This is a genomic window from Nannocystis punicea (assembly GCF_026965555.1).
GTDB lineage: Bacteria > Myxococcota_A > Polyangia > Nannocystales > Nannocystaceae > Nannocystis > Nannocystis punicea.
Map to the genome: position 1 here is coordinate 1,037,422 of NZ_CP114040.1, position 114,236 is coordinate 1,151,657.

Below are 114,236 nucleotides of genomic sequence, written 5' to 3' on the forward strand. Positions count from 1 at the left end.
CATCGACGTGGTCGCCCCGGTGGCCCGGGCGATCCGCGGCGAGCTGTACGTGCGCCCCGTCGACGTCGTCGGCGCCGGGCCCGGCGAGGCCAGGTTCTGGGACCCACTGTTCGCGGCCGACGCCGGCGGCTGGGAGCTCGGGCGGGCCGCGCCACCGCTGGTCTCCTGGTTCTCGGAACATGTCCCGAAGGGCATGCAGGCGCTGGTCCCCGGCTGCGGCCGCGGCCACGAGGCGCGGCTGCTGGCGGCCCTCGAGGCGACGGTGACTGCCATCGACCTGGCGCCGACGGCGATCGCGCAGGCGCAGGCGATGACGCCGCCGGGCCTGGCGATCACGTTCGCGGTCCAGGACCTGTTCGCACGCATTGGTCAAAAGCCCGCGTTCGACCTGGTGGTCGAGCACACCTGCTTCTGCGCGATCGACCCGGCCCGCCGCGACGACTACGTGACCGCGGTGGCCGACTCGCTGCACCCCGGCGGGATGCTGGTGGGCCTGTTCTACGCCCACGGCCGCCCAGGCGGCCCGCCGTTCACGACCGACCGCGCCGAGGTCGAGCGCCGCTTCTCGCCGCGCTTCGCCATCGAGCAGCTCGAGGTGGCGCAGGGGTCGACGCTGATCCGCCACCGCCAGGAGCTGTTCGCGGTGATGCGCCGGCGGTGAGGCTCACTGCGTTTCACAAGGGGAGCGAGTCAACGATATTCCTCGCCCTTCCGTGCGTATACGGCTTCGGCCTTGGACTTGAGGAGTTGAGCCTTGGCGCGTGATGTTTTCTCGTCTAGATGGCGGAAATCGACGACAGTGTGCGCTGGATCGGGAACCGGAGTCTCAACCGGGTCTTCAAAAACATTAAGAGCTGCTTCGGTGCAGTCCGAGACCGAGAACGCCCAAACTCCGACCGATGCCAGGCCCTTCTGCTGCGTGTGCAACTCAAAAGAGGCCGCCGCGGTGGTCTTGGCGGCGCGAGAAACCGATAATAAACCTGCATCCTTCGGGGTGGGCTTGAAAGCTTGGCTGGTGGGGCGCCCTTGCTGTATCCAGCTTGGATGCACCTGGCGAAACACTTGCTCTGTAGGATCCGTGAGTTGAGCACCTGGAATCTTATTCATGGCGTGAATCGACCGACGAACGAAATGAGTCTCTCAATACCGCTGGTGTCGAGAAGGGAAATGTCCTCATCGCGGTGTGCCCCACTCTTCGTATGTACTCCCACACAAGAGACGCTGTTTGAATCAGCATCGAAGAGCGCGGAAACCTCTGCACCCGGAAATGACCATTCTGCTTGCACCATCCCTTCAGGAGTCGGGTAGAGGTACGGGCGCTGGAGTCCCCCGGCCTCTGCGCGTTTCAGGGAAGAAGCGAGCCATTCCAGCGAGCGAGGGGGGATTGGAGCGCCAGAGCCGTCGAACCAGCCTTCGCCAAGATCGGCGAGCTCGGCCAGACGCTTGTCGACATCAAGCTCTTCTCGCAAGTTTTCATCTTCTGCGAATGTCAGGTCTTTGATGGTGACGAGTCGAACGAGCCGATCCAACGAGTCGAAAGCCCCCGTGCCGGATGCGCGGACGGATAGAACTTCGGTATGTACTGCTGCCGTCCGGATTGTCCGGAGCTGTTCTTCGCTCAGTCCATCCAGAGAGCCCGTGATAGTTTGCTCGCCGTCGAGAAGTCCGAAGGTTCGTTTTTGCGTGTCGAAATGTACGATATGGCCCGTGATCTCTACTGCGTCCTCATATGTGGATTCGCGAAGAAGCACTAACCGCTTCCGAACCTTCTTTGTATAAATGGCGGTATTGCTCTTGTCCGGACCCAGGATCTCGATGGATTCATCGTCGCGCAATGTTCGGCCGAAACTGTTGAAATATCGAACCGCCTCGAGAGGAAAGTTTGCGGGTGCCGGCGTATTTGTGCGCATCGCCTCGATCGTCTTGTTCGCCACGTCGCGGGCTTGCTCGAAGTAATCTGGAGCGCGCGCGTTCAGCAGAGGAAGCTGCGATGGAACGACCGACAGATTCGGCCTTATGCGGCGCTCCAGGGGAGCAACTGCACTACCCTCACCGATGCTGCGTAGCACGAGATCGAAGCTCTCTTCGAACCCCTTCGGTACACGCTGTCGTTCAGGGTGGTCGCGGAAGAACAACGCTCGCGCGATCTCCAGCACGAGGTCTCTGTAGGCCGTGAAATCGGGCAACACAGACAGAGGGACCGAATGACCCTCAAACCTCGCGCCTTTAAGGACGTGAGTGACAAAGGTCTGCAGATCGGTCTTCGGATCGGCCATGTGTCGGGAAGCCTGACGATAGCTAACACACAGTTCGAAGGAAAGATTTCTCCTGGAAGGCCGTGAATTAGGCCTCTGCAGCGAACAGATCCGCGATGGGGGACAGGCCCCAGAGCTGGCGGCGGCTGGCGCGCATGAGTTGCGTGATTTTTGTCATTAAACTCTGATTTCGGTGCCGAAGGGGCCGCCGGTCACCAACAGCCGCGACCACTTCAGGTCGCGCGTTGTCGTCGAGCATCGCGGGGTCGAGCTAGCGGCCCGCGGCCATGTCGCCGCGCAGGATCATGCAGGTGCTGGCGAGGCGGGCGACGAGGCTCTGCTTGTCGTCGACGACGTCGCACTCGATGTAGCAGATCGTGCGGGTGCGCTTGACGATCCGCGCGTTGGCGGTGAGCAGCTGATTCCAAACCGGTTTGAAATAGTTGGCCTTGAGCTCGAGGGTGGTGAACGATTCGCCGCGCTCGAGGATCGAGCCGACGGCGGTGCCCATGGCGAGGTCGGCGAGGTCGCAGAGGACGCCGCCGTGGAGGGTGCCCATGGGGTTGGCGTGGCGCTCGGGGTCGGCCTGCAATTCGGCGACCGCGGCGCCGTCCTCGGCGCGGATCATGCGAATGCCGACGAGGCGGGCGATGGGCGGGTGGGGGAGCTCCCCGGCCATCACCCGCGCGAACCAGTCGCGCGGGTGAATGACCGGGGCGTCGCTCTTCGGCGGTGGATTGGTGGCAGTCGAAGACATGACTGGAGCTCCTGCGGTTTTAGACGCGCTCGACGATGACGGCGATGCCCTGGCCGCCGCCGATGCACATGGTGACGAGGCCGGTGGCGAGGTCGCGGCGCTCGAGCTCGTCGACGACGGTGCCGAGCAGCATGGCCCCAGTGGCGCCGAGCGGGTGGCCGAGGGCGATCGCGCCGCCGTTGACGTTGACGCGCTCGGGGTCGACGCCGAGGCTGCGCGTGGTCTCGAGCACGACCGCGGCGAAGGCCTCGTTGATCTCCCACAGGTCGATGTCGCCGACCTGCATGCCGGCCTGCTTCAGGGCCTTGCGCGACACCGGGGCCGGCGCGGTGAGCATGAGCACCGGGTCGCTGCCGATCGTGGCGATGCTCTTGACGATCGCCCGCGGCCTCAGGCCGTGCGCCCGCGCGAACTCCTCCGAGCCGATCAGCACGGCGGCGGCGCCGTCGGTCAGCGGGCTCGAATTGCCGGCGGTGTGCAGGTGCTCGATGCGCGGCGTGTCGGGGAATTGGGCCAGGGCGATCTGGTCGAGGGTGCGGCCGTCGGGGGTGACGGTCAGCTTGCCCACTTCGACGAACGACAGCGCGAGCTTGGCCAGGCCGGCGAGGCTGGTGTCGGGGCGCACCAGCTCGTCGCGGGCGAGCGCGACCTGGCCGGTGGCGGGGTCGACGACCGGGACGAGCGCGCGGGTGAAGCGGCCCTGCTCGACGGCGATGGTCGCCTTGCGGTGCGAGTCGGCGGCGAAGGCGTCGAGCTGCTGGCGGCTGAAGCCCTCGCGGGTGGCGATGAGGTCGGCGCTGATGCCCTGGGGGATCTGGAACACGCGCTCGCGTAGGCGGGCGTTGTTGCCGTCCTGGCCGGCGCCGTCGCTGCCCATCGGGACGCGCGACATGCTCTCGACGCCGCCGGCGACGATCAATTGTTGAAAGCCCGAGGCGGCGCCGTAGGCCGCCATGGCGACGGCCTGCAGGCCCGAGCCGCAGAAGCGGTTGAGCGAGACGCCGCTGACCTCTTGCGGCCAGCCGGCGGCCAGCACCGCGTTGCGGGCGATGTTGGCGCCCTGCTCGCCGACCTGCGACACGCTGCCGACGACCACGTCGTCGACGTCGGCGGCGGCGATGCCGGTATGCTGGACCAGGCCGTTCAGGGCCTGCGCCAGGAGCTCTTGCGGGTGAATGGCGCTGAGGCTGCCCTTGCCGGCCTTGCCGCGACCGCGGGGGGTGCGAACAGCGTCGAGGATGAGTGCCTTGCCCATGATTCATGTCCTCCGGGACTAATCGTTGGTGAACGCCTGGCGCGCGAAGTCGCGGCAGGCCTTGAGGATCTCGTCGGAAGTGGGAGTGCCCTTGAGGGCGCGCGCGAGGCTGAGGCCGCCGACCATCAGGGCGAGCAATGCGAGCGCGCGCTGGCGATTGGGGGCGGTGTCGTCGGCGATGCATTCGGCGAGGGCGTCGGCGTAGTCGCCGAGCTCGTGGGCCAGGGCCTCGCGCACCGGTTCGCCGGCCTGCGCCACGTCGGCGACCACGGCCGGGAGCGGGCAGCCCTCGCAGGGGTTGTCTCGGTGGCTGCGCGAGAGGTAGCGGCGGACCACGAAGGAGACCGCCTCGACGCCGCGCAGCTTGCCGGCGCCGGCGACCATGCCGCCCCACAGCTCGCGCAGCGACTGCCGCAGCGAGGCGGACACCAGCGCCTCCTTGGATTCGAAGTGAGCGTAGAAGCCGCCGACCGTGAGGCCGGCGCCCTTCATCACCTCGGCCACGCTGGCGCCGCCGATGCCGCGCTCGCGCAGCAGGCGGGTCGCCGAGGCGAGGATGTCTTGCCGGGTGCGCTCTTTCTGTTCGGTTCGGACGGTCACGGCGGGCCTCCTCGCGGACGGTTGGGATGACGCCTGTAATATGATGAGTGTCATTCGAGATGTCAAGCGGGGGCAGCGCCAGGGCCGCCTGCGCGGGGATGCGCATGTAGGCGCGGGGTGTACTCGGAGGGACCCCCACGGCGTGCGGGGTGGTGACGGATCACGGGGGCGCGAGGCGGTTTCGTCACGAAGTGGGGGTGATGCGATTGGCTTGCCGCGTGGGTCTCATCGCATAGAACCTGCGAGGTCCGCTCGTCATGCGCGTCGCGTCCGGGATGTTCTGCGTGCTCTTGTCGCTGTCGGCGTGCGGTCGGCTGGCGCCGCCGAAGGGCAGCGCCGGGGTCGAGGAGGGCGCGGCGAGCGCTGCCGATCCGGAGTCCTTCTATCGCGTCACGCGTCGTGACGAGCGGGAGTGCGAGGGGCTCGTGTGCGGCGGCTTCTCCGCCCGGCGCGTCGATCATGACACTGCAATATGTGGGGACGGATCGCGGCGGCGGGAGTGCCCGGTCGGCGTGATCGATCTGTCGGCGCTCGGCCTGGATGTCGGGCGCGAGCAGGAGCTGCGCGATGCAGTGGAGGACGGGCGGGCGCTGGTCCGCGGCACGCTGTCGCGGCCCGGCGCGCTGCTCGTCAGCGAGGGGTGGCTCGGTCGCACGGGGGCCGAGCCGAACGGCGCTTTCTATCGCCTCAACGGGATCTACGCCGGCTGCGAGGGCGAGCCGTGCCCGCTGGCGCACGCGTATCGGCTCAATGCCGGGTGGGACATGGTGATCGCGGGGCTCGACCTCGCGGGCACGGGGGTTTCGCCGGCCCTCGAGGAGCTGACCCGGCGGGCGATGCACGGCACGCCCGACGGGGTATTGGTGGCAGGGACGACGCGGTTCGTCCGCGGGCCCAACGGCAGCATGCAGGAATTGGTGGCCAGCGAGATCTACGCGCGGGCGATCCCCGCGGGCGGAGTCGCGTGCGCGGGGGGCATGTGCGCGCCGGGAGAGTTTTGTCAGACGCCGCCCGGGCAGTGCGACGCGATCGACCGCGGCACCTGCAGCGGTGCGAGCGGCCTGCACACCGTGGAGTTCGCGCCGGTGTGCGGCTGCGACGGCAAGACCTACTCGAACGACGGGGCGCGCTGGCTCGGACGCACGGGGCGGGCCCACGAGGGCGCGTGCAAGGCTCCGCCGCCGGCGAAGCCCATCACGCGGCGCGGGTCGAGCGCATCGTGATGCCCTGAGTTGATGGGACATGTTCTATGGGACATGTCCTTGGGAGTCGAAGCGAGGCCGGCGGCGGGCGCGGGCTCGGACGTCCCGAGCGGCCTCGTGGGACATTCGCGTGACATGTTTGTGAGGACATGTCGCCGCGGTCACGCGTCCGGGGGCGGCGATGTGGGGGCCGCGGCGCCGCGGGTGGGGGGGGTGCGTCGGGCAGCGGGGCGACGGATCGCGCCGCCGATGGGTTGTTTCGTCACGGACGGGCGGCGCGCCGGGGCTATTGCATCACGGGACTCATGGCATAGAACTCCCGCGCCTCGGACCGGGGCCATTCATCACCATGCGCATTTCATCGTTTGTCTTGTTCGCCTGTGCTTCTGTTTTGTCGCTCTCGCCGGCTTGCGACAGCCCCCCGCCGAAGAATCCCGAGCCGGAAGAGGACCACGATCAGAGCGGGCCCAGCGCCGCCGATCAGGAGACGTTCTACGTGGTGACCCGTCGTGACGTCCGCAAGTGCGCGGCGCCGGCCTGCGGCGGCTTCTACGTCCAGCGCGTCAATCAGGACAGCACCACCTGCGCGGATGGCAAGTCGGACAAGGAGTGCTATGTCGGCACCGTCGATCTGGCGGCGCTGAAGCTCGACGCGAACGGCCAGAACGCGTTCCTCGCGGCGTTCGCCGACGGGCACGCGCTCGTCCGCGGGACGATCGGGCGCGAGGCAGATCCGAATTTCGCCGATGTCGGGGTGCTTCAGGCCAGCGAGGGCTGGACGGGGCGCGCGGGGACGCAGCCGAAGGGGCACTTTTATCGCCTGCGCGGCATTCATGCCAAGTGCTCCGGCCTGCCGTGCCCGTCGGCGCACGCGCTCCGGCTCAACACCGGGTGGGACGCGCTGGTCGCAAGCGTCGACCTCGCGGCCAGCGGGGCGCCGCAGGAGGCCCAGGACGCCGCCAGCCAGGCGATGTACGAGACGCCCGAGGGCATCCTCGCCGCGGCCACGCCGTCGGAGGTGAGCGGGCCCAACGGGACGATGAAGGCGCTGGTGAGCAGTGAGTTCTACACCCGCGCGGGCGCGGCGGCCCCGGCTCCGAACCCCGAGTGCGGGGGGATCCGCGGGCTCTCGTGCGGCGAGGGCCAGTTCTGCGACCCCAGCCAGTGCGGCGGCGCGGACATCGGCGGGACCTGCCGGCAAAAGCCGGAGGCGTGCACGTTCGAGTACAGCCCGGTGTGCGGCTGCGACGGCAAGACCTACGGCAACGACTGCGCGCGCCTGTCGGCCGGGGTCGGCCTCGCGCACCCGGGCGAGTGCGAGAAGAAGTGAGCTGTCCGAACGGACAGGCGATCTCGCGGGCGCTCGCGCACGGCGGTGAGGTGGCCGAATCGGCGGCGCGGCGCTCGGGAGAGATGTCCGAAAGGACAGGAACTCACGAGCGCTCGCGCACGGCGGTGAGGTGGGCGAATCGGCGGGGCGGCGCTCGGGAGAGATGTCCGAAGGGACAGGAACTCACGAGCGCTCGCGCACGGCGGTGAGGTGGGCGAATCGGTGGGGCGGCGCTCGGGAGAGATGTCCGAAAGGATAGGTATTCGCGGGCGTTTGTGCACAGCGATGAGGTGGGCGAATCGGCGGCACGGCGCTCGGAGAAGATGTCCGAAGGGACAGGCTCTCGCGGGCCGCGAACGGCGGTGAGTCGGCGTGCGTCCGAATCAGCGGGGGTGCGCGCAATCGCGTTCGTGCTCGCCCAGGTCCATCGAGCATGCCCTTCGAGACATGCTGACGCCGAGGCGCGGAGCTGCGCGCGAGGATGCCCGTGATGACATGTCGGAAGGGACATGTCCTCAAGAGCTGACGCGGAGGACGGTGCCGAAGCGCTCGCGGCCGAGCTCGGGGGCGAGCGCGCCGGCGTGCCAGGCGGTGCGGCCGGCGACGAGGACGCGGCGGACGGCGGCGTCGTTGCGGCGCACCAGGCGGCGCAGCTCGCTGAACGGGCCGGCGGCGGCGGGCGGGGCGACCGGCTGCTCGTGGAGGGCGTCGAGGCGGTCGTCGAGGGCCTCGGGGTCGACGACCACGAGGTCGGCGCGGGCGCCGGGGGCGAGCACGCCGACGTCGAGGCCGAACCATCGCGCGAGCTCGCCGGTGACGCGGTGCACCGCGCGCTCGGGGCTCATGATCGGTCGGCCGCGCGCGGCCGCGGCCCGGACCATTCGCAACAGGCGCAGCGGGAAGTTGTAATAGGCCATGTTGCGCAGGTGCGCGCCGGCGTCGGAGAAGCCGATCTGGGCGTAGGGGTGGCGGACGATCCACTCGAGGCGGTCGGGGCGGTCGTTGGCGACGATCGTCTGCCAGCGCAGGGCGGTGCCGTGCTCGGCGACCAGGTCGAGGAGGGTGTCGATCGGGTCGCGCCCGCGCTCGGCGGCGACCTCGGCGAACGACTTGCCGACCAGCTGGTCTTCGGGACAGGCGAGAATCCGGGTGCGGCGGAGGTCGCGGTGGTAGGCGCGGCCGCGCAGGCGATCGCGCCACTGGCGGCGGAACCGCCGGCGATACTCGGGATCGCGCAGGAGGCCGGCGCGGGCGGCGGGGCGCTCGAGGTGGAGCGCCTCGGTGCCGGCGGCGAACTCCTCGAACACCGGGACCTCGATGCCGTCGACCCACATGTCGAACGGATTGGGCAGGGCCTGAAACCGCAGGTCGCCGCCGAACAAACGGTTGACGAGTCCCGCCAATACGCCGGCGACGCGGTGGACGCCGCGGGCGGGCGGGGCGTCCATCATGGCGATCAGGGTGGTCTTGAGGGCGGCGCGGCCGATGCCGGTGCTGAGCGCGGCGAACAGCAATACGTTGAGTTTGGTCGAGACGTCGGGCACGCCCTGGAGGACGCGGCCGCGGGCGCGCAGGACCGCGGCGAGGGCCCGATACTCCGACCACGAGGCGAACACGGAGGGGGTCGGGCGGCTGCGGAATTGCTCGCCGTCCATCTTGTCCCACGGCAGGGTGTTGATCGACAGGCCGAGGTAGCCGGCGTCGAGGGCCTCGTGCAGCAGGGCCGTCATGCGCGCGAGCTCGTCGGGGCGGGCGGCGGCGCGCGCGTCGAGGCTGCGGCCGAGGCCCATCGCGGCGGCGCGGATCGCCGAGTGACCGAGCAATGCGGCGACGTGCGGCCCGAGCGGCAGGCGCTCCAGGTGCTGTAAATAGCTCGCGGGCCCGTCCCAATCCTTGACGCGCGCCAGCATCGGCGCGACGCAGGCGCGGGGGATCCCCTCGACCCGGCAGAACATGTCGGCCAGCTCGTCCGGCGCGCCGATCGCCAGGCTCAGACCGCAGCTGCCGAGGAACACCGTGGTGACCCCGTGCCGCACGGATTCGCCGAGCGCCGGCCACAGCTCGAGCTCGGCGTCGTAATGCGTGTGGATGTCGATGAACCCGGGGGTGACCCAGCAGCCGCGCGCGTCGACCTCCTCGATGTCCTGTCCGACGGCCGAGTCCGGTGGCAACAGGGCCGCGACCGCGCCGCCGTCGACCAATACGTCGAGCGCGCGGGCCGGGTTGCCGAGGCCGTCGAACACCAAACCGCCGCGGAGGACCTGGGGGCGCAGGTGCATGGCTCAGCGTAACAGGCGGCGCGGGGGCCGGACAGCGCGCAGGGACCGCGACTGCGGAGATAGCTCTAAGGACAGGTGCGCGAGGAATCTACCGAGGGCCGAATCATGCGTGGCACGACGGCCGCGTCTGGGTGCTGGGGGCGACGCTCAGGCCAGCGGGGCGCCGGTTTCGGCGGAGGCGGAGACGGAGGCGGCGGCGGCGAAGACCTGATAGACGGTGTCGGGGCCCTCGCCCTCGCGGCGGATGGCGCCGGCCTTGACCAGGCGATTGAGCACGGCCCGCAGGTCGTCGGGCTGCAGGCCGACCCGCGGGCGCAGATCCTTGGCGCGGATCGGTTCGCTGGTGGTGCGCAGGGCGTTCATGACCAGAGTGTCGGGGTCGAAGCGATTGTGCTGGGCGAGCGTGCGATTCATGGCGCTGCGCACGACATCGACATTGCTGCGATCGGAGACCGGCGCGATCTCGAGCTGGGCGGGCTCCGGCCGGGGACGACGCGGGGCCGGCGGGGCCTCGCTGCGGGCCGCTCGCGGCGCCTCCAGGTCGGGGGCAGGGGCCTCGCGGCGCGCGTCGAGCTCGGGCGCCTCGATGGCCCTGGCGGCGTCGACGGCGGCGGCCTGGGCCTCCGCCAGGCCGCGGGGCGAGACCGGCGATTGCGGAGCGGACACCGACCGCAATCGCGGGCGGGGCGCCGCAGGCGAATCGACGGACCTGTCGGCGACGCGGGCGCGGCGCGGGCCTCTGGCGGCGGGTTCGGCGGGTTCGGCCGGCCGGGTGACCTCCGGGGCCGCGGTGCCGCCGAGCAGCGAGGACACCGGGAGGGCGCCGACGCTGCGTGCGGCGGGGCTGGTGAGGATCTCGCCGAGCTCGCGCAAGGTGAGACTGGGTAGTTCGTCCTGAATGAGCTGTAGGAACACCCGACGCTCGTGGTCCATCAGGGAGTCCCAGAGCTGGCGTTGAATCTGCTCGAACGTGGTCACACTCCGAGGTTACACGATCCGTGTAGAAACATCCATCGCAATCGTACGAGACAGTGATGCCGATGGCCGTCGCCGGACACTTGCGGCGAGCATGTGTCCGCTGCTGTCCGATCGACCAGACGAGGCCTCCAGATGCTGCACGTATCGGTCGCGGGGCGTGTGTCCGCGAATGACTCCATTGTGGTCAACGGCCCATTCGTCCATTGCCGCGCCGCATTGCCGGCGCGGTTCCGCACCGGATGAGGTATGATGATTGCCGACCTTCGATCAGAAGGCGGTTCGCTCGAGCTCGAAGTCGGCGAACGCCCAGGCGTCGAGGTAGTCGCGCTCGGCCTTCCGCGCGGCGGCCCTCTTCTTTTGCGCCGCCAGCGACTTCCACAGGCCGAAGTAGGCCCACCCGTTGTTGGGGTTTCGCGCCAGGTCGGCGCGGTACACGGCCTCGGCCTCGCGCGCGCGGCCGGCGTCGAGGAGGGCGGCGCCGAGGTAGTGACGGACCGGATAGAACCAATCGGCGGGCTCGTTGTAGGCGAGGGTGTCGGCGAGCGCGACGGCCCGCTCCCAGCGGGCGACCGTCTCCGGCGAGCGCTCGGCCTGGGCGGCGCGGGCGTCGACGATGTCGGCCGCGAGCTGCAGCACCCGCCTGCCCTGATTTTGGCCCGCGAGCTGGTCCTCGGGCAGCTGCCGCATGATGTCGCGGATCTGCATCGCCTCGGCGTAGGCGCCCTCGATCTCCTCGGTCGCCGCCAGCGCCATGCCCCGCGCGTGGTGCCACAGCGCGACCAGCGTCAGGTGCTTCGGGTCGGGCCTGGAGGCGCCGAACACCTCGTCCCAGCGGCCGAAGCGGACCATCACCAGCAGCGGCTCGGACAGGGAGAAGTCCATGCCGGGCATGCCGCACACGATGTCGCGCGGCATGTGCTCGGCCGACTTGCGCGCGGCCTCGAGCGACTCGGCGCTGCGCCCCTGCATGGCGGCGGCGTAGGCGAGGAACGCGTAATTGTGGGCGAGGTACAGCGGATAATAGCCGATCGGCTCGACGCGGGCGAGGTAGCGCTGATCGACCTGGATCGCGCGCCGGTTGGCCTCGGCGGCGTCGCCGTAGCGGCCGACCCGTTGATAGATGTGGGCCGGCATGTGGACCATGTGGCCGGCGCCCGGCATCAGCGCCGCGAGCCGGTCGGCGGCCTCGATGGCCCGCTCCGGCCGCGGCGAGGCCTCGACCGCGTGGATGTAGAAGTGATTGGCGCCAGGGTGGGAGTCGTCGCGCGCCAGCACCGACTCGAGGGTCTCGACGATCTCCAGGGTGCCCGGCGCGGCCTCGCCTTCGTTGCTCCACAGCCGCCACGGGTTGACGTTCATCAGCGCCTCGGCGAAGAGCGTCTGGACGTCGAGGTCGTCGGGGAAGCGCCTGGCGACGTCGCGCATCTCGCCGGCGTAGATCCGGTTATAGGTCTCCATCTCGGCCGGCGGCGCGTACTCCGAGCCCTTGAACCGGCGCGCCAGCGCGGCCACCAGCGCGGCCTCCACCGGCTGCCCGTATTGCGCGTGCTCCTGCGCCCGCGTGACCGCGTCCCAGGCGGCGTGCGCCCGGTCCGGCAGCATCGGGATGTTGTAATTGGGGCCGAGCGCGTAGGCGACTCCCCACAGACACATCGCGCAGCTGGGGTCGAGCTCGACGGCGCGGGCGAACGAGCGCGCCGCCTCGTCGTGGTTGAATCCATAGAGGAGATTCAGGCCCTGATCGAAGAATGCCTGGGCCTGTGGTGATTGCGTGGTGACCCGCCGGGTGTGGTCGCCGAGGTCGCCCAGCAGCTCTGCGCCCCGCGCCAGCGACTTCAGGGTCCAGGACTCGCCGCCCCCCGGGTCGCTCGCCTGGCCGGTACCGACGGCCCCTGAACCGCCGCTGCCCGGCGGATCGGCGGCCGGGTCGCCGACGTGCCGACCACAGGCGCAGAGGGCCACCACGGCGATCGTTCGAGCTCGAGACATGACAGCTTCCGCCGCTCAAGGTACGCCGAGTCGCTGGTCGCGCCCGAGAGGTCGCCAGGGCCGCTGCGAGCGCTCGACGCCGCGGGGCGCCAGAGACCGGGTCGGCCAGGCCACGGCCGCCGTCGGCGCCGTCCTGCGGGGGGCGCGCTCGCGGAGGCGGGCTGCCTTCTCGTCATCGCGCCAGCGGTCGCAGCCTCGCGGCAGCTCGCACAGGTCGCGGTGAGGTCGGCCGAGGCGGCGGAGCTGCGCGCAGACCGTGACGCGAGTCGCAGGGCGCTGATCGCGGGCGCGTACAAGAATCGCAGCGACTGCAGCTACTGTAGATACGGTCGATTCGCGGGGGGTCCCGCGAGGGGCGGTCGCCGGCGGCACCGCACACTGCGCGCGCGGTGTCAGTTTCTGCCGCGCGGGCCGTGCATCGAATCATCACCGACCTCGACGCCGGCGCGGCGCTGCAGGGCGGATCGCTTCATCGCCGATCTGCCCTGCCGTCAATCGCGGCCGGGCTAGTTGCTCCCCTTCGGGTACTGCATGTACACGTCGCCGGCCTTGAGGTTGGTACGGACCTTGATTGTCTGCTTGCGAGCGCTCATCACCGATGAGCTTACGGGACGGCCCGTTGGCCGCCAACTCGCGGCGGAGCGAGGGCGCCGGACACCAGCCCGGGGAGCAGGTGATCGCGCAGCTCGACCAGGGCGCGCGACTCCTGGCGGGCGTGGTCGATGCGCGCGAGCAGCGGGCGCGTCACGTCGGTGAAGGCGAGCCGCAGCCGCTCGGGCGGGAGCGCGATGGTGTGGTCGAGCACCGCGTCGCGCGGCAGCGCCAACACCGTGGTGCCGGAGGCGAAGCCGGCCGCGCGCGCGCGGAACTCGGGCTGTTGCAAGGCGAAGTAGACGAACTCGCGCCAGCACTCGCGGCCGGGCAAAAACCGCACTGCGAAGGCGTGGTGCGAGAACAGCACCGGACTTTCGCCCAGGTCCGGGACCCGCAGCGGCGCGCCGAGCAGCTCGCGGCGCTGCGTCAGGTCGGTGTTGGCGATCAGGAGGTCGCCCGGGACGACCATGTGGCGCGATTGATGCCGGCCGCCGTAGCGCCGCGGGACATCCTCGAGGTCGAGCTCGGGCCGCGCGCTGAAGTCCCCGAGGCCGAGCAGGCGCATGCCGGTGTCGCCGAGCAGCTCGCCGCGGTACGACAGGCCCTTGTCGAGGTCGAACAGGTCACCGAGGCGGACGAGCTTCCAGTCGCGCGGCGTGGGGCGCTCGACGAAGTGCGCGCGGAAGCGGGCGCCGGCGAGCTCGGCCAGGGTCGCGCACAGGCGGTCGTTGAGCTCGACCTTGTCGTCGAGGGCCCCGAGCGCGTCGACGATCGCCTCCTGCCGGCGCGGCGGCGGCAGGACGATCGGGATCCGCACCAGCCCCGACTTGGTGAGGATCGGCTGGGCCGACCCGCCGGCGGAGGCCCGCAGCTCGCGCTGACGCGATCGCAGGTCGTAATAGACATAGCGCGGACAATTGGGCGGATCGACGACGAGCGCGGCCAACTGCTGATTGATGGCAGCGTCGACGCCGGCGCAGGCGGTCTTGCCGAGGTCGGCGCCGATGCAGGTCAGGAGGACGCTGCCCTTCGGCACCCGCGAGGCGCCGATCAGGCGCGCGCCGAGCTCGGTCAAGGTGCGGGCGGCGCTGTCGATGGTGCGCCGGCCATCGAGGTCGGTGGGCGTGATGAAGGGGACGGGGCCGCCGAAGTGGGCCGGATCGTCGGCCGGGGGGGTGCCGCCGATGACGATCCGCCCGAGCGCGCCGAGGCTGCTGACGCGGCGCTCACTCACGGTCGAGCTCCCGGACGAGGTCGCGGAGCCGGCGATCGAGCTCGGCGGCGGTGACGAGTTGAGCGTCGAGCGCCTCGGTGAGCCGGCGCATGCGGTCGGCGTACGGCTCGGTCGGCGTGGGCTCGGCGGCGGTGCCGACGTAGCGCCCCGGCGTGAGCACGAACTCCTGCCCGGCGATCTCGCCGAGGTCGACGGCGCGCGAGAAGCCGGGCACTTCCACCGGCCGCTTCGGCTGTTCGGACGAGGCTGCGACGTCCGGCTCGTCACGCCAGGCGCGGTAGGTGCCGGCGATCGTGTCGATGTCGGCGGGCGACAGCTCGCGCATGGTGCGGGTGACCATGGTGCCGAGGTTGCGCGCGTCGATGAAGAGGAGCTCGTTGCGACGGTCGCGGCCGTCGCCGCCGCGCTTGTCGTCGGCGAAGATCCACAGGCAGGCCGGGATCGAGGTGGCGTAGAACAATTGCGAGGGCAGGGCGACGACGCAGTCGAGCTTGTCGGCCTCGACGATCGCGCGGCGGATGTCGCCCTCGCCCGAGCGGCGCGAGCTGAGGCTGCCGCACGCGAGCACCACGCCGGCGGCGCCGCGCGGCGCGAGGTGATGCAGCACGTGCTGGACCCACGCGAAGTTGGCGCAGCGCGACGGCGGCAGGCCGAAGCGCCAGCGCGGATCTCTCTGCTCCGGCTCGCCCCACGCGCTGGCGTTGAACGGCGGGTTGGCGAGGATGTACTCGGCCTTCAGGTCAGGATGGAGGTCGCGGCGCAGGGTGTCGCCGGGCCCGGGGCCGAGGTCGCCCTGCAGGCCGCGGAGCGCGAGGTTCATCTTCGCCAGCCGCCAGGTGGTCGGGTTCGACTCCTGTCCGAAGAGACAGATGTCGGGCCGGGCGCTGTGCACGAACATGCCGCCGCTGCCGCAGCACGGGTCGTAGACCCGACCGGACTGCGGAGCGAGCATGGCGACGAGCAGCTGGACGACGCCGCGCGGGGTGTAGAACTGGCCGCCCTTGCGGCCCTCGGCGCTGGCGAACTCGGCGAGGAAGTACTCGTAGATCCGCCCGAGCAGGTCGCGGTCGCCGGCGATGTCGACGCTGCCGACCAGACCGACCAGCTCCTTGAGACAGGCGGGCTCGAGGCCCGAGCGCTCGTACCGGGGAGTGAGCACGCCCTTCAGCGAGGGGTTGTCGGTCTCGATGGCCCGCAGGGCGGCGTCGAGGTGCTCGCCCAGCTCCGGGCTGCTGCTCGCGGCCGCCAGCTCCGGCCAGCCGGTCGAGGCCGAGGCCCAGCGCAGGAACACCAGCCCGAGCACGATGTGCTTGTACGCCGCCGCGTCGAGGTGATGCCGGAGCTTGTTCGCCGCGAGCCAGAGCTGGCGCTCGAGGGTCGTGTCGTCGCGGCGCGCTCGGGGAAGCATTCGGCGCGAGAATACGCCGACTTTGCCGCGGGGGGCGCGCAATCGCGCATGAGGCAGAACACGCCGCAACCCGGCTGCAGACGCCCGGCGCCGCTGGGGTGAACTTGCCGATGCAACGACCAGAGCGGGTGTTCAGGTCGCGGCCGGCCCGAGGGCCGGAGCCCCACCGCTGCGCGCTTTCGCGGTGCGCGTCGGCGATCGCGGAGGCGGGGAGAGTCGAGCAAATCGTGTGAACGAGCATACATGCGCGGCAATCACCGCTCGAACATTGGTCATTCCCAGGGGGTGACGAGCACCGGTCATTCCGCGGTCCGAGGAGCGTGATCGCCGCCGCGCACCTGTCTTTTGAGACATGGAACAGAAGATCTACACCGGCGCCGGCTCCGCGATTCAGGGGGCGATGGACACCGGTCATTCCGGGGTCCGAGGAGCGTGATCGCCGCACTCACCTGTCCTTTGAGGCGTGGAAACGGCGGTGTCGGGCCGGCGCCGGCTCCGCATTTTTGATCGAGGTGATTCCCGCACGCGAATGCGGCCGGCGCGGGGGTCGCCCTGATACGAGATGGCGCCTGACCCGCCGTTTTGATGCGCTCTTGATGGCGCTTCGTGACGCCGATCGCATGAACGGACCATGGCGAAAAAAATGGTCATCGCAGTGGGCCTATTCCTCGCGGCCTGCGGGCAGGAGAACGCAGATACGGCGACGCTGAGCGACGGCGGTACGTCGATTGTGACGGGAGGCGACTCGTCGCCCTCCGGCACGGCGGATGCTCCGACCACGGGCGGGTCGAATTCACAGGGGCTCTCGACCTCCGCGGAGGGCAGCGATTCGCTGAGCGATTCCGCCAGCAACAGCATGTCGCCGACAGACAGCGCGAGCGCGACGGACAGCGCGAGCGCGTCGGACAGCGCGAGCGCGACGGACAGCGCGAGCGCGACGGACGGCGCGAGCGCGACGGACGGCGCGAGCGCTTCAAATAGCGCGTCGAACAGCGCGAGCGTGTCGGAGAGCGCGAGCGTATCGGAGAGCGCGAGCGTGTCGGAGAGCGTATCGGAGAGCGCGAGCGTGTCGGAGAGCGCATCGGACAGCGTATCCGCGTCGGACAGCGCGTCGGACAGCGCGTCGGACAGCGCGAGCGCGTCGGACAGCGCGTCGGACACGGAGAACGACACTCCGCTGGACTGCTCGCCGCGGGTGTGCGAGTTCGACGGCAAGATCCACCAGTGTGGTGATTGCGACGACAACGACGGCGACGGCGACGTCGATTGCACCGACACGGAGTGCTTCGGGCCGTGCGACGACAGCGAGGAGGAGTTCGGCTCCCCGCTCGAGGACAAGGACCCCTGCAAGCAGGACTGCTACTTCGACGGCAACGCCGGCCAGGGCGGCGGCGATTGCCAGTGGAACCTCAAGTGCGACCCGCTCGAGCCGGGCGGCCCGCTCTGCAAGTACAACCCGAACCTCGACACCTTCCCCGACGACCCCGACAACTACGGCAAGTGCGTCGACGGCGACCGGGACAACTGCGCCGGCAGCTGCGCGCCGCCGAACGGGTGCGACTGCTTCGGCTGCTGCACCATCGACGGCGTCGACCGCTTCATCGGCAGCCCTGGCTGCAAGGCCGACGACCTGGCGGCGTGCAACGAGTGCACCAAGCAGAACGACCTGTGCGGCAACCCCTGCGACGACGGCGAGACCTGCTACCCCGAGGTCGAAGCGTCGCAGTGCTGAGCCGAATCGCCGCAGCGCGGCCGCGGATGCGCCGGCTCGCGGAGCTCGCGGGCGAGCGGCCGCGTTCGTTGAATGTCGGATAAGACATGTCCTACAGGACAGCTCTATCGCCCGCGAGCGAGCAGGGTGGCGAGGAGACGCCGGCCGTCATCGATGACGATGACGGTCGGCGTGGCCGCGGTCGTGACCGGCTCAGCCGCCGGGGATCCGCAGCGACAGCAGGTGCTCGACGAGGGCGCTCTGCTCGGCCGGCGTGAAGCCGGCGCCAGGGTCGACCCAGAACTCGTGGCCGACGCCGCGCACGTGCAGCTCCCAGCGCGCGGTGTCGGCGTGGTTGGCCGCGATCACGCGGGCCCGCAGCTCGCGGTCGAGGAGCGCGCGGAGGCTGGCGCGCGGGTCGAGGGGGAAGCCGCGGGCGCGGATGTTGCCGACACCGACGACGCTCTCGCCAGGCGCGACGGCGACGCCGCCGTCGTGCAAGTAAGGCGCGCTCCACCACAAGCCGACGAGGCCGGGGATCTTGTACCCACTCTGGCCATTGGCGCGCGCGGGGTCGGTGCCGACGCGGGCGTGCGGGAGCACGGACTGAGTGGTGTAGGCCGGGCCCGAGTGACAGCGCTCGCAGCCGGCGCGGGCGAACACCTCGCGGCCGCGGGCCGCAGCGGCGGCGTCGACGACGACCTCGGGCGGACGCAACGCGTCCTGCCACGCGGCCATGGCGACGATCCGCTCCCACTCCGGCGGCTCGACGTACGGCGCGCTGACTGCGTGCAAGGCGGTGGGGCCGTTGATGTAGAGGGCGAGGCCGGACAGCGGCCCGGCGCGCGAGGAGCCGGTCCAACCATACGGCGCCTCCTCGTGGACGAAGACGTCGGGGATCCGCGTCGGGTTGGCGGCGCCGTCGAGGGTGGCGTCGAAGCTGCCCGGCGGCCACGCGGCGAGCGTGCGATCGACGGCCGCCTCGACCTCGACGGGCTCGGGGCCGGGGCCGACCTCGGTGTGCGCGCGGAAGGCCGCGCTGTTCGGCGCCAGCGCGAGGAGCAGCCCGGCCTGCAGGTCGCTGTTGGCCGCGCCGTGGATCACCTGCCGCGTCTCGGGATCGACCGTCGAGTGACACAGCGCGCAGGTGATGCCGACGCGGACCTCGTAGCGCGTCATGTGCACGACCACGCCGAGCGGCAAGAACGAGCCGGCGGCGACGTCGAGGCCGGTGCCGATCTTGCTGCCGCGCGCGTAGGTCTGACCGCCGATCGTGACGTCCTCGCTCAGCTCGATCTCGAGGTCGGTGGTGCCCGCGCCGCGCAGCTTGAACAGGGCCCGCGCGGCCGGCCACGCCCGCAGCGGCCCGCTCAGCACCCCCATCACGTCGCTGAAGAACACCTCGTTGCCGAAGTCCTCGCCGTAGAAGTCGCGCCGCCCGCGGGCGAGGTCGGCGGCGTCGACCGCGGCCGAGGCCACCTCATGGTTGAGCGAGGCCTTGTCGCCCGGGCGCGAGGCGCACGACCACGGGATCAGCCCGACAAAGGTGACGGCGGCGGCGAGCGCGATGGCGGCGATCGCCACGGGACGGCGCCAACGAGGCCGACGGACGTGGAATACGCGAACTGCTGCCATGGCACCTCCCCTCTCGTCGCCTGTCCCCGGGGACTGGTGACGTACGGTAGAACCATGGGGCAGGCCCACGGGCGTTCAACCACACGCAGACAGGCGTAGAAGCCGCCTCGTGCGGGCGCGGAGGATCTTCGCGGGAGATGTGCGTGTCCCGACGCGAGGCGGGGCTCATGGATCATGGGCGCGGCCTCCGCCCGCGTGAGGCCCCGTCCGCGAGCCCACCGCCGCGAGCAGGCCCGCGCCCTTTCACCGCCGCTGCAAGGTGGCCCGCATGCCGCCCGCGGGACGCAGCGTGATCGAGAATTGCGGGCGCGGGCGATCGGCGGGGCGGACGACCGGGCGCCAGCGGCGAGCGAGCGTGGCGAGCACCAGCACGAGCTCGAGCAAGGCGAAGTTGTTGCCGATGCACAGGCGCGGGCCGCCGCCGAACGGGAAGTAGGCGAAGCGGGGGATCCGTCGCGCGAGGTCGCCGTCCCACCGCTCGGGCTCGAACGAGTCCGGCCGCGGGAAGTGCCGCGCGTCGCGGTGCGCCGCCCACTGGAACATCCACAGCTGGGCGCCGCGCGGGACGGCGACGCCGCCGAGCTCGAGATCCTCGAGCGCCTCGCGGCCGATGCTCCACGCCGGCGGGTACAGCCGCATGCTCTCGTGCACGACCCAGTCGGTGTACCGCAGCGCCGGTACGTCGGCGAGCGTCGGCGGCCGGTCGCCCAGCACGCTGTCGAGCTCGGCGCGCAGCCGGTCCCACGCCGCCGGGTGCTGCGACAGGAGCATCCACGTCCACGTCAGCGCCAGCGCGGTGGTCTCGTGGCCGGCGACGAACAGGATGAACGCCTCGTCGCGCAGCTGCTCGTCGGTCATCCCCCCGCCCTCGTCGTCGCGCGCGCGCAGCAGCATCGACAGCAGGTCGCCCTCGTCGCGGCCGCTCGCGCGGCGGGCGGCGATGATGCCGCGCATGGCGCCGTCGATGCGCGCGCGCGCCTCGTGGAAGCGGCGGTTCTTCGGCAGCGGCACGCGGGCGAGCCACGGCGCGAAGGCGTAGGTCGGGTCGGAGAAGCGGGCCATGATGACGTCGAGCGAGCTGCCGATGGTCTCGGCGATGGCCCGGTCGACGCCGGAGGAGAACAGGGTGGCGGCGACGATGTCGAGGGTGAGGCGCATCATCGCCGCGTGGATGTCGAGCACCTGTCCTTCGCGCCAGGTGGACGCGAGGCGCTCGGCGTGTTCGACCATGACCGCGCCGTAGCCGGCGATCCGCTCGCGGTGGAAGGCGGGCTGGGCCAGCCGCCGCTGGCGGCGCCAGAACTCGCCGTCGCTGACGAGCAGGCCGTTGCCGGTGACGAGCGAGAGGTCGCGGGTGAAGCGGTCCTTGATGAAGAGCTTGCTGCGGCCGACCAGCACCTCGTCGATGAGGTCGGGGTCGGCGACGAAGTAGGGCGAGAACCCGAGCATGCGGACCTGGTGGATCGGCGCCGCCGCGGTGTGTCGGGCGATGAACTGCTCGGGCCGCAAGGCCAGGTGCAGCATGTTGCCGGGGCCCTGCAGCGGCCGGGGGAGCGAGATGTCGAGCATACGCGACGGCACGATAGCGGAGAGATCTCGACGCGTCCACGCGAGGCCGTCAGGGGCCGCGCAGGACGCAGCTCTCGCGCGCCGGCGCGGCATGGTCTTGGGGTCATGTACGGACGACCGTCCGGGCCCGCCCGCGCGCCGCGCTGGTCGCCACGGCCTGTCGTTTGGACATACGATGCCGCCATGGACCCACTCCACGCCGCGTTCTTCGCCTGCCTCGGCGCCGCGTCCCTGTGCTGGCTGCTCGGCACGCTCACCCGCGAGTACTCGTGGGTCGACCGCTTGTGGTCGATCCTCCCGCCCGCGTACGTCGCATGGTTCGCGTCGCAGTCGGGCTGCGACGACCCGCGCCTGCGTGCGATGACGATCCTCGCGGCGCTGTGGGGCGCGCGGCTGACCTACAACTTCGCGCGCAAGGGCGGCTACGCGCCCGGCGGCGAGGACTACCGCTGGATCGAGCTGCGCCGCCGCCTGCCGCCGCCGGTGTTCGCGGTGTTCGCCCTGGTGTTCATCGCGTTCATCCAGAACATCCTGCTCCTGCTGCTGGCGCTGCCGGCCTACGTGGCGGCGTCGCCGACGGCGGCGCCGTGGGGCTGCCTCGATACCGTGGCGACGATCGTGTTCCTGCTCCTGCTCGCCGGCGAGACGATCGCCGACCAGCAGCAGTGGCGGTTCCACGCCGCCAAGCGCGCCCGCGGCGACGCCTACGGGCCCAAGTTCCTGACCCGCGGCCTGTTCCGCTACTCCCGCCACCCGAACTTCTTCTGCGAGGTGTCGATGTGGTGGACGTTCTATCTGTTCTCGGTGGCGTCCGGCGCGGGCCTCGTCAACGTGTCGATCGCCGGGCCCGTGGTGCTGACGCTGCTGTTCCACGGGTCGACCGCGTTCACCGAGCAATTGTCGCGGGCGAAGTATCCGACCTACGCCGACTATCAGCGCACCACGTCGCGGCTGATCCCCTGGTTCCCGCGTCGCTGAGCGCGGGCGCGGCGACACGACCGCGATTGAGCCGATGCGATTCGCCGCTGCCTGTCCAGGGCACCTCGAGGTGCCCCTGGGAGACGAGGGCGAGGAAATCATCGCGCGATTCACGGGGGGGTCGACAGTGGCTGCTCGCGGGCCGGGGTCGCCGTTGCGCGCGAGTAGATCCGTGGAGCCCCATGGAGAAAGGGCGAATCACGGCACACCTCCCCTGGTAGGAGTCGCTCGCCGAACGACCGCCGCGTTCGAGGAACGTCATTGCCGGGGCCCGAGCAGGAGCGCAGGAGAGCGCGCTGTGAGGTTTGTATCGGGGGAGGTCGGGAGGAGACGGCGGCGCCGAGCTTCAGAGGACGCGGTAGAGTGGTGCAATGAATCGATTAATCCTGCGTACCACGCCCGAGTTGTTGCTCTGCCTGTTGACAATCACCGCCTGTGACGCCGAACCCGAGGCGATCGACGAGAAGGTGAGCGAGCGCGCCGTCGACGGCGCGACCGCAGTGTACACGTCGCGGTCCGCACCGTCGACGTCAACGGCGAGACGGTCGCGTCGCGCACTCGCGGGGCGCTGACGCCGGAGGTGTTCCAGCGCGCCGGCCGTCCGTGGTCCTACTTCGACGAGGAACACCTCTATCACGAGGTCGCGTGGACGCGCTCGCTCGCCGACGGCACCCGCGAGCACGGCCACGAGATCGTGCGCGAGGACAACCCGAGCCCGGTCGTCGCGCAGCCGGACCTGACCCCGACGAGGATCGATCCGTCGTTCACGGCGCTCCTGGCGGACGACGCCATGCGGCGCGCGCCCGAGACGATGGTCGAGGTGTCCGTGCGTCTGCGCGACTTTCCCGACTGGGATGTCCCCCTGCTGCCGCCGGCGGTCGGGTTCTCCGAGGCCGACGCACGGCGGGTGATCGTCGAGCGCGAGGCCGCGATCGCGGCGCGTGCCGAGCTGCTGGACGACATGTCCGTGGCGCTGGTCGCGGAGCTCGAGGGGCTCGGCGGCGTGGTCGTCTCGCGGCAGCCGTCGGTCGGCTGGCTGACGCTGCGCACGCCCTGGTCGAGCCTGCCGGGGCTCGCCGAGCACCCCGACATCTCGAAGCTCTCCCTCGCCGCTGGTAAGTGGTCGCTGCAGTGGCACCTCGGAGAGGGCCGCCAGCCCGGACGCCTCGACGCCGATCGCTTCTGGACGCAGGGCTTCGACGGCGGGCGAGCCAACCCCGATCGACACTTGGTCGGTCACATCACCGTGGGCGTGATCGACAACGGCCTCGAGGACGAGGCGTGCGCCTTCTACGACGGGGCCAACTGCACGGGGACCTCGCGGATCCACCGGCGGTTCAAGTGCTCCAACACCCCGATCAATTATTGCCAGCCGCTGGTCGCCGGGATCAACTTCCTCGAGGTCGACGAGGACTTCCACGGCACCAGCGTGTCGAGCGTGATCCTCGGCGACTACACCGACGATCAGGCGTGCGGGGTCGCGGTCGGTGATCCGCTCTGGGTGTCCGGCTGTCATAGCGCCGCGTTCGAGAGCCGCGCGACCGGGATGGCCCCGGAGGCGCGGCTCGTGTTCTTCGCGATCACCGACGAGAGCTCCAATGCGCTGATCTCGGCGCAAATGGACGACGCGCTCTTCGACGCGATCGGCAGCCACGTGGACATCGTCAACATGTCCGTGGCGATGGACGACGGGGACCTCGGCACGGCGTGCAACCCCGAGCCGCTGCAAGCGTTCGAGGAGGAGGCCGAGAACGCGTACGACGACGGGATCCTCGTCGTCGTGGCGGCCGGCAATACGAGCGGCGCGTCGGCGACGTCGTGCGGGATCTACTCGCCCGCCGACGGCCTCAAGACGCTCGCGGTCAACGGCTTCACGGCGTCGGATCCCGACTGCGCGAGCGACTACCATCAATGGTGCCTGCTCGACACGCCCGGCGCCTCGCGCGGCGGTGGCGACGCGATCGTCAACGGGATCACCCGGACCCAGGCGCTGTCGCTGATCGACGTCGTCGCCCCGACCGAGATCACGTCGGCGACGCAGGGCCAGGGCGACTTCGGCGAGGTCAAGACCACCACGGCGGTCGGCGGGACGAGCCACGCGGCGCCGCACGTCTCCGGCCTCGCGGCGCTGATCAAGGACCAGTACCTCGCGGGCGGCCTGACGTGGATCAACAACCCCGGCCGCCTGCACACGATCGTGCTCGCGCACACCGACCGCCACTTCAGCGCCGCCCCCGCCGACCCTGATCAGGCGACCGCGCAGCGGTTCACCGGCGCCGACAAGTGGTACGGCCTCGGCCGCATGACGATGCGCCTTTTGGGCGCGGGCGGCGATCTCGGGCTGTTCTATAATCACTTCCGCACGTGGTCGTTCACGTCGGCCAGCACCAGCAGCACGTACTTCCCGTTCGGCACCTCGCCGATGCCGGCCGGCGTCGAGGTGGTCAAGTGCGTGATGACGATGAGCGAGGACCTGTCCAACAAGTCCGACATCAGCGACATCGACTTGCGGGTGCGTATCCTCGCCCCGGACGCCAACGGTCTCTGCTCGTCGAGCGGCGCGCAGATCGCCACGCGCGGCGACTCGTCGTACGACGTCAAATCGATGGTCGCGTACGAGGCCCCCGCGACGACCCTCGGCGGCAATTGTGCCGAAGTCAGCCTCGTCAAACAGCACGTGACGGCGGCCGGAGTCACGACGCACACGATGTGCTACTTCGCCGAGAAGCAGGACGACGCCTGAACGAGCGCGAATCGGGGCACGCCGAATCCTGGCCGCCCCGATCGGTCGACCACCGGCTACGCGGCGGCACCTGGCCGTCACGTCACGCGTCGTCGAGCTTCTTCAGCAGCCGGTCCAGCTTCGGCGTCTTGGCCCACTCGGCGATCCGCCTGGGCCGGCGCGACGAGTGGACGCCGAGCCCGTGCTCGTAGCGGTCGACGCCGAACAGCGCCAGAGTGACGTCGAGGTACACGGAGAAGCTGGTGAAATCCGAGGACTCCATGTCGGCGCCGTGATCGGTGGCGACGATCATCACCGGCTCGGGTCCGAAGACCAGGTCGGCGTGGTTGTAATTCGAATAACTGTCGATGCACACCGCCCGCACCGCCGGGGGCTCGTGCGGCTTCCTCCCGAACATCCGCCGCAGGTGGTCGTCGTCGATCTCGTTGACGTGGGAGTTCTTCTCCCAGGCCGGTGAGATGGCGCGCGCGACCGGCAACAGGTTGATGCACCCCGGCGGCTGTCCGTAGTCGGGCCCGTCGAACGGCTTGGTGCGCGCGTCGTAATCGTGCTCGCGCAGGCCCCACTCGAGGAACACTCCGTCGTGCGCGAGGTAGAACGCCCGCAGGTCGTCCGGCAGCGGCGAGCCGACCGCCTTCTCCGCCTTGCGAATCGCCGCCGCCGTCGCCGGCGGGCGGACGACGACCTTGTACACCTCGACCTCGGGGTGCGCGCGCAGAGTCGCGACCATCGCGTCGAAACGCTCGCGGAAGTACGATTTCGCGGCCATCCTGGTGCTCCTTCGATTCCACGAGATACCAGCCCCACGGGCGCCGGGCAACGACCACGAACCGGCTCGACGCGGGCCCGCGGGCGCGAGCCGGGCGAGGTCGGCGACGGCCGTGGCCTCGTTGGCAGCCGCGAGCGGAAGCGACGCCAGGGGAGCAGGTCGCCCGGCCGAGATCGTCTCGATCGCGCGGTACCGCGTCCGCGGGCGCGAGGCTCAGGAACGCGAAGAGCCTGGGCCGGAGCCGAGATGATCGTCCTCACCCGCGACGGCGCCATCGCCTGCGCCTGCGACCCGAGCGGGCCTCGACGGTAGCGAGGAATGTCGTGACGGGCGGCGACGCCCTGCGCTAACGTCGACGCATGGAGAGCGAGTACACCGCGGACATGATTCAGGTCCTCACGCTGCGCGAGAGCGTGCGCAAGCGGCCCGGGATGTACATCGGCTCGACCGACGACAGCGCGGGCCTCCTGAGCTTGCTGCTCGAGGTCGTATCGACGCCTGTCGAGCAGATCCTGCTAGGCCGCTGCGCCCGCGTCGACGTCCGCGTCGACGCCGACGACTTCGTCACCGTCACCGACGACGGCCCGGGAGTCCCGGCGCGCTCGCTGGCCGACCTTCTCGAGCAGCCGGTCGACGTTCAAGGCCCGCGCGTCCACCTCGCGTTCCGTGGCATGAGCCTGGCGATCGTCAACGCGGTGAGTGATCCGTTCGAGGTCGACACCGTCCACGGCGGCGAGCAGGCGACCGTCGCATACGCGGGCGGCCTGCAGCGCGGCCCCATGCGGGTGAGCGCAGCGTCGCGGCCGTCGGGCACGCGCGTCCGGTTTCGTCCCGATCCGCAGATCTTCCAGTGCACGCGCCAGCCACGAGCCGAACTGACGCAGCGTCTCGAAGACCTCGCGTTCCTGCTGCCCGCGATGGCGCTGTCGTGGAGCTTCGCGGGCGAGCGCGCGACGGGTCTCGTCGAACGCCTCCGCGCCGAGCTCCGCGGACCGCTCGGCGACGTCGCGTATCACAAGGGCGAATATGTGACGGAGGACGGCCCGACTGCGGTCGAGGTCGCCCTCGCCTGGCCCACCGAATCGGGCGGACGGCCCCCGCAGATCCTCGGCTTCACCAATCTCCAGCGCACCGAGGACGGCCCGCACCTCACCGGCCTGCTCAGGGGCGTCCGCGACTTCCTGAGGATCCGCCGCGACCGCGGCCTCGAGGGGCTCGTGGCTGCGGTCGCGGTGCGCTTCGACGATTCCCGCTACCGCGTGCAGACCAAGTACAGGCTCGCCAGCTCGGGCCTGTACTCGGCGGTGAAGGAGGCGACGTCGACCGCCCTACAGCACTGGACCGAGCGCTTCCCCGAGGCCGCGAAAGCGCTGCGCAGCCGCGTCAAGGCGCGGTGAGGCCGGACGGTACATCGCCGGCGCGGCGACGATCGCGAGACCGCGTGGGCGTCCGCTTCTGTCCGCTCTCACCGCCGGCGCTCCCTACAATGATCAATGGGCGACGGACGGCGCTGCGAGCTCGGCTACGCGGGTCGGGTCGAGGGGCTGGCGGAGCTGTGCGGATCGACCGCCGGCGCATCCCAGGCGACCTCGAGCGAGACGAGGCCGCGGAACATCACGACCTGGCGGAATTGCAGCGGCTCGTCCCCGGCGAGGCGCAGCCCCGGCAGGCGCGAGGTGAGCACGGAGAGCCCCACGCGCCCCTGAAGGCGCGCGAGCGCGGCGCCGAGGCAAAAGTGGACACCCCGACCAAAGCCGAGGTGCTCGCCCACGTCGGCGCGCTCGGGGTCGAACCGCAGCGGGTCCGCGATCACGCGCTCGTCGTGATTGGCGGATCCGAGGGCCAGGAACACCCGCGCGTCCGGCGGGATCGTGACGTCGCCGAGCTTCACCTCGACGCGGGCCACGCGGGTCGTCCCCGGGACCGGGCAGTCGCGGCGAAGGGTCTCCTCGACCACGGCGGCGGCGAGCGATGGATCTCGCACCAGCGCGGCGAGCCGGTCCGGGTGCAGGAGCAGCAGCCGCACTGCGTTGCCGAGCAGGTCGGTGGTGGTCTTGTGGCCCGCGAACACGAAGGTGGTCGCATGGGTGACCGCCTTGACCATGTCGAGCCGACCGCCGGGGTCCGTCGCCGCCTGAATGATGGTCGTCAGCAGATCGGTCGACGGCGCACCCGCTCGCGCGGTGATCAACTCCGCGAGGTGATGCTGCATCGCGACCACGCTCTCGGCCGCTCGCACCCACTCGCCGGTCGGCAGCTGGCCGCCCATGAACAGGCGCGCCGCGTCGTCCGCCCATTGACCGAACTTGCTGGCGTCGGCCGGCGAGACGCCCAAGATGCCGGCGATCACCGCCACCGGCAGCGGGCCGCAGAAGCGCGCCATGAGCTCGGCCCGACCGTCGGCGGCGAAGGCGTCGACGAGGCCGTCGGCCAGCGCGACGACGGTACCCTCGAGCGCGGCGATTCGCTCGGCGGTGAAGGCGGCGTTCATCTTTCGTCGCACCGCAGTGTGCTCCGGCGGGTCGAGCTGGACGATCGGGCCGGTCCGCGGGAACCCCTTCCGCATCACTGCCATCACCTCGGGCGGCGGCTCCTTGACGTTGGTGGTGGTGACCCGCGAGGAGAAGCGGTCGGTGTCGCGGAGAATGGCCGCGACGTCGGCGTGCCGGGTGACCACCCACATGCCCAGATCCTCGCAGAAGAAGATCGGCTCCTCGGCGCGCGCCAGGGCGTACCGCGAATACGGGTCTTGCTGCACTTCGGGCGAGAAGAAAGCGAACGCGGGGCGCTCCGTCATCGACGCTGAAGCGTACACGCGCCGGATCGGCGGCTTCAAGGGCGCTCACGCCGACCGCGGTCGCGGAGCCCACTGGAGCGCGCTGCTGTCCCCATGCGAATGGAAGGCGAAGAAGGACGCGAAGAGGTCGACCTCGACGCCTGGCTCCTCGGCCAGGAGCCTGTCGTCGTCCGCCACAAGGTCGCGCGCGCCGTCGAGAGCGACGAGGTAGATCCCCTCGCCCTTCGCGGCATCGCCCAGCGCCTCGCGCGGCCTGACAGCGCCGCGCGAGCACGAGCGTGGACGAGGTTGTTGGGCGCGGCCGTGCCGCGTGCACCGCGCGGTCCCTGGATGGTACCGTCCAATGAATGCGGGGACGGCCATGACCGATCGGGCAGGCATGTCCGCGGAGGTGCAGCGATGAGGAGAATTCTCGAGGCCGTCGTGTTGCTCGCGCTCGGCTGTCGCACGCCCGAGCCCGCGAGCACGGCGCCGGCCGAGACGAAGGCCGCGAGCCCGGCATCGGCGCCCGCGCCGGCCCCCGCGGAGTCGGGGCCCGTACCGGCGCCGGTGGAGTCGAAGCCCGAACTGTCGCCCGCGAGCGATCCGGCGACCGCACGCGAGCCGCGGGCGTGCGGGCCCGGCGAGCGCCTCGACACCGGCTGCACCTGCAGCGACGGGGTCGCCTGCTTCGACATCTGTTGCGGCGCGGACGCCCTGTGCGGCCATCCGGCCGAGCCCGGTGGCAAGTCGGCCTGCATCCTCCAGGCGTCGCCACCGGCGGCCGAGAAGAAGCCGCGCGCGTGCAAGGACGGCGACTTCCTGGCGAGCGGGTGCCGCTGCGGCGGCACGACGTGCATGGACATCTGCTGCGTCGGCTCGGCTTGCAGTCATCACGCCAGCGAGGACGGCGGCTATGCGAAGTGCCTCCGCCGCTGATGCCGTGATTGCCGGGACCGCCGCGCTGTCGACGATGATGAGTCCGACGAGAGCGACCTGAATGACCGCAGGCCGACCTGGCTGGACTCTCGTCATTCGCGGCGCGAGGTCGTCCTTCGGTCAGGCCGCCCTGAACATGTCACTCGACCTTCGTGGGGGCGGTCATGCGGGCGATCGGCATGACGGGCCCGTCCACCTGATCCTCGAGCACGACCTCGGTCCGGGACGGGTCGATGACGACGAGCGAGACGTCGTCCGTGCTGCGCTTGATCGCGGCGCCGCGCTGATCGCCGGCCTCGTCGACGATCCAGCCGCCGACCCAGCCGTCGATCTGGCCCCAGTAGAGGCCGGCCTGGCCGCTTTCGACCTGGGCGCCGGTGAACTCGTAGGGCCCGTTGGTGACGCCTTCGCCGCGGAGCTCGGCGCTGAACTTGCCCCCTTCGATATCGAGCTCGAGGGTGGCGCCGTCGGCGTTGGTCAAGGTGCCGGCGCCGTCGTCGAGCGGACCGTGAAACCAGGCGCGGACGCCGAGGTAGTCGTAGCTTCCGTCGCAGGCGAAGACGGTGACGAGGTCGTCGGCGGCGACGACGGCGATCCGGACGTCTTCGGCTGGCCGACGAAGATGCCCTCGGTGTCGCCCGCGGTGTTGCACGCGCTCGCCGTCACGGCCAGCGCGGCTAGCCAGGCGCCGGTCAGGAGCGCCCGCGCCGGGTACAGCTCGGGTCGGGAGAAGAGAGCAGGGAGCCAGCGTGTCGTCATGGTCGCCTCGGGAGAGCAGCGCGCCGGCGCTGTCTCGCTCGTCCTTCGAAGTCGCCGGAGCGGGCCGAAAAATTGCGGCGGCGATCCGAAAAGTAGCGATCGGCCCGAACTGGCGGCGAGCTCGCGCTGCGAGCGGAAGATCGGCGCGACCCGACGGAGGGCACGTTGTCCGCCGTCTTGCAGCAGCGCGCCGCCCCGGCGCCGGCGAGGCCGTCTTTCGCGGCGCTCGGCGGGGCCGAGATGGAGATCGAGCGACTGCGCGCCCGGATCGAGCGCGCGAGGGGGAGAGCAGGTCGAGCGGGCCCTGCTCGGTTTCAGCCACGGCGGCTCAGCCCGGCGGGCGCGGGCACTTGCCGGTGCCGGAGGCGCGGTTGTTGTCCGTCCGGCACTCGTGCCACGCGTGCATCGGCATCCCGTCGTCGACGACGACCCACACCACCGAGGTGCCGTCGACGATCCCGGGCGGAGGATTCGGCAGCACCAGCACGACCTCTTCGGCCTCGGCGGGGTAGAGCACCTTGGTCGTCACCCCCATCCCGAGCAGGACGCCGGCGTTGTTCGGGTCGCCGTCGTAGAAGTAGACCGGCACGCCGACCGGGACCGCCGCCTCGCCGATGTTGCGGACGCGCGCGACCAGGCCGTACGCCTCGGGCGCGCATTGCAGGCGCAGGTCGACGATCAGGTCGGGCGCCGCGAACTCGCCCTCGGGCTGGACGTTCTGGCGGAAGTTGTTGAGCCCGGGCACCTTCCAGTTGGTGGCCTCGACCTTCGGGGTGACGCCGCTCTCCTCGGTGTTGGTCACGTGATACGTGTGTTGATTCCACACGCGGCGGGTCCGCACCCAGCTGCCGAGGCTGTCGCCGAAGATCCGCACCCCGGTCTGCTTGGTGCCGTCGCAGGTGATGCCCGAATAATCGTTGGAGACGGCGACGATGTCCGCGTGCCCGTCGCCGTCGACGTCGGCGACCAGCGGGTACTCGACCAGAGTGCCGGTGGTGTTGCAGGTGCTCCACAGCACCGTCCCGTCGCTGCCCTTGTACACGCGCAGGGTGGTCTCGTCGGAGTAGACGACCTCGGCCGAGCCGTCGCCGTCGAAGTCGAACACCGAGGAGCCGGTGGCCGCCGACGAGCAGTCCTGGGTCTGCTTGATCCACAGGAAGGTCTCCGCGTCGGGCACGTTCGGGTCCATCAGCTTCTTGCCGTCGAACACCGCGTAGCCGACCCCGCCGGCGACCGCGACGTCGGGCGTGCCGTCGCCGTTGAAGTCGGCGATCGTCTGCGGGCCGCCGCCCGAGGTGGTGCCGGCGGACCCGGGCGGGCACAGATCCGGCGAGAGCGGGCCATTGATGTCGATGCCGGCGCGGAGGATCTGGACCCCGTTCGCGGCCAGCGGGTCGTGGCGCCAGATGATCAGGTGATGCGGCAGGAGGGGGCCGCCGTTGGCGATCGTGGCGACCTCGGCCTTGCCGTCGAGGTCGAGGTCGGCGACCGCGCTCCACACGCCCTCGAGGCCGGTCGCCGCCATCACGCCGCCGGCCGCGTTGTAGGCGCCGCGGGCGTGGACGATGTCGAGCTGGCCGTCGCCGTCGAGATCGGCGGCGGTGTTGATATAGCTGGCGGGGAGCATGGTCTTGATCGCGCCGGTCTTGCCGTCGCGCACGGCGCCCGGGGTCAGGACCTCAGGGGCGCCGTCCTGGTCGAGGTCGGCGATCGAGACGAACGAGCCGCCGCCCGGGCCCGGCGAGCTCCACAGGATGCTGCCGTCGCCCCGGAACGCGACGATCTTGCCGGTCGTGGTGCTGGCCAGGACCTCGTTGCCGGGCACCCCGTCGATGTCCCCGCCCGCGAGCTCGGACCCGGGCGCGATCGGGTCGACCGCGTCGAAGTAGGTCCACTTCTCGACGATCTGGCCGTCGACGGTCGAGATGACGTGGATCGTGCCATTGTTTTGGTAGTCGCCGTTGTCGAAGGTGGAGAACACGATCTCGGGGATGTCGCGCTCGTCGACGATCAGGTCGCAGTTGTCGTCGTCGAGCTGGATGACGATCGGCGTCATCATGACGTCGCCCTTGTCCCAGTGATACTTGACCACCGGCGCGAACGTGCCGGGCGGCGGCTTGTACTCGCACTTGGACAGGCAGGTCGGCGGGTCGCCGGGGTCCTGGCCGTCGAGGCAGACCGGCGGCGACGGCAGGCACTTGCCGGTCGCCGGGGTGACGCCGCCCTGGCACATGCCGCCCATCATCTCCGGCTCGCCGAGCGAGTACTCGCAATATTCTTCGTCGCCGCATTCGCTGGCGTCGATGCAGGCGCCGCCGGGGGTGACGCAGGTGTTGAACGAGCAGAAGCCGCCCTCCGGGCAGCAGGTGTCGCCGCAGGCCTGGTCCTCGGTCGGACAGCACACGCCGCCGATGCACACGCCGCCGTGGTCGGCGCAGTCGGCCGGACACACGGGCTCCGCGGTGGTGCCCTCGGTGCTGTCCGTGGGGTCCGCCTGCGTGGTCGAGGTCGTCTGGGAATCACTGGCGGTGCCGGTGCCCCCGTCGGTGCCGGCCTCGGTCGGCACGGTGGCGCCGCCCGTCGTGGGAGCCGTGAGCGAGGTCGTGGCGAGGCCGTCCGTGGCCGATTCGCGGGCATCGTCGCCGCAGGCCGCGCCGAGCGCGAGACCCCAGCACAAGAGCAACGTCGGGGTAGGCTTCATCCACACAGGGTAACGAACCTCGTTCACCGGCGACAGCGCCGAGATTGCGAACTCGAGCTCGTGTCGCGGTCGCGCCTCGGGTGGGCGCCGAGGTCGCAAGGGGCGAGGCCGTTGCGATCGCGCTTGCGCGGTTCGTCGCGAGCGTCGACGACTTCGGGCTTCGTGCGCGTCGGCGTTCGCGACTCGTCGCCGCGTCAGGTGCTCGCCGACGCGAGCACGGAAGCGTCCCCCCGCATGTCGCTCTCGAGCCGCAGGTCATGAGCGACCGTCACGACGTGGATGTTCTCGAGCGCGCCGGTCGTGCGCAGGATCGGCCGTCGGCCACGCGGCTCACGACGCTCTCGTGCGGAAGTGGCGGGCTCACATGGGGACGGGTCGAGATCTCCGTTCGTGGTGCGGCAGCGAGGGCCCGTCCCGGGCGGCCGTCGTTCGCGCGGAGGGGCCGCCGTGTTCGCGACATGTCCCGTAGGACATCCTATGATTCGCGCTCGCTGCGGAGGATCGTCAGCGCGCGCAGCGGAAGCCGACGGTGCCGTAACCCCACTGGGGGCTGAGGCCGTAGCGGTAGGACGCGCGCAGGTAGCCGGGGCCGTCGTAGAAGCTGCCGCCGCGGACGACCCGGACCTGGCCGCGGTCGGGGCCGGCGGGGTTGTGCCTGGGGGTCCACAAGTACGTCTTCGGGTGGTACCAGTCGGCGACCCACTCCGAGGCGTTGCCGGCGAGGTCGTGGACGCCTTCGGGGCTGACGCCGGCGGGGTGCCGGCCGACCGGGGCGGTGGCCTGGCCGCACTCGTACGTCTGCGCCCGCTTGCACGTCGGCGCTGCGTCGCCCCACGGGTACTGGTGGCGCGCCTCGGGGCCCCGGGCGGCGCGCTCCCACTCTGCCTCGGTCGGCAGCCGCTTGCCCTGCCACGCGCAGAACGTCTCCGCCTGGGCCCACGTCGCGCACACGACCGGGTGGTCCTCGCCGGTGAACGCCGCCGGCAGCGGGGCGCCGCGGACGAACGCCTCGCCCGTCCACACCTCGCAGCGGTCCAGCGCGATCTTCTCGCACTCGCCGGCCAGGTCCCGTCGGCCAGGCCCGGCTGGCCGGTGCCCGGCAGCGCGGGGGCGCAGGCGAGGGCCGCCGCAGTCACGAGCGATGCGAGCCGCTTCGACGACGCCATGGTTCGACAGGATAGCGGAGCGCCGCGAGGTCCGACCCCTACCGCGATCGGACCGGCGAGCGCCGCTCACCGCACGGCGATGTCGAGGCGCATCGCCGCGAGCCGCGTGGTCATCGAGCTGCAACAGGTCGGGTTCGGCGGGCGTCGCTTGTGGGGGCCCTCTATTCATTCGATTGCGGCGAGGCGAGCGCTCAGGAGGTGGTCGTCCGCCGGAGCGCGTCGCGTCGCAACAATCATGGGAGACGACAGCAAATGCGCTCACGAGGTCCGATGGCGAGGAGCGGTCATCGCCGGCGCGCGATACGTCGATCCGCCGCGGGCGCCCGGAACGCGCCCGGAACGCGCCCGTGGGCGCCCGGGGTGCCCGTGGGCGCCCAGACGCGCCCGTGGGCGCCCCGTGTGCTCGTTCCATTCCGGGGCAACGGGTCGACCGCGCGATCTTTCGGGCTTGCGTCGGCCCGGCGACTTCACTATGTTGAGAGCGAATCTTTGTGAGGAGTCAGTGAATGGCACAAGTGTTCGGACAGGTTCGTGGTGACGGCAGCGTGGCGAATGATTCGGGCGGCTTCACGGTCCAGAAGCTCTCCACCGGCACCTACTTCATCAATACCCCGGATACCAACGGGCAAGTACCGATCGTGGTGGCGATGCCCGGGAACGCGTACACGACCGCGGCGGTGCGCGTGCAGGAGTACGGGCCCGGGGGCGTCACCGTGTGCACCGGGTTCACCGACCAGCGCGGGAACCTGGACTGCGACTTCTTCTTCATCGCCATGTGGCCGTGACGGCAGGGCGTCGAGGTGAAGGCGCACGTCGCGGCGACGAGCGCTGGCGCTCGGCGGCCCGCGGTCCCTCACCTGCGTGTCCGGTCGAACCCTCGCCGGAGGTCACGGCAGCCCCGGTTGTTGCGGTCAGGCGGCGATGGGACCATCCGCGCCCATGATCAAACGACTCCATTATTTCCTCATGATCGGTGTGCTGGTCGCCTGCGGCTCGGAGCCGAGCGGCGAGACCGACACCGACGCGGGCACCGGAACCGACACGGTCGCCGGCACCGACAGCGACAGCGGCACCGACGCGCTCACCCCCGAGGAAGCCGAGATCTGCGCGTGCCTGGACGACGGCAGCTGCGGCGCCGAGCTGTGCCCCAGCGTCGGCAACAGCTGCCCCGAGGAAGGTTGCAGCCCGGAGGAGTCGCTCGTCGACGAGGGCCTCGAGTGCGCCCTCACGGCCCTGCGCGACCGCACCCCCGGCAAGATCGGCTGGTTCGACTCGTCGTTCGGCGGTCAGTTCAGCGATCGCACCGCCGTATACATCCGCGCCGACGCCACCGCGGTGGTCGAGCGCTCCGGGGACCAGGACCTGGAGTCCAGCCGCGGGCCTCACACGCTGCATCCGCTCAAGGAGCCGGAGTACTACGACGGCTGCCTGGCGATGACCGCGGCGCAGGATCGGCTGAATTGCCTCGAGGACGGTCTGGGCGAGGAGACCGCGGTCTGCAAGCCGTATATGTCGGTGGAGGGCGGCGGGATCTAGCAATGGACGGGCGACGCCGCCGCGTCGACGACGCCGACGCGGCGAGGCGAGGAGCGTCGAGGGCGTCGCTCACATCTCGGCGGCGTCGAGGAGCATGCCCTTCAGCGCCTCGTACTCGCCCATCCGCGACAGGTCGTGCTCGGTCAGGTTGAACACGCCGACGGGCGCGCCGTCGCGATCGAGGATGACCACGTCGCGGTAGACCACCTCCCACCGGGCCCAGGCGTCGACGTCGGCGACGTCCTGGAGGAGCGGGATGACGCGGCCGGCGACGATCTGGGGCACCCCGGATTCGTAGCCGACGCCGTTGACGCCGAGCAGCGCGATCCCCAGGTCGGGGAACTCGCCGTCGAGCTCGAGCTGCAGGTCGTTCAGGTAGCCGAACTGGCCACGGCAGTAGCCTCACGTGGCGTGCGCGAAGTACCAGCCGGACACCGACCCCGCGTAGTCCCTGGGGCCGCGCGGCTGATCGTGGGTCGCAGAGTCGGGGTTCACGTCGACGAGCGTCCAGTCGGGCGCCGGCCCGCCCGTCTCGCCGGTGGCCGTGTTCGGGGCCTCTTCGCTGCAGCCCGCGAGCGCGAGCGCCCATAGGAGGAGGGGTGTTCGTGGCTTCACCGCTCCAGCCTAGCATCGTTCGTCGCGCGCGCGGGGCCGGCGAGCATCTGAACTTCTGGACAGGATGACTTCGCCTCCCGGCGAGCGGGAGGCGCCGCCCGAAATATTCGTACATGTCCTCATGGACATGTCCTGTCGGCGGCTCACAGGCCGCTGCTGGGGTGCGTCTTGTGGCACGACGACGTGCACTGGGAGAACGACTCGGCCTGCCCGCCGACGTAGATGCTGCTCACCGGCCCGAACGCGGTGACGTGGCTCTGCGGGTAGCTCGTATGGCACGACAGGCACGCCGACTTGCTGGTCCGCTGGATGCTCGCGGCGGTCAGGTGGCAGGTGTCGCACTGCTTGACCTCGGCGTCGAAGCGGTTCGAGCGCGAGTGGATGAAGTGCACGCGCGTGTGGATCGGCGCGTCGTACTCGACCCCGAGCGGGGCGTGGCAGCCGTAGCAGGTGCCGCGGTTGGGGTTGCGGTGCAGCACCGCCGAGAGCGAGCCGCCCTCGGTGTGGCACGTCTGACAGTTGCCGGTCTCGAGCGTCTTCGAGGTCGGCGCGGCGGTGCCGACCTGGACCTCGATCGTGCGGGTGAAGGCGAGGTCCTCGCCGTGGTAGACGCGGCGCGCCTTGGTGGTCAGGCGGTAGGTCCCGGGCGGGGCGTTCGCGGGCAGCTGCACGGAGAAGGTGTCGCTGCCGGGCTCGGCCCAGCCGAGGTGCTGCGGGTCGAAGGCGCCGCCGAACACGCCGTCGGTGGTCGGGAACACCTTCCACACGTCGAACAGGCCGTCCTGCTCGAGCGTCGCGACTTGCTGCACGTCCTCGGTCAAGATCTGCTCGAGCGGGACGATGCTGTGGATCGGCCGGACGTTCTGCGCCGGGCCCATGAAGTGGGCGATGAAGGTGCGCTCGCGGTGCTTGCGGCGCCAGAACACCCACGTCGGGTCGAAGAAGCCCTGGTAATACTGGAAGCCGGCTTCATTAGCGCCGAAGATGACGTCGTTGTAGCTCGGGAGCGAGCCCTCGGGGTGGAGGCGGTTGCCCTCGCCGTCGCGCAGGGTCACGCGGAAGGTCAGCTCCTGGCCCGGCAGGAACCACCCGTCCGGCCCCGGCGGCGTCAGGACGTCGACGTCGATCTGGAAGCCGTAGGCGTACTCCGGGTCGGTCTCCTGCTCGACCGGGATCACCCAGCGCTGCAGCGGGTTGGCGGTCCAGCGCAGCTCGAGCGCCGCGGTCGCCGGGTGCAGCGCGAACGACGGCGTCTGCTTGAGCGCGTTGCGCAGCTCGACGACCGCCTCCTCCTCGAACTGCGTCGACCCCGTACAGTCGCTCGGCGTGGCGCAGCCGAGGGTCCGCTGGATCGCCCGCAGGCGGCGGACGAAGAAGTGGTCGCTCGCGCGGCGCTGGCCGTCGCTGCCGATCGACATCGTGATCGGCAGGCCGATCGGGTGGCCGTCGTCGTCGAGCTGGCCGAGCAAGATCAAGCTCGGCAGGGTCATCCACAGCGCGCCCTGGTAGAAGCGGCTGCGCGTGTACTTGCCCTCGGCGTCGGGCAGCTGCGCGGTCTCCTGCTCGACGAAGTGGGTCCCGAGCCACGGCGCGTGGGCGAAGTCGCCGCTGTGCGCGAGGCCCTTCACGCCCTCGTCGACGGCGCTCGTCACCACGGTGCTGATATCGATCTGCTCGAGGAAGAACCGCGCGCCCGCGTGCAACCGCAGCGGCGCGGAGGTCCCGTTCTTGAGGTCGATCGCCAGGCCGATCGGCTCCGCGTCGTCGTCGTCGCCGCCGCCCCACGGCACGCCGAAGAGCTCCGGCTCCGGCTGCGCCGCCGTCTGCTCGTCACAACCCAGCATCGCGGCGCCGAAGAGCGCCGCAGCCCGCAATGTCTTGACCGTACCCACGCTCCCGCGTCCACGCTCCAACATGATGCACCTCGATCATCGCCACGATAGGCGATGCTCGTCGCGCGACGCCACCTCCGCGGAGCGAGACAGGGTGCTGCGGCGATGTGCCGCGTGGTTGCACCTCAGCCCAGGTTGCGAATCGCCGACTGCAGCGCCGCCTCGAGCGTGCCGAACGCGCTCACTCCAGCGAGCGGCGCATTGATGGCGACGAGCGTCGCCGACATGCGCGGGGAGATACCCGAGAGCAGACAGCCGGCGCCGAGCAGTCGGGCCGCGCTGACGATTCGTAGCAGGTTGGCGGCGGCGGACTCGTCGAGCGCGTCGGCGCCGGTGAGGTCGAGGATGACGTAGCGCGCGTGGGTCTGGGAGATCCGCGCGAGCAGGTTCTCGGTCATGCGGGCGACGCGTTCGCCGTCGACGGGGCCGACGATCGGCAGCGCGACGATGCCGGGCCACACTTGCAGGATCGGTGTCGACAATTCGGAGATCGCCTGCTCCTGGCGCTCGATCAGCTCGAGCTTGGCGCGCAGCTCGTCCTCGACGCGCTGGCGCTCCGTGATCTCCTCGCGCAGGCGGGTCTCGACGCGCTGGCGCTCGCGGACCTCGTCGCGCACGCGGGCGAGCGCGTTGCGCAGGTCCTCGCGCGTGGCCGACTCGGTGTCGACGATCGCGGCCAGCCGCGCGGCGTAGGTCTGCTCGGTCGGCGTCACCTCGAACTCGTCGTAGGCGTCGCCGCGGGCGGTGAAGCTGGTCTGCACGATCTGGCACGGGACCCCGAAGATCCGCTCGGTGTAGCCCGCGAGCTTGCCGGCGATCGACCAGGTGCCCCAGTCGACGCCGAGGGCCCGCTGATAGATGCCCTCCCAGCTCTGCTTCACGCGGTAGCGGGCCCGCTTGGCCTCGCGGTCGAGCTCGACCAGCTCGTACTCGCCGAGGCCGACCGTGCGCATCGCCCGGCCGACGAACGAGAGGCCCTCCTCGACGGTCGGCATGCGCTGGATGATGTCGCGCCACTCGCCCTCGGTGCTCTCGCGGCCGGACCCCTCCAGCGCCAGGTTGAAGCGCTCGGTGCCCAGGATGCGCTGCAGGCCGTTCATGAAGCCCGCCATCGTCGTCTCGGTCCACATCAACACGACCGGCTGGCCCCAGCACAGCATCAGCCCGCGCTCGAAGTCCCACGAAAACTCGACGCCCTCCACCGTGATCGACGGGTCCTGCAGCTCTGCCATCGGAGTGGATGATAGGAGCCGCCGTGAGAGCCTGGCAATCTTTCTTCGCCGCGCGGCCGCGACTCCACGCGACGCAGCGCACGCCGACGTCTCCCGCGGCCGGGTGGGCCGGCGACGCACGCGCCTTCGGGCGAGGGCGGCGCGCGCCGCGAGCGGCGATCCTCGCGAGCAGAAGTCGCTGCGGACATTCGCCGCAGACGGTGTGCGCAGGTCGTACGAGTCCCCCATGGTGCGGCGCGCGAACCCGCGGACGCGAGCGACCGGGCCCTGGCCGAGATCTCGATGGCCCGACCTCCAACCCCGCGGGTCCGCGCCGGGCCCTGGGGGCTGGATACACGTTGTTCGGCTGCGTGGATCGGAGAATCCCTGACCGGTGGGGTCGAAGGGCCCATGGGGCATGATGGATGAGACATGTTCAGTAAGACATGTCCATGAAGACATGTCCATGAGGAGCTTCGATGTCGCTCGCTCGCCCGGCGTCGGCGGCGCTCGCCCACGAGTGAAGAGGAGCGCCGCCTCGCTCGGCGAGCGCCGCGCACCCGCGGGAGGGCCGCGGACTCCTACGACTCGTCGCGGTCGTTGGTCGTGCAATCGTCGGAGCATGTGCCCGCAATGTTGCGCGGGCCTTCAGCAGTCGGAGATGTGCAGGCCGGTGAACCAGGCGACGCGCGTCAGCGCGGCGCAGGCGAACTCGCGGCCGCTCGGCGAATCCAGGTAGCTGCGCACGCCTCGTGAGACCTCGGCCAGCGAGCCCTGGCCGGCGAGCGCGTGGAGCCGGCGACCGACGGCCTCGTCGTCGGCGAAGGCGAACGCGACGAGCTGGCCGGCTCGCAGCAGCGTGGGATCGGCGGGCAGGGCGGCGGCGCCGTTGATCCCGGTGCAGGTGAAGATCTCGACGGGGGCGTCCGCCGACGATTGCACCGGCCAGACATGGGCGGCGAGGTACGGCGAGAACTCGGCCCAGGGGATCGTGGCCTGCGGGGGCTCGCGCCGCGGCGGACAGTCGCGGCAAGCGAGGCCGCGGTCGGCGAGCTCGACGGCGACCGCCTGCCAGATCGCGCCGGAGAGCAGCGAGTCGGACCACACTGCGGCGTCGGCGAGCCGCTGGGCCTCCGCGGGGCGCGGCGGCGGGGAGCCGCCGGCGCGTTCGTAGAAGCGATCGTAGGCCGCGCCGGCGAGGAGCGACAGCGGGCGCAGGCGAGCGACGACCGCCCGGACCAGCGCCGCGGCGCCTCCGGACGCCGACGCGGGGTCGCAGGTGGCGTCGAACAGGAGCAGGCTCCACTGCCGCACTTCGGGCTCCCAGCGCGCGCAGGTGTGGCGGTCGAGCCCGGCGCGCAGAGCAGCCTCGGTCGTCGGCGATTCGTGCGAGCGGCCGGCGCAGGCGGCCGAGAGAATTACAAAGGCGAGGGAGAGCCGGGCCGTGAGCGCCATGCGGAGGGGGAGGAGACTCCGCGGCGATACGACCTATTTCGCGACTTCTGCTTCTGTTAAAGAAAAAGAAGATGGGCGCAGGGGCCGGGCGGATCGGGAGCTCGCGGACGCCGGTGCCTGGCGAAGCCTTGAATGACGAGCGGGCGAAGGACGAATCATCGTACTCTCACGAGTGCTCGCCGCATCGACTCGTCGCATTCCGTCGCGGTCCGACGGCCTCCTCGCCGGGCCTGGCCGTCGAGGCACGCCTTACTCGTGGCGGACGGTGGCGAGTCGGGCCTTGACGGCGTCCCAGCTCGGGGGCTCGGTGGCGGTGGACTCGGTCCAGTGGGTGGTCTCCCACCCACTGGTGTACTTCAGGCCGTTCTTGATCGCGGCGCTATGGACCTCGCCGAACACGAACTTCTTCCGCGCGGCCTCGTCGCGCCAGAGGGTCACGGTCCGCGCGCTGTGACAAGCCTCGGAGTAGGCGAAGCTGGCCCCGAGAAGGCCCTCGTGGGTGAACACATCCATCATCGGCGGGGCGTTGGAACTGACGACGGCGTCCCGGTTCTCGGGGGTGTGCCAACCCGCGGTGGTGGCGACGATGTGCGGCACGGGCAGTGGCGCGAGGAGGGCGCCGTTGTCATCGAAGGCGGGGCCCATGAAGGGGATCAGCTCGAGGTCGTGCTCGTCGCAGGCCGCGAGTTCGGCGACGCTCGGCTCCTCGGCGTTGGTGGTCGTGCTGTCGCTGTCCTGGGACCCGCAGGCGACGAGGAGCGAGAGCGTGGAGAAGATGGCTCGGTGGGGCATCGCGGATCCAACACCGCGAGGGTCACAAAGTGTCACCCGGCGAATCCAGGTGGAACGCGAAGAGAACTTCGGAGCGGCTGTCCTAGCTCGCGGCCGTCCGCGCGCGCACCCGCGGTTTCGGGGGCTTCGTGCGGCGCGCCGGTCGCTTCGTCCGGGCGAACGCACTCGCTCCCGCGAGCCCGAGGGCGACCCACGCGTCGAGGTCGGCCTCGGCGGCGAAGCCCGGCGGGGCGACGTACACGAGGCCGCGTGACGGCCGGCCCGTGAAGTCGAACGGGCGAGCGTGCGGGCGCCGGAGCGCCGCGTCGGTGTCGGTCACGCGGATTATCAGATCGCTCCCGAGCACGCCCCAGGCGATGCTGCCGTCGAGCAGCAGCGCGACGCCTCCGAACATCTTGCGCTCGTCGATGTGCGCCTGCGGTCTCGCTCGCATCACGGCCGTCCGTAGCCGGGTCGCCACTCCGTGGTCGTAGGGCATCGTCGTCCTCCGTGCTTGCGAGAGTATCGCAATCGCCCGGCGCGACGGCTCGCGATCAGGGCCCGGCGAGCAGCCACGGCCGGCCGTGCGCGAGGGCCAGGACGACCGAGCCGGCGAGGGCGAGGCCGCAGATCGCGGCGCAGATCCCGAACACGCGCGTCACCTCCGGTCGCGGCTGTTCGTCGCGCCAGATCCGCGTCTGGCCGAAGGTGATCGCCCGCGTGCCCACCAGAGCGGCGCCGACGAGCGCGCCGCCGACGTGACTCGCGAGGCTGATCCCGGGCAGCAGCGAGAAGAGCAGGTTGAGCCCGATCAGCGCCAGGAACGCGCCGCGCAGCTTCTCCGCGTGTTCGCCGGGCAGCAGTCGCGGCTCGCGGAGGGTGAGGAGAAGGATCGCCGCGGCGAGCCCGAACAGGCCGCCGGACGCGCCGACGACCACGACCGAGGGCGGCGTCACGAGGGCGGCGGCGAGCGAGCCGCCGAGCACCGACAGGGTGAACAGCACGACGAATCGGCGCGAGCCGAGCACGATCTCGGCGAAGTAGCAGAGAAACAGCAGCTGCAGGTTGCCGCCCAGGTGCTTGATGCCGGCGTGGACGAAGCCGCTCGAGAGCAGGCGCCAGTACTCGCCGAGCGCCAGGTCCTCGCCGCGGAGCCCGCCCATCCGGTGCAGCGTCTCGATGTGGGTGGTGTCGCCCCACCACGCCGCGAGCGCGAACATCGCGACGAGGAAGGTGCCGAGCGCGAGGGTCGCGGGGACGCGGCGGAGGTTCTCGAGCGCGCGCTCGAAGATCCTGTCGTCGGTCTCCTTGTGGAACTCGGCCGCGACGCGCAGGGCGATCGGGGCGATCTCGGGGTCGGAGAGCGGGGCCAGGACCTCCTGAAGTGCGTCGGCGAGTTCGGCGAAGTATGCGTCGCGGCGGCGGCGGTTGGTGACGATCGGCCAGGAGAAGCCCGCGAACATCGTCAAGAAGAGGAGGCCGAACAGCAGCGATTCAGGGTCGTCGTCCCGGAGGAAGCTGGCCGGCAGGAGCAGCGCCGCCATCACGAAGGTCAACGCCATGATCGCGCCGGCGCTGCCGCGCAGGACCGTGCCGGCGTAGTCGATCGTGACGTCCGTCCCGTCCTCCGTGCGTACGAGGCGTACGCGCGCCCCCGCGACCCACTCGGCGCGCTCCGAATGGCGCTGTGCGGTGCGCAGGAGGTGAAAGCCCCGCGCCCTGACGCGGTCGAGGCGGACCCTCGCCACGCGGTCGTTCGGGCCGGCGAGCTTGAGCTGGACGAACTGGAGGATCTGTTCCGGCGAGGCGGCGACGCGGAAGGTGCGGCGCAGTGTTGTCATCTGCTCGTGGTTGCGTCACCCGCGTGCGAATGGATCTCGCAGTTCGCCGCAACGCGGCCGCGGTGTGGGCCAGGCCCGGACATTCGCGCCGGGTCTCGTCGGCGAGCTCACTCGAGGCGTTCGAAACCGAACCCGGCGCTGTCGATGCCGATCGCGCGAAGGGATCTGTCTTCAGAAGAAACACACGACATGTCTTTTAAGACATCTATATGTTTAAATAGAAGTCAATCGAGGAGCTCGGCGATCTCGCCGGTGGCGACGGTCCAGTGGGCGTCGCGGAGGATGAAGCCGGCGGCGCCGGCGAGCACCGTCGGGACGTCGAGCTCGATCAGCGCCGTGACGCGCTCGCCCGGTTCGGCGCGGGGCGCATCGGTCAAGGTCACGGTGCAGGTGATGTCGGCGGCGCGGACGTAGAGGTGGGGCCGGTAGCCGCTGGCGAGCGCGAACGGCGGCCGCCAGGTGCTGCGGGGGCGGGCGTCGCTGCGCGTCAGCGCCAGGCGGGCGACGAAGCGGCGATGCGTGGCGAGGGTGCCGGGGGTCGCGAGGACCATGCCCGCCGCGATGTCCCACGGCGGCACCTCGGCGAATTGACAGCCGGCCGACTCGCCCGCCGCGAGCTCGGTGACCACTCGCTCGAACGATCGCACCTGCACCGCGCGGCCGCGGCGGACTGGACCGTGGCCGACGAGCTCGAGCGCGTCGCCGTGACGCAGGGTGCCCCGCTCGATGCGACCGGCGAGCACGGTGCTCGGCACCGGCGCGATGCCCTGATAGCGGGCGTACCACCGGCTGTACGTGCGCACCACCGGCAGCACCAGCGGACCAGCGGCGTCGCGGAGCTGCAGGGGCGCGGCGTCGAGGGCGTCGCGCAGGGCGTACAGCGGCTCGCGCCATTCGTCGCGGGCGGCCAGCTCGGCGGAGCCGCGGATCACCGGCGCCGCGTCGCCGTCGAACCCGCAAGCGCCGAGGAGCTCGCGCGTCTCGAGCTCGACAAGGTCGAGCAGCTCGGGCACGTCGAGCAAATCGCACATGTTGAGGAACACGATCACGTGGGCGACCCCGAGGGCCCGCGCGAACTGCAGGTGCTCGCGGGTCTGCTCGCGCACGCCTTCCGCGACCGAGACCACGAGGATCACGACGTCGACCTGCGACAGCGCCTTGATCGTGTTCTTGCCGTGGTCGGGGTGGCCGGGGCAGTCCCAGTGGAAGATCCGCCGCTGCTCGGTGCAGTACTCGAGGCACTTGCCGAGGATCGTCACGCCGCGCAAGCGCTCGCAGCGATCGAGCAATTGCTCGCGGCTGCGGGGCGGGCCGGCGGTGACGCGGGTGAGGGCGGCGGCGAGGGTGGTCTTGCCGTCCTGCACGCTGCCGATGACCCCGACCGCGAGGATCGGCAGGCGCGTCGGGTCGCTCGGGATCATCGCCGACAACGTAGCACGAGCCGGCCTCAAGAGCGGCGGACATGCTTTTTGAGGCATGTCCGAAGGAGCATGTCTTATCGAACATCCGGTCGGCGAACGACAATCGCCACAGCGCGATTCGCGGCTCTTGCGCGCCGGGGCCGGCCGGGCGCGGGCTCAGTTGGCCTTGCGGATGATGAGGATCGGGTCGAGCACGATCCGCTTGCCGAAGCGCTCCTCGGCGTCGATCGTGACCTCGACGCGCCACGAGTAGTCGGTGGCCACGCTGGCCGGGAAATCGGCCGAGAACACGCCGCCGCTGCCGGTGAAGTTGACCGACGGGGCGCTGCCGATCGGGGTGGCGGTGACGCCGGTGATGTCGGGGGCGCCGCCGGTCGAGTCGACCGTGCAGTGCACCGAGTTGGCGGTGGTGGTGGCGGTCACCTCGTCGCGGGGGTTCATCTGGGGCGCGGTGGCCGCGGCGGCGTCGGAGTCGAGTAGCAACACATAGGCGCCCGCGGGGTCGGTCGTCTCGGTGAACAGGACTGGAATCGTCGATGTGTAGTTCGCCATCGGGGCCGGACTCTATATCAAGGGCGCGCGGCCCGGCTACGGCGCGGGGTTCACGAGGGCCCTGACGCGGACGCAGGCGCGGTCGCGTGAGACCGCCCGCGTGAGGACCTTGTCACGCAGCGGACCGCGTGTTACCGGCATCTGCAGGAGAATCGCGCGCTTTCAGCGTGGCGAGGGCTGACGTGGAGCCGACCACCCGCGAGAGCAAGTCGCTCGAAGACCGCGACACGGTCGACGCGGGGGAGGAGCCGCTCGCCCAGCCGCGGCCCGAGACGGGCGAGATGCCGACGATCGGCCGCTATCGCGTGCTCGGGCGGATCGGCGCCGGCGGCATGGGGACGGTCTATGCGGCGCGCGACCCGATGCTCGGGCGCGAGGTCGCGATCAAGCTGGCGCGCGTCGACGGCTCCGGGTCGCCGCTGGCCTACGAGAGTCGACTGCTGCGCGAGGCCCGGCTGCTGGCGCAGGTCCGTCACCCCAACGTGGTGGAGATCCACGAGGTCGGCGTATTCCGCGGACAGGTGTACATCGTGATGGCGCGGATCCACGGTCAGACGCTGCGGGACTGGCAGCGCGAGCAGAGCCGGTCGTGGCGGCAGACCGTGGCCAAGTACGTGGCCGCGGCGCGCGGCCTGCAGGCGGCCCACGCGGCCGGCCTGGTGCACCGCGACTTCAAGGCCGACAACGCGCTGGTCGGCGACGACGGTCGCGTCTACGTGGTCGACTTCGGGCTGGCCCGGCCGACCGGCGTCCCCGTGGAGAGCGGCGGCGAGGCCGGAGCGGCCGCCCCGTCGTCGTCCGATTCGCCGCTGACGCGGACCGGGGCGGTGGTCGGCACGCCGGCCTACATGGCGCCGGAGCAGCGCGCCGGCCGGCCTCCCGACGTCCGCAGCGACATCTACAGCTTCTGCGTGTCGCTGTACGAGGCGCTGCACGGGCACCGACCGGAGTACCGGCACGACCCGGCGGCGACGCGCCCGCGCGGGCACAACGTGCCGCGGTGGGTCGACCGCGCGCTGGCGCGAGGTCTGGCGCCGGCGGCGTCCCGGCGCTACGCGACGTTCGAGCCGCTGATCGCCGCGCTGGGGCGCGACCCGGCGCGGTGGTGGGGCCGCGTCGGCGTGGCGGCGGCGCTGGTGGGCGCGGGCGGGCTGGTCGGCCTGACGATGCAGGGCGGCGCCGCGCCGCTGTCGGCCTCGTGCGAGGCGGCGACGCGCCGCATCGAGCGGGCGTGGGGGAGCCCGCAGCGCGAGGCGCTGGCGGCGAGCTTCGCGGCCCCCGGCGAGTACGCGCGCGTGCTCGGCCGCCGGGTCGAGGCTGCGCTCGACGACTACGCCGACGAGTGGCAGCAGGCGCGCCTGCGGGCGTGCGAGGCGACGGCCGAGCTGTCCCCGAGCTCGGCGCCGCAGCTGCACCGGCAGATCGATTGCCTCGAGCGCGCGGCCGAGGGGCTGGAGCGCGCGACCGCGGTGCTGGCGTTCGCCGGCGGGGCGGACGCGGAGCAGGCGATGGGCGTGGTCGAGGCGCTGCCGCGGGTCCAGAGCTGCCGCGCGCCGGGGTCCGAACGCGACCTGCCCGAACAGACAGGTCTCGTCGACGCGCTGCGGCGGGCGCTGGTCACTGCGCGGGCGCAGGCGGCCAGCGGCAGCCGGCGCGAGGCGGTGCGGCTGGCGGAGCAGGTGCGGGCGCGGGCGCAGACGGTCGGCGACCCGGCGCTCGAGGCCGACGCGCTGCTGACGGTCGGGCGCCTGCGCGCCGAGGACGGCGAGATCGCGGCGGCCGAGACCCTCCTGCTGGCGGCGATCGACGTCGCCGAGGCGAACGGGCTCGACGACACGACCGCGAGCGGGTGGGTGGCGCTGGCGACGTTGGCCGCGCGCCTGCAAGTCGACCCCGAACGCATGCGCGAGCGGGCCCGGCGGGCCCAGGCGCTGCTCGACCGGATCGGCGACAGCGGGCCGCGCCGGGCCGCGCTGCTCAACGCGCTCGGGGTCGCGGCCGTGGCCGAGGGCCGCCACGCGGAGGCGGTGCGGCTGCACCGCGAGGCCCACGAGCGGCTGCGCTTCAGCGGCGGGCCGGCGTTCGAGTCGATCCGCTCGCTGCAGGGCCTGGCCAACGCGCTCGATGCCCTCGGCCGCCGCGACGAGGCGCTGGCGAGCTTCACCGAGGCGCTGGCGCTGTGCGAACAGCACCTCGGGCCGCGCCACCCGCAGCGGGCCCGGGTGGCGAACGACCTCGGGGCGCTGCTGCTGCGGACCGGCGAGTCGGCGCGGGCGCGCGAGCTCCTCGAGGCGGCGCTGGCGATCTGGATCGACGCGTACGGCTCGGAGTGCGTCGAGTGCGGGCGCGGCCACTCGTCGCTGATGGGCGAGGCGAGCGCGGCGGGCGAGCTCGGTCGCGCGGAGCACCATGCCCGCCGGGCGCTGGCGATCTATCGCCAGCAGCTGCCCGCGGAGCACCCCGACCTGGCGGCCGCGCTGGCCAACCTCGGGGCGATCCTCCACTGGCGCGGCGAGTTCGCCGGGGCGGTGACGGCCTACGCGGAGGCGCTCCGGCTGCAGCAGCGCAGCCTGCCCGCTGGACATCTGCACCGCGCGATCACGGAGAGCAACCTCGGCGAGAGTCTGGTGGCGCTGCAGCGCCACGCCGAGGCGCTGCCGCTGTTCGCAGCCGCGGAGCCGGTCGCCCGCGGGGCCGGCGAGGCGGGCGAGGAGCTGCTGCTGCTGCTGCTGCGCAACAAGGCGAAGGCCCTGCACGGCACCGGCGAGGGCCGGGCCGCGAGAGTGGCGCTCGAGCAGGCGCGCGCGCTGCTGAAGCGCGACCCGGGCCGCGCGCAGGAGTACGCCGAGGTCGAACAGGCGCTCGCGGAGCTGGGCGCGCAGGCGCGTGCGGGCTGACCGACGCGCGGACGGGTCGATGATCGAGAAAGATTATACATGTCTCTTGGGTCATGTAGATAGGTTCCGCAGGTCGGATGAGATGGCCGTTCGGCCATGTCGATGGTTGCCGGAACGACCGCACGGACATGCTCCTTCGGACATGTCTTGAGTCACCGAAAAGCAAACCGCGGCATCGACTCATGTCGGGCCGACGAACTCCGGCGTTGGAATGAATTGTCGCTTCGGACAGCTCGATCCGGGTGGCCTTCAGGGCTCGCTGTAGCCGAGCACGCGGGCGCGCAGCTGGCCCGGGGCGGGCTCGTGCTGCAGCGTCGAGGCGCCGGCGCGGCCCGAGCGGCGCGGCACCTCGGGCAGGGTCAGCTCGGTGCGCTCGAGCAGGGCGCCGTCGCGGACCAGGGTGACCTCGACGTGCACGTCGGCGACGGTGCGGTCGCCGTGGTTGGTGACGGTCACCGGCACCACGAAGTGGGGCGGCTCGACGCCCTCGGAGCGCCAGGCCTCGCCGACGGTGACCCCGAGCCGCGGCGGCCGGTCCTCGTGGTGCAGGGCGTGGACGAGCAAAAAGCCGACGATGCCGAGCACCAGCGCCAGGCCGACGGCGAACACGCTCCATTCGAGCCAATTCTTGCGGACGGTCATCGCGCTTGGAGGAGCAGGCGCCCGGCGGAGGCGCCGATGGCGGTGGGGAGGCCGAGGACGATCACCTGCGCGAGGCAGGCCGGGAGGTCGCAGCCGGTGAAGCGGTCGAAGAACCACAGCAGCGCGGCCGAGGCGGTCACTGCGGCGATGTAGCTGGCGAGCGAGCCGCTCAGCATGGCGATCCGGGCGCGGTCCCCCGAGGCGGTGTTGACGAAGTCGCTGTAGTGGAGCACGAGCGCGCCGATGGCCAGGGTGACGCCGGTGAGGCCGAGCAGCGCCCATTCGTCCAGGGTGCCGGCGATCTCGGGGATCTCCTCGGTCGGGGCGATGTTGGCGGCGACCAGCACCGCGCCGCACAGCGACAGCGCCATCTGGCCGACGAAGCTCAGGTCCTCGCGCTCGCCGCTCATGCCGCCGTCGTCGTCGTCGCCGCCGCCGAGCTGCGCCGTGCCGACCGAGACGCCGATCGCCACCGCCAGCCCGCCGACCAGCACCTTGCCGAGGATCTCCGGCCCCGCCATGCCGGCGTCGATGCGCCCGAGCAGGACCAGCAGCGCCGCGGAGAGCAACAGGCCGAGGCCGAGCTCCTCGACCGAGTCGAGCACGACCTCGAGCGCGCCGGCGTCCTGCCGCAGCCCGGCGTAGCGGTTGTAGCCGAGCAGCAGGACGAACACGCCGGCCAGGCCGAGCAGCAGCCGCTCCGGCGGGAGCAGCTCGCCTGCGTGCCAGATCTCCCCGGTGTACAGGAGCGGCAGGCTGAACAGCAGGCCGCCCGCGATCCCGCGCCCGTACTCGCGCAGCGACTGGCTCACCGCAGGCGACCGCGTGCGCGGTCGCTGTCGGTCTTCGGTCGGCGCGGCGGTCATGCCTGGATCCTTGCTGACATGTCCACGCGACGCACGAGCTCGGCTGCCCGGAGCGTCCGCCGGTGGCCGCGAGGCTGCTCTCGCCCACGCCGATGCGCGGGGGCGCGGTGAAAGCGCTGGCGGGTCGCCGAGGCATCGCACCGGCGCCGGACGAAGCCGCCCGGCGCCGCTCGAGCAGCGGCGCATGCGGACGAATGCGAGCGAGCTCTGTCCGAAGGGACATGACTCTTGGCTCAGGGACTGCAGCTCCCGGCGATCCGAGGAGCGCCACGAGCTGGAGCGGCGAGCCGATCGAGACATGCCCAGGGCCACGAGCCCGCCCGTGAGCAAGGAGCGCTGGCCGCTCCGCTTTCTTCCGCTGAAGTCTCGGTGGGCGAGCGAGCCGAAGTCTCGCGGCGGAGTGGATACGACCCTCGTCCCAGGGTCCGGTCGAGCGGCTCAAGGCATTCTCGCGAATGCACACACCCTCTCCCGCAGGCCCGGCGAGGTCGCACGGCCGCGGACGGGCGAGCGCACGCGGCTCAGGGCGTCGCGGGCGGGCTCGCCGGCTTGCGCAGGCGCAGCACGTAATTCTCCTTCAGCTCCGGGACCGCCTCCTCGCGCACCAGCTCGAAGCCGTCGGCCAGCAGCTCTTTTAAAAAGACGTCCTTGCCGGCGCGCACGTGGTCGAGCATCCACTGGCTGGTCTTGCTGGGGATCCGCTCGAGCTCGACGAGCACGAGCTGGCCGCCGGGCCGCAGGGCGTCGCGGATCGATCTCATCATGCTGCGCGGGTACTCGAAGTGATGGTAGGCGTCGCACATGAACACGAGGTCGACCGATTCGGCCGCCAGCGGCGTGCTGGCCTCGGGGGTCTGCAGGGTCTCGACGTTGTGGAGCCCGGCCGCGCGCGCGTCGGCGGCGATGCTGGCGAGCAGGCCGCCGTTGATGTCGAGCGCGTAGACCTTGCCGCCCGGGCCGACCGCGCGCGCCAGCATCAGGGTGAGGAAGCCAGAGCCGGCGCCGATGTCGGCCACGACGGTCCCCGGCCCGGCGGCGACGACCTCGACGACCCGCTCGCGCTGCACCCAGATCTCCCGCGACTCGGACTGAAGGCGCCGCACCAGCCGCCGGGTGTCGCGCCCGCGCCAGTCGTCGTTGATGCCCGGCTTGACGCTGACCTCCGGTTCGGCCGGGCTCGCGGCGGCGGCCGGGGCCTCGGCCGGGGCAGCGGGGGCGGACGCGACACCCGCCGGGGCGGAGGCGCCGGCGCGAGCGACGGGCGCGGCGCAGGCGCACAGGAGGAGCAGCGAGAGGCCGGGAGCGAGGCGCACGGCCGCAGTCTACAACGCGGGCCAGGGCTTGGGAACGCTCGTGCGCGGCAGCGCCGCGCGGTCGGGCTCGCATGGCTTTTGGGGCATGTTCTCAGGAGCAGCCGATCGGAGCGGCGCGCTGCCGCAGCTGCGCGGCGGGGGATGCGATAGGCCTGTCCTGAAGGTCATGTCCATGCGGACAGTCGCGCGACGGTCCGGCTGGCGGGGTATGTTCGTGCGAGCAGGAGCTCGGTCGCGCACGCGGGCGATGGAGCATGTCTCTTGAGTCATGTGTTGAAAGACGTGCTCTCCGGCGCGCGCCACGAGCTCCGGATGGCTCGCGGGGCATGTTCATGAGGCGTGTCCGGCTGTCGGGCGCGTCGTGCGAGCATGAGCTCGGCCGGGCACGCGGGCGATGGAGCATGGCTCTTGAGTCATGCGGTTAAGGACATGTTCTCTCGCATGACTCGCGGGGCATGTTCCTGAGGACAGGATGAGGCCCGGGCGAGCGGCGAATCGAGGTGCGTGGGTTGTCCCGCGCACGCGCTTGCGGGAGCGGCGGCGGCGCGAGCGCGTGGGCTGCGAGTCTGACGGCAAATTCATCCGGACAGGTGTTCGGTCGGGGCGTGCCGGGGTCGGGAGCTGTATGTCTATTGGGTCATGTTTCAATACGGGCATGGCCTCGACGCGCAGACCGTCGACCTCGGGCGAGCGGGCGAACGGCGGCCGGGCGTCTCGCGGCAGGCAATTGCGCGGGCGAGCGCGTCGCTGCCGTCGGCGATTCCCTTGCGTCACCGGTCGCGGGCGTGGGCGGTCTGCAGCCGCGCCCTACACGACGTTCGCCCGCGGTGGTAAGGTCCGGATCGAATCTCACCCAGCGACCGCTGCGGATGAGCGACGAACCGGAGCCGTGTCCATGTCGAGCTGGAAGCCGTATCTCGAGTGGTTGTTGGCGGACAGAGGGGTGAAGTGCGCCGGGATCTTCGGGCAGGACGGGGCGACGTGGGGCGCCAGCGACGGCTTCGAGCTGACCGCGCCGGAGGTCACGAACATCGTCGCCGGCCTGCGTGACAAGGCGAACCTGTCCGCGGGCGTGACCGCCGGCGGCAACAAGTTCTTGTTCGTCACCCGCCTGCCCGAGGGGAGCCTGGTCGCGCGCCGGGGCGCCACCTCGCTTCTCGGCATCCTGACCACGAAGGCGGTCATCGTCCTCCTGACCCGGGACAACTACAATCCGGGCAGCGTGGACTCCCATTCGGCGGTCGCCGAGAAGCTGATCCAGCTCGGCTTTTAGCCCGACGCCGGGCCGACCTGCGGTGGCGCCTGGAGTGTCTCTAAAAACATGTCGATGAGGGCATGTCCTTGCGGTCATGCCCGGGCCAGCGCCCCCAGGCCGCGGCGCGCCGCGCCGACGCCGGCGAGGGCCCACGCCAGCGGCCGTGGGGCCGGGGGCAGGCCGCAGGCGCGGCGCACCGGGGGCTCGAGCAGCGCGGCCACTGCGGAGCGGCCGAGGTCGGCCAGCGGGGGCGGGAGGACCTGCAGCATCGCCGCCAGGGCGCCCTCGGCGACGAGGCGGTTGGAGTCGGCGGCGTGGCGGTGCCTCGCCTCGTAGTCGCGCGCCGCCTCGACCATGCCGGCGAAGCTGCCGGGGATGTCGCGGATACCCACGCGCCGGCCGACCTCGCGCCAGAACAGGCACGCAGCCTCGCGTTCGTCGGGCCGCAGCGGGCGACGGCCGAAGCGATCGATCACCCGCGCCGGCTCGGTGACGAAGGTGGTGAGGACGTAGCGCATGTCGTCGTTGGCGATCGCGTGGCGGGCGTGCGCCGCGTGCATGCGCGCCAGGGTGGCCGCGGCGCGAGGCCCGTCGGGCCCGTCCTCGATCAACGTGCTCAGCAGATCGACCGTGCGCTCCAGACGGCTCGTCGGCGCGTGCGTCCAGCCGCCGGTGCGGGCGAGCAGCGCCGAGAGCCGCGGGATCGCAAACACCCGGAACAGGGCGAGCGCCGCGCCGAGGCGGATCTCCGGCGCGAAGTCGCGGAAGAAAGCCCGGCGCATGACCGCGAGGTGATCGCGCGCCCCGTCGAGCTGCGGCGCGCGTCGGTGGTGGGTCAACAAGTCGAGGAGGTCCAGCATGTGCGTCGTCCACGGTCCTCCGCGCGCGTCCGCGGCGATGGCCCGGGGACGCGCGTGGAGGACGGCGCAGGACGGTGTTGCAGGCCGCGTGCCGCGTGATTTCTCGGTCCGGTCCGTCAGGACGCGAGGTCGGTCCGCGGGATCCGCCGGCAGAAACGGCCGACGCGGCGGCGCCGATCGGCGCCGCCGCGCTGGGCGAACTGGATCGTCGGTCAGCGGCGCCAGGCGCCGGCCGCGGCGGCGTCGCGGGCGTAGTCGCGAAAGTCTCGCGGAGGGCGGCCGAGCACGCGGGCGACGTCGCCGGAGACGTGGCTGTTGTGGCCGTCGAGCAACTGGGCGAACAGGTCGCGCATGAATTCGGCGGTGGGGGCGGGCAGGAAGCTGGCCAGCACCTCGCCGTAGGCCTGCGAGGAGATCGGCGTGTAGCGGACCGCGTGGCCGGCGGCCGCGGTCAGCTCGGCGGCCGCCTCGGCGAAGGTGAGGAGGCGCGGGCCGGTGAGGTCGTAGGTGCGCCCGGCGTGGCCGTCGCTGGTCAGCGCGAGGGCGGCGACCTCGGCGATGTCGTCGGCGTCGATGAACGGCTCGGCCGCGTCGCCGCCGGGGAAGGCGATCTCGCCGGCCAGCACGGGCTCGCGCAGGTAGCCCTCGCTGAAGTTCTGGTCGAACCACGCGGCGCGCAGGACGGTGTACTCGGCCCCGCACGTGCGCACCGCCTCCTCGCTCGGGTGCACCTGCGGCTCGCCGCGGCCGGACAGCAGCACGATCCGCCGCACGCCGTGCGCGACCGCCAGCCGCGCGAACGCGTCGATGTGGGCGGCGGCGCCGGGCAGCGCCAGATCGGGGTGATACGCGAGGTACACCGAGGTCGCGCCGGTCAGCGCGGGGGCCCACGTGGCGGGCTGGTCCCAGTCGAAGCGCACGTCGCCGGACCGCGACGCGGTGCGCACCGCGACGCCGCGGGTGGTCAGCTGCTTGGCCACGCGGCGGCCCGTCTTGCCGGTGCCGCCGAGGATCAGGGTGATGTCGTTCGTGCTCTGCATCGCGTCTCCGTTGCTCTTCCTGGGCCGATTGTGCGTCGTGCACGGATGCATCGCCACGGGCATAGATTCATGGTATCCATGCATTGATGCAACGAAGGCCACCCCCCCCGCGCGCACCGCTGGCCTGGGACGACGTGCGCCTGTTCCTGGCCCTCAGCCGGGCGCGCACGCTGGGGGCGGCCGCGGCGGCGCTGGGGGTCGACGCGTCGACGATGTCGCGCCGCCTGAGCGCGCTCGAGGAGGCGCTGGCGACCACGCTGTTCGACCGCGGGCGCGACGGGATCCGGCCGACGAAGGCGGCGGAGGACCTGCGGCCGGCGGCGGAGGAGATCGAGGAGGCGATGCTGCGCTTCGCGGCGGCGACCGACGGGCTCGAGCGCGAGGTCGCGGGGTGGGTGCGAATGACGTGCCCGCCCGACGCGGCGGAGGTGCTGGTGGTGCCGCTGCTGGGCGAGCTGCTGGCCGCGCACCCCAAGCTGCGCGTCGAGCTCGATCCGGGCGAGGCGGTCCGCGACCTCGCGCGCCGCGAGGCCGACCTGGCCCTGCGGACGGTGCGGCCGCGCAGCGGCGACCTGATCGTGGTGCGGCTCGGGGCGGTGCGCTGGATCGCCGCCGCCGCGCCCGCGCTGGCGCGGCAGCTCGGGCCGCTGCGCGCGTGGACCGAGGCGCCGTGGGTCGGCTGGGGCGAGCGCCTGGCCCACGTCGCGCCCGCGCGCTGGCTGGCGGCGCACCTGCGCGACGACGAACCGGCTGTCCGTTCGGACAGCTTCCGCGTGCAGCTGGCCGCCATCGCCGAGGGCCTCGGCGTCGGCCTGGTGCCCGCCCCCACTGCGCGACACTTCGGCCTGGTCCCGGTGGCCACCAGCGCCCGGCTGCGCAAAGAGCGAGAGGATTGGCCGACCGACGAGCTGTTCCTGGTGACCCACCGCGCCCTGCGCGAGGTTCCGCGGGTGCGCGTGCTGTGGGAGCTGCTGCTGGCGCGCGCGAGCGAGTGGAACGAGCCGGGCCCGCGAGCGCGGTGAGGCGGCCACGTCCGGCAGGCCGGCGAATCGCATGAGTCGGCGCGCCGGCGACGATGCATTCACGGGTCGCCCGTCGGCGAATGGCACGAGTCGAGCCCTGGGACTCCTCGCATTCGCCACGAACACAGCCGCTTCCTCGCGACCCCGCGCCCTGTCGTGGCGCACCGCCGCCACCGACAGATTACTTCGGCGCCGATAACTGTCGCCCGCTCGAATCGGCGGCGCCCCCGCACCCGTGGGGCAATCAGGCGCTAGACAGGGTCAACTGCGGGATTTCGTCCTTTTGGGGCCGGGAGCGAAGCACGCTCGGGTTGCGGGACCCTAGGTCCGCAGCGTATGAAATCAACATCTCACCCCGGGCGGCAGATGCTGAGCCGTTCCCGCTACGGGCGAGATTGGAGGCAACCGTGGGCCGAACACTTGTAGAAGGCGATAGCGGAACCGATGTCCAAATGCTCCAGGCCGTGTTGAATTATCACCGCGTGCCTGGGATCGACCCTGTCCTCGCAGTGGACGGGGTATTCGGGCCTGCGACGACGAGCCGCGTCATCTCGTTCCAGAACCAGAATGGCTTGACTCAGGACGGTATCGTCGGGCTGAACACCAGGGCGCAGTTGATGACAATCGGCCAGTTCACGGCGGCGTACACGGTCGACGTCGATCCGCCGCAGGTTGCCGGGCCGGGGGGGCCGGGGGCGGGGCCCACGCAAACCACGGAGTACGCGCTGACGAATGGGTTCAAGGTGACCTTGAACCCCTGGGAGCCTCCGCCGGCAAGGCTCCGGTACGTGCTGGAGTTCGAGGCGGCCTGGGTGATCAAGAACCCCCAGTCCCCTACCTCGCTGGCGCTCAGCGTCGGAGGCGAGATCGGGCGCGCCGTGAGCGTACGATCGCCCGACGGTCCGTACACGTTCTCGGGTGCCGGGAGCGTGATCGGGAAGTACGAGAAGGAAGTCGAGAGCGGTCCGATCAAGCTGGATGCGAGCCTGCAGGCGATGTTCGAGCTGGACTATGAGACCGGTGATCCCGTGGTGTCCACGGCCGCGGGGGTCAGCCTCACCAGCGGGATTTCGTTCGCCGTAATCAAGGAGCGGTTCTACTTGTTTGCGCAGGGCGAGCTTGCGGTCGGAGTGAAGCTCGTGCCCGGTGAAGCGCAGTCGTCGGTGCAACTTGAAGGGACCTCTGGCCTCAAATTGACGTTCTGAGCTGCGCACAGCCGGTCCGGCGTCCCTTCGTAGGCAGCGTGTCAGGCGAGGAAGCCGCCGTCGACCGCGAGGGTCGTGCCGGTGACGTACGAGGCCTCGTCCGAGGCCAGCCACAGGATCGCGCGGGCGATCTCCTCGGGCGCGGCGAGGCGGCCGAGGGGGACGCGCTGCGCCATGACCTCGGGGTGACCGCCGGTGAAGCGGTCGAGCATCGGCGTGGCCACCGGCCCCGGGGCGACGGCGTTGACGCGGACCTTGTGCGGCGCCAGCTCGAGCGCGGCCGAGCGCGTGAGGCCCTCGACCGCGAACTTGGTGGCCGCGTACCCGCTCGCGCCCGGCATGCCGCGCATGCCGGCGACGGAGCTCAGGTTGACGACTGCGCTGCCGGCTCCGCGCAGGAGCGCGGGGATCTCGGCGCGCAGCGCTCGCCACAGGCCCTTCACGTTGGTGTCGAAGGCGCGGTCGAAGGCCGCCTCGTCGCCGCCTTCGAGCGGCCCGGTGACCTCGACGCCGGCGTTGTTGATGGCCACGTCGAGGCGATCGAAGCGCCGCAGGCCGGCGGCCACCAGCGCCTCGACGGCGCCGGCGGCGGTCACGTCGGTGGCGACGAACAGCGCCTCGCCGCCGCGTCCGCGCAGCTCCTCGGCCAGCGCCTCGCCGGCGACCGCGTCGCGGCTGCCGAGCACGAGCTTGGCCCCGGCGGCGGCGAACGCCCGCGCGGCGGCGCGACCGATGCCGGAGGTGATGCCGGTGATGAGTACGACCTTGTCCGTGAAATTCGTCATGCTGTGTTTGCCTCTCCGCGGCAGAACATGACGGCAGGCGGGCGCAGGCAGTAGAGCCGACGATCGCAAGGCACTCTTGCGTCGCACGCAACAATCGGGGACCCTCGGCGGATGGACCTCCTGGCCCAGATGGCGACCTTCGTGCGCATCGTGGAGGGCGGCAGCCTGTCGGCCGCGGCCCGCCGCCTGCGCCTGTCGACGCCGGCGATCAGCCGCCAGCTCCGCGCGCTCGAGGAGGAGCTCGGCGCGACGCTGGTGCTGCGGACGACGCGGCAGCTGACCGTGACGGAGGTGGGCCGGGCGTACTACGAGCGCTGCGTCCAGATCTTGCGCGAGGTCGAGGAGGCCCAGGCAGGCGCGCGCCGCCGCGACGCGGTCGAGGGCCGACTGGTGGTGGCGGCGTCGGTGACGTTCGGCGGGCTGCGGGTGGCGCCGACGCTGCCGGCGCTGTTCGCCGCGCACCCGCGCCTGCGCGTCGACCTGCGCCTCGAGGACCGCCTGACCGACCTGGTCGGCGACGGCATCGACGTGGCGATCCGCGCGACCACGCTGCTGCCGTCGGCCTCCGACGCGCTGATCGCAGTGCCGCTCGTGACGGTGCCCCGCGTGGCAGTCGCCGCGCCGAGCTACCTGCGCCGCCGCGGCGAGCCGAAGGAGCCGGCCGCGCTGGCCCGCCACGACGCGCTGGTCCAGGTCTACGGCTCCGGCGCGCCGGCGACCCGCTGGCGCTTCAGCCGTCCGCCGCGCGAGGAGACCGTCCCGGTGCGCGAGGTGCTGGCCTGCAACGTGCTGGCGGTGCTGCGCGACGCCGCCGTCGCCGGCCTCGGGGTGGCGCTGCTGCCCGACTGGCTGGTGGCCGCCGAGCTGGCCTCCGGCCAGCTGCGGGCGATCCTGCCGCAGTGGAGCACGACCGGCGCGTCGGTGGCCGCGCTCTACCGGGTCGAGCTGCGCGGCACGCCGCGCGTGCGCGCGTTCGTCGAGCACCTGCGTCGCGCGCTGGCGTGAAGGATGATGTCCATGTGGACATGTTCTTTGAGTCATGTTCATGAGCGCCGGTCCGAGGGCCGCGCGCGGGCACATGCACGTCCTCCACCTGGCTGACCTCGTCGATGGCGCGACCGCGGCGAACAGGTACGGCCGTATATGTCCTCAAGGTCATGTAGACGGCCCCGCCTCCTCGATGGCGGCGCCGCGACCGGCGCTGCTCTCATGGACATGTCCAGTAGAGCATGTCGTGGGCGAACGTGTCAGTCGAACGCCGCGGCGAACAGGTGGGGGCCCTCCGTGTCCCACACCTGGCCGACGAGGTAGACGGCACCGGCCTCGTCGATGGCGACGCCGCGGCCGGCGCTGGTGTTGTCGCACTGGTGGATCGCGTCGATCTCGCCGGCGGGAGTGAACTTGACGACGAACGCGGCCTGGAAGTCGCCGCTGAAGCCGGTTCCCGACACGGCGGTCTCGCCGAGCTCGTTGACGGCGATCGCGGTCTGGGTGGAGACGGCGAACTTCGGCAGGGTGCCGAGCGTCTGGTGCCACTGCACGGCGCCGTCGGCGGCCAATCGCAGCACCTCGAGCGGCGCCTCGACCGGAGCCGCAGTCACTCGCCCCGACTCGTCGATCTCCGCGACAGCGCGGTCGGGGAGCTCGAACGGGTGCTCCCACGCCACGGCGGCGTCGGGCGTGAGCGCCAGCACCGCGCCGGCCTCGCCGTAGCGCACTGCCGCCGCGACCCCGGCGGTGTTCATGGCGAGCGCCTCGTCGAACGGTTTGTCGCCGAGCTCCTTGTCGAGGAGCAGCGAGCCGTCGGCGGCGAATCGCTGGACGCGACCGAGGTCGCGCTGGCTGAGCAGGGTGGTGCCATCGGGCGCGACCGCGGCCCTGCCGGCCAGGCTCGTCAGGCCGAACGAGAACCCGCGATCGACCTCCCACAGCAGGGTGCCGTCGAGGCTGAACTTTCGCAGCCAGCGGTGGCGTTGCTCGGGCGGGATGCCGGTGTCGATGAACGGGAGGTAGAGCTCGTCGGCGCCGTCGAGGCCGCCCAGGTGCCATTGCTGCGGCACCGCGAATTGCTCGACGAGGACGCCGGCCTCGTCGAAGTCGAGGAAGTCGAACTCGAGCGTCGAGACGCGCAGATGCCCCCGCGAATCGGCGACGGCCCACGAGCCGCCGGCCGACTCGAGGTCGAAGGTCAGCCAGCGCGCCGCCGGTCCGCAGACGAACTGGTCGAGCGGCACGCCCGGAGCGGGCTCGCTGGGCTCGCCGGTGTCGCCGTCGGTCTCGAAGCCGGTGTCGGTGTCGGTCTCGAAGCCGGTGGTGAGGACGCCAGTGGTGACGGGATCTGTGGTGAGGACGCCGGTATCGGTCGCGTTCGTGTCGGTGGCGTCGGGGCCGGGTATGGTGGGGTTCGGAGCGCTCGTCGGCGGAGCGTCGCTGCTCGCGGTCGACGTCGGTGAGGTGTCGTCCCCGGTGCCTCCGTCGGTGTCCGCGGGCGGGCTGCCGGGGCCGCAGGCGGCGATCGACGTCATCGCCGCCGCGCTCGCAAGGATTCGTAAGCCAAGTGCATGCATCGCCAGCCACGATGCCCGAGCATCGGGCGGTTCGCCAGCGCGTGCTCGAGAGCCACCGATCAGGAATTCATGGGCCCGTGACGTCGCCTGTCCGTCGACAATGGCTGCAGGACGGCGCGCCGTCGCGAGCGCGCTGTGTACAAAGGGCCCAGTCTTCGGTCCGCGCGCGAGAGGCGAGGTCGAGGACAATCCGATGGGACTGATGCTCACTCGAGCGCGACGGCGAACAGGTGCTCGCCGTCTTCGGCCCAGACGACGCCGGCCAGGTAGACCACGCCGGCCTCGTCGATGGCGATCGCGCGACCCTGGCTGGTGGGGTCGCAGGCGTGGAGCGCAGCGACCTCGCCGTTCTTGTCGAGCCGCAGCGCGAGCGCCACCATCTCGCCGTTGAGGGTCGCGTGGAGCGACAGGGCGGTCGCGCCGGCCTCGTTGGTGGCCAGCGCGGTGACGGAGGGGTCGGTGAGCTGCGGCAGCTCGACCAGCTTGTCCCATAATACCGAGCCGTCGGCCGCCAGGCGGGCCACATGGGGCTGCCCGTGCCTCGACGTCGCGACCACCTCGCCGTTCTCGTCGATGTCGGCGTAGCCGCTGGGATGGGTCGAGAACGGCTGCTCCCACAGCACGGAGGCGTCGGGCGCCAGAGCGATGACTGCGCCGTCGCGGCCGTGGCGCAACGCGGCGGCGACCCCGGCGCTGTTCAGGGCGACCACGTCGGTGAAGCGCTTGTCGGCGATCGTCTTGTCCCACAGGAGCGCGCCGGCGGGGTCGTAGCGCTCGAGGCGGCTCTCGCTGTGAGTGCCGACGAGCGTCGTCCCGTCGGGCCCGACCGTCACACGGCCCGAGAACTCCTTCGTGGGGGACGGGCCGCGATCGATCTCCCAGACTACCTCGCCGGTCGCCGCGAACTTGCGCAGCCCCTTGCGCGCGGCCCTCTCGTCGCGGAACGTGACATAGAGGTCGTCGGCCGCGTCGATGCCGCCCCAGCCCCACGGACTCGGCGGGGCGATCAGGCCCGCGAGGTCGCCGGTCGGGTCGAAGTCGAGGACGTCCCAGCCGCTGGTCAGGCGCAGGTGGCCGCGCGAATCGACGTGGGCGTTGCTCGCCAGGCTCGGGCTCGGTTCGACGAAGCGCCAGCGGGCGCCGGCGCAGGTGAACTGATCGAGGGGGATGACCGGTTCGGGCGGGATCTCGGTGACCGAGGTGTCCTCCGAGGCGTCGTCCGTGTCGGTGCCGGAGGTCGCGGTGGTGGTGGGCGGGGGCGTGGGATCGGTGGGACCGGGTTCGCTCGCGGGGGTGCCGGTGCCCGGCTTCGTGTCGGTGGCGTCCGAGGCCGAGCCGGTGGGTTGGCTCGAGTCGCTGCCGGTCTCACCGGGCGTCCTGGGCCCGCACCCCGCCAGGAGGCACGTCGCCGCGCCCCAGATCGTCATGCTTCGCCGCATAAGCCAGGCCATGAATGGAGGATGCACGATGCGAGCGGGTGCCGCCAGCGCGCCGCGATGCGGGGCGCGGTGCGTGTGTCCACGACGCGGATGTCGTGGCGCCGCTGTCGCGGTGCGGTGATTGACGTGACTCCGCGGACATGGGATTGTGAGGAGAATGTGTAGACCGCCGACGCGCCATTGGTGGCACTCGCCGCGAGGCGGCGGCCGGGCCGCGGCGGGCGCGATCGCGCGGGGGTAGAGCGGCGCCTGCAGGTGCATCGAAGGCTGCGCGGCGGCGAATTCGCGCGCCTTGAGGGATATCGACCCCATCTGATAGCGTGCTCCGCCGTGAACCGCCCCGTCGTCTCGCGCCTCCTCGTCGCTGCGTCATGTTTGCTCGGCTGTGCCAGCGGCGAGGACCCGACGACCGGGTTCGGGACGATGCCGGCGACGGCGACGATGACGGCGACGATGACCTCGCCGACGGACGTGTCGACGAGCGCGCCGACCACCGGCGGTCCGGGCGACGACATGGGCAGCGGCGGGATGGAGCCGCCGGTGCCGGTGTGCGGCGACGGCAAGGTCGAGGGCGACGAGGAGTGCGACCTCGGCGGTGACAACGACGACGTCGGCGAGTGCACGGCCGGCTGCCGGCTCGCGGTGTGCGGCGACGGCCTGGTGCAGGACGGGGTCGAGGCGTGCGACGACGGCAACGAAGACGACGCCGACGACTGCACCATCGCGTGCCAGGCGGCCGGCTGCGGCGACGGGATCGTCGGGCCGGGCGAGGCGTGCGACGACGGCAACATGACCGACACCGACGACTGCACCAACGCCTGCGCGCTGGCGGTCTGCGGCGACGGGATCGTCGGGCCCGGCGAGGCGTGCGACGACGGCAACGACGACGACGCCGACGCGTGCACGGCGATGTGCAAGAGCGCGACCTGCGGCGACGGAGCGCTGCAGCCGAACGAGGAGTGCGACGACGGCAACCTGGTCGACACCGACGCCTGCCTCAACACCTGCCTCGCCGCCGAGTGCGGCGACGGGGCGGTGCAGGCCGGCGTCGAGGAGTGCGACGACGCCAACCTCAGCAACCTCGACGACTGCACGGTCGAGTGCAAGACCTCGACCTGCAGCGACGGCATCCAGAGCGGCAGCGAGACCGACATCGACTGCGGCGGGGCCTGCAAGACCTGCAACAAGGGCAAGAACTGCGCGGCCGACACCGACTGCTCGACGGGGGCCTGCGTCAACGGCTCGTGCAACCTGCCGACCAACTGCAAGCAGCTGAAGAGCGGCCTGCCGAGCACGCCCAACGGGGTCTACCAGATCGACGTCGACGGCGATGGGCCGCGCATGCCGTTCGACGTCTACTGCGAGATGACGATCGACGGCGGCGGCTGGACGCTGGCCGGCCGCTCGCGCAACACCCCGAGCGCGCCGGGCTGCGCCGACACCGACGGCGGCGGCAGCTTCGGCTGGCGCGCGGCCCAGGGCGCGCTGGCCGACGACGGCAACGCTTATTCGCTCGACGTCGCCGGCAAGGCCGTCGCGTTCACGCAGGTGCTGTTCGGCGACCACGCCGGCAGCAAGGCGTTCGCCGGCACGATCTACCGCCACACGGTGGTCGCCAACTTCGTCGACGTGCACCTGAACTCGCACTACTACATCGGCGAGCCGACGGCGATCCAGGGCGCGTGCCCGACCGGGGCGTCGATGCTGGCGTGGATGGGCTTCACCAGCAACGTCGACACGTTCCACATGCGCGACGTCGACGGCAACGGCTTCGGCCTGACCGCCAGCGGCTGGCGCACGTGCTACGACACCTGCGTCGGCGGCGACCTCAACGGCAAGCCGGGGCAGATCTTCGTCCGCTGAGAGGGGCGTCGACGCGGCGAAGGACGCGAGCTGCGGCCGGCCTGCCGGCGGACGGAGACCGCGCCGTGGATCCCTGCATTGCGGTTGCGGGGGCGGCAAGGGGCGGGTATCCCGAGGCGGCGCGCCGAGAGTGACCGCGGCGACGCGCCCGCGACGTGATCGAGATGCCAGGCGATGCGAAGATACGAGAGTCCCGGCCGGTGATCGTGAACGATTACCGGTCGGAGTGGCCGTCCGAGTTCCGCGAGCTCGGGCGCCGCGTTCGCAGCGCGGTGGGCGGGGCGGCGCTCCGCATCGACCACATCGGGTCGACCGCGGTCCCGGGGCTCGGCGCGAAGGACGTGATCGACGTCCAGATCACCGTGGCCGACCTCGACGCCGCGTCGGACGTCACGGGCCCGCTCAAGGCCGCCGGGTTCCGTCAGGGCGAGTCGTTCGTGTCCGACCTGTTCCACGGGCTGCCGGAGGGGGGCTCCGAGCTGCGAAAGCTCTACATGCGCGAGCCCGAGGGCGAGCGGCGGACTCACCTGCACATCCGCGAGCTCGGACGCTTCAACCAGCGGTATGCGCTCCTCTTCCGCGACTTCCTCCGGGCGTCCGACGTCGTGCGGTCCGAGTACGAGCTGCTGAAGCGCAGAGCGGCGCAGCTGTTTCCCGAGAGCATCGACGGCTACCTCTGGGTCAAGGAGCCGATCTTCCACATCATCTACGAGGCGGCCTCGCTGTGGGCCGATCGCACCGGCTGGTCGCCCGCGGCCGATCACCTGTAGGCGCGGGGCGACGGCCTCGACGATCCGGCGGATGGATCAGCGCGGCTGGCGGATGGCCATGGCCTGGAAGTACTCGGGGATCCAGTCGGTCCACTGTTTACACTCGCGCGCCATCGTGTGCAGGTCGTGGAAGCGCCCGGCGAAGTTGACGAGCGCCCGGTAACCGCCGACGTCGGCCCGCGTCGCGTCGGCGATCGGGACCGTCTCGCCGTGGGTGAACTCGACGACGAGCCGCTCGAACGGATCGTGGCAGTCGGTCGGCGGGCCGCAGGAGCCGCCGCTGTAGGCCAGCGAGAGCGGGGCGAAGAAGTCGGGCAGGCCCTGCGGCTCCACGGCGTCGGACTCGAGGCCGGCGAGCAGCAGCGACGGCTCGACGGCGAGGTCGCGCAGGGTGAACCATTGATTGGTCCACCACGAGCCGCCGCGCGCGAGCCAGCGCAGCTCGAGCGATTGCCCGGGCGCGAGGCCGAGGGCGAACTCGGCCGGCTCGACCCGGACGTCGAGGGTGGCTTCGCGGTCGCCGCAGTCGAGGACGATCTGAAACGAGACGTCCTGGACGACCTCGATCAGGGTGCAGTCGCCCGCGAACGACTGCTCGTTGCCGACGATGTCGGGCCAGGGCTCGAAGATCACCGCGGCGCTGTGGTCGAAGCCCGGCTCGGCCGGGGCACAGTCGACCGGAGCGCCGGTGGTGGTGTCGCCCTCGCCGGTGGTGGTCGTGGTGGTGTCGTCGACGGGCTCGCCGGTGGTGGTGTCGTCCTCGCCGGTGGTGGTCGTGGTGGTGTCGTCGACGGGCTCGCCGGTGGACGCGGGCGGGCCCTCGGGCGCGGTGGTCTCCGTCGGCTCGCCGACCGAGTCCGGGGCGCCGGTGCCGGCAGTGTCACCGGGATCGGTGCCGCTGCCGGGAGGGGGCGGATCGGTGTCGGTGTAGACGCCGAGTTCGCCCTGCTGCGGACACGCGGCGAGGACGAGGCTGACGAATAGCGGTGAGCGGCGGGGCAGGCGGCGGGCTGTCATGCCGGTGATTTCCCGCCTGCGGTGATTCTCGTGAGCGGGGCGGCGACAATTCGAAGGGTCTGCGGCTCGACCTGTCGGCGCCCCGGCGTCAGGGGACGCCACGTCGCAAGCGCGGGCTCGGTCAGAGCAGCGTCGCCGCGTCGACGACGTCGGCGCCGGCGAAGTGGACGACGAAGCACCACGGCACGCGCATGCGGGCGCGGCCCTGCGGCAGGCCGGCGACCTGCCAGAAGCGCCGCCGCCAGGCGCTCGGGGGGCAGCCGGCGCGCTCGGCGAACAGGGCGCTGAACGAGCCGAGGCTGGAGAAGCCGACCTCGAAGCAGACCTCGGTGACCGAGGCGACTTCGGCCGCCAGCAGCGCCTTGGCCCGATCGATGCGCAGGCGCGTGAGGTCCTGGTGCGGCGTGACGCCGAAGGCCTCCTTGTAGCGGCGCAGGAAGTGGAACTGCGACAGGCCGGCCTGGCGCGCCATCTCGGCCTGGCGCGGGGCCGCGGCCGGGTCGGCGTGGAGCCGGTCGCGCAGCGCGGCCAGCCGGCGGAACACGTCGTCGGGCGGGAGCGGCCGGGGCACGCGGCGATGGTGGGCCGGTCCGCGCGGTTTCGCAAGATCGGAGAAGCGGCCGGCAGCGGGCCCGTGGCAGCTTCTCCGCACCATGATCCAACGCCTGTCCCACACCACCATCTACGTCCTCGATCAGGACCGGGCCCTCGCGTTCTACACCGAGAAGCTCGGCCTCGAGGTCCGCAGCGACGCGCGCATGGGCGAGTTCCGCTGGCTCACGGTCGGCCCCAAAGGCCAGCCCGACCTCGAGCTGGTGCTGATGCCGCTGAAGCCGTCGCCGATGATGGACGAGGCGACCGTGGCGAGCTTCCGCGGGTTGATCGAGAAGGGCAGCTTCGGCGCCGGGGTGTTCGCCACCGCCGATTGCAAGCGCACCTACGAGGAGCTAAAGGCCCGGGGGGTGGAGTTCGCGGGGCCGCCGAAGGAGCAGTTCTACGGCATCGAGGCGATGTTCAAGGACGACTCCGGCAACTGGTTCTCGCTGACGCAGCACACGCGCTGAGGCGCGGCGGGAAGAGACCGGACGCGCGGGACCGGCGTCGTCGCGGCGGCGCCCTGGCCGAGGCGAGGCGTAACGCCGGTGACGATCGCGGTCGAGCCGCGCCGTCCTAGCGGCAGGCGGCCAGAACAGCAAGGAGTGAGGCGAGGACGGGGGGAGCCGGGCTCGCGCGCGCCTGCACGTCGGCTTCGGAACGAGTTGACAAATGATGCGCTGAATGTCAAAGTGTCCGCATGACCGCGACCATGAAGGAGGACGAGGCAGCCGCGCGCCGCTCGAAGGTCCTGCTGGCTGCGCGGTGGTGCTTCCTCAACTTCGGCTTCGCCAAGACCTCGTTCGAAGACATCGCCAGGCGCGCGAACCTCTCGCGCACGCTGCTCTACCGGATCTTCAAGGACAAGGAAGACATCTACAGGGCCGTCTTCGTCGACTGGCTGGTGTCGCGACATCCTGCGGCGAAACAGGCGGCGGCCGCGGCGGGCAGCCCGTACGAGCGCTTGCTCGACGTGTGCAGGCTGATGGTGCTCGAGCCCTGGGCAGACATGGTCGGGGCGCCGATGGGGAGCGAATTCTTCGACGTCTGCGAGCGGCTGGATCCCGCCACCGACGCGGAGCACCGCAAGGTCGCGCTGGAGTGCGTGGGGGCGATTCTCGGGGACAAGGAGAGAGCCGAGGTCTTCCTGCTCTCACTCGATGGTCTCCTCGCAGATCTCCCGGCGATCTCGGTGCTCGAACGACGGCTCCAAATCCTCGCAGAACGATTCGTACAGCCGGCGAAGGCGAAAGCGAGGCGGTCGGGGACGACTACGACCGGTCGGAGGGCTCGTCGATGAGTGCTGCGTGGACCACAAAAGACATTCCGTCGCAGGCGGGACGGCGAATCATCGTGACGGGCGCCAACAGCGGCATCGGTTGGCACACGGCGCTGGAGCTGGCTCGCGCCGGCGGCGAGGTGACGATCACCGCCCGCAGCGAAGTCAAGGGTGAGGACGCCGCCAGGCGCATCCGCGCCGTCGTGCCCGGCGCGGAGCTGCGGACGGGCGTGCTCGACCTGTCCGACCCCGAGTCGGTTCGAGCATTCGCCGACAGCCAGCTCGCGCTGTCGCGGCCCATCGACGTGCTGATCAACAACGCCGGGGTGATGGCGCTCCCGCAGCGGCGAATCAGCGTCGATGGCCATGAGCTGCAGTTCGCAACCAATGTCCTGGGGCCCTTCCGCCTCACAGGGCTGCTGCTCCCCGCCCTGCTGCAGGGAGCCGCGCCGCGCGTCGTCACGGTCTCTTCCAACGCTCACAAGGCGGGTGGGCCGGTGCCGATCCAGGACCTCGACTCCCGGGACGGTTATCGGCCCATACGCGTCTATTGCACGACCAAGCTGGCCAACATCCTCTTCACCCGCGAATTGCAGCGCCGCGCCGGCGATCGTCTCCTGGCGACCTCCTGCCATCCGGGTACGGCGCGCACCAATCTCGGCGCGGATACGACGCTCGGCATGAAGCTCATGGTTCTGGCGATCTATCCTCTGATTCAGAGCGCGGCCATGGGGGCCGAGCCGACGCTCATGGCGGCGACGGCGAAGGATGCCCGGCCCGGGAGTCATTTCGGGCCGGGCGGATTTCTCGAGTGGCGGGGTCACCCCGTCGAAGCCGAGCCGGCGCCTTTCGCCAGGGACGAGGTTGCAGCTCGGGTGTTGTTCGAGGAGCTCGAGCGTATCTCAGGGGTTCGGTACGCGCTCTGAGCCCGGGACATCGGGGCTCACGATCGAAGCCAGGTGTCGACAAATCTCGTGGTGACGGCGTCGGCGACGACGGCTGCACTCATCGCATTGGTGGCAACAGCAAGAACGAGAGGTACTCCGATGAAGCTCATCCTTTTCGGCGCATCCGGCATGGTCGGCGCAGGGGCCTTGCGTGAGGCGCTCGACGCCCCGGAGGTCGAGTCCGTGCTCAGCGTCGGACGGCGCCCGTGCGGCGTCACGCACCCGAAGCTGCGCGAGCTCCTGTTGCCCGATCTGTTCGACTTCGCCGCGGTCGAGAGCCAGCTCGTCGGCCACGACGCGTGCATCTGGGCCGTGGGGGTCAGCTCGGTGGGCCTCGACGAGGCAGCCTACGCCCGGGTGACCGAGGAGCTGACGCTCGTCTGGGGGCGCGCGCTCCTCCGGCTGAACCCGCGTTTCTCCTTCTGCTACTGCTCCGCAGCCGGCGCCGGCGGCCGTTCGATGTGGGCGCGCGTTCGCCAGCGCGTCGAGGGCGCGCTGAAGTCGATGCCGTTCCGACATGCCGGCGCCGTCCGCCCCGGCTTCATCCGGCCCGGGACGGGCATTGGTAGCCGGACGCGCCTCTATCAGGTCGGGATCGTCCTGCTGAAGCCGGTCTTCGCGCTCGTCCCGTTGCTCGTACGGGTCTTCCCGGCCCTGTTCACCACCTCCGAGGTCCTCGGGCGCGCGATGCTTCGCGTGGTCGAAGGACGGGCCGATCGGTTCATCCTCGAGTCGGCCGACATCAACAGGGTCGGCGCATGAGCCCGACGACTCGCTCGCTGCGCGGCGCCAGGCTGGGCGTCGTCGTTCTGGTGGTCCTCACGCTCGCCGCTGCCTACCACTTCGGGATCTTCGCGTGGTTCGGCGAGCCGAGGACCCTGGCCGCGACGCTCGTCGAGATGGGAGCTCGGGGCTACCTCGCGTTCATCCTCGCGTACACGGTGCTGCAGCCGTTCGGCGTCCCCGGGACGATCTTCGTCGTCGCTGCGCCGCTGATCTGGCCGTGGCAGACGGCCTTCACGCTCTCGATGATCGGGACGATGGGCGCCAGCGTGGTCGGCTTCTCGTTCGCTCGCCTCGTGGCGAAGGACTGGGTCTCGGCTCGCATCCCCGCCCGGTTCCGCAAGTACGACGAGTCACTCGAGCGGCACTCGTTCCAGACCGTCGTGGTCCTCCGTCTGATCTTCTGGATGCCGCAGGTGCTCCACTCCTTCTTCGGCGTCTCGAAGGTGGGGTTCTGGACCCACTTCTGGGGCTCGCTCGTCGGCTACGCGCCGCCGCTGCTGCTCGTGAGCTACCTCGGCGGCGAGATGTTCGATGCGTCGGGGCAGCTTCGAGTCGACGCGTGGCCGATCCTCGTGGGGCTGCTCGTCGCTTCGCTGCTGATCGCCGCGCTCGCCCGGGCCCGCGCGCGACGCCATCCCTCTTGAGGCCTCCGCGACGTACAGCGCGTCGTCCAGGCGCTTCTCTTCACCGCACCACACGGAGCAACTCATGGCACGCGACCTCGAAGGCAAGGTGATTTTGATAACGGGAGCGACCGATGGCATCGGCAAGGCCGCGGCGATGGACTTCGCCGGGCGCGGAGCGACGCTGACGATCGTCGGACGCGACAGGGAGAAGACCGCGCAGGTGCTCGCAGCGCTGAAGGGCGCGAGCGGGAACCAGAACCTCGACCTGCTCGTCTGCGATCTCTCCCGGATGGCCGACGTGAAGCGCGCCGCCGAGGCGTTCAAGGCCAAGCACGACCGGCTCGACGTCCTGGTGAACAACGCCGGCGCGACCTTCAAGTCGCCGATGAAGAGCCCCGACGGGTTCGAGCTGACGTTCGCGCTGAACCACCTCGCCTACTTTCAACTGACGACGGCGCTGCTCGACCTCCTCGGGAAGACGTCAGGGGCGCGGGTCGTGTCGACGTCGAGCGCCATGCAGGCCCGCGGGGCGCTCGACCTCCAGAGGACGCCGACGTCGCTGGACGGCCCGGGCTGGCGCGCCTATGCGACCTCGAAGCTCGCGAACGTTCTCTTCACGAAGGAGCTCCAGCGGCGGTTGGAAGGGACCACGGCGACGGCGAACTGCTTCGAGCCGGGCATGGTCCGGACCCAATTCGGGGGATTCGGGTCGGACATGGGTGTCCTGCAGAACGTGATCTACGCGCTCGCAAAGCCGTTTGCGAGGACGCCCGAGCAAGGCGCGGACTCGCTCGTCTGGCTCGCCACCTCGCCGGAAGCGGCGGCGCTCAAGGGACAATTCGTCGCGAATCGACGCCCCGTGGTCCCATCCAGGCAAGCGACCGACCCGAAGCTCGCGGCCGATCTGTGGACGCTGAGCGAGAAGCTCTGCGCCGAGGCTGCAGCGCGCGCGGCGTGAAGGCTCGGAGGGGGCAAGGCCGGGTCGCCGAAGATCGATCCGGACCGCGCCTCATGCCCATCCAGGACCCCGACACGGCTGCAGCCGCGCCGGGGCCGACACCCGTCGCGGGCTTCGATGCGGGCTGTCCTGTGGGACAGGTCATGGAGCGCCGGTTCGACGACCGAAGCCGTCCTGGCGACCGCGGACCTCTGGTTTGCGGGCGGCTCGCGGGGCGCGGGTGAAGGGGGCGCCGTAGATCTCGCAGCAGCGCATGAGTCCGCCGCGTGTCCGGGAAAAAGTTTCACGGGCTGCGACCCGGGGCCGCGGAACGCTGCTGCCCTGGAGCACGGACTCCGCCAGCCGTCGCTATTCCCGGGGTGACGCCGCGCTCGCCGGCGCGGGCAGGTGCGGAAGCTCCAGGTGCGCTGCGGCCGCGACCGTCACGAGGTGCGCGGCGCGTCCGGGGGGGCACCTGCTAAGCTCGCGTCCGTGTCCAGGCCGCTTCACGAGGTCGATCCGACCCTGCGCGGCGACGAGGCCCCGCACGAGACGCCGCGCGGGGAGCTCTACGCCAACCGCTACCGGATCGAAGCCCTCGCCGGGCGCGGCGGGATGGGCGAGGTGTACCGCGCGGTCGACGTGCTGGTCGGCGACGTGGTCGCGCTCAAGGTGCTCGGCAAGTCGGTGACGCCGAAGCAGATCGACGGCTTCCGCCGCGAGGTCCGACTGGCCCGCCGGATCAGCCACCCCAATGTCGCCCGCACCCACGACATGGGCGAGCACGACGGGGTGCCGTTCCTCATCATGGAGTTCGTCGAGGGCACCACGCTGCAGGACGTGCTGCGCAACGACTCGGCCGCGGGCGGGCTGGCGCCGGCCCGCGCGGCCCGCATCGCCCTGTCGGTGTGCGAGGCGTTGACGGCCGCCCACGCGGCCGGGGTGGTCCACCGCGACCTCAAGCCGGCCAACATCCTGCTCGAGCTCGAGGGCCGCGTGGTCCTCACCGACTTCGGCATCGCCCGCCCGCTCGACGAGGGCCAGCACACTCAGGGCCTGCTCGGCACGCCGGTCTACATGGCCCCGGAGCAGGTCGCCGGCGCGCCGGTCGAGGCCCGCACCGACCTCTACGCCGTCGGCCTGGTGCTGTTCGAGATGCTGACCGGGCGCCTGCCGTTCGCCGGCGACACGGCGTTCGCGGCCGCGCTGGCCCGCCTGTCCGAGCCGCCGCTCGACCTGCTGGCGGTGCGGCCCGACGCGCCCGAGCCGCTGGCCGAGCTGGTGCGCCACTGCCTGTCCCAAGAGGCAGCTCAGCGCCCGGCCAGCGCGGCGGTCATCGCCGAGCGCCTGCGCGGGTGGCTGATCGGCAGCGGCGAGACGATCTCGAGCGGCGCCGGGCCGCTGTCGACGCTGGCGTCGACGCGCCACCACCCGAACGCGACCACGCCGACCAGCACGCTGACGCCGCCGATGGTCGCGGTGCTGCCGCTGCGCTACCAGGGGCCGCCGGCGACGGCGTACCTCGGCGAGGCGCTGACCGACGCGGTGATCGACGTGCTGCAGCAGACCGGCGGGATGCGGGTGCTCGGCAGCGGGGCGACCGCCCGCTACCGCGACGCCCGCGACCCGCGGGCCGTCGGCACCGAGCTGGGCGCGGCGATGGTGGTCGACGCGACGCTGCAGGTGACGCCGACGCTGCTGCGCGTGCAGGCGCGGCTGGTCGAGGTGCAGACCGGGCTGCAGGTCTACAACGAGCGCTTCGAGGCCCGCGCCGACGACCTGCTCGACGCGCAGGAGATCGTCAGCAAGAAGATCGCCGAGGGCCTGCGGGTCGAGCTGACGACCTACGCCCACCGCCGCACCGGCACGCCCGAGGCGATCGCGCTGTACCGCCGGGCCCGCCGCAAGATCACCGGCGGCCACATCGTCGGCCCCGACGGGGCGATCGAGCTGCTCGAGGAGGCGCTGCAGGCGTCGCCGATGTTCCGCCCGGCGCTCGCCAGCTACGCGGTCGCCTGCGCGCGCGCGTGGTTCTTCGCCGACCGCCTCGGCTCGCCCCGCGACTTCGCGGCGCTGTCGCGCTCGGCGGTGGCCCGCGCGCTCGAGCTGGCGCCCGACCTCGCCGAGACCCACTTCGCCCGCGGCATGTACGAGGTCCAGGTCGGCGAGTGGCGCGACGCGGTCAAGGCCTTCGTCAAGGCGCTCGAGCTGGCGCCGACCTACGCTCACGCCCACGAGTACCTGTCGCAGCTGCAGTGCGAGGCCGGCAACATCGAGGACGGGGTGAGCCGCGCCCGCCTGGCCGCGGCGCTCGAGCCGAGCCTCCTCCAGGCCTACGCCCACGTGGCCCGCGTCCACGCGCTCCGCCGCGACCTGGCGGCGATCCACGAGTTCATCGACAAGCTCGAGCACCAGCCGCACTTCCAGTTCCAGGCCCTCATCACCCGTGTGCGCGTGGCGGGCTGGTTCGGCGACCTCGACACGGTCCGCGCCTGCCTCGAGCGCTCGCGCTCGATGGCCCAGAGCGAGCGCGAGAACGCGGTCAGCTTCTCCGCCCACGGCCTGCTCGGCGACTACTCCCGCGAGGAGATGTGGGCCGGCTTCGAGGAGTTCCTCAAGGGCGGCCCGAGCCCGCGCATGGTCACGTCGACCTGCCAGGTCACCGCCGAGATCATGGCCATCCGCGGCTTCCACGACGACGCCCTGACCGTGATCGAGCGCGCCTGCGACGCCCGCCTGATCGACCTCGAGTGGCTCGACCTGTGCCCGGCCCTGGCCTCCGTCCGCTCCGACCCCCGCTTCCTCAAGGTCCGCCGCGTCGTCGCCCAGCGCGTCGAGGCGATGTGGATCGTTTGACCCGAGGGGCATGCTTTTAAAAGCATGTCCGAAGGGGCATGCTCGAAAAGGCATGTCTAAATAGACATGTTTCGAGGGACATCGTTACGGGCGCCGCTGCGCCCGGGGCGAGGAGCGCGGCGCGCACGGGCCAGCGTACTAACCCCCGACGAACGTGACCGTCTCGTCGAGCGGCGCCCGGCCCGTACGGACGTAATTCTCCGTGACGTCCTCGTACCCGATCGACATGCCGCAGAAGAGGATGAGATCGTCGGGTGGTGACAGGAGCTCCGCGACGGTCCTGCGATACACGGACCACGCCATCTGGGGGCAACTGTGCAGCCCTTCGGCGCGGAGCAGCAGCATGACGGTCTGCAGATACATGCCGACGTCGGCCCATTGGGGCGGGCCCATGTCGCGGTCGATGTAGCAGAACAGGGCGACGGGCGCGCCGAAACAGTCCCAGTTCGCGGCAGCGGCCCGCTGGCGCGCCTCCCAGTCCTCGCGGACGATACCCAGTGCGCTGTAGCGCTCCTTGCCGAACGCGGAGCGGCGCTCGCCGTACGGGGGCTTCAGCGCGGACGGGTACATCTCGTACTCCCGCTCGTCCCATGGCTCGCCTGCGGCCACGCGCTTGCCGGCGCGCTTCTTGAGCTCGGCCAGCGGCTCGCCGGTCAGCACGTAGATGTGCCACGGCTGGATGTTCGACCCGGACGGCGACCAGGCCGCGGCCGACAGCACGCGCTCCAGCACCTCCCGCGGGACCTGCCGGTCGGTGAATCCCCGCACCGACCGCCTGCTCCTGACAGCCTCATACACGTCCAAGATCGCATCCCCCCATTGGCTCGACACGCCCGACTCCGTCACACCATAGCCGGCGGGGTCGTCCCCGAGTCTCGCGCCCAGCTCCGCAGGTCGAGACCACCACTGCGGGACTCTACGCTTCCGTGCCCCACGCGCAAGCGAGCTGGTGTTGCTCCGGTGGGGTGCGCGGGCGCGCGATCGCTGGTGTTGCTCGGCGAGTGTCGCTGGCGCGCGACATCCGCCGGCATTGCTCGCGGCGAGCTGGTTTCGCTCGGGACAACGCACGGCCGCCGGGTCGTGCGGGGCGGTGTGGCTCGCAGCGCGCTGGTGTCGCTCGGGGCGCGCGCAGTGTCGGGCGAACAACACGGGCTTGCCGCGGTGGGGCGTCGGCCGGGCCGCGGGTGTCGGCGGCGCGCGGGGAGGCGGTGTCGGCGCGTGCGGGGCGGAGGTGCCGGCCGCTCGGCGGAGCGGCGGCCTGGGACGGCCGAGAGGGACGAGGTGGAAGCCTGCGCGGCGAGGCGACCGGCCGGGCCCGTCAGCCGGCGTCCGGGCCGGGCGGGGCGGCGAGGCGGAAGAAGCGGAAGCCGCCGCCGCCGCGCCAGCCGGTGGCCGCGGTCGCGCCGCTGGGGTCGTCGCCGTCGATCACGGCGCGCAGGCGCGGCAGGCAGTGGGTCTCGGCGTGCGGGCCGAGCTCGACGGCCAGCCAGCGGCGCCGCATCTTGTGGGCGACCGCGGCGGTGGTGCCCGAGCCGGCGAAGCAGTCGAGCACGAGGTCACCGGGGGCGGTGGCGACGTCGAGGCAGCGCTTGAGCAAGAGCTCGGGCTTCTTGCCGTGCGAGAACTCGACCCCGCCCTCCTTGTGCAGGTTGTTGGGCAGGAGGTCGTCCCAGATCGTCGACAGCGCCTGCGCGGTGACCCGCCGGCCGTCGACCTCGCGGACCTTGGCGGAGTAAAAGATCAGCTGCTCGCCGCCGAGGAAGTACATGTCCTCGCGGCCAGGTCGCTCGGCGCGCAGGACCACCCCGGGCTCGGCGGCCGAGCGGGCCAGCACCTGCCGCGCCGGCTCGCCGACGTCGCGGGCGGCGATCCGCGCGGTGCGGACGACCCGGTGCGGCGAGTCGAGCACGAACGCCTCGAGCTCGGCCTCGAGGGCGCCGCCGCGCAGGCTCCTGAGGTCGAGGCCACTGGCCCGCGCGAACGCCTGACGCAGCGGGACCAGCCGCCAGCGCTCCGGCGAGTCGTCGATGTTGTCGATCCACCGGCTGTAGCGAGCGTCGCGCGCGGTCGCGGCGTGGACCCGACCCGCCCGCCAGGCGCCGCGCTGGCGGGCGTAGACGACGATGAAGCTGGCGGTGCTGACGAACCCGGCGTTGACCGCCTTCGGCCCCGAGACGGAGCTCTGCTTGAAGGTGATGACCGCGATCCGGTTGGCCCGCCCGAACACCTCGTCGGCGACGGTGATCAGGTAGGCCAGCTCGTTGTCGTCGATGTGCACGAACAGGGTGCCCGAGTCGGTCAGGAGCCGCCGCAGCACGACCAGCCGCTCGCGCATCAGCGCCAGCCAGCGCCCGTGCTCGAGGCCGTCGTCGTAGTGCGCGAACACCTGGCCGGTGTTGTACGGCGGGTCGATGTACACGCATTGCACCCGCCCGGCGAACTCCGGCTCGAGCGCCCGCAACACCGCGAGGTTGTCGCCGCGGATCAGCCGATTGTCGACCAGCTCGTCGGGCCCCGCCTGCGCGGCGCGATGCCCCAGCGCGAGGTCCTCGCGCAACACCGGCGCCGGCGTGAGCGCCTCCTCGGCCGGGGCCAGCTGCGGTCGACCGCGTGCAGGCATCGCGCGCGCGAGGGTAGCATCGTTCTCCGCGAGCCGTCGCTGCGAGGGGGCCGTGGGGCCGCGCGGGCGAGCGAGCGTGGTGTATCCCGATCTCGCAGGCGCCGCCGTTGCCGGGGACGGCGCTCGCGTGTAAGTTCGGGGCGCATGACGCCCGAGGACGTCGAGGCTCTGTTCCGCGAGGAGACCGCTCACGTCGAGTGGAAAGAGTCTCACGACGCCAAGGACGTGCTCGACGCCGTGTGCGCGTTCGCCAACGACCTCGCCGACAGCAAGCGCGAGGGTACCGTGGTCCTCGGCGTGCACGCGCGGACCGGCAGGCCGTGCGGCAAGTATCCGCGGGCGACGACGGACGCCGACAAGGTTCAGCAGGCGCTGGTGAGCCTCATCAGCTCGACGAAGATCATCCCCCATCCGGTCGTGCAGATCGAGACGCTCGAGCGTGAGGACCAGCTGGTGTTCGTGTTGCGAGTGCAGCCGTACGCCGTCCCGCCGGTGGTGAAGGTCAACGGGACGCCCTACGTGCGGGTCGGCACCGTGACGCAGCGGGCCAACGACGCGCAGCTGCGGCGGCTCGAGGAGCGCCGGCCGATCCATCTCCAGCCGTTCGACATTCGCCCGTGCGACGGCGCGAGCGCCGACGACCTCGACGTCCCGCTGCTGTCGGCGAAGTACCGCGCGGCGCGCGAGCTCGACGGCGACCCCGACACTTTCCTCCCCTTCGAGCGCTGGCTGACCCAGCAGGAGCTGGGGCGGCCCGCGAACGGGACGTGGACGCCGAACAACGCGGCCTTGCTGGTATACGGTCTCAGCCCCCAGAGCTTCTACTCCGGGGCCTACGTCGACCTGGTGCGCTACGCCGGCAACGACTACGACGCGCCGATCAGCGTGCGCCAGACGATCACCGGGCCGCTCCTCGAGCAATTGAAGCAGGCATGGACGGTCCTCGACGCGCTCAACCTCGACGTCGCCGGCGAGGACCGCGGCATCCAGACGACGCTGACGTCGATGTTCCCGGCGCCGGTGCTCAAGGAGCTGGTCCGCAACATGGTCCAGCACCGGGACTACGCGGCGACGCGCGCGCCGAGCCGCGTCGCGTGGTTCGACGACCGCATCGAACTGTCCAACCCCGGCGCACCGTACGGCCAGGCCGCGCTCGGCAAATTCGGCGAGCACTCGGAGTACCGCAACCCGAGAGTCACGCAGCTGCTCCTCGACGAGGGCTACGTCGAGCGGGCGGGTCGCGGGGTCCGACGCGCGGAGGCGCTGCTCGCCCGCGAGGGCCATCCTCCGCTCGAGATCGAGACGAACGGTTACACGACCGTGACCGTGCGGAGGCGCCGCGAATGAAGCGACCTGCGGTGAGGCTGGTCGCGCGCGGGCCGAAGAGTCTGGTCCTGTTCAACAACAAGGGCGGGGTCGGCAAGACGACCTTGACCTTCAACCTCGCGCACATGTTCGCCAGGTTGGGTCGCCGGGTCGCGCTCATCGATCTCGACCCGCAGTGCAACCTGTCGGCGCTCGCGCTGCCGGACCACGTCCTCGAGGGAATCTGGGACGACACCGAGCCGGGGCGGACCGTCGCCTCCTGCGTCGAGAAGGTCCGTGTCGGCCGGGGCGAGCTCGCTGAGCCCGTCGGTTGCGAGCTCGCCGACGATCTGTACCTCCTCCCCGGTGATCTGCGCTTGAGTCGCTTCGAGCCGCGGCTGGCCCGCGACTGGCCGCAGATCATGGCGGAGGACAGCGAGATGGCGCTGCATGCCGTCACCGCGCTCGATCGTCTCGCGGTGAGCTTCGCCAATCAGGTCGACGCCAACATCGTGCTCTTCGACGTCGGGCCGAGCCTGGGCGCCCTCAACCGCGCCGTGTTGCTCGCGTCCGACGCCGTCGTCGTCCCCCTCGCGCCCGACCTGTTCAGCCTTCGTGGTCTGCAGAACGTCGGCGAGGTGCTGCACGAGTGGCGTGACGAGTGGGAGACCGCGCGCGTGAAGAACCTTCAGAGCGCCAACCGTCGCCGAGAGCCTCAGCCCTCGTTGCCCCAGCGTCTCATGCAGCCGCTCGGTTACATCGTTCAGCAGCACCTCGCCGTCGCAGACGTACCGGTGCGGGCGTACCAACGGTGGTTGAAGCAGATACCGGCGAGCTTCGCCGAAGACGTGCTGCATCGGCCGGCTCCAGCCCTGGATTCCGTCCAGGACGACCTTTACTGCCTCGGCTTCCTCCGCCACTTCGCCAGCCTGGTGCCGCTGGCGCAGGCAGCCCATAAACCGCTGTTCGAGCTGGCTCACGCCGACGGCGTGGTCGGCTCGCAATATCAGACAGTCGCCCGCGCGACGAAGGCGTTCGAGCAGTTGGCCACAGGTATCCTCGCCAGACTCGATGCGCTCGGCGTCGTGGCGTCCAAGGGATGAGGCCCGTTGGGCCTCGCGCGGCCGCGAAGCGCGGCTCCTGGGGCGCATGACCCTTCGGACAGGAGCTTCGACGTCACAGTCATGGAGCCGGGCCGGGGGCACGAGCCGGGGGCGCACAGCCGCGTCTGCGCGTGCGGGGCGGGCGCCGGCGGAGGTGCCGACCGATTCGTGGCACGCGTTTACTTGCGCGCGGGGTTGATGCATCTTCACCGCAGATGCAGCGGCTGGTGGATGCATTCCGGGCCCGGTTGAACGACAACGTGGCGGAGTCGGCGAGCCGGATCCGCGCGGCCAAGCTGCCGTTCTACGAGGGCCTCACCGACGCCCAGCTGTCGGCCACTCTGGCCCGCGCGTTCGAGGCCGCGGCCGCCGACGTCGAGCGCGGCGAGCCGCACGCGCTGCTGCAACGCATGCGAGACATCGCCATCGTCCGCTCGCAGCGCGGGGTCGCGGTGATGGACGTCGTCACGGGCCTCAACCTCGGGTTCCAGGCGGTCTCCGACGACTTCGCCGCGCTCTGGCCCGACGACATCGAGCTCCGGCTCGGCTGGGAGCAAGCGCGGGCGAAGATCGCCTACGCCGGCGCAGCAGTGCTGGCCGATACGTACCTCGAGGCCCGCGAGGCGGTGGTGCGCGCCCAGTCCGAGGCGCTGGTCCGGCTGTCGCTGCGCGTGCTGCCGCTGTACCCCGGCGTGGTGGTGCTGCCGCTGCTCGGCGAGCTCGGGGCCGAGCGCGCGCAGCAGATCACCGAGGCGCTGCTGGCGGCGGTGGCCCAGCATTCGGCGGCGTACGCGTTGCTCGACCTGTCGGGCGTGCCCAGCCTCGACACCGACGAAGCGGTGCAATTGCTGGCCCGCGCGACGCAGGCGATCGAGCTGCTCGGGGCGACGCCGATCCTGGTGGGGATCCAGCCGGCCGTGGCGCAGTCGATGAGCGCGCGCGGGGTGTCGTTCCGCGCGCCGACTCTGGCCGACCTCGCCGGCGGCCTGCGCCACGCGCTGCGCGGCCTCGGCGTCGAGCTCCACAAGGCGCGGGGATCGTGACTCCCTTGGTTCGTGCGCGCGGGCTTTATTAAGAAATATGTCCCCGAGGACAGCTCATTCACGGCGCGCCGAGGCGGGCGTCGGACCGAGAGCGCCGCGCTGAATCACACGAGCCGCTGCAACGGGAACGACCAGGTGCGGGTGCAGTCGAGCTGCAGGCCGGGCGGGGCCGGGATCGGTGGATGATTCTGAAAGGTCGCTCCGGGAACGCGCCGGAGCTCGGGTCCATGAGCACGTCGGCGAGCTCGCGGCCGTCGGGCAGGCGAAGGGCGCGACACGCGAGGACGAGGAGCCTGACACCCTCGAGGACAGCTTATTCGCGGGGGCTCTCGGCGAGCGCGGCGAGCAGGCGGTCGGGGGTCAGCGGGAGGTCGCGCAGGCGGACGCCGATCGCGTGGTGGACTGCGCTGGCGATCGCGGGGGCGACCCCGGTGATGCCGATCTCGCCGGCGCCGCGGCAGCCGATGGCATTGAAAGTGACGTCGGGGACTGCGTCGAGCCACTCGACGTCGATGTCGGGGACGTCGGCGTGGCACGGGAGCAGGTAACCGGCGAGGTCGGCGTGCACGGGCAAGGCGTGCACCGGGTCGTGGACCTGCTGCTCGAGCAGGGCCTGGCCGACGCCGAACAGGACGCCGCCGAGCAGCTGGCTGCGCGTGGTGGTGGCGTCGACGACCTGGCCGACGTCGAACACGCCGACGACGCGGGTGACACGGATCCGCCCGAGCTCGGGGACGACGCGGACCTCGACGAACTGGGCCCCGAAGGAGTGATGGGCGTGCCGCTCGCCGGGAGGTCGGGCGTCGGTGGTGCCGATCGCCTCGATGTCGCCGAGGCCGGCGCGGTCCAGCAATTCGGCCCAGTCGGCCGATTCGTCGGGGGCGCGGCGGAATGCCAGCAGTCGCCGGCGCAGCCGGGTGCACGCGGCCAGGGCGGCCGGGGCGACGCTGGCGGTGAGGTTGGAGCCGCCGGTCATCGGCGCCGGCGGCAGGCGGGTGTCGCCGAGCTCGACGGTGACGCGCTCGCCCGGCAGGTCGAGGGCGTCGGCGACGACCACCGCGAGCGCGGTGTAGAGGCCGGTGCCGAGGTCGATGCCGGCGGTCGCGACCGTGACGTGCACGCCCCCGCGCTCGCGGTCGAGGCGCACGCGCACGCTGGCGGGGTCGCGGTTGCCGGGGTGCGCCGCGGTGGCCATGCCCCAGCCGATCCACGCGTCGCCGTCGCGCATGCTGCGGGGCCGCGGCTCGCGGCGCGACCAGCCGAACCGCTCGGCGCCGCGCTCGTAGCATTCTCGCAGGTGCTCGCTGGCGTACGGCTTGCCGGTGTGGGCGTCGCGGCTGCTGTGATTGCGCATGCGCAGCGCCAGCGGGTCGAGGCCCGATTCGCAGGCGAGCTCGTCGAGCGCGCCCTCGAGCGCCCACAGGCCGGTGGCCTCGCCGGGCGCGCGCATCCAGCCGGGCTTGGCCAGGTGCAGCGGGACGACGTCGTGGACCGCCTCGTAATTGGGGCAGGCGTAGAGCACGCGCGTGATGCCGCTGGTCGGCTCGTAGAAGGGGTCGCGGTCGGCGACGTCGCGCTCCGTGGCGCAGTGGCTGCGGGTGTGGTGGCGCAGGGCGATCAATCGCCCGTCGCGCTCGGCGGCCAGCTGGATCCGCTGGCGCGTGGCGGCGCGTGGGCCCACGGTCGTGAGCACCTCGGAGCGCCGCAGCACCGACTTGACCGGCCGCTCCAGGCGGCGCGCGGCCACTGCGGCCAGCAGGGTGTGGGCGGCGGTGAAGACCTTGGAGCCGAAGCTGCCGCCGACGAACGGGGCGAGCACGCGGACGCGCTCGTTCGAAAGGCCGAAGGCGCGGGCGAGGACGGCCTGGTCGCCGAGGACCCATTGCGTGGAGTCGTAGACGACGAGGTCGTGGTCGACCCAGTGGGCCACGGTCGCGTGCGGCTCGAGCGGGCAGGGGTGCTGGATCGGCGTCGAGTAGAGGACGTCGATCGTCACCGGCGCCGCGCGCAGGGCGGCCGCGCAGTCGCCCCGGCGCGGGACGTCGCTCAGGCGGGTGCCGGCGCCGTCGTCGATGTCGACCACGAACGGCGCGGGCTCGTAGCGCACCTCGACGAGCGAGGCGGCGTGGGCGGCCTGCTCCGGTGATTCGGCGACGACCATGGCGACGATCTGCCCGCGATAATCAATGCGATCGTCGGCGAGCGGCGGGCGCGGGTCGGGGGTGAGGCCGGTGCCGTCGCCGTTCGGCAGGTCGCCGAGCGGGCCGCGATTGTCGTGAGTGAGGATCAGGAGCACGCCGCCGGCCTGCTCGGCGCGCGCGGTGTCGACGGCGAGGACGCGGCCGCAGGCGATCGCGCTGCCGACGTAGGCGGCGTGGGCGAGGCCGGGGAGCACGACGTCGGCGGCGTAGCGGGCCTGGCCGGTGACCTTGATGCGGGCCTCGATGCGCTCGGCGGGTCGGCCGATCCGTGGGCTCGTCGTCGACAAGGCGAGGACCTCCTGCGAATGTCGTCACCCGGGGCGGGCCGCCAGCTCGGACAGGGCGCGGACCACCACGTGCCGGGCGAGCTCGATCTTGAAGCCGTTGTGGGTGCGCGCGACGGCGTCGGCGAGGGCGAGGTCGGCGGCGGCGCGGAACGAGGCGAGCTCGGCCCGCTTGCCGCGCAGCGACTGCTCGGCGGCGGTGCAGCGCCACGGCCGGGTGGCGACGCCGCCGAGGGCGATCCGGGCGTCGCGCACGTGGCCGCGCTCGAGGTCGAGGGCGACCGCGGCCGAGGCGAGGGCGAAGTCGTAGCTCGCGCGGTCGCGGACCTTGAAGTAATGCGAGCGGCGGGCGATGGCGAGGTCGGGCAATTCGAGGTGGGTGACGAGCTCGCCGTGGTCGAGGACGGTGTCGCGCTCGGGGGTGTCGCCGGGCAGGCGGTGAAAGCCGTCGAACGGCAGGCGCCGGGCGCCGCCGTCGCCGCGGCGGGTGTAGACAATGGCGTCGAGGATCGCCAGGGCGGTGGCGAGGTCGGACGGGAACACCGCGAGGCAATGCGGGCTGCCGCCGAGGACCGCGGCGTCGCGGTCCCAGCCGGTCTGGACGGCGCAGCCGGACCCGGGCACGCGCTTGTTGCAGGCGCTGTGCGGGTCGCGATAATAGGGGCACCGCGTGCGCTGGAGGATGTTGCCGGCCACGGTCGACATGTTGCGCAATTGCGCCGACATGCCGGACAGCAGCGCCTCGCGGACGACCGGCCAGCGGGCGCGGATCTCCGGGTGCTCGGCCAGCTGGGCGTTGCGCACGCAGGCGCCGATCCGGGCCCGCCGGTCGTCGAGCTCGATGTCGCCGAGCGGCAGGCGCTGGACGTCGACGAGGGCGGCGGGCGCGAGCACGCCGAGCTTCATGAGGTCGACGATCGCGGTGCCGCCGGCGAGGAACATCGCGGCCGGGGCGGCGTGCACCGCGGCCGCGGCGTCGGCGACGCTGATGCCCTCGACGTAGGTGAACGGCCTCATGTGCGCACCCGACGGATCGCGGCGAGGATGTTGGGGTAGGCGCCGCAGCGGCACAGGTTGCCGCTCATGCGCTCGCGGATGGCGACGTCGTCGAGCTGCCGCCGGTGCTCGACCTCGGCCAGCATGGCGATCGCCGACATGATCTGGCCCGGGGTACAGAAGCCGCACTGCAGCGCGTCGCACTCGATGAAGGCGAGCTGCATCGGGTGCAGGTGGTCGCCGCGGGCGAGGCCCTCGATGGTGCCGATCTCGCGGCCCTGCTGGGCGACCGCGAGGGCGAGGCACGAGAGGACGCGCCGGCCGTCGACGTGGACGGTGCACGCGCCGCACTGGCCGTGGTCGCAGCCCTTCTTGGTGCCGGTGAGGCCGAGGTGGTCGCGCAGGGCGTCGAGCAGGGTGGTGCGCGGATCGAGGTCGAGCTCGTGGCGCTCGCCGTTGACGGACAGCCGGACCATCTTTTTTCAGCCCGCCCGGGGGAAGCGCGCGGCGAGGGTCATGGCCGCGAGCAAGGAGTCGAAGTCGAACGGGCCCTCGTGGCGGATGCCGTTGATGAAGAAGGTCGGGGTGCCGGCGACGCCGCTGATCGCTCCGCTGTGCAGGTCGCTGCGGATCTTCTCGAGGTGGCGGTGGTCGTCCAGGTCGGCGGCGAAGCGGCGCATGTCGAGGCCGACCTGCTCGGCGTAGAGATCGAGGTGCGGGATCTCGAGCGCGTGCTGGTTCTCGAACAGGAGCTCGTGCATCTGCCAGTAGCGGCCCTGGGCGCCGGCGGCCTCGGCGGCCTCGGCGGCCAGCTGGGCGTGCGGGTGGGCGCCGACGATCGGGAAGTTGCGGAAGCCGACGCAGAGCTGGTCGCCGAGGGCCCGCTCGAGCGCGTGCACGACGATCTGCGCCTGGCCGCAGAACGGGCACTCGAAGTCGCCGAACTCGACGAGGTGGATCGGGCGCGAGAGCTCGCCGCGCAGATGATCGCGCGGGCCGAGCGACGGCTTGAGGGTGCTCATGATCGGTCTCCTTGCTGCGGCCGCGGCCGCGACGATGACTCGCTCAGATCCTCGAGAGCGGCGAGGATGCCGTCGGCGCCAGGGTTGATGCCCACCGGCGCGAGGTAGCTCCACGCGACCTTGCCGGCGCCGTCGATGACGAACAGGGCCCGGCCGCACACGCCCGCGGCGTCGTCGTAGCAGCCGTAGCTGCGGGCCACGTCGCCCTTGGGCTCGAAGTCCGAGAGCAGCGGGAAGGCGAGCTTGCGGTCGCGCGCGAAGGCGAGGTGACACCACACGCCGTCGCACGAGATGCCGAGCAGCTGAGCTCCGTGACGCCGGAACTCGTCGATGATCTGGCTGTAGACGGCCATCTGGTCGCTGCACACCGGGCTCCAGTCGGCCGGATAAAATGCGAGCACCACCGGTTTGCCGCGGAAGTCGGACAGGGCGAGCTTCTGGTCGGGCGTGGTCTTGAGCGCGAACTCCGGGGCGCGGGCGCCGGGCTGAAGAATGGACGAGAGCTCCACTCGCCAAGGCTGGCCCGAGGCCCCTCGCTGTCAATCACTCGAGCGAGGGTCGCCGCCTCGTCGCCCGCGCCCGCGCCCATCGCCGGTCCCTCGCCTGGGGCCGCTGCCCGCGAACGCGAGGCCGGCGCCCGCAGGCGGCGAGCGAAGGTTGTCGCGCTCGGTCGTGGGTATGCTTGGGTATGTCCGCGGTCCAGCGCATGAGCCTCGAGGAGTTTCTCGCGTGGGAGGAGAGGCAGGAGTCTCGCTACGAGCTCGTCGACGGCGAGGCGTTCGCGATGGCCGGGGGGTCGACGTTCCACGCGCACATCGGCGTCAACCTCGCCGCCGCGCTGCGTCAGCAGCTGCGGCCGCGCGGCTGCTTCATCTTTCACGAGGGCATGAAGGTGCGCGTGGGTTCCGACGTGCTCTATCCCGATGTGGTGGTGAGCTGCGATCCGCAACAGCTGGAGCGCAACCTCGTCGAGCGGCCGGCGCTGATCGTGGAGGTGCTGTCACCGTCGACCGAGAGCTTCGATCGCGGGCGCAAGTGGGCGCTGTACCAGCAGCTCGCCGGCTTGCAGGCGTTTTTGCTGGTGAGCCAGGAGGCGCTGTCGGTCGAGGTGTTCGTGCGCGCGCCGCAGGGCTGGCACTACCGGCGTGAGGCCGGGGCCGCGGCGGTGCTCGAGCTGGCGGCGCCTTCGTGCCGCCTGCCGCTCACCGACGTCTACGACGGGTTGCTCGAGCGCCTCGGCTGAGCGGGCTCAGGGGACGATGGTGCGCAGGCTGTCGACGGCGTGGACGGGGGCCATGTCGCCGGCCATGAGGTGGGCGATCGCGCCGTAGACGAGGCGCTGCTGGGCGACCATGGTCTTGCCGGCGAACTCGGAGGAGACGACGACGATGGTGTAGTGGCCGCCGCCGCCCGAGACCTGGACGTCGTCGGCGGGCATCTTGGCGAGGATGGCCTCGCGGATCGCGTCGATGACGGAGCCCTGGAAGTTGGTCGGGTGGTGACTCATGGGCGGTGTTATACCCCCTCGCCGGCGATCTTGACCTCGAGCTCGAGGCGGACGCCGGTCTCGGCGAGCACGCGCTCGCGCACGAGCTCGATCAGCGCCAGGAGGTCGGCGGCGCGCGCCTCCGGCACGCCGGGGGCCGGGCGCTCGACGACCAGCCAGTTGGCGTGCACCGGGCTGACGACGGCGGCGCCGATCCGCGTGCCCTTGAGGCCGACCGACTCGATGAGCCGCCCGGCGAAGTCGCCCGGCGGGTTCTTGAAGGTGCTGCCGTTGTTGGCCACGCCGGTCGGCTCGCGCTGGCGCCGACGCTCGCGCAGGCCGGCGACGTCGGCCTCGATCTCGGGGCGCGGCCGCGGCCAGCAGCGCAGCTCGGCGCCGACGACGATCTCGTCGGGCGGGAGGTCGGAGCCGCGGTAGCGGAAGCCGCACTCGGCGTGCTCCCGTGTCCGCGCGCGGCCGTCGCGGTGGAGGCTGTGCACGCGCACGACGACCCTGGTGAACTCGCCGAGGTAGGTGCCGGCGTTCATGATGAGGCCGCCGCCGACGCTGCCGGGCACGCCGCCGAGGAACTCGAGGCCGCCGAGCTCCCAGGTGGTGACGTGCTGCAAGAGCCGCCCGGTGGTGGCGCCGGCGTCGACGTCGACGCGGGCGAGGTCGGCGGGGTCGGGCCGCTCGACCCGGTTCATCCGCGCGAGGTTGATGACGACGCCGCGGATGCCGGCGTCGCGCACGAGCAGGTTGGAGCCGCCGCCGACGAAGCTGACGCCGACGCCCCGCGCGTGACAGGCGGCCAGCAGCGCCTGCAGGGCGCGGGCGTCGGCGGGCCTGGCCCAGAGGTCAGCCGGGCCGCCGAGCCGCAACGTGGTGTGCCGCGCCATCGGCTCGTCGGGCCGCAGCTCGAGCGCGCCCGGCGGGAGGTCGAGGTCGCCGAGCTCGCCCAGGAGCCGCTGGCCGCGGGTGAGGCTCATGGCGGTCACGCCGCGGTGGGCTCGCCGCCGGCGAGGTGACGCGGGGCCTCGAGGTGAGCGGCCAGCTCGCGGCTGACGTGGGTGACGCTGCCGGCGCCGAGGGTGATGATGAGGTCTCCGGGACAGGACTCTCGGGCCAGGTACTCGGAGAGGCCGGCGACCGGCTTGTGGACGACGACCGGGCGGTCGGGCCGACGCGCGCGCACGGCGGCCTCGAGCGCCTCGACCGTGGCGCCGGCGAGCGGCACTTCGCCGGCGGGGTAGATGTCGGTGAGGACGACGAGGTCGGCGGCGTCGAGGCTGGCGGCGAAGCCGTCGAGGTGGGCGCGCACGCGGGTGTAGCGGTGGGCCTGGAACACCGCGACGAGCCGCCGGTCGGGGTAGCTGGTGCGCGCGCCGGCGAGGGTGGCTCGCACCTCGGTCGGGTGATGGCCGTAGTCGTCGACGACCATGACGTCGCCGGCGGTGCCGCGCACCGTGAAGCGCCGCTGGACGCCGTCGAAGCCGGCGAGAGCGTTGGCCACGGCCGCCATCTGCAGCTCGTGGAACTCGCACACTGCGATCGTGGCGAGCGCGTTGAGGACGTTGTGCACGCCCGGCATGTGCAGGGTGAACGGCCCGAGGTCGCGGCCCTGACCGACGACGCGGAAGTGGGTGGTCGGGCCGTCGTGCACGACGTCGACGGCGCGGTAGTCGGCCGCGGGCGAGAAGCCGTAGGTGACGTAGCGCTTGGACACGCGCGGCAGGATGGCGGCGGCGTTGGGGTCGTCGAGGCAGACCACGCACAGGCCGTAGAACGGGACGCGGTTGGCGAACCCGACGAAGGCGTCCTGCAGCCGCGTCATGCTGCCGTAGTGGTCCATGTGCTCGTCGTCGATGTTGGTGACGACCGCGACCGTCGGCGTGAGCAGGAGGAAGCTGCCGTCGCTCTCGTCGGCCTCGGCCACCAGCAGGTTGCCGCGGCCGTTCTTGGCGTTGCTGCCGAGCGCGTTGAGTTTGCCGCCGATGACGACGGTCGGGTCGAGGCCCGCGGCGTGCAGGGCGGTGGCGACGAGGCTGGTGGTGGTGGTCTTGCCGTGCGAGCCGGCGATGACGACGGCCTGCTTGAGCCGCATGAGCTCGGCGAGCATCTCGGCCCGCGGAATGACGGGGATCTTCCGCGCCCGCGCGGCGACGACTTCGGGGTTGTCGGCGCGCACCGCGGAGGAGATGACGACGACGTCGGCGTCCCCCAGGTGCGCCTCGTCGTGCCCGCGGTGGATCATCGCGCCGCGCTCGCTCAGTCGCCGGGTGGTCTCGCTCTCGGCCAGGTCGGTGCCGGTGACGCGGTAGCCGAGGTCCAGCAAGATCTCGGCGATCCCGCTCATCCCGATCCCGCCGATGCCGACGAAGTGAATGTGTGTGTCGCTCTTGCGGAACATGCGGGGAACGCTGGCGGGCGAGTGTACTGGTTCGCCGGTAAAAGGACACAAAAAGACCCCGTGGGCGGCGGGAGGCGCGCGAGGCGGCCAGGATCGTCAACGCGTCGGCGAAGGCGGGTTATTTCCGGTTGAAAACGCCGCCAGAACCGGGCCTGCAGAGGGTTTTTAAAAGGGGGGTCTTCGTGCGCGCGATGCGCGGCGATTGGGCCGGGGAGGTCCGTTGCGGGGGCCCCGGAGCGGGCTCAGCGGCGTGGGGCCCGCGTCACGAGGTCGCCGGCACCGGCAAAATTCCGGCGCGCGGAGGTCCGTGCTCGGACTGTCGCGCCGCGAAGGGCCGGTCCGACGAGGCATGCGTGGCTTCCAGGACAGGCGAGCAGGGGCGTCGCGGATCGCTGCGAATCCATAGACATGACCCGAAGGACATGTTGATGGTATCGACGCGTCGAGCTTCGCCCCGGGCCGTTGCGTGACTGTGGTCCGTCGACGGGCTGCACCCCGGGGTGCGGGCGGACGCTCGACGACCTGGGGCGGTACCTCAGGCGAGCAGTTCCGCGCCGCGATTCGATGCACATGTAATGGCGAGCTTCGGGGAGCGTTCCTGCGGTGAATCATCATGGATATCCGGGCCCGCATTCACGCTCGCCGCCACGACATCGAACAGCATTGGACCGGGCCGGCGCGGCTCTTCGGGTCGAGTCGGACGGCCGTCGTCGCGCTGGCGGTGGGGTTCGGGGGGACGCCGCAGATGGCCCTCGCCCGCGAACCAGGGCCGCCGCTGGTCGGCGACGCCGAGCGGCAGGGCGTCGACCCGCCCCGCGAGCCAGATGTCGTCGCGCCCCCGCTGCCCGCCGGCCCGGCTCCGTCCACACGCCCGCCTGCGCCGCTGCTCGGGCTCACGCTCGTCGCCTTGCCGCTGTTCGTCGCCGGCCTGGCGATGACGTTCTCCGGCGCCATGCGCTACCGCCTGCACCGCGACGGCCCCGACTGCGCCAGCTACGGGGTCGAGTGCGCCGAGGCGATCACGCCGAGGATCCACGTCGCCGCCGCCGGTACGGGCCTGCTCGGCGCCGGTTTCGGCGTCGCGGCCGCGGGGATCACCGGCACGCGCGCGCGTGGCAGCACCGCCTGGTGGGTCGAGCTCGGCATCGGCGGCGGGCTGGTCGTCGGCGGCAGCGCCTGGCTGATCGGCAACTCGGTCCTCCTCCATCGCCAGCTCGAGACCGGCCCGCTCGCCGACATCGACGCGCGCAACCTCCGGCGGCCCTTCGCCTCGTTCATGCTCGGCGCCGGGCTCGGCCTCGTCGGCGGCAGCCTGACCGCCCTCCTGGTGCGCCGCAAGCACGCCCGCGCCCTCCAGGTCGCTCCCTACGGCGGGCCCGGGCAGGCCGGCCTGTCGCTCAGCGGCAGGTTTTGAAGACATGTCCGAAAGGAAATGTCTGTTCAGGCATGTCTATTGAGACATGTTCATTCGAGCATGAAAATTCTGTTCGAATGAGCATGCGGTCTCGGCCGAGAAGTGTCCGAAGGGGACGGCGGGGGCAGCGGGATCGCGGGTGTCGACAATGCGTGCGGGCGGCGGCGCAGCGATGGCGCGGCGAATCCGGGCGCTCTGGCCGGATCTCCTTGCGCATGCAAGGTCATCCGCGTCGGCGGACGTCGGAGCTTCGGCGCAGCGCGAGCGGTCCGGGTCGATCCGGCGAATGCGAAGCCTCACAGCGCTCGGTGATTCGGGCCGGCATTCTGGCGGTGGACATGCTATATGGGGCGCGTGCTCGACTTCGCGCATCGCATCGCCAAGCACCTCGAACCCTGGTTTCTCCAGCACCAGCGCGACCTGACGTGGCGGCGGACCCGCGACCCGTACGCGATCTGGGTCAGCGAGATCATGCTGCAACAGACGCGGGTCGACACTGTGGAGGCGTATTACGGGAAATTTTTGGACCGCTTCCCGGACGTCGGCACTCTGGCCGCGGCCGACGAGTCGGACGTGCTCGCGGCGTGGAGCGGGCTCGGCTATTACCGCCGGGCGCGCCTGCTGCACGCGGGGGCCCGCCACGTGGCCGAGAACCTCGGCGGCGTCGTGCCGGACGAGCCCGATCAGCTGCGCAAGATCCCCGGCGTCGGCAAATACACCGCGGGGGCCATCGCCTCGATCGCGTTCGACCGGCCGGCGGGGCTGGTCGACGGCAACGTGGCCCGCGTGCTGTCGCGGCTGCAGGCGATCGAGGAGCCGAGGCTGCAGGACGCCAGCTCGGCGGGGCACTGGGCGATGGCGCAGAAGATCGTGCAGGCCGGCTCGCCGCGGGTGCTGGCGCAGGCGTTGATGGAGCTGGGGGCGACGGTGTGCACGCCGATGGCGCCGCGCTGCGAGGGCTGCCCGGTCCGCAGCGAGTGCCAGGCGCTGGCGAAGGGGCTGCAGACGGCGATCCCGGCGCCGAAGCAGCGCGCGCCGTCCCCCCGCGAAGACCTGTGGGCGGTGGCGGTCCGCCGCGACGGCCGCGTGCTGCTCGAGCAGCGCCCGACCGAGGGGCTGCTGGCCGGGCTGTGGTGCCTGCCGCTCATCGAACGCAAGATCTCCGACCGCGCGGGCGCGCCTCCGCGGTCGATCGCCGAGGTCACCGGCGTGAAGGTGAAGTCGGTCGAGGCGCTCGCCGAGCCGGTCAAGCACGTGTTCACCCACCGCGTGTGGATGCTGTGGCCGTGCCGCGGCGAGGCGGCGATCGTCGATATGTCCCATCAGACAGATGAGGGGGACACCCCGGGGCGCATGTGGATCGCGCCCGGCGAGCGGCCGCGCGGGGGGATCCCCAAGGTCACGGAGAAGGTGCTCGCGCGGCTCGGGTTCTAGTGCTGCTCGGCCGATGGTCTTCTCGTGTAAAATGAGCGATAATGCGCAGCCGATGGCCATCACCATCAGTTTTTATATTTTTGCTCGACAGTTTTGTGATATTTTCGGCGGCGTGGCTTCCCAGCTTTGCCGCCGAGTCTTTTGTACCGCCCTCGCCTGCGCCCTCGCCTGCGGTCCCGAGCCGGCCGCCGAGACCACCGGCACCAAGCCGGCCACCACCGGCCCGACGGGCACGACCGGCGACACCACGCTGGTCGAGACCACCTCGACGACCACCGCGAATCCCACCACTGCGAGTCCCACGACCGCGAATCCTACCACCGCGAATCTCACCACCACGGAGGACAGCGGCGATTCGACCGGGACCACCGGCAAGGAATTCATCATCGTCCCGGATGGGGGCTATGGTTGTGCCAATGTGGCCTTCTCGTCTTGCGATCCGTGGTCGCAGAACGAGTGCGCCCCCGGCGAGAAGTGCTCGCCCTCGAGCGGCGGCTGCGACGAACTAGAGGTGACGCGCTGCGACGATCTCGCCCGCCAGCCGGTCCCGCTCGGCGGCGCCTGCACCTCCGAGGTGGGCCCACTCAGCGGCCGCAACGACTGTGACATCGGCGCCACCTGCTGGTTCGTCGATCCCGACACCCTGACCGGCACCTGCGTCAGCCTGTGCCACGGCTCGCCCGAAGCCCCCGACTGCACTCACGCCCCCGGCACCACCTGCGTGCTCGTCCACGACAATCAGGACGCGCCGCTGTGCCTGCCGACCTGCGACCCATTCGAGCCGACCTGTCCCGTGGGACATCATTGTCACCCGACCCCGCACGCCCCCGAGGCGTTCGCCTGCGTCCCCGACACCTCCGCGCCGATCGGCGCCGCCTTCGACCCGTGCAGCAAGACCAACTGCGCCGCCGGCCTCCTCTGCGCCGAGCCCGAGGCCGCCGCCGTCGAGTGCGCCCCCGACACGAATTGTTGCACCCCGCTCTGCGACCTCGACGCCCCCGCCTGCCCCGGCGCCGGCCAGACCTGCCTCCCCTATTACCCCATCAACCAGGCCCCGGCCGGCCTCGAGAACGTCGGCCTCTGCGGCCTGCCGTGACCGTGGCGGACAACCCCCCGACCGAACGGGCACGACCCGCTTTCGCCCGTGTCGCGAGGGGGAGTGCAGGTCGCGATGACCAGCTCCGGCCTCGCCGCCGCATGGTCCAGCACGCGCGGCGGCCTCGCCTGTTGGCCCGGGGGACCCGGTGCGGGCCGTTGCAGGCCCGCTGCGGCGGCATTTCGTGGCGCGCGCGCGGAGCGTCCGAGCGCCCGCGACATGGAGGGGCATGCCTCACACCATGGTCCTCGCGTCTCTGTTGCTCTCCGCGGTCGGAGCGAGCGCCCCGCCAGCGCTCGTGCCGGCGACGCCTCCCGCCGCTGCCGACGAGTTTCTGGTCGGCCTGCAGGCACCCATACCGCTGAAGAATGTCCGCGCCCGCCTCGAGCACGATGGCGGGATCGAGCTCGAGATCGACTACGATCTCCAGGATATCGGTCATGTCTCGGTCGCCTTGCACGGCGCAGAGGATGGTTCGGGGCTCGGCGTGGTCACGATAGCGAACGCGGTGGTGGGCGAGGTCGAGTTCGCAGGCGGCGAGGTCGTGTGGGAGAGGACCGATCTCTCCGCCCTCGAGCCTGCGCAGGCGCAGGTCGTCGGCGCCAGCATCCTGCAGGTCTGGGACGATGAGCACGTGACGGAGGCGCTCGGCCTCGTGCCGCCGGACGATCGGGACCTCAAATGCTCGGTCGCGAGCGGCCTCGCCGGGGGCACCGCGGCCGTGATGGTCGCCTCCATCTGCGGCGTCTTTTTGAAGGCCCCCAGCTGCCTGGGCGCCGGGTACGGCACCTTTCACAAGGTGTCGGGCTACATCGCCGACAAGTGTAACGGGGCGCAGAACAAGTGATCGGAGGAGGGGACCGTGGCGTCGCTGCGAATCGCTCCTTCCTGCCAGCCGCTGCCGGCGCAGCGGTGGGGTCTCTTGCCGACCAACCAATTCTGGACCCTCGCGTTCGTGACGCCGATCTCGCTCGTCTTCTGGGCCGGGGCGGCCGTGTTTCTGCTGTGGGTCCATTCGTTCGCCTGGGTATGGTGGCACAAGGCCCTGGCGTTTCTGCTGTTCTATGCGGTCTATGGCGGGTTGGTGGAGCGATGGAGTCGGAGGGCGCTGGCGCGGCGACAGCGGCGCGCGTTCGCCTCGCAGGCGCTCGTCCCCTCGCCGGCGCCGCGGCGAGCGCTGCCGGTGGTGGCGACCGCGGAATACTGGGACCACGCGTTCGCGCGGACGTTCGGCCGGGCCGCGGGCGTCGTTCAACTGTCGTTCGACTTCGCGGTGTTCATGGCGCTGTGCCACCCGGCCTGGCAGGTGTTCTGCTCGACGATCGCGGGGCTGCTCCTGCTGTCCTTCGGCCTGGGGGCGCGGCAGCGGCGGGAGCTCCGGCAAATCAATGGCGCGACCTCGCCTGCGCGGATGCAGCTGGCGGCGCCGGCGGATTGGGAGGGCGATGGCCCGGCGGGCTCGTCGGATTGAGGTGACGTCATTCATCGCGCCTCGGCGACGAGGCGCGGCAGCTTGACGACGAACACGGAGCCGGTGCTCGGGGCGCTGGTGACGCTGATGCCGCCGCCCATGGCCTCCGAGACGTGGCGGGCGACCCACAGGCCGAGGCCGAGGCCGCCGTAGTGGCGCTCGGACACGGCGCGTTCGAAGCGCTGGAAGATCCGCGCCTGATCCTTGGTGGAGATGCCGATCCCGTGGTCGCGGACCGACAGGGTGATCGTCTCGCCGTCCTGGGACAGATCGATCTCGATCGGTTTGCCGCCGCCGTACTTCATGGCGTTGGCGAGCAGGTTGCTGACGATCTGCTCGAAGCGGGTGCGGTCGGTGCGGCCGGAGGCGTACAGCGGGGCGGTGACGCGGGCCTCGCAGCCGGCGCGGGCGAGCGGCTCGGCGAAGTGCTCGACGGTGGCGCGCAGGAGCTCGGCGTAGTCGACGTCCTCGACCTCGATCTTGAGCCGGCCGCCGGTGATCCGCGAGACGTCGAGCAGCTCCTCGATGAGGCGGTGCAGGCGGTCGGCCTGGCGCTGGATGACGCCGAGCTTGGGCAGGCAGGCGGCGGCGGAGAACTCGCCCTCGCCGCGGGCGCGGCGGATCAGGCGATCGACCTGGAGGACGATCGGGGTCAGCGGGGTGCGCAGCTCGTGCGAGGCGACGGCGATGAACTCCTCGCGCCTGGCCAGGGCGACCTCCATCTCGGTGTAGAGTCGGGCGTTCTCGATCACCTGGGCGGCGCGCAGCGCCAGCTCCTCGATCAGCGACAGCTCGTCGGGGCCGAGCGCGCGGCCGCGGGTGGCCACGAGCAGGACGCCGAGCGGACGGCCGCGGGCGATCAGCGGCACGAGGGCGATCGCGCGGTAACGCAGGCGCGGGGCCAGGTAGTCGTCGGTCGCGGGGATGCCGGGCAGGGGCAGCAACGGGGCGCCGGGCCGCGTCGACGACAGCCGGACCTCGTCGCGGTGCAGGACCTCGAGCAGCGGGCCGTCGGCGGCGAGCGGCAGGCGGCGGCGCAAATCGACGTAGCGCGCCTCGAGCTCGGGGTCGCCGGCGGCGACGCTGACGCGGCGGGAGAGGCCGAACTGGCCGTCCTCGTCGAGCAGCTCGACGGCGGCGAGGTCGGCGAGCTCGGGCACGAGGCGGTGGACGAACTCGGCCAGCGCGGCGTGGATGTCGCGCTGCGAGACCAGCAGCTTGCCGGCCTCGGCGAGGATGACTGCGCGCCGGCGGGCCCGCTGCTCCTCGCCGAACAGGCGCTCGCGCTCGGCGTCGGCGCGCTTGCGGTCGCTGATGTCGAAGAACGAGGCGACCACGGCGTACGGGGCGGGCGAGCCGTCGTGGTAGAGCGGCTGGGCGTTGACGGAGATCCACGCGAGCACGCCGTCGGTCCGGTAGATGCCCATGATGGCGCCGACCTGCGGCTCACCTGTCCTCAGGGCCAGGACGGCGGGCCAGCTCTCGACGGGGAACGGGCTGCCGTCGTCGTGGATGGCGCGGAACGGGCTGGAGAGGCCGATCGGGTCGTACAGCTGGCGGCGGCCGAGGCCGAGGATCCGCTCGGCGCTGGGGTTGCACGTGATGACCTGGCCGGAGAGGTCGACGACGATGATGCCCTCGGCGAGGGTGGCGATCAGCGACTTGTAGCGCTCCTCCTCGCGGCGCAGGGCCTCGTCGGCCTGCTTGCGGGCGGTGATGTCGACGACGCCGCCCATCATCTTGATGACGCGGCCGTGGTCGTCCTTGATCGGCTTGCCGCGGACGAGCAGCCAGACGATGGCGCCCTCCGGCTTGAGGATGCGGTACTCGAACTCGACGAAGTCCTCGACGCTGGCGACCTCGCGGGCGCGGGCGACCAGGCCGGCGCGGTCGTCGGGGTGGAGGGTCTCGACGACGGCGGCGAAGTTGCGCGGGACCTGCCCGGGGGCGAGGCCGTGGAGCTCGCGCATGACCTCGTCCCAGACGACGGTGTCGCTGTCGAGGTGCCACTCCCACAGGCCGAGGCCGCTGGCGGCGACGGCGAGCTCGAGCTGCTCCTGGCTGGCGCGCAGCTCGGCCTCCATCGCGACGCGCTTGCTGATGTCGTGGGCGATCAGGAGGAGGGCGACGACCTCGCCGTCCTCGCGGATGGCGCCGACGCGCGACTCGTAGCGGGTCGGCCGGCCGTGCGGGCCGCAGCCGACGCACTCGTAGGTCTGCGCCTCGCCGGTGGCGACCGCCCGCTCGATCGAGGCGCGCGCCACCTCGCGCGACTCGGGCTCGAGGTAATCGAACAGGCTGCGGCCGATCGACTCGAGCATCGACACGCCGGCGACCGTTCGGTTCATGGTGCGGATGACCCCGGTCGGCGACAGCAGGACCACGTACTCCGGCGCGTTCTCCAGCAAGGCGAACAGCAGCGGCGCCAGTCGCTCGAGGTCGTCGAACTTGAAGCCGCGGTGGCCGGTGGTGCTCGCCGGAGTCATCGCCCCGCCTCGACTATGCGTCGCCCGGGCGAGTGCCCCAGCGGCGGGCGACGCAGCGGCCGTGGTCCGGCGTCCAGCCGCCGTCGCGCTCGCTCCGCCGCGGCCGGCGGACCGGCCGCCTCGTGCCTCAGCGCAGCTTCTTGACGAAGGCGGCGACCGCGTCGACCTCTTCGGGCTTCAGCTTGGCGGCGAAGGCCTTCATCATCGTGCCCGGGATGCCGACCTTGATCGCCCGGGCGACCGAGGCCTTGCCGTGCTTCTTCTGCCAGTTCTTGTCGGTCATGTCCGGGATGCCCTTGCTCTTGAGCCCCGGCTTGCCCTTGCCGCTGACGTCGTGGCAGGCGGCGCAGTGCTTGACGTAGAGGCCGCGGGCGTCAATCGCCTTGGCCGGCTTGGGCTTGGCGGCGGCCGGCGCGGCGGGCGGCGCGGGCGTGCCGGCGGGCGGGGCGTCGTCGAGGACCACGTCGGGCTCGGCGGCGGGCGGCGGGTTGTCCGAAGGGGCAGGCTTGCTGTCCGAAGGGGCAGGCTTGCTGTCCTCGGGGACAGGCGGCGCGCTGGCCACGGCGACGGCGGCCTGGACCTCGGCGCCGACGGCCGCGCCGAGCGTGGCGGGCGCGGTGGCGACCTCGTGCGGCACGTACTTGCGGATCATGAAGGCGTAGCAGAGGTCGAGCTCGCCGGACGGCGCGGCCATGCCGTTGTCGGCGACCATGCGCTCGATGACCTCCTTGACCTCGCGGGCGGAGGCGGGCGGCTTCTTGTCGACCTCGGCCAGCTCGTGGCACTCGCTGCAGCGGGTCTCGAACGCCTTCTGCGCCACGGCGGCGTCGTAGCTGGGCGGCGGGGCGGCGGGGTCGACCGGGGCGATGGCCTGCTGCTGCTTCAGCTTCTGCTCGCGCTGCTGCCGGGCCGAGCGCTGGAGGTCGCCGGTGATGGCGACGAGGTAGGCGGTGACGTCGTAGAGCTCGCGCTCGGTCAGCGGGTCCTCGAAGGTCGGCTTGTCGGCCATGCGCTCGACGGTGCGCCACCAGCCGGCCGGCGCGCGCGGCTGGACGAGGACGGTCTTGAGGTCGTGGCAGACGACGCACTTGGTGGCGAGGATCTCCCGCCCGTGGCGCAGCGCCTCGACGGTGGTGAGGTCGGCCAGCGGGGCGTCCGCGGGCATCTCGGCCAGCGGCAACAGGCGGGCCACGCGGGCCCGGTTCTCGACGCTGTAGACGCCGCCGCCGACCTGGCCGCGCGCCAGGCCGAACTCCCGCAGGGCGCTCGGGACCGACAGGCCGAGCAGCAGCACCGAGCAGCCGAGCACCACGGTCGCCAGCGGCGGGACCCAGTCCTTCATGTGGCGGAACACGCGGTAGAACGCGAGCTCGACCAGGAGCAGGACGCCGATCAAAAACCCGAGAGTGACGTGGACGGCCGAGCGCGGCGGCAGCTCGACCTGGTAGTTCCACAGCCGCGGGACCATGACGCTCATCATCACCACGTAGAGGGCGACGAAGACGACCTTGAAGATGTCGTGCAGGCGCACCAGGTGCTTCGGGGCCTGGGACATGCCGTCCTGATGCCCGTCAGGCCAGCCCCACAGCTTGAACATCAGGAAGACGGACACGAAGCCCGAGATCAGGAACAAGAGTCCGAGGGTGACGCTCGCTGCGATTTCCATGGCCGTCCTGGCGCACTCGACCGTATCGCAACTCGCGCGGGCCAGCCAGAGCGCGGTTGACCCGCGGGTGCGGTGTCGGTACACCCGGTCGGGTGGCGGAAGGCCCCACGCCGTCTCGCGCCGACCCCGCGGCCGCGCTGCCACGCGTCGAGCTGCTGGCCGAATTGCCCGACATCACGGTCACGCGACACGTGTGTCGCGCGGGGCCCCGCGATCGCCCGTTCCCGGAGCAGCATCGGCAGGCGTCCCTGGCGGTCGTGCTCGCCGGCAGCTTCTGTTACCGCTGCCGCGATCGCACCCACGCGCTGGTGGCCGGCTCGGTGATGCTCGGCGAGGTCGACGAGGCGTTCGTGTGTTCGCACGAACACGGGGTCGGCGACGTGTGCCTGTGCGTCAATCTGAGGCCGTCTCTGCTGGAAGCGGCGGCCTCGACCTCGGCGGCCCCGGGCCGGCTGTTCGCGGCCCCGGCGCTGGCCCCGCGCCCGCGGATCTCCGCGCTCGCGCGGGCCCTCGCCGGCGCGGCCGACTCGCGTGACGAGGCCCGCGCGCCCGAGGTCGAGGCGCTGGCCCTGGCGCTCACCGCCGAGGTGTTCGGCGAGCTGGCCCTTCAGACAGGTTCGCGCCGGGCCCCGCAGCCCCGCCCGAGCGCGAGCGACCGCGGCCGCGCCGTCGCCGGGGCGCAGTACATCGCCGCCCGCGCGAGCGAGCCGCTGCTGCTCAAGGACGTCGCGGACCACGTCGGCCTGAGCCCGTTCCACTTCCTGCGGCTGTTCCGCGCGGTGTTCGGGGTGACGCCGCACCAGTACCTCGTGCAGACCCGCGTCGAGCGGGCCGCGGCCCGCCTGTGCGAGAGCGAGGTGCCGGTGACGGAGCTGGCGTTCGAGGTCGGCTTCGGCGACCTGTCGAACTTCGTGCGCACGTTCCACCGCCTGGTCGGGCTGTCGCCCGGCCGCTGGCGCCGGCAGCACCACAATCGCAAGATTCGCCAAGTGTGACGCGACGTCCGGGGCTACACCCCGGCCCATGCTCGACCACCTGAGTCTCATCGTCCGCGATCTGCCTCGCAGCACCCGCTTCTACGCGGCCGCCCTGGCCCCGCTCGGCGCCGTGGTGTGCCACGAGGACGCCTCCACGACCGGCCTCGGCCGGCCCGACGCGCCGCAGCTGTGGCTGGCCGCCGCCCCCGAGGTCCAGCCGATCCACCTGGCCTTCCGCGCCGAGAACCGCGAGCAGGTGCGCCAGTTCCACGCCGCGGCGCTGGCCGCCGGGGCCCGCGACAACGGCGGGCCGGGGCCGCGGGTGCACTACCACCCGAACTACTACGCGGCGTTCGTCCTCGACCCCGACGGCCACAACATCGAGGCGGTCTGCCACACGCCCGAGTGAGCGGGAGGCTCGCTTGCTCCGCGGGCGGTCGGCGTCGGCGCCCGGGCTCGACCGCAGCGGGCTTGAGAGCCTGTCCTTTCGGACAGGAGCGAAGCCGCGGGCACGGGGCTGCGGAGATCACCGCAGCCGACGCACCGCCCGCGTGCCTGGCTCGGGGCAGCCTGCACCTTCGAGCATGTCCGAAAGGACATGTTACGAGGTGATGGCGGCGTCGGGACCCGAGAGCGACGAGCGCCGCCCGGGGTCCGGGCGGCGCTCGGGCTGGCGCGCGTGGCAGGAGTCGAACCTGCGACCTTTGGCTTCGGAGGCCAACGCTCTATCCAACTGAGCTACACACGCAAGTTGGGGACGGGATCTCTACCCCAGGAGGGGACGGCTTGCAAGCCCCTCGCCGGGTGCGCGTGCGCCGGGTCCACGCCGGCCCCACCCGCAGCCGCGGCCTTGGGCCCCGGCTTCGGGGTGGTACACTGGTCGTCGATGCGCCCCGCGTTCGCGCTGCTCCTCCCGCTCGCCGTGTTCGGCTCCACCCTCCTGGAGGGCCTCGACCGGGCCTTCGGCGGCCTCGACCGTCTGCGGGAGATCTTCCGCCGCGCCCAGGAGCTGCTGGTGCTCGGCGGGGTGGCGCTGGCGCTGCTCGGCAGCCTGGTGTTCATCGCCTCGTGGGCCCTGTCGCACGCCCGCCGCGCGAGCGACCACTCCCGGCCGTGGCTGTCGCGCGCGGTCCTCGCACTGGCCTACGTCCCCATGCTCCTCACGGTCGTCGCCGCCGCCGGCCTGTTCGTCCCCGGCCTGGCCCCGTTCATCCTCAAGTCGTTCGCCCTCGCAGTGGCGATCGCCGCGGTGGTCTGGTGCCTCGCCCTCGGCCTGCTGATCGCCGGCGGCTCCCGCCGCGATCTCAGCCGCGGCCGCCGGGCGATCATCCTCGCCGGCACGCCGTGGTACTGCCTCGTGGTCTACATGGCCACGTTCCTGTGAGGCGGTGAGGCCGGTGTAGACGAGCCGCACTTCAGCTTCGAGCTGAAGGAGAGACTCGTCGGTCGGCCCGAGCTCCTCGCTACTCTCCGCGATCCACCCCAGGGCCGTCTCCCGGCGGATCGCGCGCTGGTGTTCGGTCAGGACTGCCGCGAGATCGTCCATGCGAACTCGCGGAGCAGCACCTTCCGCGGCCCGGCGGACCTCCGGCTCGTGGAGAATCCCTCGATCCAGATCGGGATCCGGGCCACCGAGCACGGCGGCTTTCTCGACAGCAGCGAGACGGCCGACAGCTCGCGTGGCTACACGTTCGACGCGAAGGTCGGACAGTGAATCCCGTCCTCGGGGGCAGTTTCCTGGACGCTCGGAGCGGGAATTTGCCCGCGACCCTGAACTACCCGGTGGATCTCTTGTGAATGGGAGGAGCGGGCGGCGCCTGCGAGCATTCGCGCGACGCCTGGCGCGTACGCGAGTGCTGCGGAGCGGCCCGTGAATCGCAGCGGATGCACCGTTGACGACGACTCCCGGGTCGGCTCCCGTCGCGGGCACGAATCAGTCGGTGACGCAGCGCGTGTCGAGGTCCGTGTCATCGCGCTCGTCGCACGTCGACCTCAAGCACGCCTCGCGGGCCCGTTTTTTGATGACGTGGTGCCTGTCAAGTCCATGATGGGCACGATTCGCACGATGCCCGAGTCAGGGCCGGAATCCGCGATCGCGTGCCGCGAGACCGGCTCGCTCGAGGCGGGCGTTGGCGTCGCCTGCACGTGACCTCGGGTCAGGCGCGTCTTTGCGTTCGCGCCCTCGTCGACCTCGACGCGCAATCGTGCCCGGGGGTGCCCCGGAGAGCCCGAGCCCGATCGCTGCGCGAATCGACCATCGTCGGAATGACGAGTTCGCCTCGCGCCGCGATCGAGCCGCGAATGAACGACGGTCGCGGCCGCAGCGCGGCGCGCTTTCATGGCCGTGTTCGTGACGCCGATCAAGCGGCTCTGGCGCCCGCTGGGGTCCGTTCGGAGGTTGGCTAGGCTTCGTGACTGGATTCGATCAGTCGGCTGTGCGTCGCGCCTGAACCGCGGCTGTTCTTCAACATTCGGGCAATTCGGAGAAATGTCATGGGAAGCAATGGTAAAGGTCATCGGTCGAATGAGTGGTTCCCGCTCGAGCGGACGGTGGAGGGTGTCCGGGCCGAGGCCCACGTGGTGCTCGACCCCGACACCGACACATACTTCCTGGTCGTCCGCGGCCTGATGGCCAGGGCGGACATCGAGGTGAGGCTCGACCCCGTGGTGTACGTTCAGAGGCCTGTCTATTGGCAATTCCGTGTGCTCGGTCGCTACGTGGGCACCGGGATCCAGATCCCTGTGCTCTACGGGGCGATCCGGTCGCTCGAGGGCCGGCTGGGCACGGAGGGGGTGGAGGCCGAGTGGGCCGACAGCAGCGAGAGGATCGTGTTCCCACCGACGGCGCCCCAGGTGAAGGGCTGATCGCCCGACGAAGCGGTCGTCCTCGGGGTCGTGGCGCACCTGTCTCTTGCGAGCGCCGGCGAGCCGCGACCCACAGAAGCGACCGCGTCGCTGTCCAGCGCCGAAGTCGCCCTGGCCCCCGACGTCCGTGATCGACGGTTCGACCCACAAGACCACGGCCACCTTCAATTCCAGCGCCTACGGCCCCAGCATCAATGTAAGCCTGAACCAGATGAACGTCGGGGAATACTTCCACAACAAATTGCATGTCTTCGATCCGAGCAGCAACATCGGCGCGGGCCCCTACGAAACCGCGACCGACAGCACGAATGGGCGAACTACACCGCCAACCTGAACGACGGCACAGTGAGCGTGCTGCAAGCCGGCTCGCCGACGCAGCTGGACGAGGCGCGGCGCGACCCGTTGCAGCGGCGGGTGGCGCCGGCCCGCTTCTCCGATCGCGGTCGCAGGGTGCGCGACGTCATACCCTGGCCGGGGGGAGTCGCGGCGAAGCGACGGGCGTGCAGACCGAGCGTCGCGGGACCACGTCGACGGTGCCTCCCCTGTCCGTGCCGCAGCGTCGCGACACCAGCCGGCTCACCCTCCCAATCCCCTCTGCGAGCGACTATAGTCGTTCGCAGGGGACTTATGCGCGATGAGCAGGATTTTCTCCGCAAGATCGAGGACGTGGCCGGCGCGCTCCGGCAAGCCCGGGAGCGCGGCGATTCGGCCTCGATCCTGATGGGCGCCGGGGTCTCCGTGTCGGCGGGCATCCCCCTCGCGCAAGGGTTTGTGGAGGCGGTAAAGCGTGACGATCCAGCGGCCTATGCGCGGGCGCTCGAGAAGACCTATCCCCACGTGATGGCCGCCCTCGACGTCGGTCCGCGCCACGACCTCATCGCTCGATACGTCGAGCGCGCGCGGCTCAATTGGGCGCATGTCCTGCTCGGCGTGCTCGTACAGCGAGGCTATATCGGACGGATCCTGACCACCAATTTCGACAATTTGGCCCTGCGTTGCACCGGCCTCTACGGCGTGTACCCTGCGGTTTACGACGTTACCGCGCTGGCGAAGTTCGACGCCAGCCTGATCCGCGACCCCGCGATCCTGTTCCTCCACGGTCAGCACCGCGGGTTCGTGCAACTCCACGCCCGCGACGACGTCACCAGCAATGCGCGGCGCCTGCAGCCGATCTTCGCCGATGCGACCGTGCGTCGACCGTGGATCGTGCTCGGTTACAGCGGCGACAACGATCCTGTGTTCGAGTGCCTGAGCCGGGTCAAGGTCTTTCCGTACGGCCTCTATTGGATCGGCTACCGCGAATCGCCACCCGGGGCAGCGGTGACGAGCAAGCTGCTGGGCAAGAAGCGCCAGGCGTTCCACGTCGCCGGTTATGACGCGGACACCTTCATGATCGCCTTGTTTCGCGCGCTCGAGCTCGAGCTGCCGTCCTTGCTGAAGGATCCGTTCACGCACACCCTCGAGGTGCTCGACCAGTTCGCGCCGTTCCCCACCGACCTCGGCGGCGAGGACTTTACCGTCCCGGCCCGCAGCCTGTGCCAAAACGCCAGGCGCGTGCTGATCGATGGCGGCATTCCCGAGCCGAGACGCGATGCGGACGTGGAGCTGGCGCGCCTGGTGATGCAGGGCCACCTGTTCCGCGGCGATTACGACGCGGTGATCGCCCACGGGGGCGAACAGGTGCCGCCTCCATTGCATCGTCTGGTGGCGATCGCCCTCGGCGTGCGGGCCGATTCGGCGCACGAACGCGTGCGCAAGGCGGTCCACGAGCTTCAGGATCCGCTACCGTGCTTGACTGCTGCGCTGGCCGATCTCGATCGAGCGATCACGCTGGCGCCCGATCTCGCGGAGCTCCACTGCGAGCGCGGGGCGGTGCGATGGACCGCCTTCGAGGCGTTCACTGGTGAGGCCGCAGAGGACCTCGCCGCACGCGCGCGGGTCGATCTCGAGCACGCGCTGCGACTCGAGCCCGATCTGCTCGCCGCGCTGTACAACGCGGCCTACGGCGAAGCGCTCGTGGCCCAGCGGCAGACGGGCGAGGCCTGCACAGCAGGCCTCGAACGCGCCCGCGAGGGGTTCCGTAAGGCGCTCGAACGCGACCCGGACCACGTACCGTCGCTGGTCAACGCGGCACGCGTGCTGTTCGCGCTGGCCTCTGCGGGTGAACCGGCGAGCGCGGCAGAAGCTGCGGCGTTACTGCAGCGCGCCGAGCAGATCGAGCCGCGGAACTACGAGCTTCGGCTGACCGCGCTCTCGCACTCGCTCCGCGAGGGGATCGCGGAGTGGAGCGTTTTCCAGGCCGAGTTGCCCGTCCTTGTCGAGCGCGCCGAGTCCATGTGTGCGACGAACCCGAGCGACGTGCGGGGTCGGTTCCTGCTCGGATTGCTGCAGGCCTTTGACGCATCATTGAGCGAGACGCCCGAAGCCCGTGCTCAATTCGATGCGGGCTGGCGCGCCTACACCGAGACCCGCGACGCACCGCAGTGGGCCCGCCTCGCCGGAGGTCTGCGCTTCGACGTTCTTCGCCAGGCCATGGCCTGCGTGCTCAGCATGGAGGCCTGCAACCGCGGTGAGGAGGCGGGCGCCGCGTACTACCAGCTCGCCGACGAGGAGTTCGCGGCTGCCGCCATGCTGCCCGGCAACGCCGCCGCGACATTGCAACAATGGGGGCCGATGTTGACTCTGCGAGCAGACGCGACTGAGGGCCGACTGCGACTGCAACTGCTCGACCGGGCCGACGAGAAATTCGCGGCGGCCCTGGCCGCCGCCCCCGATGATCCGGAGGCGCTGCTCGAATGGTCCGCCGCCAAGGTCGCGCGGATCGAAGCGAACGACGGTGCTGCCGCAGCCAGCTATGCCGCTGCGCTCGATCTGCTTCGCCGCGCCGAAGCCATCGAGCCGGGCGCCAGCATCCACGTCGGTTGGGCCAAAGCGTGCGAGGCCTACGCGGAGACGTTCGTCGATGATCCTGGGCGGAAGATTACAATCCTGCGGGAAGCCTCCGACCGCTACGAGCGCGCCCTCGCTGAAGCAAGCGACAACGGCGAGTATTGGTTCGATTGGGCCGGCTGCGCGCACGAACTGGCCGAGAGCTTCATCGAGGTCGGTGCGCCCGACGAGGTCCGCCGCTACTACCGAACTGCCCTCAACGCGTGCGCGCGAGCGGCAGAGCTCGAGGTGCATGCCGATATCTTGGGCACGCAGACCATGCTGCTGGGCAGCATGGCCGAATTCGAGGAGACCTGGGGCGATCTCGGCGCGGCCGCGATGCTCCGACAGCAAGCGGAGGCGCTGGTGGAGGCGGCGCTCCGGCGCGAACCGACCAACCGCGACCTCCTCGAGTACGCGCTCGAGATCTACGACGAGAACAAGAACGCCGTCGCCTTTGCGGCGCTCGTGCGCAAGCTGGCGCGCCTGGACCCCCCGTTCCCTCGGTCCGCACTGACGGCGGACGACTATGAGCTCCTGGAAGACCCAAGCCCGGAGATCCGCGAGGCCTTGGCTCGACTCGCGCCGTAGCCGCTTATCCCGCTTGAGTCCGCGCCTGCTCGGCGTAGAAGCGACGTCGGCGCGAGCTGCCCTCGGGGTCGTTCGTCGGGCTGGTGATGAGGCCGCGCGAGCTGACCCGCGGTCGCGCGCGAGGTCGCTCCGGCGCCGACGTCTCCTCGCGGGCGCGCTCGAGTCCAAATTCGGACCACCCGGTGTCCACGTGTCGCCATCCCGGCGCGGCCGAGTCCGCTAGTCTGGCGGGCGATGGACGGACGACGCGTAGTGTTCCTGGGTGCGATCTTGCTGATTGGTTGCGACGCGCGGGGCGAGGGCCGGACCACGGCTGCGCCCGAGGCGGCGGCGCCGGTGGCGGCGGCGCCGGAGGTTGCACCGACGCCGGCTGCGGCGGCGGCGACGGCCGCGAGCGCGGGGGAGCTCGACCCGAGCCGCGGGGCGCAGATCGGCGCGGTCTACGAGGCCTATCTGACCCCGCACCAGGAGGGTGACGAGGAGGAGAACACGCCGGCGACCACGCCCAAGCAGTTCCGCTCGAGCACGCCGTCGCAGAGCCGGGCCGCGCGCGAGGCCGCGGGGCACCGCGCGCACGGGCAGGTCCGCTTCAGCAACGATTTCAGCCGCGCGTTCATCGACGTCAAGATCGAGGGCATCGATCCGAAGACGATCAACATGTTCCACATCCATTGCGGCAAGCCCGGCATCCTCGGCCCGATCCTCGTCGACTTCGCCCACGCGACCGACCTGCAGAGCAACCTGGCCGACAGCGTGTTCTCGGTGGAGATCCGCAACGAGCACCTGGTCCAGACCGTCGAGCACGCGCACGGCCTGGTCGGCGCGTTCACCTCCGGCTGCGTGATCCCGAGCCCGTCGCTCGGCAGCGTCGCGCCGGTCAAGGTGTCGACGGTGGCCGGCATGGCCCAATTGGCCCGCGACGGCGAGCTGTACTTCAATCTGCACACCACCGGGCAGACCTACTTCGGCGACATCCGCGGGCAGCTCCACCCGGCCGCGCCGCGCTGAATGTCGCGTGCACTCGGGGCGTCGCGCGCCGGGGTGGCGAGCGGCGAGCTTTCGCCGGCGACGTGGTCGATCGATACGCGCGCTCGACCCACCGATGCACGCGAGCGTGATGCCCTCGGCGAGCTTTCGCCGGCGACGTGGTCGATCGATACGCGCGCTCGACCCACCGATGCACTCGAGCGTGATGCCCTCGGCGAGCTTTCGCCGGCGACGGGTCGATCGATACGCGCGCTCGACCCACCGCGACGGTCACGGCTCGGCTCGCAGAGAGCGAGCCCAGCCGGCGAGGTCGCCGAGCGTGCTCTCGAGCAGCGCCGGCGCAGCGCCGATCCGCCGCAGCTGCACTGCGAGCAGCTCCTTGGCGCGGCGCAGGCGGGTCCGCACCGTGCCCTCCGGCTCGCCGAGGAGCTCCCCGATCGCTCCGGCGGTCATCTCCTCCCAGAAGGACAGCTCGAGCACCACCTGGAATTGCAGGGGCAGCCGGCGCAGGCCGGCCAGCAGCAGGCGATGCTCGGCCCGGCGCGCGACCGCGGTGCTCGGCCCCGGGCCGAGGTCGTGGACGCTGACCTCCTCGACGTCGACCGGCCGACGCGCCCGCTCGGCGTACAGCTTTTGCAACTTGTGATAGGCGATCCCGAGCAGGTAGCCGCGCAGGCTGCCCTCGCCGCGGAAGCGCGCGGGCGCCTCCAGGCACGCGACGAAGGTCGACTGGACGAGATCGTCGACCTCGTCCTCGGACCAGACCTTGGCGCGGACGAACCGCGCGACCGCCCGGAAGTGGCGATCGAACAGCTCCGCGCCGGCGCGGCGCTCGCCCGCCTGCCAGGCCGCGAGCAGCTCGCCGTCGCCGCGGCCTTTCACGGCAGGGCCTCCGCGCAGGCCTCGGCGAGGCCGAGCGAGCAGGCCCGCGCGCGCATGGCCTTCGGACCGTCCGGATCGAGCAAGGCGGCCTGCTCACACAGCCAGGCGTAGCCGCGCGCGCAGCCGGCCTCGGCCAGGGCCCGCCGACGCGCCTTGGAGGCCGGGGTGCCGGCGATCCCGGCCTCGAGGTCCATGTACTCGCCGACGATCAGCGCGTGCTTGCAGCAGTCGGAGTCGCCGGCGAGACAGGCCCGCGTCTGCGCCTCGGTGCCCGTCTCGTCGCACGAGGCGATCGGCTCGCAGCCGTCCGGACCGCCGTTGCGGGTGCCCTCGGGGCACGGCGTGGCGGTCGCTCGCGCCCGGCAGAACTGCCGCTCGAGGCAGGTGAGCGCGTGCGCCTGACGGTCGTCGAGGGGGCTCCGTCGAGTCGAAGACAGCATCTTGCACGCGGCGGTCTCGCCGGCGCGCAACAGCAGCGCGATGGCCTCGATCCGGGCGTCGAGGTACGGCGCGCTGTCCGTCGGGTGCGCCTTCATCCGCGCACGCGCGGCCGCGTTGGCGGCGGTCAGGGCGTCCCGATCGCCCATGAACGGCAGCCGCGGGACGCACACCGCCGGCGCCGCCGCCCACAACCGCTCCACGAGGGTGGTTCGATCTGTCGATTGGGACATGTCCTCATGCACATGCTCTTGAGATCTCGTGGCAGCGCTCGCCAGCGCGGCAGCGACGGCCGCGGCGGTCAGCACGGCTGCCGCCGCCCATCGCCCGGTGCGCGGCCGCAGGAGCCGTTCGAGCGCGACGATCAGCGCGGTCATGTCGGGGAAGCGGCGCGCCGGCTCGCGCTCCAGCCCGCGCGCGAGCAGGGCGCGCAGCGAGGCGGGCAGCCAGCCCGGCGCCGCGCGGACGTCCCCGGCGAGGACCGACCGCCGCAGGCTCGCCGCGTCGGCGCCGACGAACGGCCGCGCCCCGCAGACCGCCTCGTACAGCGCGACGCACAGCGCGAATTGATCGGCGCGGGCGTCGACCGGCTCGCCGGCGAATTGCTCGGGGGCCATGTACGCCGGGGTGCCGGCGAGCTCCCCCGCGCGGGTCCACAGCGACGACTCGATGTCCTCCGTGACCGCGAGCTCGGCGACCTCCGCGTCGATCGGGCTGGCGATCCCGAAGTCGGCCACCCGGACCCGGTCGTCGCTCCCGACGAGCACGTTGTCGGGTTTGAAGTCGCGGTGGACCAGCCCCGCCGCGTGGACCGCCCGCAGCCCGCGCGCGACCTCGAGGAAGCGCTTCAGCACCGGCCGCAGGTCGGGGCCGCCGCGGTCGACGGGGGCGAGGCCCGGCAGCGCGCGACGCCACGCCGGGGGCGGACGCACGGGGTGGCGCGCGAGCCACCGCGTCAGGGTCTCGCCGTCGACGTACTCCATCACCACGAAGAGTTGGCCGTCGTGTTCGCCGATCTCGTGCACCGAGACCACGTTCGGGTGGGTGAGCCGCGCGAGCGCCCGCGCCTCGCTGCGGATCCGCCCGGCCGCACCGCGCAGCTCGGGGTGCATCAACTTGATCGCGACCCGACGCTCGAGCGCGGGATCGTAAGCCCGGTAGACGACCCCCATCCCGCCGGCGCCCAACCTCCTGTCGAGCCGGTACTCGCCGATCCGCGGCGGCTCCGCGTCGTCGAGGTCGCCGAACAGCCGCGCCTTCACCCGCCGCTGCAGCAGCCGATCGGCGAGCTCGATGTCCGCGTGGTCCATCTTGGCGGAGGGCCCGCGCCGCGGCAGGAGGGCGACGTGGGGGGCGGGAGAGGGCATGACGATACTCCACGGCGACGAGCCGCACTCCCTGGGTCCCGCGAGGCCGGCGGATCAATTGGATCTTTTTCGCGCGGGCGGGGCCGGTCCGGCCGGCGCACGAAAATCCAATTGATCCGCCGCGTCGCCGGACGAAGCGGGTACGAACCCGTCCGGGCCCGACCCGGCGCTGGAGGATCCTCATGACACACCCGCTCGCCCCCGTTCTGACTTCGCCGTCGCCGCGCCGGCCGACCCCCGCCCACGGCTCTGCTCGCTGCTCCTGGCGAGTGCTCTGGACGACCGTCGCCGTCGGGACGGCCGTCCTCGCCTCCTCGTCGCAGGCCCGGAGCGAGCCGCCCGCTTCCTCGTCTGCCGCGGTGCTCGCTCCCTCGCCGATCCCGCCGACGAAGTGCGAGCCGCTGCCGCCGTTCGCCGGCAGCAAGCAAGACCTCCAGGCCGCGGCCGAGGCGCTGGTCGCCCGCGGCAAGCAGCTGCCGCACGGCGGACGCGAGCGGCTCGACATCAAGATCGAGGTGATGACCCTGTTCGCCCGCGCCGGGGACCTCGACATGTGCAAGCTGCTGCGTCAGACCCGCGACACGAGCTCGCTGTCGGCGAAGCAGCAGGGCGCGATCGGCTGCGTGCAGCAGCAATTCTGTCAGCCGATGCCGCTGCCGAGGGGCTGTCCGGCCGGGATGCGCAACGATGGGCCCGAGGGCTGCGCGCCGACAGGGACCTGCTCCGCCGCCGCCGTCGGGGCCCAGGTGGCCGCCTGCAACGCGGGCGAGACCGTCTGCTGCGCCCCCGCGCTGCTCATGCTGGAGGTCGCCGATGCGCAGGCGGGCCTGCCCACCCCCGAATCGCTGGCCAAGCGGCGCGCTCTGGCGAAGCTCGGGTGCGACCGCGGCCACGCGGAGCTGTGCGTGGAGGCTGCAGCGCTCGGGGTCGGGACGCTCGACTCGCAGCGCAAGCGGGCTTGCACGCTCGGGCACGTGGCGTCCTGCAAGCCGCCCGGAGAGGCGAAGTGACGTCGATGTCGAGGAGCTCCGCGCGCGACTTTTTGATGAAATCGGACGTGGAGCTCGGACGCGTCGAGTGACAGTGACACGCCGTCAGCGGCGGCCGCGTGAGGGCGCGGTGCTGCGAATGACAAGCGGTCGCTCGCCTGCCGAGCGCGTGCGCCTGATTGTTCACAGGCGCGCCGTGAAATGTTCGTAGGCGCGGCGCAGGTCGGACTCGCGGTCGCGGCGGTCGAACGGCGGGACGTACGGGCCCTGGGCGTCGCGGGCCCACGGGGGCAGGGCGTCGCCGGCGCGGGCGTCGGCGATCTGCGGCCATCGCCGGCGGTCGACGCCGAGGTCGGCCAAGAGGACGTTGTCGGAGAACACGACCTTGCCGCGGCGGTCGTACCAGGTGGCGCGCTCGTTCTGCTGCAGTACCGCGAATTGCAGGCGGTAGATCGACAGCAGCTCGGCGAGCGAGAGGCCGAGGGCCAGCGCGGCCAGGACGTCGAGCTCGACCAGCGCCTGCCGGCGCGCGAACGGGGTCCGCAGCGGGGTGTCCGGGGTCCACCGCGGACCTAACCCGGTGAATGTGGGCAGTCGCGGATCGACGGCGGCGAAGCGGTCGCGGCGGAACTCCTCGCAAAACAGGTCGCGCCACAGGCGGGCGTAATGCTCGGTGAGGCAATTGAGCAGCAAGGCGCGCAGGACGATCGCGGCGCGGCCGGCGTCGGGTAAGGGCAGGTGCTTGACGACGTCGTTGCTGAGGTTCGACTTGCCGGTGATCTTGAGCCAGAAGTCGTAGGGCAGCGAGGCGGTGAGGCCGGCGAGGTGGATCATGGTGGCGTCGTCGCTACAGGCGAGGCTGACGCTGGCGCCGATGTGGGCCGGCCCGGGCGGGAGGACGGCGGCGATGAGGGTCCGCTCGCCCGAGGGCGACAGCATCTTGCGGGCGATCCACCGGTGGCGCGCCGCCAGCGGGGCGTCGCGCCAGCGCGGGCTGCGAGCGGCGTACACGTCGGCGCTGCAGGCCGGGAGGTAGTTGGTGCGCGGGAGGTAGTCGGAGGCGATCGCGGTGAGGTCGATCGTCGTGTAGTCCATGTGGCTGCGGCAGGCCTCGTTGGGATCGCGGGCGAACGGGGTGGCGACGTAGTAATGCGGACCGGAGACGATCCACTGCGCGAGGTCGTCGGGCCTGCGGGTGAGGCGGCGGATCGTGCCGTCCTGCTGCTGATAGGTCTCGTGAAAGTGCTCGCTGACGGTGTATTCGTCGGCGAGGTCGAGCATGCGCCGCGGAGCGGCGGCGAACTTGCGCAGGATCGACAGCAGCGCGGCGCCGTGGACGATCGGCAGGCGTGCCTCGGCGAGCGGGGTGTCGGGGGCGTCGAACACCGCGCGGAACACGGCGAGCGCGTCGGCGTCGACGCGGACGAGGCGATCGCGGTGGCCGCGGAGGTCCCACTCGCCGTCGTCGCCCTTGATCCCGGGGACCTCGCCGCTGCCGTCGTGGGCGAGGCACTCGTCGAGGGTCCGCGGGTGGAGCAGGTTGGCGACGTAGCGGAAGTCGGGAGCATCCCGCCGCTCGCCGCAGATCGTGAAGGCGTACGGGCGGGTGTGCAGGACCTCCGGGAACAGCATCAGCTTGTTCTGGAAGCGGGCGGCGAAGCGCAGGCGGTGGTGCAGCTCGGCGCGCAGCGGGCCGCCGGCGGGGTCGTCGAACACACCTGTCTGATGGAACAGGCCGACGACGGCGCGCGGCCCGGCGAGCGACCAGGCGCGGACGAGGAACGCCTTGTAAAGATTGGAGGCGGTGCCGCCGAGGAGCGGGTAGAGCCGGCGATTGTTGAGAAAATTGCGGGTGCCGATATTGGTGGTCAGCTCGCGCCAGTAGAGGCGGCGCGCGGCGGGGTCGGCCAGGAGGCGCCGGCGCACCTCCGGGGTGACCGCTGCGGCCGATTTGTCGAGGCCGAGGCGCGGCTGCAGGTCGGAGAGGACGCTGGCCTCCTCCCACACGACCTTGGTCCACGGAGGGTTGCCGAGGACGATGTCCATGCCGCCGGCGGCGAAGACCTCGGGGAACGCGACCTCCCAGTGGAAGAAGCGCTGCTCGCGGGCGACGCCTCGCACGACTGCCAGCGCGGGGCGATCGGTGTCGGCGTCGAGGTCGCCCGAGGTGAGCAGATGCTCGACGTCGGCGAGCCACTGGGCGCGGGTCGGCAATGCATCGACATGGTCGATGGGCCAGAACCACAGGGCGCACCAGGCATCCATGATCGCGGCGAGCTTGCGCCCGGGGGCGTCGGCGCGGGCGAGCGCGCGGGCGGACGATTCGTATGTGTCGACGGACTCGAGCGGGGCTTCCGGTTGGCCCCACACCGAGAGCGGCGGACGCAGCGCCGATCGTCGCTCGGCGAGGTGGGCGCACCACAGGGCGTCGACGCGGGCGCAGATCGCCGCCAGGCGCGGGAGCTCGGACGCGAGGTCGACCGCGAGCATTTGCCTGCGCCACGCCTTGATCCGCGTGACAACCTCCGGCGCGAGCGAGCGGAGCGGCTTGTCGTCGTCGAAGCCGACCATGCCCGCGTCGGGGAGCAGGAAGTGATAGATGTCGTGCTCGCGGCGCTCGCTCGCCCACGAGAGCGCGGTCGGCTCGGCCTCGTCGATGCGGCCGCGCGCGTCGACGGCGAACACGGCCCGGCGGGCGCCGATCAGGCTGTTGCCGACGGCGATCCGCAGGGCGAAGGACGGGGCGGTGGCGCCGGCGTGGAGGACGTTCAGCCACAGCGAGACCTTGCCGAGCTCGGCGGCCAGCGGGTTGAGGTCGACGCCGTGACAGTTGTGGACCGCGAGGCGGTACTTCACGCGCTGGCGCTCGTGGGCGTAGTGCTCGGCGGCGATCGTGCGGCCGAGCTCGGCCTGCTTGCGCGCGAGGTAGGCGTCGGCCAGCTGATCGATGGCCTCGTTGAGGAAGGCGCCGGAGCCCATCGCCGGCTCGCAGATCTTCCACTCGAGGATCTCGTCGGCGCTGGTCCCGTGCAGGCGTTCGGCCAGGGTGTGGCGAGTCAGGCAGCGGGTCAGGACCTCGGGCGTATAATAAGAGGCGCTCTTCTCGCGCTCGCGGCCGGCCAGGCGATAGAGGAACTTGCCGCGCGGGTGGAGCACGGGCTGGCCGTGCTCGTCGCGCACGAGCTCGTCCCGGGAATAGGCGGACAGCTGAGAGCGCGCGACGAACCAGGTGCGCGCGTCGTCGTCGGCGAGGTCGGCGGCGGCGCGGATCTCGAGCACGTCCTCGCGGGCGAAGAAGCCGGTGAAGCTGAGCAGGCCCTCGTAGACCGCGCCGAGCTGGTTGATGCCGAGCTGGGCGTAGGAGATCCGTCCGGGCCTCTGCTTGCCCTGCGGGCGCGACAGGGACAATCGCCGCAGGACGTCCTGCAAGACGTGATTGCGCAGACGGGCGCTCGCCAGCAACGGGGTGCGGGCGTCGTCGAACAGCTCGCCGTGGAGACCGGAGAGGACGAAGCCGGCGGCGCCGTCGTGAGGCCGTGCGGGAGCGGTGGGATAGCCGCGCTGGATCAGGCGAAACAGGGCCCTCAGCGACGCATCGAAGTAGTAACCGTCGCGGGCGGCCGGCGAGTCCAGGGGCACGAGCTCGAGGTCGCGCAGGGCCTCGAGCGAGTAGCCGCGGCGATAGGCGTCGGTGTGCATCGGCACGATCCGCAGCTCGGAGCCGCGGGCCTCGACGTAGAACAGGAACAGCAGGCGGTAGAGGTAGACCACGCATTCGCGCGCCAGGCGGTCGGCGAACCCGGGCTGCTCGACGAGCGACGGCGCGGCGCCGCTGTGAAAATGGACGACCTCGTTGGCGAGCTGCTCGATCGCCTCGCGGGCGCCGCGCTTGAGGTCGGTCGAGACCGCGAAGGCGTGCCGGTGCGAATGGTCGTCGAGGTGGTCGAGGCGACAGGTGGCGCCGTCGGGCCGGAGGGCGTCCGCGTGCAGCAGGGCGGCGGCGAGCTGCAGGGCCCGTCGATCGCCGCGGCGGAACAGCTCGACCAAATCGAAGCGCAGGTGCTTGCCGGCGAAGTACTTGTCGCGGTCGATGAGGAAGACGTCGGTGCCGGCGAGGAAGAGGAGCCAGCGCGGGGCGTCCTCGGCGCGGAGGAGCGGGCCGTCGAACAGGTCGCGCCAGCTGCGATCGACGGTCGCGCCCGCGCGAGAGGCCTCGGGGTATTGCTCGACTCGAGGATGTTCTCCGAATGGGTCGGCGCGATCACGGTCCGGCGGGAACGGGGCCTCGACGAGCCACAGGTACGGGCGATGGCGGTGATCGATCGTGGCGACGGTCGGGAGCAGGAGGTCGCGGCCGAGGGCGGTCGCTGCCGGAGCAGGGGTGTAGCCGAGAGCGGCGAGCAGGCGCGCGTGGAACTCCTGGGCCTGCTGCAGGCGCCGCGCGCCGCGGTGCTCGCCGGCCCGGTGATAGGATTTGAAGAAGTCGCCGGCGAGGGCCGCGAGGCGGCGATGGGGGGCGTGGGCTTCGTCGGGCCAGGCGTCGATGGCGGGCTGGAGGTCGGCGGCGAGGACGACGTCGACGTAGTGCTGCGAATAGAACTCGCCGACGTTGTGGATGCCGGCCAGCTCGAGGCTCATGCGCTCGCTCCCTCCGGCCCGATCAGGACTGCGGCGATCCGGACGTGGGGCACCGGCGAGACGGCGAGGCTGTCGGCGAGCCAGCGGCGGCGAGCGGCGAGCTCGGCGTCGAGCTCGAGCAGCTGGCGGGCGGAGCGCGTGGACCGGACGCGCGCGGCCCAATCCTCGAGGCGCCGCTGCTCGGGCGCGAGCGCGGCGGCTCGCTCGCGCAGGCGGGCCTGGCACAGCTGCCGGACGTGGCGCCGCGCGGCGGCGACGGCGGGCTCGCGCAGGGGGAGCAATGTCTTCATGGACATGTCGGATGGAGCATGCTCATTGAAGCATGTCCCATGGATCATGTCCTGAAGTGGAGCGATGGTCGGGGGGCCGCCGGCCGCGAACAGCACTGCGGACCAGTCGACGACGAGCGGGCGGCCGTGGCCGTCGACGGCGATCGACTGAGTCACGAAGGCGACCTGTGCGGGCAGGCCGCGGGTGACGCGGAGGACGGGGGCGCACTGGCGAGGGAGGCCGGCGAGGAGGCGCTCGACGAGCCAGTCGAACACGGGGTGCAGCTCCCACGCCAGAGAGCGGTCGGGCCAGCCGTCTCCGCGCTCGCGGGCCTCGGCGAGGGCCCGCTGGACCGCGCGGGGCTCCGCGGACAGGCGCAGGGCGGCGGCCTGGGCCTCGGGCGGCAGCAGCTCGAGGCGGCGCGCGAGGTCGGCGGACGGGACGACGCGCAGGAGCGCCTGCGAACCATCGTAGTCGGGCAGGGGGACTTCCGGATCGGCGCGGTGCAGCTCGGCGAAGGCTTTGCGGGCGAACGCGTCGTCGGTGAACAGCGACAGGGGCTCGGCTCGCACCGCGCGAGCGGCGGGACGAGCGGCCGGGAGCGCATCCTTCACGGCGTCGGGGACGATCTTCTCACAAGATTCGCCGGCGGCGATGCCCTCGGCGATCCGGCGCGCCTCGGCGGTGGGGTCGAACAGGCCCATGAGCCAGCGGACGTCGCCGAGGTTGTCGTGGGCGGCGCGCTCCTTGTCGACGAGGCGCCCCAGCACCCGCAGGTCG

The 114,236-nt window shown here is 71.5% G+C and carries 97 protein-coding genes, 1 tRNA gene and 1 pseudogene (2 of these 99 only partly in view); 42 read left to right on the forward strand and 57 right to left on the reverse strand.

The genetic code is table 11. The features are described 5' to 3' along the window. Positions 1–661, forward strand: the 3' portion of a protein-coding gene (locus O0S08_RS03920) for a methyltransferase domain-containing protein (protein ID WP_269037616.1). Its footprint begins 272 nt before the window's first position; 661 of the gene's 933 nt are visible here — the last part of the coding sequence; the start codon falls outside the window, past its left edge; it ends in the stop codon at positions 659–661. 29 nt (positions 662–690) lie between these two features. Here the strand turns inward: O0S08_RS03920 and O0S08_RS03925 are convergent, their stop codons facing one another. The 6 genes from O0S08_RS03925 to O0S08_RS03950 all read right to left on the reverse strand — a co-directional run bounded on the left by O0S08_RS03925 (position 691) and on the right by O0S08_RS03950 (position 4,867). Then, positions 691–1,107 carry a hypothetical protein gene (locus O0S08_RS03925; RefSeq protein ID WP_269037617.1) on the reverse strand — a complete coding sequence of 139 codons (417 nt, stop codon included), beginning with the start codon at positions 1,105–1,107 and terminating at the stop codon, positions 691–693. Next, positions 1,104–2,276: a hypothetical protein gene (locus O0S08_RS03930; RefSeq protein WP_269037618.1), complete on the reverse strand. Its 1,173-nt coding sequence runs from the start codon at positions 2,274–2,276 to the stop codon at positions 1,104–1,106. The genes O0S08_RS03925 and O0S08_RS03930 overlap by 4 nt, the downstream gene beginning before the upstream one ends. Before the next feature lie 67 nt (positions 2,277–2,343). Beyond that, positions 2,344–2,514 carry a hypothetical protein gene (locus tag O0S08_RS03935; RefSeq protein WP_269037619.1) on the reverse strand — a complete coding sequence of 57 codons (171 nt, stop codon included), beginning with the start codon at positions 2,512–2,514 and terminating at the stop codon, positions 2,344–2,346. Between the two features lie 12 nt (positions 2,515–2,526). Then, positions 2,527–3,012 (reverse strand): PaaI family thioesterase, encoded by a 486-nt coding sequence (locus O0S08_RS03940; RefSeq protein ID WP_269037620.1) that lies wholly within the window; start codon positions 3,010–3,012, stop codon positions 2,527–2,529. A 19-nt stretch (positions 3,013–3,031) separates the two neighbouring features. After that, positions 3,032–4,267: an acetyl-CoA C-acetyltransferase gene (locus tag O0S08_RS03945; protein ID WP_269037621.1), complete on the reverse strand. Its 1,236-nt coding sequence runs from the start codon at positions 4,265–4,267 to the stop codon at positions 3,032–3,034. An 18-nt stretch (positions 4,268–4,285) separates the two neighbouring features. Further along, positions 4,286–4,867, reverse strand: coding sequence for a TetR/AcrR family transcriptional regulator (locus O0S08_RS03950; protein ID WP_269037622.1), 582 nt, complete (start codon positions 4,865–4,867; stop codon positions 4,286–4,288). A gap of 257 nt (positions 4,868–5,124) precedes the next feature. Between O0S08_RS03950 and O0S08_RS03955 the strand changes: the two genes are divergently transcribed. Then, a complete protein-coding gene (locus tag O0S08_RS03955; RefSeq protein WP_269037623.1) occupies positions 5,125–6,090 on the forward strand; it encodes a DUF6748 domain-containing protein in 966 nt (321 codons plus the stop codon). Between the two features lie 370 nt (positions 6,091–6,460). Next, on the forward strand, positions 6,461–7,399 hold the full coding sequence (locus O0S08_RS03960; protein ID WP_269037624.1) for a Kazal-type serine protease inhibitor family protein: 939 nt from the start codon (positions 6,461–6,463) through the stop codon (positions 7,397–7,399). Between the two features lie 515 nt (positions 7,400–7,914). Here the strand turns inward: O0S08_RS03960 and O0S08_RS03965 are convergent. The 6 genes from O0S08_RS03965 to O0S08_RS03990 form a co-directional block, all read right to left on the reverse strand. Further along, positions 7,915–9,678 carry an N-acyl-D-amino-acid deacylase family protein gene (locus O0S08_RS03965; protein ID WP_269037625.1) on the reverse strand — a complete coding sequence of 588 codons (1,764 nt, stop codon included), beginning with the start codon at positions 9,676–9,678 and terminating at the stop codon, positions 7,915–7,917. A gap of 147 nt (positions 9,679–9,825) precedes the next feature. After that, a complete protein-coding gene (locus O0S08_RS03970; RefSeq protein WP_269037626.1) occupies positions 9,826–10,656 on the reverse strand; it encodes a hypothetical protein in 831 nt (276 codons plus the stop codon). Positions 10,657–10,923: 267 nt separating this feature from the next. Further along, a complete protein-coding gene (locus O0S08_RS03975; RefSeq protein ID WP_269037627.1) occupies positions 10,924–12,645 on the reverse strand; it encodes a tetratricopeptide repeat protein in 1,722 nt (573 codons plus the stop codon). Positions 12,646–13,249: 604 nt separating this feature from the next. Then, positions 13,250–14,473: a restriction endonuclease subunit S gene (locus O0S08_RS03980; protein WP_269037628.1), complete on the reverse strand. Its 1,224-nt coding sequence runs from the start codon at positions 14,471–14,473 to the stop codon at positions 13,250–13,252. After that, a complete protein-coding gene (locus O0S08_RS03985; RefSeq protein WP_269037629.1) occupies positions 14,466–15,881 on the reverse strand; it encodes a type I restriction-modification system subunit M in 1,416 nt (471 codons plus the stop codon). The genes O0S08_RS03980 and O0S08_RS03985 overlap by 8 nt, the downstream gene beginning before the upstream one ends. 411 nt (positions 15,882–16,292) lie before the next feature. Next, complete coding sequence (locus tag O0S08_RS03990) at positions 16,293–17,042, reverse strand: hypothetical protein (protein ID WP_269037630.1); 750 nt, start codon at positions 17,040–17,042, stop codon at positions 16,293–16,295. Positions 17,043–17,076: 34 nt separating this feature from the next. Here O0S08_RS03990 and O0S08_RS03995 point away from each other — a divergent pair, with 34 nt between their 5' ends. After that, on the forward strand, positions 17,077–17,613 hold the full coding sequence (locus O0S08_RS03995; RefSeq protein ID WP_269037631.1) for a hypothetical protein: 537 nt from the start codon (positions 17,077–17,079) through the stop codon (positions 17,611–17,613). A gap of 192 nt (positions 17,614–17,805) precedes the next feature. On the opposite strand, the gene O0S08_RS04000 is transcribed toward O0S08_RS03995, so the two are convergent. Continuing rightward, the gene (locus O0S08_RS04000; RefSeq protein ID WP_269037632.1) at positions 17,806–19,176 is read right to left on the reverse strand and encodes a hypothetical protein; all 1,371 of its coding nucleotides are present in this window, start codon (positions 19,174–19,176) and stop codon (positions 17,806–17,808) included. A 294-nt stretch (positions 19,177–19,470) separates the two neighbouring features. Next, a complete protein-coding gene (locus O0S08_RS04005; protein WP_269037633.1) occupies positions 19,471–20,796 on the reverse strand; it encodes a cytochrome P450 in 1,326 nt (441 codons plus the stop codon). Positions 20,797–20,979: 183 nt separating this feature from the next. Here O0S08_RS04005 and O0S08_RS04010 point away from each other — a divergent pair, with 183 nt between their 5' ends. Beyond that, complete coding sequence (locus O0S08_RS04010; protein ID WP_269037634.1) at positions 20,980–21,774, forward strand: DUF1295 domain-containing protein; 795 nt, start codon at positions 20,980–20,982, stop codon at positions 21,772–21,774. 580 nt (positions 21,775–22,354) lie between these two features. Continuing rightward, complete coding sequence (locus O0S08_RS04015) at positions 22,355–24,517, forward strand: S8 family serine peptidase (RefSeq protein WP_269037635.1); 2,163 nt, start codon at positions 22,355–22,357, stop codon at positions 24,515–24,517. An 82-nt stretch (positions 24,518–24,599) separates the two neighbouring features. Here the strand turns inward: O0S08_RS04015 and O0S08_RS04020 are convergent, their stop codons facing one another. Next, positions 24,600–25,286 carry an SMI1/KNR4 family protein gene (locus O0S08_RS04020; RefSeq protein WP_269037636.1) on the reverse strand — a complete coding sequence of 229 codons (687 nt, stop codon included), beginning with the start codon at positions 25,284–25,286 and terminating at the stop codon, positions 24,600–24,602. Between the two features lie 359 nt (positions 25,287–25,645). Here O0S08_RS04020 and O0S08_RS04025 point away from each other — a divergent pair, with 359 nt between their 5' ends. Beyond that, complete coding sequence (locus O0S08_RS04025; protein ID WP_269037637.1) at positions 25,646–26,683, forward strand: ATP-binding protein; 1,038 nt, start codon at positions 25,646–25,648, stop codon at positions 26,681–26,683. 125 nt (positions 26,684–26,808) lie between these two features. On the opposite strand, the gene O0S08_RS04030 is transcribed toward O0S08_RS04025, so the two are convergent. Continuing rightward, positions 26,809–28,083, reverse strand: a complete 1,275-nt coding sequence (locus tag O0S08_RS04030) for a cytochrome P450 (RefSeq protein WP_269037638.1) — start codon at positions 28,081–28,083, stop codon at positions 26,809–26,811. A gap of 399 nt (positions 28,084–28,482) precedes the next feature. On the opposite strand from O0S08_RS04030, the gene O0S08_RS04035 reads away from it, so the two are divergent. Further along, the gene (locus tag O0S08_RS04035; RefSeq protein WP_269037639.1) at positions 28,483–29,001 is read left to right on the forward strand and encodes a hypothetical protein; all 519 of its coding nucleotides are present in this window, start codon (positions 28,483–28,485) and stop codon (positions 28,999–29,001) included. Positions 29,002–29,140: 139 nt separating this feature from the next. Here O0S08_RS04035 and O0S08_RS04040 read toward each other — a convergent pair whose 3' ends face one another. The 3 genes from O0S08_RS04040 to O0S08_RS04050 all read right to left on the reverse strand — a co-directional run bounded on the left by O0S08_RS04040 (position 29,141) and on the right by O0S08_RS04050 (position 33,484). After that, positions 29,141–29,653 carry a hypothetical protein gene (locus tag O0S08_RS04040; protein ID WP_269037640.1) on the reverse strand — a complete coding sequence of 171 codons (513 nt, stop codon included), beginning with the start codon at positions 29,651–29,653 and terminating at the stop codon, positions 29,141–29,143. Between the two features lie 435 nt (positions 29,654–30,088). Continuing rightward, entirely contained in the window at positions 30,089–32,461 is a 2,373-nt protein-coding gene (locus tag O0S08_RS04045) for an FG-GAP-like repeat-containing protein (RefSeq protein ID WP_269037641.1), read from the reverse strand. Between the two features lie 504 nt (positions 32,462–32,965). Then, positions 32,966–33,484: a formylglycine-generating enzyme family protein gene (locus O0S08_RS04050; protein ID WP_269037642.1), complete on the reverse strand. Its 519-nt coding sequence runs from the start codon at positions 33,482–33,484 to the stop codon at positions 32,966–32,968. Positions 33,485–34,133: 649 nt separating this feature from the next. On the opposite strand from O0S08_RS04050, the gene O0S08_RS04055 reads away from it, so the two are divergent. Together O0S08_RS04055 and O0S08_RS04060 are read left to right on the forward strand one after the other, a co-directional pair. Beyond that, complete coding sequence (locus tag O0S08_RS04055; RefSeq protein ID WP_269037643.1) at positions 34,134–34,412, forward strand: hypothetical protein; 279 nt, start codon at positions 34,134–34,136, stop codon at positions 34,410–34,412. Positions 34,413–34,566: 154 nt separating this feature from the next. Then, positions 34,567–35,163 carry a hypothetical protein gene (locus O0S08_RS04060; protein ID WP_269037644.1) on the forward strand — a complete coding sequence of 199 codons (597 nt, stop codon included), beginning with the start codon at positions 34,567–34,569 and terminating at the stop codon, positions 35,161–35,163. 69 nt (positions 35,164–35,232) lie between these two features. Here O0S08_RS04060 and O0S08_RS04065 read toward each other — a convergent pair. The 10 genes and pseudogenes from O0S08_RS04065 to O0S08_RS04110 form a co-directional block, all read right to left on the reverse strand. Beyond that, positions 35,233–35,553 (reverse strand): annotated as a pseudogene (locus tag O0S08_RS04065) (TUGYCR motif thioredoxin fold (seleno)protein); the annotation flags it as partial. A 12-nt stretch (positions 35,554–35,565) separates the two neighbouring features. Further along, the gene (locus tag O0S08_RS04070) at positions 35,566–35,778 is read right to left on the reverse strand and encodes a hypothetical protein (protein WP_269037646.1); all 213 of its coding nucleotides are present in this window, start codon (positions 35,776–35,778) and stop codon (positions 35,566–35,568) included. A gap of 143 nt (positions 35,779–35,921) precedes the next feature. After that, on the reverse strand, positions 35,922–37,694 hold the full coding sequence (locus tag O0S08_RS04075) for a cytochrome c3 family protein (RefSeq protein WP_269037647.1): 1,773 nt from the start codon (positions 37,692–37,694) through the stop codon (positions 35,922–35,924). A 101-nt stretch (positions 37,695–37,795) separates the two neighbouring features. Continuing rightward, positions 37,796–38,902, reverse strand: coding sequence for an STAS domain-containing protein (locus O0S08_RS04080; RefSeq protein ID WP_269037648.1), 1,107 nt, complete (start codon positions 38,900–38,902; stop codon positions 37,796–37,798). A 627-nt stretch (positions 38,903–39,529) separates the two neighbouring features. Continuing rightward, the gene (locus O0S08_RS04085) at positions 39,530–40,336 is read right to left on the reverse strand and encodes a hypothetical protein (protein ID WP_269037649.1); all 807 of its coding nucleotides are present in this window, start codon (positions 40,334–40,336) and stop codon (positions 39,530–39,532) included. A 249-nt stretch (positions 40,337–40,585) separates the two neighbouring features. After that, positions 40,586–41,128: a hypothetical protein gene (locus O0S08_RS04090; RefSeq protein WP_269037650.1), complete on the reverse strand. Its 543-nt coding sequence runs from the start codon at positions 41,126–41,128 to the stop codon at positions 40,586–40,588. Between the two features lie 82 nt (positions 41,129–41,210). Further along, complete coding sequence (locus O0S08_RS04095; protein ID WP_269037651.1) at positions 41,211–41,606, reverse strand: TfoX/Sxy family protein; 396 nt, start codon at positions 41,604–41,606, stop codon at positions 41,211–41,213. A 55-nt stretch (positions 41,607–41,661) separates the two neighbouring features. Further along, on the reverse strand, positions 41,662–42,948 hold the full coding sequence (locus O0S08_RS04100; protein WP_269037652.1) for a rhomboid family intramembrane serine protease: 1,287 nt from the start codon (positions 42,946–42,948) through the stop codon (positions 41,662–41,664). 224 nt (positions 42,949–43,172) lie between these two features. Continuing rightward, the gene (locus O0S08_RS04105; protein ID WP_269037653.1) at positions 43,173–44,369 is read right to left on the reverse strand and encodes a GTP-binding protein; all 1,197 of its coding nucleotides are present in this window, start codon (positions 44,367–44,369) and stop codon (positions 43,173–43,175) included. 156 nt (positions 44,370–44,525) lie between these two features. Beyond that, positions 44,526–44,921 carry a hypothetical protein gene (locus tag O0S08_RS04110; RefSeq protein ID WP_269037654.1) on the reverse strand — a complete coding sequence of 132 codons (396 nt, stop codon included), beginning with the start codon at positions 44,919–44,921 and terminating at the stop codon, positions 44,526–44,528. A 167-nt stretch (positions 44,922–45,088) separates the two neighbouring features. Between O0S08_RS04110 and O0S08_RS04115 the strand changes: the two genes are divergently transcribed. Continuing rightward, positions 45,089–47,818: a serine/threonine-protein kinase gene (locus tag O0S08_RS04115; RefSeq protein WP_269037655.1), complete on the forward strand. Its 2,730-nt coding sequence runs from the start codon at positions 45,089–45,091 to the stop codon at positions 47,816–47,818. A gap of 249 nt (positions 47,819–48,067) precedes the next feature. Here O0S08_RS04115 and O0S08_RS04120 read toward each other — a convergent pair whose 3' ends face one another. From O0S08_RS04120 to O0S08_RS04130, 3 genes are all read right to left on the reverse strand, one after another. Continuing rightward, positions 48,068–48,460, reverse strand: coding sequence for a hypothetical protein (locus tag O0S08_RS04120; RefSeq protein WP_269037656.1), 393 nt, complete (start codon positions 48,458–48,460; stop codon positions 48,068–48,070). Further along, positions 48,457–49,272 (reverse strand): TIGR02587 family membrane protein, encoded by an 816-nt coding sequence (locus O0S08_RS04125; RefSeq protein WP_269037657.1) that lies wholly within the window; start codon positions 49,270–49,272, stop codon positions 48,457–48,459. Before O0S08_RS04125 ends, O0S08_RS04120 begins: the two co-directional genes overlap by 4 nt. 575 nt (positions 49,273–49,847) lie before the next feature. Further along, a complete protein-coding gene (locus tag O0S08_RS04130; RefSeq protein ID WP_269037658.1) occupies positions 49,848–50,639 on the reverse strand; it encodes a class I SAM-dependent methyltransferase in 792 nt (263 codons plus the stop codon). Positions 50,640–51,534: 895 nt separating this feature from the next. On the opposite strand from O0S08_RS04130, the gene O0S08_RS04135 reads away from it, so the two are divergent. After that, positions 51,535–51,912, forward strand: coding sequence for a profilin (locus O0S08_RS04135; RefSeq protein WP_269037659.1), 378 nt, complete (start codon positions 51,535–51,537; stop codon positions 51,910–51,912). A 74-nt stretch (positions 51,913–51,986) separates the two neighbouring features. Here the strand turns inward: O0S08_RS04135 and O0S08_RS04140 are convergent, their stop codons facing one another. Further along, positions 51,987–52,754: an oxygenase MpaB family protein gene (locus tag O0S08_RS04140; protein ID WP_269037660.1), complete on the reverse strand. Its 768-nt coding sequence runs from the start codon at positions 52,752–52,754 to the stop codon at positions 51,987–51,989. 212 nt (positions 52,755–52,966) lie between these two features. Further along, positions 52,967–53,794 (reverse strand): NAD(P)H-binding protein, encoded by an 828-nt coding sequence (locus tag O0S08_RS04145; RefSeq protein ID WP_269037661.1) that lies wholly within the window; start codon positions 53,792–53,794, stop codon positions 52,967–52,969. Positions 53,795–53,880: 86 nt separating this feature from the next. Here O0S08_RS04145 and O0S08_RS04150 point away from each other — a divergent pair, with 86 nt between their 5' ends. Together O0S08_RS04150 and O0S08_RS04155 are read left to right on the forward strand one after the other, a co-directional pair. Continuing rightward, positions 53,881–54,816, forward strand: a complete 936-nt coding sequence (locus tag O0S08_RS04150) for a LysR family transcriptional regulator (protein WP_269037662.1) — start codon at positions 53,881–53,883, stop codon at positions 54,814–54,816. 80 nt (positions 54,817–54,896) lie between these two features. Then, entirely contained in the window at positions 54,897–56,021 is a 1,125-nt protein-coding gene (locus O0S08_RS04155; protein WP_269037663.1) for a peptidoglycan-binding domain-containing protein, read from the forward strand. A gap of 41 nt (positions 56,022–56,062) precedes the next feature. On the opposite strand, the gene O0S08_RS04160 is transcribed toward O0S08_RS04155, so the two are convergent. Next, on the reverse strand, positions 56,063–56,806 hold the full coding sequence (locus O0S08_RS04160; protein ID WP_269037664.1) for an SDR family NAD(P)-dependent oxidoreductase: 744 nt from the start codon (positions 56,804–56,806) through the stop codon (positions 56,063–56,065). A gap of 111 nt (positions 56,807–56,917) precedes the next feature. Between O0S08_RS04160 and O0S08_RS04165 the strand changes: the two genes are divergently transcribed. Next, complete coding sequence (locus O0S08_RS04165; protein ID WP_269037665.1) at positions 56,918–57,811, forward strand: LysR family transcriptional regulator; 894 nt, start codon at positions 56,918–56,920, stop codon at positions 57,809–57,811. A gap of 242 nt (positions 57,812–58,053) precedes the next feature. Here the strand turns inward: O0S08_RS04165 and O0S08_RS04170 are convergent, their stop codons facing one another. After that, complete coding sequence (locus O0S08_RS04170) at positions 58,054–59,331, reverse strand: hypothetical protein (RefSeq protein ID WP_269037666.1); 1,278 nt, start codon at positions 59,329–59,331, stop codon at positions 58,054–58,056. Positions 59,332–59,579: 248 nt separating this feature from the next. Continuing rightward, on the reverse strand, positions 59,580–60,800 hold the full coding sequence (locus O0S08_RS04175) for an outer membrane protein assembly factor BamB family protein (protein ID WP_269037667.1): 1,221 nt from the start codon (positions 60,798–60,800) through the stop codon (positions 59,580–59,582). Positions 60,801–61,142: 342 nt separating this feature from the next. Here O0S08_RS04175 and O0S08_RS04180 point away from each other — a divergent pair, with 342 nt between their 5' ends. Together O0S08_RS04180 and O0S08_RS04185 are read left to right on the forward strand one after the other, a co-directional pair. Continuing rightward, complete coding sequence (locus tag O0S08_RS04180; RefSeq protein ID WP_269037668.1) at positions 61,143–62,675, forward strand: DUF4215 domain-containing protein; 1,533 nt, start codon at positions 61,143–61,145, stop codon at positions 62,673–62,675. Between the two features lie 200 nt (positions 62,676–62,875). Continuing rightward, positions 62,876–63,445, forward strand: a complete 570-nt coding sequence (locus tag O0S08_RS04185; RefSeq protein WP_269037669.1) for a GrpB family protein — start codon at positions 62,876–62,878, stop codon at positions 63,443–63,445. Between the two features lie 36 nt (positions 63,446–63,481). On the opposite strand, the gene O0S08_RS04190 is transcribed toward O0S08_RS04185, so the two are convergent. Next, positions 63,482–64,462 carry a hypothetical protein gene (locus tag O0S08_RS04190; protein ID WP_269037670.1) on the reverse strand — a complete coding sequence of 327 codons (981 nt, stop codon included), beginning with the start codon at positions 64,460–64,462 and terminating at the stop codon, positions 63,482–63,484. 121 nt (positions 64,463–64,583) lie between these two features. Next, the gene (locus O0S08_RS04195) at positions 64,584–65,033 is read right to left on the reverse strand and encodes a helix-turn-helix domain-containing protein (RefSeq protein ID WP_269037671.1); all 450 of its coding nucleotides are present in this window, start codon (positions 65,031–65,033) and stop codon (positions 64,584–64,586) included. A gap of 82 nt (positions 65,034–65,115) precedes the next feature. Here O0S08_RS04195 and O0S08_RS04200 point away from each other — a divergent pair, with 82 nt between their 5' ends. The 7 genes from O0S08_RS04200 to O0S08_RS04230 all read left to right on the forward strand — a co-directional run bounded on the left by O0S08_RS04200 (position 65,116) and on the right by O0S08_RS04230 (position 72,487). After that, entirely contained in the window at positions 65,116–65,526 is a 411-nt protein-coding gene (locus tag O0S08_RS04200; protein ID WP_269037672.1) for a VOC family protein, read from the forward strand. A gap of 230 nt (positions 65,527–65,756) precedes the next feature. Further along, positions 65,757–66,356, forward strand: a complete 600-nt coding sequence (locus O0S08_RS04205) for a TetR/AcrR family transcriptional regulator (RefSeq protein WP_269037673.1) — start codon at positions 65,757–65,759, stop codon at positions 66,354–66,356. Further along, a complete protein-coding gene (locus O0S08_RS04210) occupies positions 66,353–67,261 on the forward strand; it encodes an oxidoreductase (protein WP_269037674.1) in 909 nt (302 codons plus the stop codon). Before O0S08_RS04205 ends, O0S08_RS04210 begins: the two co-directional genes overlap by 4 nt. A 120-nt stretch (positions 67,262–67,381) precedes the next feature. Next, positions 67,382–68,044, forward strand: a complete 663-nt coding sequence (locus O0S08_RS04215; RefSeq protein WP_371879596.1) for a Rossmann-fold NAD(P)-binding domain-containing protein — start codon at positions 67,382–67,384, stop codon at positions 68,042–68,044. Further along, positions 68,041–68,712: a TVP38/TMEM64 family protein gene (locus O0S08_RS04220; protein ID WP_269037676.1), complete on the forward strand. Its 672-nt coding sequence runs from the start codon at positions 68,041–68,043 to the stop codon at positions 68,710–68,712. The genes O0S08_RS04215 and O0S08_RS04220 overlap by 4 nt, the downstream gene beginning before the upstream one ends. Before the next feature lie 64 nt (positions 68,713–68,776). Beyond that, positions 68,777–69,652, forward strand: a complete 876-nt coding sequence (locus O0S08_RS04225) for an SDR family oxidoreductase (protein WP_269037677.1) — start codon at positions 68,777–68,779, stop codon at positions 69,650–69,652. A gap of 471 nt (positions 69,653–70,123) precedes the next feature. Continuing rightward, on the forward strand, positions 70,124–72,487 hold the full coding sequence (locus tag O0S08_RS04230) for a serine/threonine-protein kinase (protein WP_269037678.1): 2,364 nt from the start codon (positions 70,124–70,126) through the stop codon (positions 72,485–72,487). A 138-nt stretch (positions 72,488–72,625) separates the two neighbouring features. On the opposite strand, the gene O0S08_RS04235 is transcribed toward O0S08_RS04230, so the two are convergent. Further along, on the reverse strand, positions 72,626–73,291 hold the full coding sequence (locus O0S08_RS04235; RefSeq protein ID WP_371879597.1) for a nitroreductase: 666 nt from the start codon (positions 73,289–73,291) through the stop codon (positions 72,626–72,628). A 514-nt stretch (positions 73,292–73,805) separates the two neighbouring features. Next, positions 73,806–75,107 carry a site-specific DNA-methyltransferase gene (locus O0S08_RS04240; RefSeq protein WP_269037680.1) on the reverse strand — a complete coding sequence of 434 codons (1,302 nt, stop codon included), beginning with the start codon at positions 75,105–75,107 and terminating at the stop codon, positions 73,806–73,808. Between the two features lie 144 nt (positions 75,108–75,251). Between O0S08_RS04240 and O0S08_RS04245 the strand changes: the two genes are divergently transcribed. The 3 genes from O0S08_RS04245 (at position 75,252) to O0S08_RS04255 (ending at position 78,558) form a co-directional block, all read left to right on the forward strand. Continuing rightward, positions 75,252–76,454 (forward strand): RNA/DNA-binding domain-containing protein, encoded by a 1,203-nt coding sequence (locus O0S08_RS04245; RefSeq protein ID WP_269037681.1) that lies wholly within the window; start codon positions 75,252–75,254, stop codon positions 76,452–76,454. 11 nt (positions 76,455–76,465) lie between these two features. Further along, entirely contained in the window at positions 76,466–77,515 is a 1,050-nt protein-coding gene (locus O0S08_RS04250) for a ParA family protein (protein ID WP_269037682.1), read from the forward strand. 215 nt (positions 77,516–77,730) lie between these two features. After that, entirely contained in the window at positions 77,731–78,558 is an 828-nt protein-coding gene (locus O0S08_RS04255; protein ID WP_269037683.1) for an STAS domain-containing protein, read from the forward strand. 313 nt (positions 78,559–78,871) lie between these two features. Here the strand turns inward: O0S08_RS04255 and O0S08_RS04260 are convergent, their stop codons facing one another. The 5 genes from O0S08_RS04260 to O0S08_RS04280 are packed head-to-tail and all read right to left on the reverse strand — an operon-like array spanning position 78,872 to position 83,570. Next, complete coding sequence (locus O0S08_RS04260; protein WP_269037684.1) at positions 78,872–81,046, reverse strand: xanthine dehydrogenase family protein molybdopterin-binding subunit; 2,175 nt, start codon at positions 81,044–81,046, stop codon at positions 78,872–78,874. Positions 81,047–81,070: 24 nt separating this feature from the next. Next, positions 81,071–82,060, reverse strand: coding sequence for an FAD binding domain-containing protein (locus O0S08_RS04265; protein WP_269037685.1), 990 nt, complete (start codon positions 82,058–82,060; stop codon positions 81,071–81,073). Then, the gene (locus O0S08_RS04270; protein ID WP_269037686.1) at positions 82,057–82,515 is read right to left on the reverse strand and encodes a (2Fe-2S)-binding protein; all 459 of its coding nucleotides are present in this window, start codon (positions 82,513–82,515) and stop codon (positions 82,057–82,059) included. The genes O0S08_RS04265 and O0S08_RS04270 overlap by 4 nt, the downstream gene beginning before the upstream one ends. Positions 82,516–82,521: 6 nt before the next feature. Beyond that, the gene (locus tag O0S08_RS04275) at positions 82,522–83,061 is read right to left on the reverse strand and encodes a DsbA family protein (RefSeq protein WP_269037687.1); all 540 of its coding nucleotides are present in this window, start codon (positions 83,059–83,061) and stop codon (positions 82,522–82,524) included. Then, positions 83,058–83,570 carry a redoxin domain-containing protein gene (locus tag O0S08_RS04280; RefSeq protein WP_269037688.1) on the reverse strand — a complete coding sequence of 171 codons (513 nt, stop codon included), beginning with the start codon at positions 83,568–83,570 and terminating at the stop codon, positions 83,058–83,060. The genes O0S08_RS04275 and O0S08_RS04280 overlap by 4 nt, the downstream gene beginning before the upstream one ends. 179 nt (positions 83,571–83,749) lie before the next feature. Between O0S08_RS04280 and O0S08_RS04285 the strand changes: the two genes are divergently transcribed. After that, positions 83,750–84,304: a Uma2 family endonuclease gene (locus O0S08_RS04285; RefSeq protein WP_269037689.1), complete on the forward strand. Its 555-nt coding sequence runs from the start codon at positions 83,750–83,752 to the stop codon at positions 84,302–84,304. Positions 84,305–84,310: 6 nt separating this feature from the next. Here the strand turns inward: O0S08_RS04285 and O0S08_RS04290 are convergent, their stop codons facing one another. From O0S08_RS04290 to murC, 3 genes are read right to left on the reverse strand one after another with little or no spacing between them, the layout of a single operon-like run. Next, a complete protein-coding gene (locus O0S08_RS04290; protein WP_269037690.1) occupies positions 84,311–84,568 on the reverse strand; it encodes a BolA/IbaG family iron-sulfur metabolism protein in 258 nt (85 codons plus the stop codon). Positions 84,569–84,576: 8 nt separating this feature from the next. Next, a complete protein-coding gene (murB, locus tag O0S08_RS04295) occupies positions 84,577–85,536 on the reverse strand; it encodes a UDP-N-acetylmuramate dehydrogenase (protein WP_269037691.1) in 960 nt (319 codons plus the stop codon). A 5-nt stretch (positions 85,537–85,541) separates the two neighbouring features. Next, the gene (murC, locus tag O0S08_RS04300) at positions 85,542–86,957 is read right to left on the reverse strand and encodes a UDP-N-acetylmuramate--L-alanine ligase (RefSeq protein WP_269037692.1); all 1,416 of its coding nucleotides are present in this window, start codon (positions 86,955–86,957) and stop codon (positions 85,542–85,544) included. Positions 86,958–87,702: 745 nt separating this feature from the next. On the opposite strand from murC, the gene O0S08_RS04305 reads away from it, so the two are divergent. Further along, a complete protein-coding gene (locus tag O0S08_RS04305) occupies positions 87,703–88,371 on the forward strand; it encodes a hypothetical protein (protein ID WP_269037693.1) in 669 nt (222 codons plus the stop codon). Between the two features lie 354 nt (positions 88,372–88,725). After that, positions 88,726–89,805 (forward strand): A/G-specific adenine glycosylase, encoded by a 1,080-nt coding sequence (gene mutY / locus O0S08_RS04310; RefSeq protein WP_269037694.1) that lies wholly within the window; start codon positions 88,726–88,728, stop codon positions 89,803–89,805. Positions 89,806–89,877: 72 nt separating this feature from the next. Here mutY and O0S08_RS04315 read toward each other — a convergent pair whose 3' ends face one another. Further along, on the reverse strand, positions 89,878–90,192 hold the full coding sequence (locus O0S08_RS04315; RefSeq protein ID WP_269037695.1) for a hypothetical protein: 315 nt from the start codon (positions 90,190–90,192) through the stop codon (positions 89,878–89,880). Positions 90,193–90,316: 124 nt separating this feature from the next. Here O0S08_RS04315 and O0S08_RS04320 point away from each other — a divergent pair, with 124 nt between their 5' ends. The 3 genes from O0S08_RS04320 (at position 90,317) to O0S08_RS04330 (ending at position 92,372) form a co-directional block, all read left to right on the forward strand. Continuing rightward, positions 90,317–90,901 carry a hypothetical protein gene (locus tag O0S08_RS04320; RefSeq protein ID WP_269037696.1) on the forward strand — a complete coding sequence of 195 codons (585 nt, stop codon included), beginning with the start codon at positions 90,317–90,319 and terminating at the stop codon, positions 90,899–90,901. 259 nt (positions 90,902–91,160) lie between these two features. Further along, positions 91,161–91,748, forward strand: a complete 588-nt coding sequence (locus O0S08_RS04325; protein WP_269037697.1) for a hypothetical protein — start codon at positions 91,161–91,163, stop codon at positions 91,746–91,748. A gap of 75 nt (positions 91,749–91,823) precedes the next feature. After that, positions 91,824–92,372: a hypothetical protein gene (locus O0S08_RS04330; RefSeq protein ID WP_269037698.1), complete on the forward strand. Its 549-nt coding sequence runs from the start codon at positions 91,824–91,826 to the stop codon at positions 92,370–92,372. An 11-nt stretch (positions 92,373–92,383) separates the two neighbouring features. Here the strand turns inward: O0S08_RS04330 and O0S08_RS04335 are convergent, their stop codons facing one another. After that, on the reverse strand, positions 92,384–94,858 hold the full coding sequence (locus tag O0S08_RS04335; RefSeq protein ID WP_269037699.1) for a sensor histidine kinase: 2,475 nt from the start codon (positions 94,856–94,858) through the stop codon (positions 92,384–92,386). Positions 94,859–94,985: 127 nt separating this feature from the next. Beyond that, the gene (locus tag O0S08_RS04340; RefSeq protein ID WP_269037700.1) at positions 94,986–96,524 is read right to left on the reverse strand and encodes a c-type cytochrome; all 1,539 of its coding nucleotides are present in this window, start codon (positions 96,522–96,524) and stop codon (positions 94,986–94,988) included. Positions 96,525–96,616: 92 nt separating this feature from the next. Here O0S08_RS04340 and O0S08_RS04345 point away from each other — a divergent pair, with 92 nt between their 5' ends. Together O0S08_RS04345 and O0S08_RS04350 are read left to right on the forward strand one after the other, a co-directional pair. Then, positions 96,617–97,519, forward strand: a complete 903-nt coding sequence (locus tag O0S08_RS04345; protein ID WP_269037701.1) for a helix-turn-helix transcriptional regulator — start codon at positions 96,617–96,619, stop codon at positions 97,517–97,519. A gap of 28 nt (positions 97,520–97,547) precedes the next feature. Further along, complete coding sequence (locus O0S08_RS04350) at positions 97,548–97,910, forward strand: VOC family protein (protein WP_269037702.1); 363 nt, start codon at positions 97,548–97,550, stop codon at positions 97,908–97,910. A gap of 262 nt (positions 97,911–98,172) precedes the next feature. On the opposite strand, the gene O0S08_RS04355 is transcribed toward O0S08_RS04350, so the two are convergent. Further along, a tRNA-Arg gene (locus O0S08_RS04355) sits at positions 98,173–98,249 on the reverse strand. Between the two features lie 138 nt (positions 98,250–98,387). Between O0S08_RS04355 and O0S08_RS04360 the strand changes: the two genes are divergently transcribed. The 6 genes from O0S08_RS04360 (at position 98,388) to O0S08_RS04385 (ending at position 104,893) form a co-directional block, all read left to right on the forward strand. Beyond that, positions 98,388–98,885, forward strand: a complete 498-nt coding sequence (locus O0S08_RS04360) for a hypothetical protein (RefSeq protein ID WP_269037703.1) — start codon at positions 98,388–98,390, stop codon at positions 98,883–98,885. A 486-nt stretch (positions 98,886–99,371) separates the two neighbouring features. Continuing rightward, a complete protein-coding gene (locus tag O0S08_RS04365) occupies positions 99,372–99,650 on the forward strand; it encodes a hypothetical protein (RefSeq protein ID WP_269037704.1) in 279 nt (92 codons plus the stop codon). A 401-nt stretch (positions 99,651–100,051) separates the two neighbouring features. Then, the gene (locus tag O0S08_RS04370; protein WP_269037705.1) at positions 100,052–100,366 is read left to right on the forward strand and encodes a hypothetical protein; all 315 of its coding nucleotides are present in this window, start codon (positions 100,052–100,054) and stop codon (positions 100,364–100,366) included. A 127-nt stretch (positions 100,367–100,493) separates the two neighbouring features. Then, positions 100,494–100,700, forward strand: coding sequence for a hypothetical protein (locus tag O0S08_RS04375; protein ID WP_269037706.1), 207 nt, complete (start codon positions 100,494–100,496; stop codon positions 100,698–100,700). Positions 100,701–100,993: 293 nt separating this feature from the next. Continuing rightward, positions 100,994–103,885 carry an SIR2 family protein gene (locus tag O0S08_RS04380; protein ID WP_269037707.1) on the forward strand — a complete coding sequence of 964 codons (2,892 nt, stop codon included), beginning with the start codon at positions 100,994–100,996 and terminating at the stop codon, positions 103,883–103,885. Positions 103,886–104,119: 234 nt separating this feature from the next. Beyond that, positions 104,120–104,893 carry a CHRD domain-containing protein gene (locus O0S08_RS04385; protein ID WP_269037708.1) on the forward strand — a complete coding sequence of 258 codons (774 nt, stop codon included), beginning with the start codon at positions 104,120–104,122 and terminating at the stop codon, positions 104,891–104,893. A gap of 249 nt (positions 104,894–105,142) precedes the next feature. On the opposite strand, the gene O0S08_RS04390 is transcribed toward O0S08_RS04385, so the two are convergent. Beyond that, positions 105,143–105,754, reverse strand: a complete 612-nt coding sequence (locus tag O0S08_RS04390; protein ID WP_269037709.1) for an RNA polymerase sigma factor — start codon at positions 105,752–105,754, stop codon at positions 105,143–105,145. After that, a complete protein-coding gene (locus tag O0S08_RS04395) occupies positions 105,751–107,559 on the reverse strand; it encodes a serine/threonine-protein kinase (RefSeq protein ID WP_269037710.1) in 1,809 nt (602 codons plus the stop codon). Before O0S08_RS04395 ends, O0S08_RS04390 begins: the two co-directional genes overlap by 4 nt. A gap of 269 nt (positions 107,560–107,828) precedes the next feature. On the opposite strand from O0S08_RS04395, the gene O0S08_RS04400 reads away from it, so the two are divergent. Further along, the gene (locus O0S08_RS04400; protein WP_269037711.1) at positions 107,829–108,569 is read left to right on the forward strand and encodes a hypothetical protein; all 741 of its coding nucleotides are present in this window, start codon (positions 107,829–107,831) and stop codon (positions 108,567–108,569) included. Positions 108,570–108,731: 162 nt separating this feature from the next. On the opposite strand, the gene O0S08_RS04405 is transcribed toward O0S08_RS04400, so the two are convergent. Next, positions 108,732–113,186, reverse strand: a complete 4,455-nt coding sequence (locus tag O0S08_RS04405) for an Eco57I restriction-modification methylase domain-containing protein (RefSeq protein ID WP_269037712.1) — start codon at positions 113,184–113,186, stop codon at positions 108,732–108,734. Continuing rightward, positions 113,183–114,236: the 3' portion of a DEAD/DEAH box helicase gene (locus O0S08_RS04410; protein WP_269037713.1), read on the reverse strand. The gene runs 1,682 nt beyond the window's last position; 1,054 of the gene's 2,736 nt are visible here — the last part of the coding sequence; the start codon falls outside the window, past its right edge; it ends in the stop codon at positions 113,183–113,185. The genes O0S08_RS04405 and O0S08_RS04410 overlap by 4 nt, the downstream gene beginning before the upstream one ends.

Excerpts from the sequence above, each read along its gene's own strand:
- O0S08_RS03925 (WP_269037617.1), bottom strand. The coding sequence starts at position 1,107 with ATGAATAAGATTCCAGGTGCTCAACTCACGGATCCTACAGAGCAAGTG.
- O0S08_RS03930 (WP_269037618.1), bottom strand. The coding sequence starts at position 2,276 with ATGGCCGATCCGAAGACCGATCTGCAGACCTTTGTCACTCACGTCCTT.
- O0S08_RS03935 (WP_269037619.1), bottom strand. The coding sequence starts at position 2,514 with ATGCTCGACGACAACGCGCGACCTGAAGTGGTCGCGGCTGTTGGTGAC.
- O0S08_RS03940 (WP_269037620.1), bottom strand. The coding sequence starts at position 3,012 with ATGTCTTCGACTGCCACCAATCCACCGCCGAAGAGCGACGCCCCGGTC.
- O0S08_RS03945 (WP_269037621.1), bottom strand. The coding sequence starts at position 4,267 with ATGGGCAAGGCACTCATCCTCGACGCTGTTCGCACCCCCCGCGGTCGC.
- O0S08_RS03955 (WP_269037623.1), top strand. The coding sequence starts at position 5,125 with ATGCGCGTCGCGTCCGGGATGTTCTGCGTGCTCTTGTCGCTGTCGGCG.
- O0S08_RS03965 (WP_269037625.1), bottom strand. The coding sequence starts at position 9,678 with ATGCACCTGCGCCCCCAGGTCCTCCGCGGCGGTTTGGTGTTCGACGGC.
- O0S08_RS03975 (WP_269037627.1), bottom strand. The coding sequence starts at position 12,645 with ATGTCTCGAGCTCGAACGATCGCCGTGGTGGCCCTCTGCGCCTGTGGT.
- O0S08_RS03985 (WP_269037629.1), bottom strand. The coding sequence starts at position 15,881 with ATGCTTCCCCGAGCGCGCCGCGACGACACGACCCTCGAGCGCCAGCTC.
- O0S08_RS04005 (WP_269037633.1), bottom strand. The coding sequence starts at position 20,796 with ATGCTCGACATCTCGCTCCCCCGGCCGCTGCAGGGCCCCGGCAACATG.
- O0S08_RS04010 (WP_269037634.1), top strand. The coding sequence starts at position 20,980 with ATGGACCCACTCCACGCCGCGTTCTTCGCCTGCCTCGGCGCCGCGTCC.
- O0S08_RS04020 (WP_269037636.1), bottom strand. The coding sequence starts at position 25,286 with ATGGCCGCGAAATCGTACTTCCGCGAGCGTTTCGACGCGATGGTCGCG.
- O0S08_RS04025 (WP_269037637.1), top strand. The coding sequence starts at position 25,646 with ATGGAGAGCGAGTACACCGCGGACATGATTCAGGTCCTCACGCTGCGC.
- O0S08_RS04030 (WP_269037638.1), bottom strand. The coding sequence starts at position 28,083 with ATGACGGAGCGCCCCGCGTTCGCTTTCTTCTCGCCCGAAGTGCAGCAA.
- O0S08_RS04035 (WP_269037639.1), top strand. The coding sequence starts at position 28,483 with ATGAGGAGAATTCTCGAGGCCGTCGTGTTGCTCGCGCTCGGCTGTCGC.
- O0S08_RS04045 (WP_269037641.1), bottom strand. The coding sequence starts at position 32,461 with ATGAAGCCTACCCCGACGTTGCTCTTGTGCTGGGGTCTCGCGCTCGGC.
- O0S08_RS04055 (WP_269037643.1), top strand. The coding sequence starts at position 34,134 with ATGGCACAAGTGTTCGGACAGGTTCGTGGTGACGGCAGCGTGGCGAAT.
- O0S08_RS04060 (WP_269037644.1), top strand. The coding sequence starts at position 34,567 with ATGATCAAACGACTCCATTATTTCCTCATGATCGGTGTGCTGGTCGCC.
- O0S08_RS04075 (WP_269037647.1), bottom strand. The coding sequence starts at position 37,694 with ATGTTGGAGCGTGGACGCGGGAGCGTGGGTACGGTCAAGACATTGCGG.
- O0S08_RS04080 (WP_269037648.1), bottom strand. The coding sequence starts at position 38,902 with ATGGCAGAGCTGCAGGACCCGTCGATCACGGTGGAGGGCGTCGAGTTT.
- O0S08_RS04085 (WP_269037649.1), bottom strand. The coding sequence starts at position 40,336 with ATGGCGCTCACGGCCCGGCTCTCCCTCGCCTTTGTAATTCTCTCGGCC.
- O0S08_RS04090 (WP_269037650.1), bottom strand. The coding sequence starts at position 41,128 with ATGCCCCACCGAGCCATCTTCTCCACGCTCTCGCTCCTCGTCGCCTGC.
- O0S08_RS04095 (WP_269037651.1), bottom strand. The coding sequence starts at position 41,606 with ATGCCCTACGACCACGGAGTGGCGACCCGGCTACGGACGGCCGTGATG.
- O0S08_RS04100 (WP_269037652.1), bottom strand. The coding sequence starts at position 42,948 with ATGACAACACTGCGCCGCACCTTCCGCGTCGCCGCCTCGCCGGAACAG.
- O0S08_RS04105 (WP_269037653.1), bottom strand. The coding sequence starts at position 44,369 with ATGATCCCGAGCGACCCGACGCGCCTGCCGATCCTCGCGGTCGGGGTC.
- O0S08_RS04110 (WP_269037654.1), bottom strand. The coding sequence starts at position 44,921 with ATGGCGAACTACACATCGACGATTCCAGTCCTGTTCACCGAGACGACC.
- O0S08_RS04120 (WP_269037656.1), bottom strand. The coding sequence starts at position 48,460 with ATGACCGTCCGCAAGAATTGGCTCGAATGGAGCGTGTTCGCCGTCGGC.
- O0S08_RS04135 (WP_269037659.1), top strand. The coding sequence starts at position 51,535 with ATGTCGAGCTGGAAGCCGTATCTCGAGTGGTTGTTGGCGGACAGAGGG.
- O0S08_RS04140 (WP_269037660.1), bottom strand. The coding sequence starts at position 52,754 with ATGCTGGACCTCCTCGACTTGTTGACCCACCACCGACGCGCGCCGCAG.
- O0S08_RS04145 (WP_269037661.1), bottom strand. The coding sequence starts at position 53,794 with ATGCAGAGCACGAACGACATCACCCTGATCCTCGGCGGCACCGGCAAG.
- O0S08_RS04150 (WP_269037662.1), top strand. The coding sequence starts at position 53,881 with ATGCAACGAAGGCCACCCCCCCCGCGCGCACCGCTGGCCTGGGACGAC.
- O0S08_RS04155 (WP_269037663.1), top strand. The coding sequence starts at position 54,897 with ATGGCACGAGTCGAGCCCTGGGACTCCTCGCATTCGCCACGAACACAG.
- O0S08_RS04160 (WP_269037664.1), bottom strand. The coding sequence starts at position 56,806 with ATGACGAATTTCACGGACAAGGTCGTACTCATCACCGGCATCACCTCC.
- O0S08_RS04165 (WP_269037665.1), top strand. The coding sequence starts at position 56,918 with ATGGACCTCCTGGCCCAGATGGCGACCTTCGTGCGCATCGTGGAGGGC.
- O0S08_RS04170 (WP_269037666.1), bottom strand. The coding sequence starts at position 59,331 with ATGACGTCGATCGCCGCCTGCGGCCCCGGCAGCCCGCCCGCGGACACC.
- O0S08_RS04175 (WP_269037667.1), bottom strand. The coding sequence starts at position 60,800 with ATGACGATCTGGGGCGCGGCGACGTGCCTCCTGGCGGGGTGCGGGCCC.
- O0S08_RS04190 (WP_269037670.1), bottom strand. The coding sequence starts at position 64,462 with ATGACAGCCCGCCGCCTGCCCCGCCGCTCACCGCTATTCGTCAGCCTC.
- O0S08_RS04200 (WP_269037672.1), top strand. The coding sequence starts at position 65,116 with ATGATCCAACGCCTGTCCCACACCACCATCTACGTCCTCGATCAGGAC.
- O0S08_RS04205 (WP_269037673.1), top strand. The coding sequence starts at position 65,757 with ATGACCGCGACCATGAAGGAGGACGAGGCAGCCGCGCGCCGCTCGAAG.
- O0S08_RS04210 (WP_269037674.1), top strand. The coding sequence starts at position 66,353 with ATGAGTGCTGCGTGGACCACAAAAGACATTCCGTCGCAGGCGGGACGG.
- O0S08_RS04215 (WP_371879596.1), top strand. The coding sequence starts at position 67,382 with ATGAAGCTCATCCTTTTCGGCGCATCCGGCATGGTCGGCGCAGGGGCC.
- O0S08_RS04220 (WP_269037676.1), top strand. The coding sequence starts at position 68,041 with ATGAGCCCGACGACTCGCTCGCTGCGCGGCGCCAGGCTGGGCGTCGTC.
- O0S08_RS04225 (WP_269037677.1), top strand. The coding sequence starts at position 68,777 with ATGGCACGCGACCTCGAAGGCAAGGTGATTTTGATAACGGGAGCGACC.
- O0S08_RS04240 (WP_269037680.1), bottom strand. The coding sequence starts at position 75,107 with ATGCCTGCACGCGGTCGACCGCAGCTGGCCCCGGCCGAGGAGGCGCTC.
- O0S08_RS04245 (WP_269037681.1), top strand. The coding sequence starts at position 75,252 with ATGACGCCCGAGGACGTCGAGGCTCTGTTCCGCGAGGAGACCGCTCAC.
- O0S08_RS04255 (WP_269037683.1), top strand. The coding sequence starts at position 77,731 with ATGCAGCGGCTGGTGGATGCATTCCGGGCCCGGTTGAACGACAACGTG.
- O0S08_RS04265 (WP_269037685.1), bottom strand. The coding sequence starts at position 82,060 with ATGAGGCCGTTCACCTACGTCGAGGGCATCAGCGTCGCCGACGCCGCG.
- O0S08_RS04270 (WP_269037686.1), bottom strand. The coding sequence starts at position 82,515 with ATGGTCCGGCTGTCCGTCAACGGCGAGCGCCACGAGCTCGACCTCGAT.
- O0S08_RS04275 (WP_269037687.1), bottom strand. The coding sequence starts at position 83,061 with ATGAGCACCCTCAAGCCGTCGCTCGGCCCGCGCGATCATCTGCGCGGC.
- O0S08_RS04285 (WP_269037689.1), top strand. The coding sequence starts at position 83,750 with ATGTCCGCGGTCCAGCGCATGAGCCTCGAGGAGTTTCTCGCGTGGGAG.
- O0S08_RS04290 (WP_269037690.1), bottom strand. The coding sequence starts at position 84,568 with ATGAGTCACCACCCGACCAACTTCCAGGGCTCCGTCATCGACGCGATC.
- murB (WP_269037691.1), bottom strand. The coding sequence starts at position 85,536 with ATGAGCCTCACCCGCGGCCAGCGGCTCCTGGGCGAGCTCGGCGACCTC.
- murC (WP_269037692.1), bottom strand. The coding sequence starts at position 86,957 with ATGTTCCGCAAGAGCGACACACACATTCACTTCGTCGGCATCGGCGGG.
- O0S08_RS04305 (WP_269037693.1), top strand. The coding sequence starts at position 87,703 with ATGGCCCTCGCCCGCGAACCAGGGCCGCCGCTGGTCGGCGACGCCGAG.
- O0S08_RS04315 (WP_269037695.1), bottom strand. The coding sequence starts at position 90,192 with ATGATGAATTCCTTGCCGGTGGTCCCGGTCGAATCGCCGCTGTCCTCC.
- O0S08_RS04335 (WP_269037699.1), bottom strand. The coding sequence starts at position 94,858 with ATGACTCCGGCGAGCACCACCGGCCACCGCGGCTTCAAGTTCGACGAC.
- O0S08_RS04340 (WP_269037700.1), bottom strand. The coding sequence starts at position 96,524 with ATGGAAATCGCAGCGAGCGTCACCCTCGGACTCTTGTTCCTGATCTCG.
- O0S08_RS04350 (WP_269037702.1), top strand. The coding sequence starts at position 97,548 with ATGCTCGACCACCTGAGTCTCATCGTCCGCGATCTGCCTCGCAGCACC.
- O0S08_RS04360 (WP_269037703.1), top strand. The coding sequence starts at position 98,388 with ATGCGCCCCGCGTTCGCGCTGCTCCTCCCGCTCGCCGTGTTCGGCTCC.
- O0S08_RS04380 (WP_269037707.1), top strand. The coding sequence starts at position 100,994 with ATGCGCGATGAGCAGGATTTTCTCCGCAAGATCGAGGACGTGGCCGGC.
- O0S08_RS04385 (WP_269037708.1), top strand. The coding sequence starts at position 104,120 with ATGGACGGACGACGCGTAGTGTTCCTGGGTGCGATCTTGCTGATTGGT.
- O0S08_RS04395 (WP_269037710.1), bottom strand. The coding sequence starts at position 107,559 with ATGCCCTCTCCCGCCCCCCACGTCGCCCTCCTGCCGCGGCGCGGGCCC.
- O0S08_RS04405 (WP_269037712.1), bottom strand. The coding sequence starts at position 113,186 with ATGAGCCTCGAGCTGGCCGGCATCCACAACGTCGGCGAGTTCTATTCG.